The organism is Lysobacter sp. A286 (genome assembly GCF_054052105.1).
Window position 1 is genome coordinate 169,459 of record NZ_JBSVRJ010000003.1, and the last position, 99,314, is coordinate 268,772.

The following is a 99,314-nucleotide window of genomic DNA, read 5'->3' on the forward strand; positions in this document are numbered from 1 at the left end:
AATGGCGGGATGGGCTGATCAGGGCGATACTCAAGCCAACTGTGTCCACTCGGGCGACCCCGAGGAGTTTCGCCATGCGAATGAAGACTGCGCTCGTTGTGTGCCTTGCGCTGGCCGCCAGTGGCTGCGCCAGCACCTCCAAGGTCATGCTTGGCCCAGCCCGCCCGGCCATCGCGCCGGCCCAGGTCCGGGTCTATTTCTCCCCGCCGCCGGGGCGTTATGAGGAGATTGCGATCCTGGAGACCTCCAGCGGTGGCTTCACCTATGGCGAGCAGAACAAGATGAACGCGGTGATCGGCAAGCTGCGGGTGGCCGCGGCCGCCCTGGGCGCCAACGGCGTGCTGTTTCAAGGCGCGGCGGAAGGCTACGGTGGCAGCAATGTCGGCATCGGGGTCGGCAGTGGCCGCTTTGGCGGTCGCAGCCACGTCACTGGCGGCATCGGGGTGGATATCAGTCCGACCCAGAAGCACGCGGCCGGGATAGCGGTCTACGTGTTCAATCCGCCGCCGGTGCAGTCGCGCCCGATCGTTCCTGCGGATTGATTGCTGGCGCTGTTCCGTACCAGAACGGCTCCAGCATCGGCGCGCTGTCATCGTCGATCCTGCCTTTGTCGATCGCGCCGCCCAGCAGCGCCGTCAGTCCGTGGTCGTCACTGTGCGGGTACTCGCTGCGCGCCCGCGCCAGCAACTGGGTCGCCAACCGCGCCATCAACGCGACGTTTTCGCCCACGCGGGCGACGAAGGGGTCGTCGTCCAGCTCGTCGCTGATTGCGGCGTTGATGCGACGGAACCAGTCGATCGGGTACTGGTCCAGGTCGCGGCCATCCAGCGGACCCTCGATGCTGCTGGATTGCTCGGCGTTGCGCTCGCCCCACTCACGCAGCAGCGGTTGCATGGCCGCGTTGAGCGAGCTGGCGCGCTCCAGCGTCCCGCGCAGCCGGCCCAGTATCGGTAGCGCCGTGAGTCGCGCGCTGATGAACAGCGGCGCCAGTACCGACCAGTAATAGGTGTAGTCCCAGATCACCTTCAGCGGCATCACCCGGGCATCGCCGAACAACGGGTACTGGTCCTGGTACAGGGTCAGGGTGCTGCGGTAGAACGAGAAATACAGCTGCTGGTAGATCTCCGCGTGTGCCGCGAATGGCTGGCCGGCGCGATCCTTGCCGATCAGGTCGCAGACGTAGCTGTTGCTGATCGCGATGAAGTCGCTGCCGGGCGAATAGAACGGATCCAGGAACACCCCGGCGACGCCGGTGATCGCCCAGCGGTTCGTACTGAACACCTGGGTGCAGCCGTGCGAGAAGTGACGCAGGAACTTGAAGTCCTGTACGCGATGCTTGTCTTGCCCCAGCGCCTGGGCCATCCGCGGCTGGTGCTCGGCCAGCCAGGCCATCGCCTTGTCGTGGGTATTCATGGTCGTCAACGGATGCATCCGCGCATCGCACACGATGCCCAGCGAGTGCGAGTCGGACGACAGCGGAATCAGCCAGAACCAATAGCCCGGGCCACACATGTGGTTGGTCGACTGCCAGCGCAGTGGCGGCTTGCAGCGTTGCAACCACGCCTCGTTGCTGGACCAGTCGGCGGGATCGACGTGGCCGTCCACGCGCCACCAAGCGGCGTTGACGTCGTGGTCGTTGGACTCGGCCAGGCCAAGCTTGTGCTTGAGCAGCCCGGTGCGCCCGCTGGCGTCGACCAGCCAGCGGGCCTGCAACGAATCGCTACTGCCGGCATGCTCGAAGCGCACGGCATGCGGTTCGTCATCCCCGCCCATTTCGATTCCACGCACCACCGTGCCATCACGAAAATCCACCCCGAGGCTGCGCGCGTGCAGACCCAGATAGTTCTCGAACCGGCCGCGGTCGAGCTGCCATGACGGCGCCGGCAGGAACTCGCTGATTCCCAGCTCGGTGCAGCGGTCCACTTCCTGGCGGCCCTCGCTGAAGAAGAACCGGAATCCGAACTTCCGGATGTGCTCGCGATCCAGGTAGTCGCGCAAACCCAGCACTTCGGAAAAATAATGCGCGGCGATCTCGACGGTGGATTCGCCGACCTTGAACGCTGCCTCGCGCACTGGATGGGTGTTGCGCTCCAGCACCGTCACCTGGATATCCGGGTCACGCTGCTTGAGCTGTATCGCCAGGCACAAGCCTGCAAGTCCTCCGCCCAGGATCACCACGTCGGTGATGGCGGGTTGGCTCATGAGCTGGCTGTCTGCGGCATCGGGGCGCTGGCAAACTCGCCTGTCGGGTCGTGGATCAATGGCGGATTGGCGCGGATACGGCGGTAGGTTGCCGGCATCTGCAGCGGGTGCAGTGACTGGCGCACGATGTGCACGGTGATCCGGGTGAAGTCGCGTATCGGCCGGAAATGGCTGCGGCGGAACGATTCGGTCGGCGGAAGATGATCGGCTCCGGCTTCCGGCGCAGCGCACTGGTAGCGTGATTCGATCGGCACCGACACGCAACGTGCACCCAGCTCGCGTGCCGCCGAGATCAGGATCTGGGCTTCGAACACGAAGTCGTCGCCGGGCACGTCGTCCAACGCGGCCACCGCCGCCGGATACAGCCGCTGGCCGCTCTGGCTGTCGGCGACCTGGTAGCCGGTGCCCCAGGCAATGCCCCAGTCGCCGAACGCATTTGCCAGCCGCCGGTAACGGGGTTGTCGGGCGCGTTTGCGCATCCGTGCGCCGATCACGACGTGGTCGGGGTAGCGGTTGGCGGCATCGATCAGTCGCGGGATGTCGCTGGCGCTGTGCTGGCCGTCGCCATCCATCGTCACGATCGCCTTGGCCCCCAGTCGCAGCGCCTCCTGGAACCCGTTGCGCAAGCTGGCACCCTTGCCGAGGCGAGACGGGTGGCGCAGTACCGTGATAGGCAACCCTGCGACCCGGTCCAGGGTCTCGTCGTCGGAGCCATCGTCGACCAGGATCACGTTGCGGCACTCGGCCAATGCTCCCTCAACCACCCCGCGGATGCGCAAGGCCTCGTTGAGCGCGGGGATCACCACGGCGATGTTGTTGCGATCCAGGCGTTCAGCCATGCGCAGCCTCCGGTGGGACGATCGTGACCTGCAGTATCCGTCCCGGCCCGGCATTCAGCGTGACGACGGGCTGACCGGTGGCAAGTGCATCAAACAGCGGCAGTGCCGGCGCCATCGCGTTGGCGTCCGAATGGCGCGCGAGCGCACCGGTTGCGACGGGCGCGTCGCCATCGATGAATGTGACCTGGATCCGCGGAGCACCCGGCTGCGGATCGCGTGACAGCACCAGCGCACCACCCAGCATCCCTTCGCTGCGCGAGACCTCGGCCAGAGGCCCGGTCGTGGCGCTGTCGTAGCCGACCAGCAACACCGCCTCCTCGCCAGTGGCCAGTTGCACCAGCGCCTCCAGCAGGCCCTGGGCAAAGGTGGCATCGAAGGCGCTGATCGCGGTGGTCGGGTGCATCGCGCCGGTGCCGATGGTCCAATACCCGGCGGCGGCGTTGTGTACCGAGTTGTGGAAGCGGGTCGGCGAAATCGTCTCCGGCTGGCTGGCGAGGGTCGCGCACATGTAGTCCGTGATCGCCAGCTCGCCGTGGGTGGAGGCAAACACCGACGGCAGCTCGGCCGGATCACGCCCGGCGGCCTCGCAGGCGGCCAGTGCCACCTCCAGCGCCACTGCGACAGTGCCTGGCGCGCGCCGGCGCTCGTTGGGCGCGAGCAACTGTGGTGACGGACGTTTGGGGGCCGTGGCCGGCCGTGTTCCGTCGACAACGAATGCGCACGCGGCGTCCCAGGACGGCAATCCATCGGCCCAGAACCCGATGCCTTCGATGGTGGCGGTGAGCGGGCTGCTCATGACCGGCCAAATACCAGCGAGCAGTTGTTGCCGCCAAAGCCGAAGGAATTGTTCATCGCGTGGGTAATCCCGGCGTGGGCATTGTCGAAGCGGATCTGGGCACCGCAGGCCGGATCGGGTGACTCGCTGTTGAGCGTGCCCGGCAGCAATCCATGCTCGAGTGCGAGCAGGGCGAACACCGACTCGACGATGCCGGCCGCGCCAAGGGTATGGCCGGTCCAGCCCTTGGTCGAGCTGGCATGCAGAGTGGCCGGGAAAATCGCATTCACCGCCGCCGCTTCGATGCCATCGTTGGCCGGCGTCGCCGTGCCGTGCAGGTTGAGGTAGCCGACCTGCCCGGCGTCGATCCCGGCTCGGGCAAGTGCATCGCGCATTGCGTACTGCGCCCCCAACCCTTCGGGGTGCGGACTGGACATGTGGTGGGCATCGCTGGATTCGCCATAGCCGCGCAGCTGCAAGCCAGTCTCGCCGGGTTGCGCGCGCTCCAGCAGTGCGAAACCACCCGCCTCGCCGAGTGACAGGCCGCGGCGATTCGCATCGAACGGCTTGCACGGATCCGGCGACACCACCTGCAGCGAACCGAAGCCGTACAACACGCTGCCGCACAGGGTATCCACGCCGCCGACCAGGGCCGCATCGACCAGCCCGGCCTGGATCAGTCGCGCGGCCTGGGCAAACACCTTGGCGCTGGACGAGCAGGCGGTGGCAACGGTGACGCAGGGTCCGCGCAGGCCGGTGACGTGGCGGACGAAGTCGGTCAACGAATGCACGGTGTGGACGATGGGACGTTCCATGTCGGCAGGGAAGTGCGAGTTGCCGTCGGCCCCGGTTTCCAGTCGCCGGTAGGCCTCCTCGCTGGCACCGATGCTGGAGGTCGACGTGCCCAGTATCAACGCGATCCGTTCGGCGCCATGCCTTTCGACTGTCTCTGCAAGCGCGTCCGGCAGGCCGTCTTGCTGCAACGCGAGCCAGGCCAGGCGGTTGTTGCGGCACTCCCAGTTGGCGAATGCCGGCGGCAACGGCGCATCTTCCAGCCCATCGACCCGACCGATCCAGCACGGCAATGGCTGGCCGTCGGTTAGCGGGCCGAAATCATTGCGCCGCAAGCCGCTGCGGCGTTCAAGCAGGGCCGAGCGCTGGGGCTGGATGCCGCAACCCAGTGCGGTGGTCGCGGTCCAGGCACGCAGCGCAAGCGGCGTCATCGGGGCAGGGGAGCGGGGCGAGATGGAGGCTGGCGACACTCGGAGATCCTGTAAGCGGGTTGGGTGGTCGATCGCTCGCGTCGTACAGCGCGCGAGTATAAGCGGCACCCGCCGAGCGCGGCATGATGGTTCCGGTTTATGGTCTACGTCGCGCCAGCCTACTGCTGGTGGCGTTCCAGTCGACCGGCAGGGGTAAATCAATGGGTGCGATGAATGGCAAATCTCGGTTCTACGGTGCGTTGGTGAGTGGATTGCTCGCGACGACGATGCTGCCCGCGGCAGCACAGGACGCGCCGCGGGTACTGACGGCCGACGACTACGCACGCGCGGAAGCGTTCCTGGGCTACAACACCACGCCGCTGCTCGACCACGCGGTCAACACGGTGGTGTGGCAGGACGACGACCACTTCTGGTTCCGCGACCACGACGCCGACGGCGACCATTTCTGGCGGGTCGAGGCCGCCACCGGTGAGGCCACGTCCGCATTCGATCGCGACCTGCTGGCGGCCGCGCTGACCGACGCGGGCGCCGAGGATGTGGACGCCACCAAACTGGCCATTGCCGACGTCCAGATCGCTGCCGATGGTCGCCTCGACATCAGCTTGCGCAACAAACAGCACTATCTGTGCGACCTGCAAGCCGCCCCGGCCTGCGTGGCGGCGCGCGGTACCGATACCCGCAAACCGGGCAGCGAGGCGGCCGGCACGCCCGGCAATGAGCCGGTGGTCGAATCGCCCAATGGCAAGCGGGCTGCGTTCATTCGTGACTGGAACCTGTGGGTGCGCGACATCGACACCGGCGTCGAGACCCGGCTGACAACCGACGGCGTGACCGATTACGGCTACGCCACCGACAACGCCGGCTGGACCCACAGCGATCGCGCGATCCTGGTGTGGTCGCCGGACTCGAGCAAGATCGCGACCTTCCAGCAGGACCAGCGCAAGACCAGCGAGATGGTGCTGGTCGGCACCAACGTCGGCGCGCCGAAGGTCGAGCGCTGGAAGTACCCGTTTGCCGGCGACGAGTACGTCACCATGATCGAGCGCGTGATCATCGACGTGGGCGCGACCGCTTCAGGCACGCCTACCGTCACCCGCCTGCAGATGCCGCCCGACCAGCATCGATCAACCCTGTGCGACGACGTCAGCTGCGACGGCGGCTGGGAAGACGTGCAGTGGGCGCCGGATGGTAAGACGCTCGCCTTTGCCTCGACCTCACGCGACCACAAGGACACCTGGCTGCGCGTCGCCGATGCGGCCACCGGCAGCGTGCGTGAGGTTTATCACGAGCACGCGCCAACCTATTTCGAGAGCGGCAACGGCAAGGTCAACTGGCACTACCTGCCGGACGCCAACGAGTTCATCTGGTTCTCAGAGCGCGCCAACTGGGGCGACCTGTATCTCTACGACCTGGCCAGCGGCAAGCTCAAGCACCCGATCACCACCGGCGAGGGCAACGTTACCCGGGTGCTCAAGGTCGATCCCGAAACCCGCACCGTCTGGTTCCGCGGCGTGGGCATGGAAGATGGCCGCAACCCGTATTACCAGCACTTCTACAAGGTCGGATTCGACGGTGGCGAGCCGGTACTGCTGACCCCCGAAGACGCCAACCACACCGTGACCCTGTCGACTGACGGCACCTACTTTGTCGATGCGTACTCGACCCCGAGCATGCCCCCGGTTACGCTGCTGCGCCGCGCCGACGACGGCAGCACCATCGCCGAGATCGCCCGCGCCGACGACAGCCGCCTGCGCGCCATCGGCTGGGTGCCGCCGACCCCGATCACGGTCACCGCCCGCGACGGCAAGACCACCCTGTACGGGCTGATGTTCACCCCGACCGACCTCGACGAGTCGCGCAAGTACCCGGTGGTGAACTACATCTACCCCGGCCCGCAGACCGGCTCGGTGCGTGGCCGCAGCTTCAGCGCCGCGCGCAGCGACCACCAGGCGCTGGCGGAGCTGGGCTTCATCGTGATCGCCATCGACGGCATGGGCACGCCGTGGCGCTCCAAGTCGTTCCACGACGCCTTCGGCGGCGACATCGGCGACAACACCCTGCCCGACCAGGTTGCCGGCCTGCGCGAACTCGCCGCGCGCCACCCGTGGATCGACCTCGACCGCGTCGGCGTCTGGGGCCATTCCGGCGGCGGCTACGCGACCGTGGATGCGATGTTCACTTACCCGGACTTCTACAAGGTCGGCATCTCCGAGAGCGGCAACCACGACAACCGCACGTACGAGGATGACTGGGCCGAGAAGTGGCAGGGGCTGGAGGTCGCCAACAAGGACGGCAGCAGCAACTACGATGCCCAGGCCAACCAGAACCGCGCCGCCAACCTGCAGGGCAAACTGCTGCTCGCGCACGGGATGATGGACGACAACGTGCCGCCGCAGAACACGCTGCTGGTGGTGGACGCGCTGGTCAAGGCGAACAAGGACTTCGACCTGCTGCTGTTCCCCAACGCCCGCCACGGCTTCGGCGAGGACACCAACTACATGACCCGCCGCCGCTGGGATTACTTCGTCCAGCACCTGATGGGCGCGACCCCGCCGGCGCAGTACAAGATGCAAGCCGCCGACCAGTGACCTGACGTCATTGCCTTGAACATCACCTCCCATCTCCGCCGCGACTGGTTCGGCAATATCCGAGGCGACGTGCTCGCCGGTCTGGTCGTCGCACTGGCGCTGATCCCCGAGGCGATCGCGTTCTCGATCATCGCCGGGGTCGACCCCAAGGTCGGCCTGTACGCCTCGTTCTCCATCGCCGTGGTGATCGCCTTCACCGGCGGTCGGCCGGGCATGATCTCCGCCGCCACCGGGGCGATGGCGCTGGTCATGGTCACCCTGGTCAAGGAGCACGGGCTGCAATACCTGCTCGCCGCGACCGTGCTGACCGGCGTGCTGCAGATGGTCGCCGGGGCGTTCAAGCTCGGCAGCCTGATGCGGTTCGTATCGCGATCGGTGATCACCGGTTTCGTCAACGCGCTGGCGATCCTGATCTTCATGGCCCAGTTGCCCGAGCTGACCGGCGTGCCGTGGACGGTGTACGCGATGACCGCCGCCGGGCTGGCGATCATCTACCTGTTCCCGTACCTGAGCCGTGCGATCCCCTCGCCGTTGGTCGCGATCGTGGTGCTGACCGTCGTCGCGATCGTACTGAAGCTGGACATCCGCACCGTCGGCGACATGGGCGAGCTGCCCGACAGCCTGCCGATCTTCCTGCTGCCGGACGTGCCGCTCAACCTGGAAACGCTGTGGATCATCCTGCCGGTCTCGGCCACCTTGGCGGTTGTCGGCCTGCTGGAGTCGCTGCTGACCGCGCAGATCGTCGACGAGCTGACCGACACGCCCAGCGACAAGAACCGCGAATGCGTGGGCCAGGGCGTGGCCAACGTCACCACCGGATTCATCGGCGGCATGGCCGGCTGCGCGATGATCGGCCAGTCGGTGATCAACGTGAAATCCGGGGGCCGCGGTCGCCTGTCGACACTGGTCGCCGGTTCGGTGCTGCTGTTGATGGTGGTGTTTGCAGGCCCGTGGGTGAAGCAGATCCCGATGGCGGTGCTGGTGGCGGTGATGATCATGGTCTCCATCGGCACCTTCAGCTGGTCGTCGATCAAGAACCTGCGCCATTACCCGACCACGTCCAGCATCGTCATGCTCGGCACGGTGGTGGTCACGGTGTTCACCCACGACCTGGCGCGCGGGGTGCTGACCGGCGTGCTGCTGTCGGCGCTGTTCTTCGCCCGCAAGGTCGGCCGCGTGTTGCATGTGGCCTCGGTTGCCAGGGACGATGGCAACGAGCGCAGCTACGTCGTGACCGGCCAGGTGTTCTTCGCCTCGGCCAGTGCATTCACCGCCGGCTTCGATTTCCGCGAGGTGTTGCAGCGGGTCAGCATCGACGTCTCCAACGCGCGCTTTTGGGACCTCAGTGCCGTCGGCGCGCTGGACAAGGTGGTGATGCGTTTCCGCCGCGAGGGGACTACGGTGGAGGTCATCGGCCTGGACCAGGCCAGCGCCACCCTGGTCGACCGGCTGGGCGTGCATGACAAGCCCGATGCCGAGCGCCTGATGGGTGGCCACTGAGGAGAACGTCGTGATGAGCCAGGCCCCCACGTTCGCCGAACGCCGCGTGCTCGCCGCGGTCGATGTGTCCGGTTATGCCGCCAGCGTTGCCGCGCACGCCGGCTGGGCCGCGTCCCGGCTCGGAGCACCGCTGGAACTGATGCATGCGATCGACCGCGAGGCCGCGCCGGTCACTATCGACCTCACCGGCAACCTGTACCTGGGCACCCAGGAAGGCCTGCTGGAAGAGATGACGCTGCTGGACGAGCAGCGCGGCAAACTCGCCCAGCAGCGCGGGCGTGTGATGCTGGAGCAGGCCCGCGGGATCGCCGAAACGCACGGCGCCGCGGCGACCGTCCGTCAACGCCATGGCCCGCTGGCGGACACCCTGCTTGAGCTGGAGGACGAGATCCGGCTGTTCGTGCTGGGCAAGCGCGGCGAGAACGCCGACTTCGCCCGCGGCCATCTTGGCAGCCACCTGGAGCGTGTCATCCGCGCCGTGAGTCGGCCGGTCCTGGTGGCCCCGCGCGCATGGAGGCCGATCCAGCGATTCATGATCGCGTTCGACGGCAGCGCCACCACCCGTCGTTGCGTCGAACTGGTGTCCGCCAGTCCCCTGCTGCGCGGACTGCCGTGTGACGTGCTGACAGTCGGCGATGCCGCCGAGGTACAGGGCGAACCGATGCAGTGGGCGCAGGCACAACTGCAGGCCGCCGGCTTCTCACCCGAGATGCGTGCCGTGCCCGGCGCGCCGGAGAACGTGATTGCCGAGCAGGTCGCCGCGCGCTCCATCGACCTGCTGGTGATGGGCGCCTACGGCCACTCCCGCATCCGCAACCTCATCGTCGGCAGCACCACCACCCAGGTAGTGCGCAACTGCCCGATCGCGGTGCTGCTGTTGCGTTGAGTTGGCGGATCGATCTACCGATTGCTTCCGGGTTCGTCATGACCGGTGAGTGCCGCAACGTACTCCGGAGAATCCGACAGGTTGTTGTGGTTCGCTTCGGCAATCTTGACCACCGTCACCACGCCCGCAGGAAATGTATCGGCCAGCCGCCGGGAGCTCTCATTGGGGATGATCCGGTCATGGCCCGCGATGATGATCGTGGTTGGCGCCTGCAGTTGGCTGACATAGCGCCAGGATTCATATTTGTCCTGCAGCAGAAGTCGTGTTGGAAACAGTTTGAAGCGTTCGGTCGCCAGTTCCAGCAGGCTGTTGTAAGGGGTGACCAGGACAAGCCGTTCGATGGATCTTGACGCGGCAACCTGGGCCGCGATTCCACTCCCCAGACTGCGGCCGACAATGGATATCCGCGGGTGCTGTTCAACCACGCGGTCAAACAACGCCGTTGCGTCCGAGATCAGTGCGCGTTCCGACGGCGTTCCAGTGCTTCCGCCATAGCTCCGGTAATGCATCGCGTAGATGGCGGCATCCGGAAACGCCTGACTCAACAGTCCGACTGCCTGGGATACATCTTCAGCATTGCCGCCGAAATACAGCACGGCACGGTCACTGTCGATGCCGTTGGTGGATACGAGAACCCGTGCGTCACTTTGCTGCAATGTGATCGTTGGTGTGTCGACGCTGCGGCTGGTGGGGTAGTAGATGTAGGAGCGCTGAGACAGGTAGAGCAGTCCGCAGATGGCCAGATAGATCAAGCCGATCAGTACCGCGCCAGTCGTCAATGTCTTTGAAACTCGACTCATGGGAGCCTGATGTAGCCAATGTTTTCCACGCGGTCCCGCGTGGTCCACTCAGGAGTAAGGATGGGTGCGGTGACTGATGTAGAGGGCCCTGCCCTGTAGATCGAAGATCATGTTGAAGTGCCTCAGGACGTCCATTCCCATGACGCTCATTTTCTGCGTTCCAACAGAGCCGGCGAAGAATCCTGTAGGAACGTCCTGAAGCGATGTGGCGCCAAGGCCAAGTACGGGCAAGGTTCCCTTGTGGACTTCAATATTGTTACCGAAAGAGTCTTTCAGACTGCTGGTTTCCGTAATATCTATCTTCTCCCTCAGGCGCGTTCTCGCTGAAAATTCATCGTCAAGAAGAAGTCCGCCGGAGTAGCCGGAGTGGACCAGAAACCGGTGCTTGTATGGCCGTCCCGCGATGGTCAGCTCCGCCTCGACAAACAGGAGGTCGTCATTCGATGTGTCCAGATCCAGCCGATGCCACTGCTGTGCTTTTGCGGGCAAATTTTCATGGGTGAGGATGATGTTTCGGGCAAAGTCGATTTCAACCATGCGGCTCTGAAAAAAATCCAACCCGAACTTGCCGTCGGTGGCAGTGCCGGAATTCTTGTCCTCCCAGACGATGATGTTGTCGCGACTCAACGATCCGATCGTCATGCGGTTCCCTACGCTTACCCGGGAATCGGATTCGCCACCCCAGCTTTTAACGGAATGGGTGTCCGTGAAGACAATGCTGGATGAAGCGGTGACCGCATCTTCTGTCAACGTGACATCGGAGCTTGCCGTGTGAAGCATCAGATCGAATGAGTCGGCGCCATTCAAGGTTGCCTTGACAACGATATTGTTGTGCTCATTGACCGTGAACGGAACGACGGTGCTATCCGCGCTGGCATAGCCGGAAATGATCGTCGCAAGTATGAGGAAGACGGTGTTGGATCGGATGGAATGACGCATGGCGTTTCCCTGGGGTTTTTCAGAAGTTGTCAGTCGTTGTGCCTGCTGCGTGACGCGACACCTGATGAATTGCCACTCCGATACTCCCATGCGGCCAGCATCGGCGCTAACGTGGCGACGTCGTGGCAGCAGGTGTCGACAGGTGCGTTTCGCTCCACCTTCCCAGCACTTGGGGCGGTGCCCGGTAGAATGCCCCGATGGATGTCTCCCACCTGCTTGACGCGCTCAACCCGGCGCAGCGCGAGGCTGTCAGCGCGCCGCCCGGTCACTATCTGGTATTGGCCGGCGCCGGCTCGGGCAAGACCCGCGTACTGACCCACCGCATTGCCTGGCTCAACGAGGTCTTCGGGGTGCCGACCCACGGCATCCTGGCGGTGACGTTTACCAACAAGGCGGCGGCCGAGATGCGCCACCGGGTCGATGCGCAGTTGCGCAACGGCGCGCGCGGGATGTGGATCGGCACGTTCCACGGCCTGGCGCACCGGCTGTTGAGGCTGCACTGGCAGGAGGCGAAGCTGCCGGAAGCCTTTCAGGTGCTCGACTCGGACGATCAGCTGCGGCTGGTCAAGCGCGTGGTGCAGGGGCTGGAGCTGGACGACACCCGGTTTCCGCCGCGCCAGATCGCGTGGTGGATCAACGCGCAGAAGGACGAAGGCCGTCGGCCGCAGCATCTACAACCCGAGCCGGGTGACCAGTGGACCGACGTCATGCGCCGTTGCTACGAGGCGTACCAGGAGCGTTGCGAGCGCGCCGGGCTGGTCGATTTCGCCGAGCTGTTGCTGCGCGCGCACGAGCTGCTGCGCGACAACCCGGCGTTGCTGGCGCATTACCGCCACCGTTTCCGCGAGATCCTGGTCGATGAGTTCCAGGACACCAACGCGATCCAGTACGGCTTCATCCGCCTGCTCGCCGGCGACAGCGGCAAGGTGTTCGCGGTCGGCGACGACGACCAGTCGATCTACGGCTGGCGCGGCGCGAAGGTCGAGAACATGCAAAAGTTCCTCAAGGACTTCGGCGCGAGCGGCGAGGGTGCGCAGACGATCCGGCTGGAGCAGAACTACCGCTCCAGCGCGAACATCCTGGACGCGGCCAACGCGGTGATCGCGCACAACCCGGACCGCCTCGGCAAGCAGCTGTGGACCGATAGCGACAGCGGCGAGCCGATCGATCTGTACCAGGCCTACAACGAGATCGACGAGGCGCGCTTCGTGGTCGAGCGCCTGCGCCAGTGGGTGCGCGACGGCGGCAGCCACGGCGATGTCGCGATCCTGTATCGCAGCAACGCGCAGTCGCGCGCGTTCGAGGAAACCCTGCTCGGCGAGCAGGTGCCGTACCGCGTCTACGGCGGCCAGCGCTTCTTCGAGCGCGCCGAGATCAAGGACACGCTCGCTTACCTGCGGCTGGTCGCCAACCGCAACGATGACGCCGCATTCGAGCGCGCGGTCAACACGCCCACGCGCGGCATCGGCGAGCGCACGCTGGATGAAGTGCGTCGCCGCGCGCGGGCCGACGGTGCGCCGCTGTGGGTCGCCGCACGCTGGCTGACCACCGAGACCCTGTTGGCCGCGCGTGCGCGCAATGCACTGGCGGGCTTCATAGCGCTGATCGACGGCCTGGATGCCGACATCGTCGAGATGCCGCTGCAGGAGAAGATCGATCACGTGCTCGAACGCTCCGGGCTACGCGACCATTACGCGCGCGAGTCGAAGGGCTCGCTGGATTCGCGCACCGACAACCTCGACGAGCTGGTTTCGGTCGCCGCGCGTTTTGTCCGCAACGACGAGGACGACGTGGCGGCGATGCCGGAGCTGGTTGCGTTCCTCAGTTACGCCTCGCTGGAGGCCGGCGAAGGCCAGGCCCAGGCCGGCGAGGACGGCGTGCAGTTGATGACCCTGCACAGCGCGAAAGGGCTGGAGTTTCCGTTGGTGTTCCTGGCCGGTCTGGAGGAGGGCCTGTTCCCGAACAACAAGTCGATCGAGGAAGCCGGCCGGCTGGAGGAGGAGCGCCGGCTCGCGTATGTCGGCATCACCCGTGCCCGCGAGAAACTGGTGCTCAGCTACGCCGAGGCGCGGCGCATCCACGGTCAGGAAATGTACGGGGTGCCATCACGTTTCCTACGCGAGATCCCCGCCGCATTGCTGCACGAGGTCCGCCCGAAGCTGCAGGTCTCACGACCGATGTTCAACAGCGCGCCGCGCCGGGACTACGGCCACGCCGCGATGGAGACGCCCGCGCTGCCACTGGGCGCGAACGTGCGCCACGCCAAGTTCGGTACCGGCGTGGTCACCGACTTCGAAGGCGGCGGTGCGCACGCCCGGGTGCAGGTGAACTTTGATGATGTCGGCAGCAAGTGGCTGGTGCTGGCGTATGCGAATCTGGAGCCGGGTTGAGGGGTGAGGCCGGCGCAATGCGCTTTGCTTATTGCGCCTTACGGTTTTGCGTGGTTACTTCGGATGCCACTTGTCGTCGTCGCCTTTTTCGTATTTTTGTTTGACTGCAGACCACGCGACCTTGTGTGCGGTCTCCTCGCGCGAGGCGTCGCCGCGGCGGTCGTCGGCGTCTTTGTACTCGTCCCACGCGCTATTGAAGGACTCCTTATAGATCTCCCGCGCGTGCTTGGGCAGGTTGTCACGGACCGGGTCGGGCAGCGCGGTAATGCGGTCGTAAGGCATGACGAAGCTCCTTCTGGACGATGGACTCCAACTATCCGCGTCTACGGTTAAACGCTTGAGAAAGTCCATGGATCCCCGCCTTCGCGGGGATGACGACACCGGATGCTCAAGTCCCCGGGCGCTGCGCCGGCCGGGGCTCGGAGACCTCGCGGCCGCCCTGGGCGCGGCCGGCCATCTCTGCGCCGGCATCCCGGACCAGGCGCGTCATCATCCATACCGAGCTGGCGGAGATCAGCCCGACGGTGAGGAAGGCGAAGCCGAAGTTGATCGCCGCGTCCATCGGCTGCCCGGTGGCGGCGCTGGACACGGCCAGTGCATAGCCACCGATGGTGACGCCGATCGCCAGCGAGACCTGCTGGGCCATGGCAGCGAAACTGCTGGCCGGAGCCATCCGGGCGGGGTCGACGTCGGCATAGATGATCGCGTTGAGGCTGGTGAACTGCAGCGAGCGGAAGCATCCGCCGATCAGCAACACGCTGATCACCAGCGGGTAGGGAGTATCGGCGCGGAACAAGCCGAAACCGCACAGCAGGAACGAGGCGATCAGCGCGTTCACTACCAGTACCCGCCGGAACCCGAACCACTTGATGATGCGCGGCGCCATCGACTTCATGAACATCGAGCCGACCGCGGACACGAAGGTCAGCAATCCGGATTGAAGCGGGTTCAGGCCGAAGCTGAGCTGGAACATCAGTGGCAGCAGGAACGGCATCGCACCGACACCGATCCGGAAGATCGACCCGCCCAGCACGCCGATGCGGAATGTCGGCAACCGCAGCAAGTCCAACTGGATCAACGGGTGCGGGTGCTTGCGGGCGTGGAATACGTACAGCGTCAGCGCGATCAGGCCGACCAGCAGGCAGCCCAGCGCCACGGCTGTATTGACCAGATGCCGCCCCAGGATGGAGAAACCGAAGATGGTCAATGCCAACCCGCTCGACGAGAGCGCAAAACCCAGCCAGTCCAGCGGACGCACCGGCTGTTTCAACATCGGGATATGGCGCCAGGCCATGTAGATGCCGAGCAGGCCGATCGGCAGGTTGATCAGGAAGATGAAGCGCCAGTGGCCGTACGTGGTGATCAGCCCGCCCAGCGGCGGGCCAAGCATCGGGCCAAGGAGCGCGGGGATGGTCAGCCAGCTCAGTGCCTGCAGCAGCCGGTCCTTGGGGATCGAGCGCAACAGCACCAGCCGGCCTACCGGCACCATCATCGCGCCGCCGGCACCTTGCAGGAATCGCGCGGCTACCAACTGGCCCAATGAGCCGGCGATGGCGCAGGCCAACGAGCCGAGCAGGAACACCCCGATGGCGACCATGAAAGTAGGCCGCGCGCCAAAACGGTCCGCGATCCAGCCGCTGATGGGGATGAACACCGCCAGTGCCAGCATGTAGGTGGTCAACGCCAGCCGCAGGCTCACCGGCTCCACCCCCAGGTCCGCCGCAATCATCGGCAGCGAAGTGGTGATCGCGGTGGAGTCCATGTTCTCGATGAACAGCGCGGTCGCGACAATCAGCGGCAGCAGGCGTTCACGTCTCATGTTGGATCGGTCAATGCAGTCCGGTTATCGCGATGGAAGACCAGCCTGGACAAGGGATCATCTGAACGCGCTCAGTCCCAATTAAACAACTCCCAATACACCGGTGACACCGGCGAACCGTCGTCGGGCTTGCCATCGTCGTTCTCGTCCCTCAGGTAATAGCTCGGGCCGCGCGCGGGTGTGACTTTGACCACCTTGAGCTGGCCGGCGACCCGGTATTCCTCGATCACGTCGCCATTGGTCTCCACCCGTTGGGTAACGACCGGGTTGTCCAGCATCGCGGTCGGATCGTCGTTGGTGGCCGTGGTAGCACAGGAGGCAAGCAGCAGGGACAGGGCGAGCGGTGCTAGCAGGGTGATGCGCATGGCTGGGGCCTCGTCTGGGATGTTCGGTGCGCTCCAGCATACGCGTGCGGCCATCGACACTCGATGCCAGTACGTCTAATCCGACTGCGTCGATTTGTGCCGGGGTCGCTGCTGATATATAAACCCGGTTGGGGTCGGGGCAGCGAGGCTTGTCTCCGAAGGAATAAAGCGCTCTTCGGAAATCGGAGGGCCCACGGAAGGAATGGGGATGAAACGTATCTGCTTTGCAGTACTGCTCGCCGCTGCGAGCGGCCAGGGCTTTGCTCAAGAAGCGAACGAAATCTGGGAGGAATACGGCAAGCGCGTCGAAAGCAGCGGCAAAGTGAGCGCGCTTGGGCCTGACCTCTTTGGCGACCAGGTAAGTCTGTCCAATGGCGCCCTTTCGTTTTCCGTGACCGACGTTAGCGTTCCGGGCAACAACAGCCTGCCCGTAGAATTCAAGAGAACCTTTTCCGTTCGTGGGCGGAAGGGCTCTTATGTATATGCAGACTTTCCGCTGGCGGACTGGGAGATCGACCTACCCAGCATCAGTGGCGTTTTTGCGCCCGACTGGGTAAGCGGAGCGTCCACTACGCCTGGAAAACGCTGTTCGGTCACGACCGTTGCAGCGGCGCGGCCCCCGCGCGTGATAGTGGGCAACGAAGTATTTGAGTCGAAGGATTACTGGCAGGGGCACAACCTCAGTCTGCCCACCGGTGGCGGCGAGATGCTGCTTCTCGACCCGGGCCATCCAAGGCCCTCTACCGGTGGTCCGTACTACTGGGTCACCGGCGATCAGACGCGGGTCGCCTGCCTGTCGGCGATCAAGAACTGGACGGGCGGGGGCGAGGGCTTTCTCGCAATTGCGCCGGATGGCACCAAGTACTGGTTTGACTGGATGGGGCAGTACCTGGAACCAATCATTGAATCGACTACAACGACCTTCGTACTGGGGGTGCCGAAGACGTCGACGCAGCGCCATGCTCGCCGCCACAACGTCCTGTATCCAACCCGTGTGGAGGATCGTTTCGGCAACTGGGTGACGTATACCTACACGAACGCGAGGACGGCTCCTGTCCGGCTGGTGTCGATCCAGTCAAGCGATGCACGGCGCATCGATGTCCACTACAACGCAATCGGCCACGTTTCGAGTGTGGTTGCCCATGGTCAGACCTGGAGCTACCAGTACGCTGCTGCGAATGCTGTCGACAAAACATTGGCATCGGTCACATTGCCAGATGCCTCCAGTTGGGCCATCGAATTTTCGGACTTGCTTGCCTCCCGGGTCGAATACACCCGCGGAGTGCCAAGTGAGCCATGGCGTTCGTGCGTCCATCACCCGGATCTGATCAGCCCGGAGTCGTTCAGCGGACGGGTCACGCATCCTTCCGGGGCCGTGGGCGATTTCACCGTGAAGGTCCAGTTGCACGGGCGCACCAATGTCCCCCTCAACTGCAACAACTTCACCGCGCCGCACAATGACCGCAACGACGATGTCTCGTTCTGGACAATTTCTCACCATGGGCTTTCGCTGGCCGAAAAAAAGATCAGCGGCCCGGGTCTATCGACGGGCACATGGACGTATGCCTACAGCTCCCCGTCCAGTTACTACTATCCGGGCGGTGACTCGTCCTACCCAGTGTGCCCGCCAGGGACCGACTGCAGTATTCCGCGCTGCACCAGCGACGATTGCGCGGGATCTTCCAGGACCACGGTGACGGATCCCGTGGGTCATTGGATCCGCTATCACCATGGCAACAGCTACCGCTATAACGAGGGAAAACTGTTGAAGGTCGAGGAAGGGACGGGTGCGACGGTGCTCCGTAGTATCTGGAGTACCTATGACCTCACCCAGCTCGATCACGAGTATCCGGCGAAGTGGGGTACAAGCCCCCGAATGATCGGCGACGGCTTTACCTCCGAGTACCACAGGCCGCTTTTGCACAAAGCGATCGCCCAGGATGGCGCCAGTTTCAACTACCGCGTCGATACGTTTGACGCGTTTGCACGTCCGGTAAAGGTCATCCGGTCCAGCAAGGGAGCTGATGGCAGTTACATCAATCCTCCGGCAGGCGCCCCAGCGCTCACTGCGCCGGCTACAAGCAATAACGGTGCTTTCACCGTGAGCTGGACTGCCGCCGGCAACGCGACCAGCTACCGGCTGGAGCAGAGCAAGGATAGTGGCACCTGGAGTCAGATCTACAGCGGCGCGGCATTGAGTGACGCGGTATCGGGCCTGATCAACGGCAGTTACGACTATCGCGCCCGCGCCTGCAATGCTGTGGGGTGTAGCAGTTACTCGGCGATCAAGACCACCGTGGTGACGTTGCCGCCTGCCAGCGCGCCAACGGTGACCGCGCCGACCACCAGCAATAACGGCGCTTTCACCGTGAGCTGGACCGCCGTCGGCACCGCGACCAATTACCGGCTGGAGCAGCAAAAGGACAGTGGCAGCTGGAGCCAGATCTACAGCGGTAGCGCGCAGAGCAAAGCAGTGTCGGGCCTGGTCAACGGCAGCTACGGCTATCGTGCTCGTGCCTGCAATGTCGGGGGATGCGGTGGCTATTCGGCGATCAAGGCCACATTGGTGACGCTGCCACCTGCCAGCGCGCCAACGGTGACCGCGCCAGCTACAAGCAATAGCGGTGCCTTCTCGGTCAGCTGGACCGCCGTAGGCACAGCAACCAACTACCGGCTGGAACAGCGCAAGGACAGTGGCAGCTGGAGCCAGATCTACAGCGGCGCGGCATTGAGCGACGCGGTATCGGGCCTGGGCAACGGCAGCTACGGCTATCGAGCTCGCGCCTGTAATGCCAGCGGGTGCGGTAGCTATTCGGCGATCAAAGCCACGGCGGTCGCGCTGCCGCCTGCCAGCGCGCCAGCGGTCACCGCGCCGGCTACAAGCAATAGCGGTGCCTTCTCGGTCAGCTGGACCGCCGTCGGCACGGCGACCGACTACCGGCTGGAGCAGCGCAAGGACAGTGGCAGCTGGAGCCAGATCTACAGTGGTACCGCCCGCAGCAAGGCACTGTCGGGCCTGGGCAACGGCAGCTATGGCTACCGGGCTCGTGCCTGCAATGCCGTGGGGTGCAGCAGTTACTCGGCGATCAAGACCACGGTGGTGACGCTGCCGCCTGCCAGTGCGCCAGCGGTCACCGCGCCGTCGGCCAGCAATAACGGCGCTTTTACCGTGAGCTGGACCGCCGTCGGCACCGCGACCAATTACCGGCTGGAGCAGCAAAAGGACAGTGGCAGCTGGAGTCAGATATACAGCGGTAGCGCCCGCAGCAAAGCGGTGTCGGGCCTGGTCAACGGCAGTTATGGCTACCGGGCCCGTGCCTGCAATGCCGTGGGGTGCAGCAGTTACTCGGCGATCAAGACCACGGTGGTGACGCTGCCGCCTGCCAGTGCGCCCACGGTGACCGCGCCGTCGGCCAGCAATAACGGCGCTTTCACCGTGAGCTGGACCGCCGTCGGCACCGCGACCAATTACCGGCTGGAGCAGCAAAAGGACAGTGGCAGCTGGAGCCAGATCTACAGCGGTACCGCCCGGAGCAAGGCAGTGTCGGGCTTGGTCAACGGCAGCTACGGCTATCGTGCTCGTGCCTGCAATGTCGGGGGATGTGGTGGCTATTCGGCGATCAAAGCCACATTGGTGACGCTGCCACCTGCCAGCGCGCCAACGGTGACCGCGCCGACTACAAGCAATAGCGGTGCCTTCTCGGTGAGCTGGACCGCCGTCGGCACCGCGACCAATTACCGCCTGGAACAGCGCAAGGACAGTGGCAGCTGGAGCCAGATCTACAGCGGTAGCGCCAGCAGCAAGGCGGTGTCGAGCCTGGGCAACGGGAGCTACGGCTACCGGGCTCGTGCCTGCAACGTCGGCGGGTGCGGTAGCTATTCGGCGATCAAGACCACCGTGGTGACGTTGCCGCCTGCAAGCCCGCCAGCGGTCACCGCGCCGTCGGCCAGCAATAACGGCGCTTTCGCCGTGAGCTGGACCGCCGTCGGCACCGCGACCAATTACCGGTTGGAGCAGCAAAAGGACAGTGGCAGCTGGAGCCAGATCTACAGCGGTAGCGCCCGGAGCAAGGCAGTGTCGGGTTTGGTCAACGGTAGCTACGGCTATCGCGCTCGTGCCTGCAATGCCGTGGGATGTAGCACTTACTCGGCGGTCAAGACCACCACCGTAACCTTCCCGCCGAGCACAGCGCCGGCCCTGACGGCACCGAAAAGTGCCGGCACCACCCAGACCTACACCGTGCGCTGGACGCTCGTCACCACGGCGACGCGCTACGAACTGCAGATGAATCGCAACAGTGCGGGCTGGACAGGGATCTATACCGGCACCGGGGTGTACCAGAGCCAGAGCCAGAGATACGAGGGCAACTACGCCTACCGCGTGCTGGCCTGCAACGCCGGTGGCTGCAGTGCATATTCCCCGGCAAAGAACGTCTTGATTTACGGTGGTGGCGGCGGAGGCAACTGTGGGGACCGTCCCTGCCCAGAACCCAACGCCATCCCTCCTGATGAGCCGTTGACGCAGTCCGTGTCGGACGAGGGAGACGCCTGATGGCCATGTATCAATACATCAGGTCGACCCTGGCCATAACCGTGTTGGCGGTGGGCGCGTGGGTTCCGTCTCACACCGCGCTGGCTGCGGACTACAGCCGTACCGAAACCACCCAGTATCACGACAATGTCGACAAGTGGGTGCTGGGCCAGGTGGCGAGCGTGACGTGCACGGCAGCGGTACCGGCCAGCGCCGCGTGCAATGGCGATGTGGTGTCGCAGGCGACCTACAGCAGCCACGCGCAGCCATTGACGTTCAGTTCATTCGGGAAGCTGCAGCAGACCCGGACCCACGATGTCACCACGGCGGGCCAACTGGGCACGGTCCGGACGGTCAAGGACGGCCGGGGCAATCTCACTACGTTGTCCAGCTGGAAGCGCGGAATCCCGCAGGCCATCACCCATGCCGATGGGAACACCCAGGCGGCGGTGGTCAACAACGACGGCACTCTGGCCCAGGTGGCGGACGAGAACGGCATCGTCACCAAGTACCAGTACGACGCTCTGGGCCGGTTGAACCTGATCGACTATCCGGACGGCGATGCGGTGGCCTGGACCTCCACCGCGCGCACGTTCTCGAAGGTGGCGGGGGTCTATGGCCTGCCCACCCACTGGCGGATGTGGGAACGCACCGGCGGCGGCTACAAGCTGACGCACTACGATGCCCTGTGGCGGCCGGTGGTAACGGAAACCTACGTCAGTACCGACGCAGCCAATACCCGCAGCGTCGTGGTCAACCGCTACGACGCCGTCGGTCGGCTGGTATTCCAGTCCTATCCGGTCCGGAGCCTGGGCCACTGGACCGACGCCACCCTCAAAGGCACCACGACCACCTACGACGCGCTCAATCGTGTCAGACAGGTCGTGCAGGATTCCGAACTGGGCGCGTTGAGCACCACCACCAGCTATCTGAACAACGCCAACGGGCACTACACCCTGATGACCGACCCGCGCGGCAACCAGACCCGCACCTGGTTCCAGGCCTTCGACCGGCCCAGCTACGACACCCCGGTCACCATCTGGCACCCGGCGGGCGCGTATACCCACATCACCCGGGACGCGTTCGGCAAGCCCACCCGGCTGCGGCGCAGCAACAGCAGCAGCCCGACCGGCGGCGCGGTCGCGCTCAACCGTGACTACTTCTACGACAGTTACCAGCAGCTGTGCCGAACGTCCGAGCCGGAGACCGGCGATACCTTCATGGGCCTTGATGCGGCCGGTAATCTGGCCTGGTCGGCGGCCGGCTACAACAGCACGGCCACCGGGTGCCTGGGCGCCTCGTCGGTGGTGGGGCGCCGGGTCGATCGCAGCTATGACGCCCGCAACCGCCCTGTCGAGCTGCGCTTCCCCGACGGTCAGGGCGACACCGTCACCAGCTACACCCCCGACGGCCTGCCGGCGAGCATCACCGCCTACAACGGCAGCGATGTCGTCACCACCAGCACCACCTACAACCACCGCCGCCTGCCGACGCAGGAGCGGATGCAATGGAACAGCATCAGCTGGGCGATCACCCACGCCTACAACGCCAGCGGTCACCTCAGCGCCCACGGCTACCCCGGCGGGCTGACGGTCAGTTATGCCCCTAACGCGCTGGGCCAGCCGACCCAGGCTGGCAGCTACGCCACCGGGGTCAGCTACCACCCCAACGGCGCCATCAGCCAGTTCACCTACGGCAACGGCATCCATCACAGCCTGGCCCAGAACGCCCGCGGCCTGCCCGACCGCAGCAGGGATGCCTACGGCAGCACCGCATTCCTGGACGACGGCTACGACTACGATGCCAACGGCAACGTGGCCGGGATCAGCGATGGCGCCACCGACCGCAACCAGCGCGGCAACCGGACCATGGCCTACGACGGGCTGGACCGGTTGACGGCCACGACGTCACCGATGTTTGGCACCGCCACCTACGCCTTTGATGTGCTCGACAACCTGACCGGGCTCTCGATTGGCGGCACCAAGGCACGCGACCACTCCTACTGTTACGACACGAACTGGCGCCTGACCAACGTCAAGACCGGCAGCTGCGGCGGCAGCACCGTGATCGGGCTGGGCTACGACGTGCAGGGCAACGTTGCCAACAAGAACGGCAGCACGTTCGCCTTCGATTACGGCAACCGGCTGCGCACCAGCACCGCCGGTGGCACGGCCAGCTACGTCTACGACGGCCACGGCCGCCGGGTGCGCGACAACGTGAGCGGCCAGGGCAGCAAGTACAGCCTGTACAGCCAGGCCGGGTCGTTGATGTTCGACAGCGACCTGCGCAAACAGCAGCAGCACGAGTACATCTACCTGGGCGGCAGCCTGGTGGCGACGCGGGAGAAGGACACCGGCACCGGCGCCTACAGCAACCGCTACCAACACACCGATGCGTTGGGCAGCCCGGTGGTGGTGACCAGCCAGGCCCGCGGCGTGCTGGAGCGCAGCGAGTACGAGCCGTTCGGCCAAGTGCTGAACCGGCCGCTGAAGGACGGGCCGGGGTATACCGGGCATGTGGAGGATGCGACGACCGGGCTGGTGCAGATGCAGCAGCGCTACTATGATCCGGGGATCGGGAGGTTCTTGTCGGTTGATCCGGTTAGCGCCGATACGGTCACTGGTTGGAACTTCAACCGTTACAACTACGCCGCCAATAACCCCTACAAGTTCACCGATCCGGATGGCCGGGTGATAATGAGCAGCGCCGAAAGGCAAAGCCCATCATGTCAATCGAATCCACATTGTGCGTTTGCGCTGCAGGCGGGCGGAGGCAGCCGGCGCGGCGGTGAATCACGTATTGCATCCGCACAAGAGTCCGTTAAATCAGCAGCAAATACTGCAAAGGACGAAGTTGCCTTTGGGGTTAATGCCGTGGCAGACGGCATTGCAAGTGATTATAAGAATGGCGGTGTGCTTGGCGTTGTAATTGGCGCGACAGGCGGGCATGACAGTTCAGGCTTCGGGGCTCAGACATGGAAGAATTATGCTTCTACCAGTTTAGTCGTCGGCCCTATTAAGAACGCTGACAAAAAGCTGGTTGGCCTAGCGGCAGGCGGATCCTTTGCAAAGAGGTATGGTGGCTATACAGTTGGGCAATTCATATTTAAGGGGCCGGCGCCTCATCTTGGGACATATTCAGCTACTGCACGGCTAGTAGCAGCAACCTCGATTGTGAATGGTATTCTTGTTACCGGTGCATGGGAGTTCGGTAGTGGTGCTGGGGCGGTCTTCCGAACATCCATTAACCATGCCGCTAGAGCTGCGGAGGAGTAGTTCAATGACTGTTGATAGGTGGATGGTAGAGAGGCTGTCACCGCTCTTTAGGGCGCTTTGCGGCATTATTTGCCTAGTCTGTGTCGTTTCGCTAATTGGAGTGTTGTTCTTCGCGTTCCGAGAAAGCGTAGCTTTCAGTCTTTTTGTGTCGTTCGTGCTACTTTTTCTTTTGTATGTATGCGCTTCGATAGCCTTTTCTGGTTATCCCCCCGGATTTTTACTGTGGACGCTGGATAAAAAAAAATGAGTGGAAAGCGCAAGCCAGAATAACGGGCCACCACGAAAGGAACGGGGTCACCATTTCGCCAAAAACGGGGTCAGGTTGTAGCCGTAGGCGTGCTGGCGTTGCAGGTGCGCGCGGATGGCATCGGTTTCCGCGGGGTCGACGGTTTCCATGACCAGTGCACGATAGGCGTGCTGGCGTTGCCTGCAAGAACGGGGTCAGGTTCACTTATCTACCAGTACGACGCCATGGCGCGGTCGCCCTCAACCGCGACTACTATTACGACAGTTACCAGCAGTTGTGCCGGACGTCCGAGCCGGAGACCGGCGATACCTTCATGGGCTTTGATGCGGCCGGCAACCTGGCCTGGTCGGCGGCCGGCTACAACAGCACGGCCACCGGGTGCCTGGGCGCCTCGTCGGTGGTGGGGCGCCGGGTCGATCGCAGCTATGACGCCCGCAACCGCCCTGTCGAGCTGCGCTTCCCCGACGGTCAGGGCGACACCGTCACCAGCTACACCCCCGACGGCCTGCCGGCGAGCATCACCGCCTACAACGGCAGCGATGTCGTCACCACCAGCACCACCTACAACCACCGCCGCCTGCCGACGCAGGAGCGGATGCAATGGAACAGCATCAGCTGGGCGATCACCCACGCCTACAACGCCAGCGGTCACCTCAGCGCCCACGGCTACCCCGGCGGGCTGACGGTCAGTTATGCCCCTAACGCGCTGGGCCAGCCGACCCAGGCTGGCAGCTACGCCACCGGGGTCAGCTACCACCCCAACGGCGCCATCAGCCAGTTCACCTACGGCAACGGCATCCATCACAGCCTGGCCCAGAACGCCCGCGGCCTGCCCGACCGCAGCAGGGATGCCTACGGCAGCACCGCATTCCTGGACGACGGCTACGACTACGATGCCAACGGCAACGTGGCCGGGATCAGCGATGGCGCCACCGACCGCAACCAGCGCGGCAACCGGACCATGGCCTACGACGGGCTGGACCGGTTGACGGCCACGACGTCACCGATGTTTGGCACCGCCACCTACGCCTTTGATGTGCTCGACAACCTGACCGGGCTCTCGATTGGCGGCACCAAGGCACGCGACCACTCCTACTGTTACGACACGAACTGGCGCCTGACCAACGTCAAGACCGGCAGCTGCGGCGGCAGCACCGTGATCGGGCTGGGCTACGACGTGCAGGGCAACGTTGCCAACAAGAACGGCAGCACGTTCGCCTTCGATTACGGCAACCGGCTGCGCACCAGCACCGCCGGTGGCACGGCCAGCTACGTCTACGACGGCCACGGCCGCCGGGTGCGCGACAACGTGAGCGGCCAGGGCAGCAAGTACAGCCTGTACAGCCAGGCCGGGTCGTTGATGTTCGACAGCGACCTGCGCAAACAGCAGCAGCACGAGTACATCTACCTGGGCGGCAGCCTGGTGGCGACGCGGGAGAAGGACACCGGCACCGGCGCCTACAGCAACCGCTACCAACACACCGATGCGCTGGGCAGCCCGGTGGTGGTGACCAGCCAGACCCGCAGCGTGCTGGAGCGCACCGAGTACGAGCCGTTCGGCCAGGTGCTGAACCGACCGCTGAAGGACGGACCGGGGTATACCGGGCATGTGGAGGATGCGACAACCGGGCTGGTGTATATGCAGCAGCGTTATATGGATCCGGAGATTGGGCGGTTTTTGAGCGTTGATCCGGTGAGCGCCAACAGCGGCACGGGCGCAAACTTCAACCGCTACTGGTATGGCAATAACAACCCGTATAAATTTACCGATCCGGACGGGCGACTCGGACGACCCCGCGAATTGCCACGGGCTTGCTCGATCAGCACCGGCAAGTGCATTGGTGGCGGAGTGGGAGTTCAGGCAGGTGGTGGGAGACCGGCATTCAGCGAGAGCAACGCTCAAAAGCGATATGTTTCTGCCACGCGTGAAATTAGTGGAAAACGAGAATCAATGGAAGGGAAAGGGCACAATACGCCTGATGATGCGGCGCGGACATTCAGGGGTGTAGCGCAGCCGGTTAGCACAAAGTATGGCGTCGAGGTGCAATCATTGATCGAGCAAAACGCTCTCGGAAAATTTAAGCTAACCGGTACCATGGTGGGCGATAGATTTGATGAGAATGGTATTGGTTACACCGTAGGTGGCCCTACAGACGGATTGCCAACTGCGCATACGCACCCGACGCCGAGGCAACCTGGCGCTTACTCCCCCTTTAGCCCCAGTGACCTTAATTTTTACGGAGCTAGCAGGGCTGCGTTCCATTATGTTACTACTATCGAGGGTGGGGTGTTTAGGTATAACGGCGCTGGCATGCCAGTAACAGAGGTTTCGCCATGAAGTATGTCCCGTTTATATTGTCTGCCATTGCTGCCGCTCTGGTCGTTTGTGCTGGTGCCATTGGAGTGCTTTGGCACCGTATAGATACGCATGCGGCACCGCAAAGTGCCGTCGGCCCCGATGAGTTAAGCATTGCTATGTCGAGTGCGCCGGCTTTGCCGGGGCGATGTTCCAATCGAGATGGGCGGCTGCGTTGTAGTCTAGACTTCAATGCTCTAGGCGCCCATAGGGAGCAGCTTCGTGGGGCCGATATTTATATTCTCGGATACCTGGCGATCGACGATCGAACTGTATCGCTTTTTGCTAGTGAAAATGACTATGCAAATATGGAGCGTGCGCAATCCGTAGAGGTTAGGGCGGGGCGAGACGAGCTAGTTCGCATGTTCTCGGAGCACGGGTACAGCTACGTACGTCTGTCAGGGACATTTGATATTGATGAGAGCCGTCGACGGCCGGATGGGCGATTAGGTATGCTGCGACCACCTTTCGATACCGTGCCCCTACGCCCCAGAGCAGATAAAGAAAACATTAATGATATTGGCGTGCACATCAGTGAAGTGCAGACTCAATAGCTAAGCAAAGCCGGGGCGCCACCTGCCGACGCAGGAGCGGATGCAGTGGAACAACATCAACTGGGCGATCACCCACGCCTACAACGCCAGCGGCCACTACCACCCCAACGGCGCCATCGGGCAGTTCACCTACGGCAACGGCATCCAGCACACCCTGGCCCAGAACGCCCGCGGCCTGCCCGACCGCAGCACCGATGCCTACGGCAGCACCCGATTCCTGGACGACGGTTACGACTACGATGCCAACGCCAACGTGGCCGGGATCAGCGATGGTGCCACTGCCGCCCAGCGCGGCAACCGCACCATGAGCTACGACGGGCTGGACCGGTTGACGGCCACGACGTCGCCGATGTTCGGCACCGCCACGTATGCCTATGACGTGCTCGACAACCTGACCGGGCTATCGATCGGCGGCGCGAAGGCACGCGATCACTCCTACTGCTACGACGCCCACTGGCGCCTGACCAACGTCAAGACCGGTGGCTGTGGCGGCAGCACCGTGATCGGGCTGGGCTACGACGTGCAGGGCAACGTCGCCAACAAGAACGGCAGCACGTTCGCCTTCGATTACGGCAACCGGCTGCGCACCAGCACCGTCGGTGGCACGGCCAGCTACGTCTACGACGGCCACGGCCGCCGGGTGCGCGACGCCGTGGCCGGCTAGGGCAGCAAGTACAGCCTGTACAGCCAGGCCGGATCGTTGATGTTCGACAGCGACCTGCGCAAACAGCAGCAACACGAGTACATCTACCTGGGCGGCAGCCTGGTGGCGACGCGGGAGAAGGACACCGCCACCGGCGCCTACAGCAACCGCTACCAGCACACCGATGCGCTGGGCAGCCCGGTGGTGGTGACCAGCCAGGGCCGCGGGGTGCTGGAGCGCACCGAGTACGAGCCGTTCGGTCAGGTGCTGAACCGGCCGTTGAAGGACGGACCGGGGTATACCGGGCATGTGGAGGATGCGACGACGGGGCTGGTGCAGATGCAGCAGCGCTATTACGATCCGATGCTGGGACGGTTCTTGAGCGTGGATCCGGTGACGGCTAATCCGAAGACCGGCTCTAACTTCAATCGTTATTGGTATGCGAACAACAACCCGTATGCGAATAAAGATCCAGACGGACGGCTTTGTGCGCCAGTGATTTCAAGCTCTGAAATGTGCGATAGAAGCTTGCGATATGCCGCTATGGATCAGGATTCGTCGATCAACAGTCAAACCCGGTTCTTTGCCGCGGCTTCGATAGTGACTAACGCTTTGGGCACACTCGCGGTGGCGCAAACGCCCTTTATGACAGGCCTTAGCCGAGGCTTGGAGCAGCACAACTTGAAGACGGCCGCGGCAATCAGGAGCGGGGCCTTCCTGCCTGGGGCTACTCCGTCTCAGAGGGACGCCGCCTTCGTGCATTCGGAGCAGACATTGGTTCAAGGTCGGCTCGATCAACTCAAGGCTGACAGTCCAAATGCGTATTCCGCGCACATCACAGGCGTGAATAGCCTCTTGAATAGTCGGACATTTGGGCAAAGCAGCGACCCGAACTTCGGTCGAGCTATCAGGATTGCGACCAAGGCGGTAGGAGGCCCGCTCGACTTTGCTAACCAATCGCACCGGGAAGCGCTCGGTCGTGCCGCGATAGGTGTCGCTCGTTCTCAGGCGCAGTATTGCACTGGCAGCCGCATCCGTAGGTGCTAAAGCATGGAAAGAGACAAGACAAGGCAGCCCTTCCGCAAGGCTTTGCTTGCATTCAGCGCTCTTCGGGGGATTGAACTTGCTACTTTGGTTAGTGCTGCGGCGATTCTCGATGCCATCAGCGGATTGGCGGATGGGCTTCCCTTCCAACTTTCCCTGATAGGGCCGCTTCTGGCTGCAGCTGCTTTTTATCTATCGTTCGCTTATATCGTGGTTTCCGCCTCTGCATTTTTGCTGCAATGGCTATCTAGGAGGCATGCTCTGATTAAGCTTGCCAACGCATTACCGCTCTTGGTGTGGGGCTTGCTAGCTCTGTATGTGGTTTTTGGTTTGAATGTTCCAGTAACGCTGGCACTTACATTGATGTTTGGTGTGGTCGTCAACTGGTTTGCTGCCAGAGCGTTCGAGAACACCGGCCCACAGCCAGCGTAGGACAGAAACGGTTCGACAGTAACGGTTCCAGGTTCACTTTCATTGCGTTTTGCTCCAGTAACGGGGTCAGGTTCACTTAACTGATGACGGCAATTTCTCATGCTCCGCCGTGCGGAGCGGACGACAGACAGCCATGCATTTTTCAATCGTCTGACTGACGATGCGACTCTTGGGGCCCGGTGGGAAGGTCGCTACAAAGCCTTGCTTGATCGATAGCGACCACTATTGGGTGCAATGGCCCCGGTACATCGATGTAGACCCGCCAAGAGCATGACGTCAGCAAACCGCTCCGAAGACGGAAAAGTAGAAGTTGCCGCAGCGTTAGGCCGCCACCAGAGAACGGGTCGTCTATGCGGGTCTCCTGCGGCACGTAGAATCAGGGGCATGAAAAGACTCGTCCTGATCGATGGTTCCAGCTACCTCTACCGCGCCTTCCACGCGCTGCCGCCGCTCACCAATGCCGATGGCGAGCCGACTGGCGCGCTGTTCGGGGTGGTCAACATGTTGCGCGCGACGCTGAAGGAGAAACCCGATTACGTGGCGTTCGTGATCGATGCTCCCGGCAAGACCTTCCGTGACGATCTGGATGAGCAGTACAAGGCCAATCGCCCGCCGATGCCCGACGACCTGCGCCCGCAGGTGCAGCCGATGTGCGACATCGTGCATGCGTTGGGGATGGACATCATCCGCATCGATGGGGTTGAGGCCGACGACGTGATCGGCACGCTGGCCGTGCAGGCGGCCGGGGCCGGCATCGACGTGACGATCTCCACCAGCGACAAGGACTTCGCCCAGTTGGTGCGGGCGGGCCATGACGACGACGGCGCGCCGCGCGCCGGTATCGCGCTGGTCAACACCATGAGCGGCAGCCGGCTGGACAGCGATGACGGCGTGATCGGCAAATTCGGCGTGCGGGCCGATCAGATCATCGATTACCTGGCGCTGATGGGCGACAAGGTCGACAACATTCCCGGCGTCGACAAGTGCGGGCCAAAGACTGCGGCCAAGTGGCTGGCCGAGTACGGGACGCTCGACGACGTGATCGCCCATGCCGACAACATCAAGGGCAAGATCGGCGAGAACCTGCGCGCGGCGCTGCACCGGCTGCCGCTCAACCGCACGCTGACCACGATCAAGCTGGATGTCGACGTGGGACGTGCGCCGGACGATCTGGTCCTGCGCGATCAGCACGTGGACGACCTGCGCGGTCTGTACGCGCGCTACGGCTTCAAGCAGGCGCTGCGTGATCTGGAAGGCGGCCCGGGAGACGCCGCCAGCGACACCGGCAGCGTGCGCAACACCGCTGCCGGCTATGCCCGCAGCAGCAACGCAGCGACCGATTTGCCAGATCCGGCGTTGGCCGCGCCCGGCGAGTACGAGTGCGTGCTGACACGCGCGCAGCTGGACGCGTGGGTGGCGAAGCTGGAGGCCGCCGACGAGTTCGCCTTCGATACCGAGACCGACGCGCTGGACGCGATGCGCGCCAACCTGGTCGGGCTGAGCTTCGCGGTCGAACCCGGACGCGCCTGCTACATCCCGGTCGGCCACGACTACCCCGGCGCGCCGGCGCAGTTGCCGCGGGAGGAAGTGCTCGACGCCCTGCGGCCGGTACTGGCCGATGCCGGCAAGCGCAAGCTTGGCCAACACGGCAAGTACGACCTGCACGTGCTGCGTCGGCATGGGGTCGAGGTGCGTGGTTACGCCGACGACACCATGCTGGAGAGTTTCGTCTTCAACGCCACCGCCAGCCGCCACGACATGGACTCGCTCGCCCTGCGCTACCTGGGCTATCAGACAACCAAGTACGCGGACGTCGCCGGCAAGGGTGCCAAGCAGATCACCTTCAACCAGGTCGCGATCGACGATGCCAGCGACTATGCCGCCGAGGACGCCGACATCACCCTGCGGCTGCACCGCGTGTTGTCGGCCAGGCTGGGCGAGGTGCCCGCGCTGGAGAAGGTCTACCGCGAGATCGAGATCCCGCTGGTGCCGGTGCTGGAGCGCATCGAGGCCAACGGCGTGCTGGTCGACGCCGACGAACTGCGCCGGCAGTCGGCCGATCTGGGCAAGCGCATGCTCGCCGCCCAGCAGAAGGCGACCGAGCTGGCCGGACGCACCTTCAACCTGGACTCGCCCAAGCAGGTCTGCGCGTTGTTGTTCGAGGAGCTCAAGCTGCCCGCGCTGGTGAAGACGCCCAAGGGCCAGCCCTCGGCCAACGAGGAGGCGCTGGAGGCGATTGCCGACCTGCACGAACTGCCGCGGGTGATCCTGGACTACCGCAGCCTGGCCAAGCTGCGCAGCACCTACACCGACAAGCTGCCGCTGATGGTCAACCCCGACACCGGCCGCGTGCACACCAGCTACCACCAGGCCGGGGCCGCGACCGGCCGGCTGGCGTCCAGTGATCCGAACCTGCAGAACATCCCCATCCGCACCGTCGACGGCCGCCGCATCCGCACCGCCTTCATCGCCCCGGAAGGCCGCCGCATCGTCGCCTGCGACTACTCGCAGATCGAACTGCGGATCATGGCCCACCTGTCGGGGGATGAAGGCCTGCTGCGCGCGTTCGACGCCGGCGTCGATATCCACCGGGCAACCGCCGCGGAAGTGTTCGGCAAGACCATCGAGGAGGTCAGTGGCAACGAGCGCCGCGCCGCCAAGGCGATCAACTTTGGCCTGATGTACGGCATGAGCGCGTTCGGCCTGGCCAAGCAGCTGGATGTCTCACGCGGCGAGGCACAGGACTACATCGGCCTGTACTTCAGCCGTTATCCCGGGGTGCGCGAGTACATGGACCGCACCCGGCAACAGGCGCGCGAGCAGGGCTTTGTCGAGACCGTGTTTGGGCGCCGGCTGTACCTGGACAACATCGACGCGCGCAACCAGGGCCTGCGGGCCGGTGCCGAACGCGCGGCAATCAACGCGCCGATGCAGGGCACTGCGGCGGATGTCATCAAGCGCGCGATGATCGACATCCACCAGTGGCTGGCCCCGTACGCAGACCGGGCGCTGATGATCCTGCAGGTCCACGATGAGCTGGTGTTCGAGGTCGACGCCGACTTCGTGGACACGTTGCTGGCCGAAGTTCCGGCGCGAATGACCGCCGCGGCGGAATTGCGGGTGCCGCTGGTGGTCGACAGCGGGGTCGGCGTGAACTGGGACGAAGCGCATTGATGGCGGCTCCAATCGGCCGGTTTTGGTCGCGGCGCGCGATGAGATCGTCCCGACATCGACGTTGACCGCGTATAGCGAGGCTTAACTCCAGCTCACGCCAACTTCGGCAAACTGGAATTCAGTCTTGGTCGTTAACACGATTTTAACGACATGTTTGACGAAATTAGCCTTCTGAATCATCCCTGAATTATTTCAACTCTTGAACGCCATCTTCACGAACTGTCCATGTGATTAGTGGTCATATGCTCGCGACAGGTGCAATGCCTGTCGCTGATCTCTCCCTCCCCTGGAGTGATCTCGGAGCGAAGGCCCCTCCCCAGGTCCCGCTCCACCAGCCTCACCGGCCCCCCTGCCGGTGGGGCTTTTTTATTGGTTCTTCGCGAAACTATTCCGCCAGCCAGTCACGGGGACGCAGGTAATCGGCCAGTCGCGCCTCGGGGCTGCCCGGCTCGGGGGTGTAGCCGTACTCCCAGCGCACCAGTGGCGGCAGGCTCATCAGGATCGACTCGCTGCGTCCGCCCGATTGCAGGCCAAACAGGGTGCCGCGGTCCAGGACCAGGTTGAACTCGACGTAGCGGCCACGCCGGTACAGCTGGAACTGGCGCTCGCGCTCGCTGTACTGGCAATGCTTGCGGCGCTCGACGATCGGCAGATAGGCGTCCAGGAAGCCATCGCCCACGGCCTGCATGTAGGCGAAGTCGGTTTCAAAGTCCTCGCTCAGATCATCGAAGAACAGCCCGCCGATGCCGCGCGTCTCGTTGCGGTGTTTGATGAAGAAGTACTCGTCGCACCATTGCTTGTGGGCGTCATACCGGGCCTGGCCGCCGAAGGGTTCGGACAGCTCGCGTGCGGTGCGGTGCCAATGCAGGACATCTTCGTCGAACGGATAAAACGGTGTCAGGTCGAAGCCACCACCAAACCACGAAGCGACGGTTTCGCCATCGCGCATGGCGCGGAAGTGGCGGACGTTGGCGTGGGTGGTTGGCAGGTACGGGTTGCGTGGATGGAATACCAGCGACACTCCGATCGCGCGCCAGGAGGCCCCGGCCAACTCGGGCCGCGAGGCGCTGGCGGACGGCGGCAACCGGGTGCCGGACACGTCGGAGAAGCCGATGCCGGCCTGTTCGAAGACCGCGCCGTCGCGAAGGATCCGGGTACGCCCACCACCGCCCTCGTCGCGGGTCCAGGCGTCCTGGACGAAGCTGGCACCGCCATCGGCTTGTTCGATGGCGGTGCAGATGCGGTCCTGCAAATTGGTGAGGTAGCCGCGGACGCGGTCGAAATCGGTGTCGGATTCGGCAGGGTTCGGTTTCATCCGGCCATTCTAGTTGAGCGGCGAAGGCCCGGCCGCCCTGCATCGACGCCTTAGGGTTGTTGCTCTACTTCAATGCCCGCTCGAACAGCTCGAAGATCCGCCGGTACTCGTCATACCAGCTGTCGGAATGGACGAAGCCATGGCGTTCCAGCGGATACGACGCCAGTTCCCAATCGTCCTTGCGCAGCTCGATCAGTCGCTGGGCGATCATCACCGAGTCCTTGTAGAACACGTTGTTGTCCATCATCCCGTGGGCGATCAACAGACTGTCCTGCAGGCCTTCCGCGTACTCGATCGGTGAGGACTTCAGGTACGCCTCCGGATCGACCTCCGGGGTGTTGAGGATGTTGGAGGTGTACTCGTGGTTGTACTGCGACCAGTCCGCCACCGGCCGCAGCGCGGCGCCGGCTTTGAACGTGCCCGGCTCCTTGAACAGCGCCATGAAGGTCATGAAGCCGCCGTAGCTGCCGCCATAGATGCCGGCGCGGTCGACGTCACCCTGCTTGTTGGCACCCAGCCAGGCCAATCCGTCGAGGTAGTCCTGCAATTCCGGGGTGCCCATCTGGCGGTAGATCGCGGTGCGCCAGTCGCGGCCATGGCCCGCCGATGCACGGTAATCCAGATCGAGCACGATGTAGCCGTGGTCGACCAGCAGGTTGTGGAACATCTGCTCGCGGAAATACACCGGGTAGCGGTCATGCACGTTCTGCAGGTAACCGGCGCCGTGGACGAACATCACCACCGGATAGTGCTTGCCCGGTTCGAGCACATCCGGGCCGTAGAACTTGCCCCAGATCGGACCGGCGCCGTCGCTGGACGGGATCTGCACCATCTCCGGCTGAATCCACTGGCGTGCCTTGTATTCCGGGGTGCGGGTATCGGTGAGCGCAACGGTGTGCTCACCAGTGGTATCGACCACCGCAATCTGGGTGGGCAGGTAGCTGTCGGAATGGCGAACCAGCAGTTTCGAGCCATCCGGTGACAGCTCGAAGCTCTCCACGCCGTCCAGTGCGGTGACTTCGCGAACCTGCTGGCCATCGCGGTCGACGGCGCAGACTTCGTAATCGCCCGGCCAGTCGCGGTTGCACACGAAGTAGAAGCTGCGGCCGTCGACGCCCGGCACCGGCGCGGATGCCTCCCATTGGCCCGAGGTCAGTGCACGCGGGGTGCCGTTGCCATCGGCAAGGTACAAGTGCGAATAACCGCTCTGCTCGGACAACAGCCACAGGGCGCCATCGTCGGTCCAGCCGAAGTCGTTGAAGCTCCAGTTGATCCAGGCGTCATCGTGCAGGCGGTGGCGGGTTTTCAGCTCCGCATCCGTGACTTGGCCGGCGCGCGGGGTCACGGTCGCAATCCAGCGGTCCTTGTTGTCCACCGCGCGCAGCAGTACCGCCGCGCTGCTGCCATCGGCGCGCCAATGGATGGCGGGCGTGCTGCCATAGCCATCGGTCTCCACCCGCACGGCGCGGTCGCCCTTCAGCGGTTCCAGCTCGGCCGCCTCACGCAAGGCCGCCAGCGGGTCGGCATCCACGCCGGGCAGGGCATCGAAGGTCAGCTCGTCCACCGCGCCGCTGGCAACCTCGACCAGCCACAGCTGTTGCGGGACGGGCGCGTTATGGCCGACCCGGGTGCGGACCTCTTCAAACTCTTCGTACCCTGACTCGGTCACGTACTTGGGCATTTTGCCGGCCTGGCCCTCCTTGGCATCCTTTTCCTGGGTGACCACCAGCAGCCATTGCGCGTCAGGTGACAACGCGCTGTCGATGATTTCGACCTTGTCGCCCAGGTAGGCCGGGACCGGTGCGCGGGTCGGGTCGACAGTGCGCCAGGCTTCGGATTGCTCGCGGGCGGCGTCGCGCTTGGCACGGTCCTCGGCGAGGGTGCGGATCACGCGTAACTGGCGGTCGCGCAGGTCGTCGGGCTTGGGCTCGGTCGCCGGATCCTTCTCCGCCTTGACCAGCGCGGCCTGGCTGCTGCCCTGTCCGGCGCGCCATTGGTACCAGTCGTTGCCGGCACGGAACACCAGGTTGCCGTTCCGGCTCCATTGCGGCCGCGATTCGGACTGGTCGCTGCGAGTGACCTGGGTCAGTGCCCCGCTACGCAGGTCGCGCACGAAGATGTCGCCGTTGCGGGCAAATGCGGCGCGGGTGCGGCCGGCATCATAGACCGGGTTGGCGGCATCCAGTTTCGCGCGCGCGGCGTCGTCCACCTTGATCGGTGTACCGCCGGCAATGCCGGTCTGCCAGGTGTCGCGGATGGATTCGCCGCTGCGCTTCAGGTGGTACTGGACGTGTTGGCCATCCCACGCCCACCATGCCTGCTCCACCGGTGGCCCGATCCAGTCCGGGTTGGCCATCGCCTGGGTGAGGGTGATGGGCTCCTGGGCAACGGCGGCGAGCGGCAACGCTCCAAGAGACAACGCTAGGGCGAGCAGGGAAAGACGCATGGGCGGGACCGTATGGTTGCTGAATGGTGGGAAAACCGATCCAGCTTATCAGCGTAAAAAACCCGCGCACGGGCCATCGGTAACAAGAGCGCGGCCACGCTGCCGCCGGTCGCGAGGCTGAACGCGGCGGTGCGCGCGCGCCCGGGTTGCCGGTATGCTTGGACGACCATCCGTCGTAGCGCAAGTCTCCCCCGGCCGACGCCATGAAAGCCCATGTATACAAGAGCCTCCGCAAGGACGGCGCCTACCTGTTTCTCGCCGCACGCGACGACTTCGAACGGGTGTCCGCGTCTGTGCGCGGGCCATTGGAACCCTTCCAACTGGTGTTGGAGGTCGACCTGACGCCACCACGCGAGCTGGCCCGGGGCAATGCCGCGGAGGTGCGCGAGAGTCTGGCTCTGCGTGGCTTTCATGTGCAATTGCCGCCAGCCATCGACATTGACCCATTGACCTCCGATTGGGGCACCGATGCTTGAGTCGCGCAGATTGACCAAGCCCGTGGCCGCTCTGGCAATCACCGCGCTGGTGCTGACCGCATTGACCGGCGCGAGTGGCCTGAACGGCTGGGTCGTGGCCGTTGCCGGAACCCTGGCGCAGCCCCTGTTCGCACTGGCCGCCCGCCATTGGCAGCTCCAGGCGCCGCTGAGCCTGGCCCGGTCGCGCGCCGAGCTGGCGCCGCTGCTTGCGCTGTGGGCGCTCGCGTTCTCCGCGTTCTCCCTATTGGTGGCGTGGCCGTTGTCGCTGGTACTGGCCAGCGGGTCCCTGCTTTCGACCTTGGCATTGAGCGCGGTGATCGGTATCGCGCTGCTGGCGTTGTGGCGCTGGTGGCCGTTGTGGCAAGGGCTGGAGCATGACGGCGGTTCACTGAGTGACCACTGGCGCGCCCGCGACGGACTGGAGCCGGGCGCCTGGCGTGGCCTGGTCGTGGCCGTGGCAGTGGCGGCAATCAGCGGGTTGATCCTGTGCCTGGCTTGGTCCGGCTTGGCCGTGGGCGCCCTCCGCTGGGCGATGGTGGTGGCGTTGGCCGCGGTATCGGTCGGACTGCACGGGTATCTGCAGCGTGTCACCCCGGCCGACGCACTGGAATATCTCGGTGAGGAAGACCTCGACGACGATCTGCCGCAAGCGGCCGTGGACACGTCCGCCATGGTTGTGGATGAAGCTGATGGAGAGCCCGATGGCGTCCCGGCTGTCGCCATTACCGTCGGCGACACCACGGTGGTGCCGGAGGAGGTCGTCATTGCCGTACCGGAGCCGGCCGCGCCGACGGAGCCTCTGGAGCCGGCGTTGTACGACGCTGCCCGCGGTGGCCGCGTCGAGCGCGCGCTGGAGTTGATGGACGCTGGCGCGGATCCGCATGCGCCGCCACCGGCCGACGATCGCGACCAACGCAGCCTCGCGGTACTGGCGGCCGTGCTGCCCGACCTGCGCTTGCTGCGTGGGCTGATTGCGAACGGCGTCGACCTCAACGGCCTGCATGCCGGGATCACGCCATTGCTGGCGGCGACCCGTGACAGCTGGCACGGTCGGCCCGACGCGGTCACCACCTTGCTCGCCAACGGAGCCGATCCGCGTGCCACCGATGGCGATGGCAATACGCCGCTGCACCTGGCCGCACGCAGTTCCGACCCGGGCGTGGCGGCGCTGCTGCTCGATGCTGCCGCCGATCTGGAAGCACTCAACAGCGAGACATTGTCGCCGCTCGGGGTGGCCTGCGCGGCCGGCAACTGGCGGTTGGCCAAGTTCCTGCTCGAGCGTGGCGCCAAGCCCGAACCCGTCGATGGCCAACCTGCACTGTTGGCCGCCGCTGGCGGGGAGGACGACGACACGGCCGGCGTCGCGCTGCTGCTGAAGATGAAAGCGCGCGCGGATGCCCGCGATGGCCAGGGTCGCAGCGCGCTGCACCAAGCGGTCCGTGCCGGCCATGCGGAAATCATCGATGCCCTGCTTGCCGCCGGTGCTGATCCCGCCGCCACCGATGGCCAGGGCGCCAATATCCTGACCCTGGCATGCCAGGCGGACGGCACGGGTCCGGAACTGCTGCGCAAGCTGCTCGCGCTGGGGATTGATCCGCAGCGGCACGACAACGTTGGCAAGCGTGCGATCGATTACGCCGCCCAATCCGGCCGCTGGCCGCTGGTGGCGGTGCTCGACCCGGACTACGCGTTCCCGTCCAGGGTCGGCCACGACGATCAGGACCTGCTGGCCGACCGGGCGCCGGCAACCTTGCTGCGCGACGGACTGGCCGAGGGCCGCGAAGATGCGCTCGAGGAGGTTGCCGCCTTGCTTGATCCGCGTCAGTTGGGCGCGTTGTTGCACGATGGGGATACGGCGCTGCCGCCGCGACAGATCACGTGGCTGCTCGCGCACGGTGCCGACCCGGAAGTCCGTGACGGCCGCGGTATCACGCCGATGTTCGCCCTGCTCAAACGGGGTCCGGCAGCGGTGGACGCGTTGCAGACGCTGCTCGATCACGCCGTTTCCCCGTCCGGGATGGGCGGTCTGGCCGGCTTCCTGGGCGCGTGTGTCGGCAACGATCGCGCTACCGATGGGCTGGAGCGACTGGCGCTGGAACTGCTGGAGCGCGGCGCCGACCCGTTTGGCAGCAATGGCGCCAACGATCCGCCGCTGACACTGGTGGTGCGGTTGGGCTGGCGGCAGTTGCTCGACCGGCTGCTGGCGACCGGGGTGGACCTGGACGCCCGCGACAGCCGTGGCATGAGCGCATTGCACCTGGCCGCCGCACTGGGCCGCCAGGACATGCTGAAACCGCTGGTCGCACACGGTGCGGCGCCCGATCTGCTGGCCGCCGATGGCCAGACGCCGCTGGGCGTGGCGCTGGCGATTGGTCGGCGCGACCTGGCCGACTGGCTCGACTGGCGCGGTTGGCCACTGCCGCGGCGGCGCCTGCAGCCCGCTGACGTTCCGGCGGCGGCGATCGTGGGCGACGCCGATGCGGTGCGCCGCCTGCTTGAGCTGGGTTTGCCGGTGGATGCCACCGACAGCCAGGGTTGCAGTGCCTTGCTGCGAGCATCGGGCGGCGGGCATCGCGCCGTTGTCGACCTGCTGCTGGCCCATGGCGCGGACCCGCGACTCGCGGCAGGCACCGGGGCCACGCCGTTGTCGGCCGCGGTCAGCATGCGCCATACCGATATTGTCGAGCGCCTGTTGGGCGCCGGCGCCGATATCGAGCAGCGGCTTCCGGGTGGGTTGACCGCGTTGATGGTGGCCTGCGCACTGGGGCTGCCGGACCTGGCCGCACGCCTGGTGGGAGCGGGTGCCGATGTGCGGGCACTGGACGCGCAGCATCGGGGCGCGCTGCATTGCGCGGCCATGTTCGGCTTTGCCGCGCAGGACCGCACCCACCTGATGGCCTTGTTCGACATCCTGCTGCTGGCCGGAGCCGAAGCCGATCTGGACGCGGAAGCGGGCCACGCCACGCCATTGCTGCTACTGCTGGGTGCGCGCGCCGAGCCGGGCAGCGCGGCCGTGGAAGAGGTGCTGATTGCCGGCCTGGAGCAACTGGTGGATCACGACGCGCGCCTGGACGTACAGGATCCGCGCGGTTTCGGGCCATTGCACCTGGCGGCGCTGCACGGGCTGCCCGCGGTGGTCACGTGGCTGCTGCGCGCCGGTGCCGATCCGGATCTGCGCGACACCCTCAACCGCACGGCGCGCGAAATCGCGGTGATGCGTGGCTTCGTCGATATTGCCGCCCAGCTCAGTCCGGGAATGCCGGGTGGCGACGTGTCGATGGCGCGCCTGTTGCGCGACCAGTCCTAGCTTCTGCCGGACTTGCGAGCCTTGGCGGCAGTTCTTGCTCGCCGTGGTTTACGGCGGCGCCTCGCGTTTGGTGGTGATACCACCCAGCACGCCTTCCCCGCGGTCGGCATCGAACAACTGCTCCAGCTCGCGACGGGCCAGGGTCGATGCCTGCAATATCGCGTCGTCATCGTCATGCACCCGGTATTGCGCTTCCAGCAAACGTTCGTCGAGCGCCAGGAAGCGCTGGGCGTGGTCATGGGCGAGTTCGGCCGGCAGACCCAGCGCGGCCAGCACGTCCTCGCCGAGCTTCAGGCTGGAGTGCAGCATCTCGCGCGTGCCGCGCGCGCCCAGGTCCATCAGCTGCCAGGCGTGGCGCCGGTCACGCGCCCGTGCGAATACCGTCGCTTGCGGATACAGGTGACGGATCACCCGCACCGTGCGCAGGCTGCTGGCAGGGTCGTCGATCGCGATCACGAATACCTTCACGTGCGCGGCGCCGGCCGAGCGCAACAGCTCCGGTCGCGCCGGATCGCCGTAGAACAACGGGTTGCCGAAGCGACGCATGAAGTCGACCTGGTCGGCGCTGTGCTCGATCGCAATGAACGGGACTTTCTGCGCCACCAGCAATCGCGCCACAATCTGTCCGAAGCGGCCGAAGCCGGCAATCAGTACCTGCGGGTGGCCGTCCTCAGGTGGCGGATCGAAATCGCGTGGCGGCCTGACCACCGGATGGCCGCGCAACAGCCGGGCGACCGCCATCATCAGCAGTGGCGTCAGCGCCATCGAGATACCGACCGCAGCGACCAGGCGGTCGCGCATCACGTCCTCGATCAAGCCGGCCTTGACCGCTTCGGAAAACACCACGAAAGCGAACTCGCCGCCCACCGCCAGCACGCTGCCCAATTGCAGCGCATCACGTCGGGACAGCCGGCCGGGGCGCACGCCAACGCCGACCAGGATGGCGAACTTCACCACGATCAACACCAGCACCATCAGCTCGATCAGCAGTGGTTCGGCGAACACCAGCTTGAGGTCGACACTCATGCCGACGGCCATGAAGAACAGCCCCAGCAGCAAGCCCTTGAACGGCTCGATCTGCGATTCCAGCTCGTGGCGGAACTCCGAGTCGGCCAGCAGCACGCCGGCCAGGAACGCGCCCAGGCCCGCCGACAACCCCGCGCTCTGCATGATCCACGCCGACCCCAGTACCGCCAGCAACGCCGCGCTGGTGAACACCTCGGGCATCGCCGACCGGGCGACGAAGCGGAACACGTGGCGCAGCAGCACCCGCCCGCCAAATACCAGCGCGACGATCGCGAACACCGCTTTCAACACCGCATCCCATCCCAGCCCGCCTTCGGCATGTGCGGCGCCGAGCAACGGGATCGCGGCGAGCAACGGGATGGCGGTCAGGTCCTGGAACAACAGGATCGCGAACGCCAGCCGGCCATGTTCGCTGCTCAATGCCTTGCGCTCCGACAGCAGCTGCAGCCCTACCGCCGTCGACGACAGTGCCAGCCCCAATCCAATCACCAGCGCCGCTCTCCAGCCGAACCCGGCCAGCGTCGCCAGCAGGCCCAGCGCCAGGCCGGTGACGAGCATCTGCGCCCCGCCGGCGCCAAACACCGGCCGCCGCATCACCTTCAAGCGCGCCGGTGAAAGCTCCAGGCCGATCACGAACAGCATCATCACCACGCCGATCTCGGACGCCGCCAGCACCGGCTCCGCGTTGCGGATTACCCGCAGTCCGAAGGGCCCCAGCGCGACGCCCGCGGCCAGGTAGCCCAATACCGCGCCCAGGCCGAAGCGCCGGAACACCGGGACCGCAATCACTGCCGCAAGCAGGAACACCACCGCAAGTTCAAGACCGCCACTGCTCATGCGTCATCCTCCGTTGCTGAATTATGCGCGTGACTCATCAGCAACCACACGGGCGCTGACGTCCGCCCCTTGATCGTGGTATCGCAGGGACAGCCGCGTTTGCGCGGTGCGCTGGTTGTGTCTAGTCTCGAGTACGAACTTGTTATCCAGGGAGGGCGTCAATGCGAATCGCGATCATTGTTCTCGCACTGTTGTTGCCGTTGGCCGCGCACGCTGACGAAAAATCGCCGTCGGTGTTCGAACTCAGTGCTACTGGCGACATCGAGATCGGACCACAGGGTGAGGTCCACTCATACAAACTTGATGAAGGACTGTCGCCGCCGGTGGAGGAGCTGCTGGAGCAGAGTATCCGGCAGTGGCGCTTCGAGCCGATTACCGTCAATGGCGACCCGGTGATTGCCGCGACCCGCATGCGCATCGCATTGCAGGCGCTGCCGACCGGCAGTGATGGCTACCGACTACGCGTCGAGGACGTCTGGTTCGGCGACCCCAGTCGCGAGAAGAATGACATGCAGCCTCCCCACTATCCCCGGAACGCCGTGCGGGCCGGTGTCGGGGCGAAGGTCATGATGGTGGTAAAGATCGATGCGGAAGGCAACGTCGAGCGGGTGCATGCCGAGCAGGTAAGCCTCAGCCAGGAATCACGGCGCGATTCGGTCAACCAGCGTTGGCGCAAGGAGTTCGCCGAGGCCAGCGCGCGGGCAGCGGAGCAGTGGTCGTTTGACATCAGCGAGACGATCGGTGGCAATCCGGTCGGCACCAGCGTCCGGATTCCGGTGTCGTATACGCTCGGCGACAACCGCGACAACGTCAACAACACCTGGCACGGGTATGTCCCTGGGCCACTTAACCCGATCCCCTGGCCGACCGGTAGTTCGGTGGCGGACGCCGGCGCAACCACGCTCAAAGACGGCGAGTTGCGTTCGCTCGGATCGCGGTTCGAGCTTGAAACCGATGTGATCGGCTCGATACTCTGACCGCAGCCCACGCACAACTACTTCGCAAACAAAAACGCCCGGCAACAGATTGCCGGGCGTTTTTATTGGGCCGATCTATTTGGCCGAGTTACAACTCAGCGCTTCATCGAGCCGAAGAACTCGTCGTTGGACTTGGTGCTCTTCATCTTGTCGAGCAGGAACTCCATCGCGCCGATCTCGTCCATGCCGTGCAGCAGCTTGCGCAGGATCCAGATCTTCTGCAGCAGCTCGGGCTCGATCAGGTAATCCTCGCGGCGGGTGCCGGAGCGGTTGATGTCGATGGCCGGGTACACGCGCTTCTCGGCGATGCGGCGGTTGAGGTGGACCTCGGAGTTGCCGGTGCCCTTGAACTCCTCGTAGATCACCTCGTCCATCTTGCTGCCGGTATCGACCAGCGCGGTGGCGATGATCGTCAGCGAGCCGCCTTCCTCGACGTTGCGCGCCGCACCGAAGAACCGCTTCGGGCGGTGCAGGGCGTTGGCGTCGACACCGCCGGACAGCACCTTGCCCGAGCTGGGCAGGACGTTGTTGTAGGCGCGCGCCAGGCGGGTGATCGAGTCGAGCAGGATCACCACGTCCTTCTTGTGCTCGACCAGGCGCTTGGCGCGCTCGATCACCATCTCGGCGACCTGCACGTGGCGGCCGGCCGGCTCGTCGAAGGTCGAGGAGATGACCTCGCCGCGCACGGTGCGCTGCATCTCGGTGACTTCCTCGGGCCGCTCGTCGATCAGCAGCACGATCATGTGCACGTCGGGATGGTTGTGGCTGATCGCGGTGGCGATCTGCTGCATCATCATCGTCTTGCCGGCCTTGGGCGGGCTGACGATCAGCGCGCGCTGGCCCTTGCCCTGCGGCGCCATCAGGTCGAGGATGCGGCCGGTGATGTCCTCGGTGGAGCCGTCACCGCGCTCCAGCTGGAACTTGCGACGCGGGAACAGCGCGGTCAGGTTCTCGAACAGCACTTTGTTCTTGGACGCTTCCAGCGGCTCGCCGTTGATCGTGTCGACGATCGACAGGGCGAAGTAGCGCTCGCCATCCTTCGGGAAGCGGATCCGGCCCGACAAATGGTCGCCGGTGCGCAGGTTGAAGCGGCGGATCTGGCTGGGCGAGATGTAGGTATCGTCCGGGCCGGCCAGGTAGCTGGCCTCGGCCGCGCGCAGGAAGCCGAAGCCGTCCGGCAGGATTTCCAGCACGCCGTCGGCGGCGACGCCTTCGCCGTGGCGGGTCAGCACCTTCAGTACCGCGAAGATGACGTCCTGCTTACGGGCGCGGGCGACGCCTTCGGAGATGTTCAGTACTTCGGCGATGTCGAGCAGCTTCTGCGCCGGCATCCGCTTCAGGTCGCCCAGCGAGTACTTCGGGAAGTCCTCGGGGACCTGCGGGTTGGCGCGCGGGACAAAGGGTTCGTTGCCGCCGTCATCGCTGGGCAGGCCGTCACGGTTGCCGCCACCGCCACCGCCACCGCCCTTGCGATCGCCACGGTCGCGACGACCGCGGAAGCGCTCGCGACGATTGCCGCGACCGCCTTCCTGGTCGCGGTTCTGGCCGTCGCGATGGCTTTCGCGCTGCGGGTTGTTATCGCCGCCGTTGCCGTTGCCGTTGCCGTTGCCATTGCCAGACGCGGGTTGTTCACTCGCGGGCGCTGGATTCTTCTTCGGCGGATTGGCGGCCGCCGGGTCACCGGATGTGGCTATCGGTGCCGGGGTCGCGGACGGTTGGCTCGAAGGCGCCGGGCTTCCAGCTGCCGGACTTGCCGAAGCCGCATCCGGAGCGGGCTTCGCGGCAGGTCGTGGCTCGGTCTTGACGACGTCGGCCTTGGGTGGCGCAGCGGGCTTCGGGGCGGTGGCCTGTGGCGCATCGCTCTGTGGCGCCTCCACCTTGGTGGCGCTGGCTTTGGGGGCTTCGGTCTTGCCGGTGGTGGCGGCAGCCTTGCTGGCACGCGGCTTGCGCACGCGCTTTTCGGCAGTATCGCCGGCGTCGGGGATGTTGTCGGACAAACGGGTATTCCTCGCTAAGCGGCGAGCGTCCGCATCGGGCGGACGAAGCGTCAGGGACGTTGGGTTTCGAGAAGGGTGCGGCGGGGAACGTGCTTTCGCGGACCGTCAGTTACAAGTGGGCCGCTGGGTCGTTCAAGCGCCGGGTACTGCGAAACTAGCATTGCCAACAGCCCTGCCGCAAGTGGTGCGGCAGGGGTAGCTGACTGAACAGTTCAGCTGGGGTGCAAAAAAGCTCAGAGCACCTTGTCGATCATCTGCGCCAGTTGCACCTTGCCGACCGCGCCAATCTGGGTCTGCTGGACTTCGCCGTCCTTGAACAGCAGCAGCATCGGGATCGAGCGCACGTGGTACTTCATTGCGGTGGCGCGGTTGTGATCGACGTTCAGCTTGGCAATCTTGACCTTGCCGGCATAGTCGTCGGCGAGCTGGTCCAGCGCCGGGGCGATCATCTTGCACGGGCCACACCATTCGGCCCAGAAGTCGACCAGTACCGGCTCGGATGATTGCAGTACGACAGCGTCGAAATCGGCATCGCTGACCTGGATGGTTTTATCGCTCACGTGGTTCTCCTGGGGTGGGGCGGGCGCCGATGGCAGGTTTTGCCGGGCTTTGCGCTAAGCTGGGGCGTTTCGCGGCGGCTTCAAGGCCTCCGTACGCTGTGGTCAGGACATGCTGACCGACCTTGGCAGTCTGCTTGGCGGACGCCACCCACGCAAGCGCAGTCCTGCGCGCGGATTCCTGAAACATATGAGTGACAAGCCTTTAACCGACATTACCTTTGATTCCTTTGACCTCCACCCGCGGCTGTTGGCCGGGCTGGAGTCCGCTGGTTTCACCCGTTGTACCCCGATCCAGGCGATGAGCCTGCCGGTCGCGCTGAAGGGCGGCGATGTCGCCGGCCAGGCCCAGACCGGCACCGGCAAGACGTTGGCGTTCCTGGTCGCCACGATCAACCGCCTGCTGACCCAGCCGGCGCTGGCCGAGCGCAAGCCCGGCGATCCCCGTGCGCTGATCCTGGCGCCCACCCGCGAGCTGGCGATCCAGATCCACAAGGATGCGGTCAAGCTCGGGCCGGAAGTGGGCCTGACATTCGCGCTGGTGTACGGCGGCGTGGATTACGACAAGCAGCGCGAGCTGCTGCAGCAGGGCGTGGACGTGATCATCGCCACCCCCGGCCGGCTGATCGACTACGTCAAGCAACACAAGGTGGTCAGCCTGCACGCCTGCGAGGTCTGCGTGCTGGATGAGGCCGACCGGATGTTCGATCTTGGTTTCATCAAGGACATCCGCTTCCTTTTGCGGCGGATGCCGGGGTGCACGATCCGACAGACCCTGTTGTTCTCGGCGACGTTGAGCCATCGCGTGCTCGAGTTGGCCTATGAGCACATGAACGAGCCGCAGAAGCTGGTCGTCGAGTCGGAGTTCATCACCACCTCGACGGTGCGCCAGTTGCTGTACTTCCCCGCCGACGAAGAGAAGATCCCGCTGTTGCTGGGCCTTCTGTCGCGCAGCGAAGGCGCGCGCACCATGGTGTTCGTCAACACCAAGGTCTGGGTCGAGCGGGTTGCCCGCGCGCTGGAAAAGGGCGGTTACCGGGTTGGTGTACTCAGCGGCGACGTGCCGCAGAAGAAGCGTGAGTCGTTGTTGGCCAAGTTCCAGAAAGGCCAGTTGGAAGTGCTGGTGGCGACCGACGTTGCCGCCCGCGGCCTGCATATCGACGGGGTCAAGTACGTCTACAACTACGACCTGCCGTTCGACGCCGAGGATTACGTCCATCGCATTGGCCGCACCGCGCGGCTGGGTGAGGAAGGCGATGCGATCAGTTTCGCCTGCGAGCGCTATGCCATTGGACTGCCTGACATCGAGGCCTACATCGAACAGAAGATCCCGACGGCACGGGTCGAGCCGGAGTTGCTGGTGCCGCTGCCGCGCCCGGTGCGTGAAAAGGTCGAAGGCGAAGAGCAGGAAAGCGTTGGCGCGATCTTCAAGGAAGCGCGCGAGCAGCGTGCCGTCGAGGAGGAGCGCCGCGGGGGGCGTAGCCGTACTGGTGGCAGTGGTAGCGGTGCAGGTCGAACCGGCGCTGGTAGCCGCCGTGATGGCGCTTCCGGATCACCGGGTCCACGCCGCGCGGCCGCAGCCGGTGCTGCCGCCGTGAACAGCGAGCCCGGTATCGATGCCAGCGCGAGTGCGGATACCGCAGTCACCGCTCCCGCGCAAAGCACCCCGTTGCACGGTGCGCCGAAGCCGGCTCCGCAGTCGGCAGCTCCCGGCGCCGGGAGCGCGACGGCCGAGGGCGATGAAGCCGCTCGTCCGCCACGCAAGCGTCGCCGGCGACGCCGTGGGCGCAAGCTCGAGGAAGGCCAGACCAGCGGACAGGCCGGGGACCAGACAGCGCAGGCGCCAACCCCGGCCGCAGCCGGCAAGACCCCGGCCGGCAAGACCGGAAATGCAAACGCTCAGCCATCGCGGAGCACGGGCAACAGCTCCGGCTCGACCCGACAGGTCACTGCCAACAAGGTGGTTTCGCAGCCCAGGACGCCGCCGTCGTCCAGCGACGAGAAATCCGGACTCCTCGGTCGCATCGGACGCGGATTGAAGTCACTGGTGACCCGCGGGCCACGTTCCAACCACTGATCCCGTCGGCGGGGCCGATACCGGTCCCGTCGCTTGGACATCTCCCGGTGATTGGCGCCACGTCGGACAGTGGCGCTAGCCATTGCCGCCGCCGCCGTCGATACTTGGCGCCATCGTCTTCGACAGGTGCGCGATGAGCGTCTTGCGCTTCGACAACGTCAGCAAGCAATACAGCGGTGGTCGCCAGGCCTTGGCCGAGGTCAGCTTCGAGGTCGCGTCGGGCGAGATGCTGTTCGTCACCGGGCATTCCGGTGCCGGCAAGAGCACCTTGCTGAAGCTGATCCACCTGTCCGAGCGGCCCAGTTACGGCGCGGTGCTGTTTGGCGACAAGAACCTGATGCGGGTGCGTGGCCGCAGGATTGCGATGCATCGGCGCCAGGTCGGCGTGGTGTTCCAGGACCATCGCTTGCTGGCCGACCGCAGTGTCGCCGACAACGTTGCCTTGCCACTGTTGCTGCAGGGCCTGCGCCGGGCCGAGATCATCAAGCGGGTACGTGCCGTGTTGGACCGGGTCAGCCTGGGCGCGCGGGCACAGGCATTGCCGTCCCAGCTGTCGGCCGGCGAGCAACAGCGCGTCGGGATCGCCCGGGCGATCGTGGGCGAGCCCTCGTTGCTGGTTGCCGACGAGCCCACCGGCAACCTGGACCCGACCTTGTCGGCGGAGATCATGACCCTGTTCGAGTCGCTGCCCGAGCGCGGCACCAGCGTGCTGATCGCCAGTCATGACCTGGCCCTGGTCAAGCGGATGAAGAAGCGCGTGCTGGTGCTCAACCAGGGCCAACTGGTGGATGACATATCGCCCGAGGACCTTGCCGAATGACCGGACCCGGTACCCGCGCCGAGACTCAGGCGAAGGCGCGTTCGCGCACTCATCGCGGCGGACTGGGGACCTGGTTCGACCACCACGTCTACAGTCTGGTCGCCAGCGTGGGACGCATGGCGCGCAAGCCGTGGTCGACGGCATTGACGATTGGGGTGATGGCGTTGGCGTTGGCGCTGCCGCTGGGGCTGTGGTCGGCGCTGGCCAATGTCGAGCGCTTCGCCGGCGACGTCCAGGAGGCCCGACAGGTCAGCGTTTTCCTGAAGTCGGAGATCAGCCTGGATCGTGCCCGCGCGCTTGCCGACGAACTGCGCGAGCGTCCCGACGTGGCGGCGGTGGAATGGCGCACGCCGGAGCAGGGGCTGGCCGAATTACGCGAGACCAGCGGCCTGGGAGAAACGATTTCCAGCCTCGACGGCAATCCGTTGCCGAGCTTGCTGGTGGTCCGGCCCAGCGGTGATGAAGCCTTGTTGGCCGCGTCGCTGGAGCAGTTGCCGGAGGCAGACATCGTCCAGCACGACGCGGCCTGGCGCGTGCGCCTCGACGGCTGGTTGCGGTTCGGCGGACGCCTGGCCTGGGTGCTGGCGGCGATGCTCGGCCTGGGCGCGTTGCTGGTGGTCGGCAATACCGTGCGCCTGGACATCCAGCAACGCACCGATGAGATCAACGTGCTGCAACTGCTGGGCGCTGCCGATGGCTTCATCCGGCGTCCGTTCCTGTACCTGGGCCTTGGTTATGGTCTGGTCGCCGGGGCGTTGGCGCTGGCCCTGCTGACCGGAGCGGACCTGTCGCTGCGCGTTCCGCTGGCCGAGCTTGCCAGCAGTTACGGCAGCAATTTCGCCCTGCAGGGGTTCAGTGTCCGTGTCGCGATCGCGGTCGTGGCCGGTGCCGGCGTGCTGGGCTGGATCGGTGCCTGGCTGGTCACCGGACACTACCTGCGCCAGACCCGGCCGACCGACACATGACCGCCATGGCCGACAAGTTGCGGCACGTCGCCAACACCGTTCCCCGGGTGATGGTGGTCGATGGCTCGCGACTGGTGCGGCGCTTGATCGGCGATGTACTGGTGCGCGAGTTGGAGCATGTCGAGGTGGTGCCGTGTGCCAGCATCGCCGAGGCCGGCGACGCGCTTGCCGCCGGCCCGGTGGACCTGGTCACCACCGCGTTGGCGCTGCCCGACGGTGACGGCATCGCGTTGGCGCGGACCGTGCGCGAGGCGGCGGGCCAGGCCTACGTGCCGGTCATCGTGGTCTCCGCCGACGCCCAGACGCACCTGGAGTCGCGCCAGTTCACCGAGGACGTCACCGACTATTTCGACAAGTCGCTCGGCCATGCTGCGCTGGCCACGTTCATTTGCGGCTACGTGCAACCGCAGACGATTCCCGGCGCCCGCGTGTTGTACGTCGAGGACAGCCGGGTGGTGGCGTTGGCGACCAAGCGGATGCTGGAGCGGCAGCAACTGGAAGTGCTGCATTTCGTCGGCGTGGAGGAAGCGCTGGAGTACCTGGAAGGCCATCGTGGCCAAGCCGATCCGGGTACCGACCTGGTGCTGACCGACGTCTACCTGAAAGGTGAGCTGGAGGGCAGCGACCTGCTCGACCGGCTGCGCAACGATTTCGGTTACGGCAAGCGCCGCCTGCCGGTATTGGTGATGACCGGCGATGCCAACCTCGACAACCAGAGCGCGCTGCTGCGTGCCGGCGCCAACGACCTGGTGCTCAAGCCCATCGAGGAGCGGTTGCTGGTGACCAAGACCCTGTTCCAACTGCGGTTGGCGAAACTGGCCTGAGCACGGGCGTTTCGCGGCCGGCTTTTGCGTTTCAATTCGAGCTCCGTTCAGCGTTCTCACGAGCAGGTCATGCCGGCGATGTGAGCATGACTGCATGCACAAAGCCGATGCCGCACCGACCCGCTTCACTGAATATCAGTTCAGCGAAATCGACTTCAGCGAAGACAAAAAGCTGCTCCTTGCCGAGCCCAACCCGGACTGGGACGTCGTGCTGGGCCACGGCCCGGTAGTCGCCACCGCCATTCACGACGGCCACGCGATACGACCCTCGTTGCGCTCGCACCTGGCCGTCACCGATGACGAGCGACGCCGCGAGGAGGATCCGCTGACCGGCCTGTTGACCGCCGTCGGCGACGTGCGCATCCGGGTCGATGCCTCGCGCTTCCAGGCCGACCTCAACCGCCCGCGCGAGAAGGCCATCTCGACCGATCCGGCGGATACCTGGGGTTTGCGCGTCTGGCGTGGCGAGCTGCCCGCCACCGAGCGCGACCAGTCACTGGCCGACTACGACGCTTTCTACGCCATGGCGGGCGAGTTGATCGAACGGTTGATCGACCGCTGGGGCAGCGTGCTGTTGATCGATATCCACAGCTACAACCACCGGCGCGACGGTGCCAATGCCGCGCCGGCCCCGCAGCAGGACAATCCCGATATCGAGCTGGGCGTGACCACGCTGGATCCGGACCGCTGGGGCGAGGTCGCGCTGCGTTTTGCGCAGGCCTTGCGCGATACCCCGGTTGCGGGGCGCCATCCCGACGTACGCGAGAACGTGCGCTTCCCGACCGGCGGGTATTTCCCGGAATGGGTGTACGCCACCTGGGGCGAACGGGTCTGCACGATCTCGCCGGAATACAAGAAAATCTACATGGACGAGTGGACCGGACAGGCCGATATCGCGGCGCTGGAGGACTTTCGCCGCGGCCTGCACAACGCCGTCGACGCAGTGCGCGGGCAGTTCACCGCATGCACGTGAATTCGCCCTCGCTCCCGCCATCGCCGACGCCGCGGGCGACGCGCCCGCTGCCGCCGGTTGCCGCACGGGTCGACGTTGAACTGGCGCGCATGGACGGCGAAGTCGACTGGCTGTTGGCGCTGTCGCCCATCTGCAACGACCAGCTATGGAGCAGTTTCGAAGCCAGCGGATACACCGCGATCGAACCGTTGCAGTACATCGACCTGGAGGTCGACCTGCACGCCGTCCGGGAGCGCTTGCGCGGGCTGCCGGTGGACGACATCGAGTCGCCGTTGTTGTCCGGCCTGCTGTCGGAGAAGCAACGTGAACTGGAGCGGCAGATCGAGTTGGTGCGGCTGCGCGGTACCGATGGCTTCATCAACGCCAGCCTGGATTTGTTTGGTGGCGTGGATCCGCCGCTGCTGCAACTGGCCAACGAGATCCTGGCTCAGGTCCAGCCGGGCACCGGTCAACAGGCGGACGCCGGCATCGACGAGATCATGGCGGCGGTGGAAGCGGAAGCGGACTGGTACCGCCAGCAATCGCCGGATTTCCATTTCCAGGTGGTGGTCGATACCGATCTCAACTCGCTGATGATGGTCTCGCACGGCACGTTCTACGTTGACGGCGATATCCGCATCCCGCACGCGCGCGTGCAGCCGTTGATCCAGCACGAGATCGGCACCCACGTGGTGACCCGGCACAACGGCCACCGGCAACCGCTGCAGCAGCTCGAGGTCGGGCTGGCCCATTACGATCCGCTGCAGGAGGGTCTGGGCGTACTGGCCGAGTACCTCGCCGGCTACCTGCCCGCCGAGCGGCTGCGCTTGCTGGCCGCGCGCGTGGTCGCGACCGAGATGGCGATCCACGGCGAGGACGTGCCGGCGATCTTCGACCTGCTGCACCGGACCCACGCGTTTCCCACCGAGGATGCCTTCGATGTCGCCGTTCGCGCGCGCCGCGGCGGTGGCCTGACCAAGGACGCGGTGTACCTAAGCGGTCTGCGCGACCTGATTGATTACCTGCACGCCGGCGGTGCGTTCGAGCCGTTGTTCATCGGCAAGTTCGCCCTGTCGCACCGGGTGGTGCTGGACCAGTTGCTGGAAGAGGGCTGGGCGAGCATGCCCGACTTGCTGCCGCGCTATTGCAGTTTCCCGGAAACCGAAGCGCGTCTGGCCCGATGCCGGACCCTTCCCGTTACCCAGTTATTCCACAAGGAACCCGCCACATGAGCAGCACCTCCAAGGCCGATCCAGGCGACAAGACCTCCACCGTGGCCGAGCCGGCCGCCAGCGCGGCGGCATCGCCGGAGCCAGTCCGGCCCGACCCGATCAAACTCGGCTTCGTCATCAACGACATGGCGACCGAAAAGAACAACTACACCACCATCCGGCTCGCGCGCACGGCGATCAATCGCGGCCATTCGGTGGCGCTGATCGGACTGGGTGACTTCATCTACGATGCCAACGGCACCATTCGCGCGATCGCCCACATACCGCGCCACACGCAGTACAAGGACGACGACGAGCTGCTCGCCGACCTGCAGGACGAGGGCGCGGAGACCCAGCGCATCTCGGTGGAAGAACTGGACGTGCTGCTGCTGCGCAGCGACCCGGCCGAGGAGGTGGTCGACCGGCCATGGGCGCCGAACAGCGGCTTGTTGTTCGCCCAGTTGGCCGCGCTGCGCCACGTGATCGTGCTCAACGATCCCACCCACCTGACCGACGCGTCCAACAAGACCTACTTCCAGCATTTCCCCGAAGAGGTGCGGCCGGTTACCTGCATCACCCTGGACGCCGACGAGATCAAGTCGTTCATCAAATCCCACGACGGTTACGGCGTGATCAAGCCGCTGCAGGGCTCGGGCGGGCAGAGCGTGTTCGTGGTGACCCCCGACAGCGACGCCAACCTCAACCAGATGATCGACGCGGTGACCCGCGACGGCTATGCCATCGTGCAGGAATACCTGCCCAAGGCGGCTGATGGTGACCTGCGCCTGTTGACCTTGAACGGCCGGCCGTTGATGGTCGACGGCCATTACGCCTGTTTCCGTCGCTACAACGACAGCGGCGATGCGCGCAGCAACATCACCGCCGGCGGCAAGATCGAGATGGCCGTGCCCGATGCCGATGCGCTGCGCCTGGCCGAGATCGTCGGGCCCAAGCTGATGCGCGATGGCATGTATCTGGCCGGGCTGGATATCGTTGGCGACAAGATGATGGAGATCAACGTCGATACGCCCGGCGGCATCAACATGGCCGAGGAGCTGACCGGCGTCGACTTCAGCAGCCATATCATTGGGGACCTGGAGCGCAAGGTCCGGCTGCGCGACCAGTACAAGCGCACCTTGAGCAACACCGAGCTGGCGATGATGTGATCGCGCCCGGCTTTGTCGAGTCCGCCACTTTGCTTTCCTCGCGGCCATCGGGTCTGATCGTGCTCCGGCCCCGCACGTGATTCCCATGGCAGACGACGCGCGCATCAAGCTCGAACCTTCCTGGCGCTCCCGCGTCGGCGACTACCTGCTGCTCGATGAGATGCAGGCGTTGTCCGCGTTTCTTCGTCAGCGCCATGCCGGGGGTGCCCGGATCTATCCGCCCGGCCGGGACATCTTTGCCGCCTTCGATGCCACGCCGTTCGATGCGGTCAAGGTCGTGATCCTCGGTCAGGATCCGTACCACGGGCCGGGCCAAGCGCACGGCTTGTGCTTCTCGGTGCGACCGGGGGTGCCGGTCCCGCCGTCGTTGCTGAACATCTACAAGGAGATCGAACGTGACGTCGGTGTCGCCCGTCCCGACCACGGCTGCCTGCTGCCATGGGCCCATCGTGGGGTGTTGTTGCTCAATGCGGTGCTGACGGTGGAAGCCGGTCGCGCGGGTGCCCACCAAGGCAAGGGCTGGGAAGGATTCACCGATCACGTCGTGGACACCCTCAACCGCGAACGCGAGGGTCTGGTATTCCTGTTGTGGGGCAGCTACGCGCAGAAGAAGGGCCAGATCATTGATCGCCAGCGGCACAAGGTCCTGAAGGCGCCGCACCCCTCACCGCTGTCGGCCCACCGCGGGTTTACCGGCTGCGGGCATTTTTCCACCGTCAACCAGTACCTGTCCCGGCGCGGCCAGGCACCGGTCGACTGGACGCTGCCAAGCGCCGCGGCACTCCCCGGAACCGCTGCTGATGACCCCGATTCGACCAGTGCGGTTTGATCGGGAACTCACGCCGCCGCTGGCAGTCTGTAGGTACGAGAATCCTGGCGACTGTCCCATGAACGGAACACTGCCGCCCAATCGATCCATTAGCACACACTCATATAGCCTGCTAAAATGCGCCCCATGACTGATATCGCCATTGCCAATCCTCTTGTATCCAACAGCCTGCCGGTTCCCAGTGCGCTGGGATCGCTGGATGCCTATATCGGTGCGGTCCACCGCATCCCCGTGCTCACCGTCGAGAACGAGCAGGCACTTGCACGCCGCTTCCTTGGTGAGGAAGACCTCGGCGCCGCGCAGGAGCTGGTCCATTCGCATCTGCGCTTCGTGGTCCACGTGGCTCGCGGCTACAACGGTTACGGGCTGGCGCTGGGCGACCTGATCCAGGAAGGCAACATCGGCCTGATGAAGGCGGTCAAGCGCTTCGATCCCGACCAGGGCGTACGCTTGGTCAGCTTTGCGGTGCACTGGATCCGCGCCGAGATGCACGAGTTCATCCTCAAGAACTGGCGCATCGTCAAGGTCGCCACCACCAAGGCGCAGCGCAAGCTGTTCTTCAATCTGCGACGCAGCAAGAAGCGCCTGGGCTGGATGAACGCCGAGGAGGTGCGGGTAGTGGCACGCGACCTCAATGTGTCCGAGCGTGAAGTGCTGGAGATGGAGTCGCGGCTGTCCGGCCGCGACATCGGCTTTGACGCGCCGACCGCGGACGACGAAGAACGCGCCCCGCCATCGCCTGCCGCCTACCTGCGCACCCACGACGAGGACCCGTCGCAGATCTACGAGCGCGAGGACCAGGAAGACCACCAGGTGGGTCTGCTCCATGAAGGCTTGGCAAAGCTCGACGAGCGCTCCCGCGACATCGTCGCCCGGCGCTGGCTTGGCAACGAGAACAAGGTGACCTTGCAGGAACTGGCCGACGAGTACGGCGTATCCGCCGAACGGATCCGCCAGATCGAGGCCAACGCGATGAAGAAGATGCGCACGCTGTTCGCCGCGTAGTACTGAGCTCTACATCGCAGTGATCCACAACGGCCCGGGAAACCGGGCCGTTTGCGTTTGGGAGCGAAGTAAAAAAACCGGGAAAGAAGAAGGGCTCGTCATCCCCGCGAAGGCGGGGATCCATGGACTTGGATATTCAAGCAACTAACGCTCATGGTGTTGCACTTCGATACTGAGAATACCCGGTAAGGACCGGTTATCGGGCGGACTGCTCGAAGCTCCTGGTCGGCAACACGGGCTGGCAATGATGACGGTGGTGATGCGTTAGGCTCGACGCAAACCGCATGGAGCCTTACCGATGGCCGATACCGACAAGCGCATTGCCCTGCTGATCGACGCCGACAACGCGCCGGCCGCCAAGATCGACGTCATCCTGGCCGAGGTCGCCCGCTACGGCGTGGCCAACGTGCGGCGCGCCTACGGCGACTGGAAGAACCCGCACCTGAAAAGCTGGGAAGGCTGCCTGCACCAATACGCGATCCGCCCGGTCCAGCAATTCGCCTACAGCCGCGGCAAGAATGCCTCCGACATGGCCATGGTGATCGACGCGATGGACCTGCTGTACGCGCGCAACCTGGACGGGTTCGCGATCGTGTCGAGCGACGCCGACTTCACCCCGCTGGTGATGCGGTTGCTGACCGACGGCGTCAAGGTCTACGGCTTCGGCGAGAAGAAGACCCCCGAACCGTTCGTCAACGCGTGCTCGAAGTTCACCTACGTCGAGGCGCTTGGCCAACCCGAGCAGGTCGGCGCGAGCACCGCGACCCCCGCGAGCAGTGCCTCGGCCCTGCGCGGCGATGCGCGTTTGTTGCAGATGTTGCGCGGCGCCGTCGACTCGGCCAGCAGCGACGATGGCTGGTCACGATTGGGTGCGGTCGGCCAGCAGATCGGCAACCAAGCTTCATTTGACTCGCGCAACTACGGCTACCGCAAGCTCAGTGACCTGATCGAGGCTACCGGCGTGTTCGACGTGCGTCGTGACGAGCAGACCGTGCTGGTGCGTGAGAAGCCGGCGCGCGCCACCGCCAAGAAGGCGCCGGCGCGAAAGAAGGCGGCGCCGGCAATCCGGGCTGCTCAGTAAAGATCGACTGGATCGACGTCCAGCGACCAGCGCACCTTGCGCGCTTCCGGCATTGCATGGATGGTCGGCAATGCGGCATCAAGGGCAGCGTGCAGGCTCCGCCGTCCGGGTGACGACAGCAACAGCTGGCTGCGCTGGTAGCCGGCGCGGCGCGGCATCGGGGCCGGCAACGGGCCGCTGAGTTCCAATGTTGCGTCCGCCTGGGCTTCAATCGCGGAGCGCGCCGATTGCAGGAAGCCATCGGCCAGCTCGACCTGCTTGGCTTCCGCCCGCAACATGGCCAGATGGGTGAACGGCGGCAAGCCTGCGGCTTCACGCTGTCCCAGTTCCGCATGGGCGAACGCGCCATAGCCGCCACTGAGTAGCGTGGCCAGCAACGGGTGCTCGGGATGGTGGGTCTGCAGTACGACCTGACCCGGCTTGTCGGCGCGGCCGGCGCGACCGGCGACCTGGATCAGCAATTGCGCGAGCTTCTCCGGCGCGCGGAAGTCCGCACTGAACAACCCCTCGTCGATGCCGACCACGGCCACCAAGGTCAGGTTCGGCAGGTCGTGGCCCTTGGCCAGCATCTGGGTGCCGATCAGGATGCCGGGATGGTTGCCGAACTGCGCCAGGTGGTCTTCCAGGGCGTCGCGGCGGCGGGTGGTGCCGCGATCGATCCGCAGCACTGGCAGGTCGACGAAGCGCTCGCGTAGTGCCTCTTCAATCCGTTCCGTGCCCGCGCCTTGGGACTGCAGCGCCAGCCCGCCGCAATCCGGACAGGCATTGGGGGCCGGCCGGCGCGCGCCGCAGTGGTGGCATTGCAGTCGCCTGCCGGAAGCATGCACGGTCATCGGCGTGCCCTGGGTCGGCGTGCTGCAGCGCTGGCATTGCGCGCTCCAGCCGCAGTCGTGGCACAGCAGCACCGGTGCGTAACCGCGGCGGTTCTTGAACACCAGCACCTGGCCGTCGGCGGCCAGTGCATGCTCGACCGATTCCAGCAGTTCCGGCGACAGCCCCGCCTGCAGCGGCCGCTTGCGCACGTCCAGCACCCGCACCCGGGGCGGCCGGGCGTTGCCGGCGCGCTGGTGCAGCCGCAGGTGGGTGTGACGGCCGGTTTGCGCGTTGTGCAGCGACTCCAGCGACGGGGTGGCACTGCCCAGGACGATCGGCACGCCCAGTGCCTTGGCCCGGACCAGGGCGAAGTCGCGCGCGTGGTAGCGGATCCCGTCAAGCTGCTTGAAGCTGCTGTCGTGCTCTTCGTCGATGATGATGATCCCGGCCTCGGGCAGCGGCAGGAACACCGCCGAACGCGTGCCGAGGATGACCCGCGCCTCGCCGCGCAGGCAGGCGGTCCAGGTGCGCGCGCGCTCGCCATCGGACAATCCCGAGTGCAGCAGGTGCACCGGCACTCCGAGGCGGGCGCGAAAGCGGCCGAGCAACTGCGGGGTCAGCCCGATCTCAGGTACCAGCACCAGTGCCTGGCAGCCGCGCGCGAGGCAGTCGGCGATCGCGTGCAGGTAGACCTCGGTCTTGCCGCTACCGGTGACCCCGTCCAGCAGGAAGGGTGCGAACTCGTCACGACGGGCCAGCAGCGCGTCCACTGCCAACTGTTGCTCGGCGTTCAAGCTAGGCCCGGCGCCTGGAGGGGCCAGCCGTTGCGATGGCGCGATGGCGATCCGCTTGGCCAGGCCCCGTTTGGCCAGCGAGCGCGCCGCGCTGCGCCAGTCCGTGATCGGCGGGTCGAGTGCATCCTCGGGCACCGCGCCCGCTTGCAGCCGCTCGGCCAGCTGTCGGGGTCGTCCGGCGCGCATCCCGTCCAGCGCCGTCTGGCCGGCCGGGGTCAGTTGCCACGCCCACGCATGGGTGTCGGGCAGTGGCTCACCATGGCGCAGTGGCCCCGGTAGCGCGGTGGCGAAGACCTCGCCCAGCGGCGCGTGCGCGTAACGGGCCAGCCAGCGCAGTGAGGCCAGCAACTCCCCGCCAAACAGCGGTGTGGGATCGAGTACCGCCAACACCGGCTTCAGGGCCGGTGCGCCGGGCTCGGCGTCGTTGCCCAGCGCCGCCACCACCCCAATCCGTTCGCGTGGGCCAAAGGGCACCCGCACGCGGCTGCCGATACTGGCAGGCGTGCCTGAATCGGGCGCCAGATAGTCGAACAGTCGCGGCAATGGCAACGGCAGCGCGACGCGTACGACGTGCGGAACGGGTGGGTGGACAGGCATCGCTCCAGTCTAGCGGTCGGGCCCAATTCACCGGAGTCAAGGGTGAGTGAAGTTGCAGGCCATTGTTGCCTGAACCGTGACGAAGTGTGCGCAAGCTCCCGTTTTTGAAGGGGTTTGTCTTTATCCACATTAGTTGTGGATAACTCTGTGGATGGGACCTCGGCAATATTGCGTGATCGCGACGGCACAAGCCCTTCAGCCGGGTTGATGAAAAAAGCGCCAAACCTGATAAACCCATGGAAATCATAAGGTTGTCCGTGAAACATCGCTGAAATATGGCATCGATAAAACTGAACAGAGCGTTTATGTCAAAACTATGACCGCTGTGTACAACCGTTTTCGGTTGCAGCCCGTATCCCGCTTCGTTCGTGGCGCATTGGGGGGTTTGTCAAGCCGTCCCGTGCCGTCAGCGGCTGGTTATGATGACGCCATGCCGAAGTTGTCCCGATGACCAACCCCCAACCCGACAATCCGCGACTCACCGGGCGCGCCCCAGCGTCGCCCGCATTGGCGGCGTTCCTGCGTGGCGTGGAGCGGCGGGGAGCGGTACTGGCGGAACTGCAATGTGGCGATGCGGATGCTGGCGACATTGCACTCGGCGCGACGATGGCAAAGTTTCGGCTCCAGGCCGGTGAATGGGCCATGGGCGAGTGGCCGTGGCGCTTCTGGGCGCTTCTGTTGGCGGAGCCGGGGTTACACACACGGGACCAGGTTCCGGCGGCGATCGAGCTGGAAGCGACCGACCGTCTGGCGGCGATGGGCAGCGGTCCACGCGCGGCCTTGCTGCTGCGGCTGGCCGCCGGGCTGGGGGAAGCCGATGCCGCCGCGGTGTTTGCGATCAGCGAAGCGACCTATCGCCTCGCCTTGCAGCGGGCACTGCCGCATCACGCCGACGGCCGTGCCGACCCGCGGGCCTGGCAGCGCTTGCGTGAGCAGGTTCACCACCGGATCAAGACCCTTCCGCCGGCGCGACTGGCGAGGCTGGGCCTGATGCGTGAAGCGGCTTTGCGCGGGGATACCGTACCCGGACCGGGCACGGCAGCAGGACCGTCGTGGGGTACAGGTGCGGCGCCGACCACTCGACCGTGGTGGTTGATGCCGGCGCTGTGGAGCGCACTGGCGTTGTGTGCGCTGGCGTTGGCGGTCACGTTCTGGGAGCCCGCCCGGACCGCGCTGGAAGGGCCACCCGCAGGCTCGGTGTGGAAACGGGCGTTGCCGGTACAGTCACCGGCCTCTCGCTACGACGCCGATGCGGGCCTGGTGGCTCACCGTGATTTCGAGTTGTTGGCCGATCCCGACGGTGAGGTTCAGGCACAACGACTCGGCTTCCACTCGTGGCTGGCCGCGCGTGGTGTCAGCACGCCGTTGCCGGGCGCCGAGGCCGGTCCCAGCCGGAAAACATCGGCCACCGCTAATGTCTCGCCACCCGACATCGACAGCACGGGGGAGACTGCTGATGAACCGTAGTGGCCGCTGGTCGCGCTTTGCTGCGGGACTGCTGGTACTGCTCGTGACTGCGACTGCCTCCGCGCAGGACCGTCCGCCGGTGCTGGACGACTTTGCGAACGTCTTGCCGCAGCTACAGCCCGAGGCACGCGCCCGGTTGCAGCGCCATGCCGGGCAGTGGGCCGGTTGGAGCGAAGCGCGGCGAGAACAATTCCGGCAGGGAGCAGCGCAATGGGAGGCATTGTCCCCGGTCGAACGTGACGCGCGCCGCGAGCGTCATGCGGCCTGGCAGGCGATGTCGGCCAGTGAGCGCCGGCAGATAGCGGCTGCCGCTGCGGCGTATGCGACGTTGCCCGCGGACCAGCAGCAGGCGTTGCGGAGCGAGTTCGACGCGCTTGATCGCAGTGAGCGCCGCGGCTGGATGCTGGGCCCGGCCCTGGGCGCCGACTATTCCGCGTTGCAGCCGCTGCTGGCGCAGGTGCCCGAGGCCGAACACGAGGCATTGTTGGCGGTACTGCGGGAGTTGACGCCGGTCCAGCGCCGCGACCTGGCGGTACTGGTCCAGCGCACGCCGCCGCAGGAGCGCGCCCGCGTGCGAAGCGAGCTGGTCTCCACCGCCGCGAGCAATCGCGACGACTGGTTGTGGAACCGGCTGCACCGTTGACCGGCCGCCGGCGCGTCGCTTATGCGTGCGCCAATTGGGCGAGAAACATCAGCATCGTCGCGGCCATCAACAGCACGAAATAGATCATGCCGATGACGACGTATTTGACCAGCGTCATCCACCAACCCTGCTGGTAGACCCGCTTTTGCATGAGCAGCAGGTAGATCGGCATCCACACCACCACGGCGGCGAACAGCACGTCCAGCATGACCCCCAGCCAACTCGCCTGCGGTGCCAGCCAGGAGTCCAGCGACGACAGGGCGAAGGTCAGCGTCAGCGCGATCAACAAGAACACATGGCTGTACAGCGCGACCACCAGGTGCTCCAGGTACAGCCGCCGCTTGAACAGATAGGCCAGCTTCAACATCAACGCAAACACCGGCACCAGCAGGAACAGTGCCGACGGTGCTGCCGACATCAGTACCTGCAACCACACGTCCAGGGTGGCGCCGTCCATCGATTGCATGTTGGTTTCGATGTTGCCGATCTTGCCGTTGAGCCAACGGTTGGCGAAGTCCGGCCACCAGCCGATCACGAACGGATTGGTCTGCGCGTCCCATTCACCGCTGTGGCCGAACAGATTGATCTGCACGCGCCTGGGTCTGGATTCCGCGGTATCGGGTGTGCCGACCACCGCCTGCGCGGCATCGTCCACGGGCGCACCGGTCAGCTCGACCACCCGGTTTGCCGCCGCAGCGCGCACACGCACTTCGGCGGTCACCAGCAGGGTGTCCACGCCGAAGGTCTGGCCGGCCTGCTCACGGGCCTGTTCGATGTCGGCCACCAGTTGGTCGCGGACGCGCTCGACCTCCGCGACGCTGGTTGCCGCGTCGATTGCCGCGACGCCCTCCACCGTTGTCGTGCTTTCGTCGATATGCACCGTCGACGCGCCGATGAAGAAGGCCAGTACGCTGAGGATCACGAACAGCCGCAGTGGCGCGATGTAGCGCGCACGATGGCCGGCGAGGTAGTTGCAGGCGACCTTGCCGGGGCTCATCAGTTCGCGCAGGGTGCGGAACACGCGGCCGTCGAGGTGCCAGAACGCTTCGAAGAATTCTTCCACGGCGTGGCCGGCGTGGCGGATCGGGTTGTGCGACGACTGCCCGCACTGATGGCAGAACTCGCCCTGCAATGTCGCGCTGCAGTTCTCACAGTGACTGGAGTCGTGATGGGTCGCGGATTTGCTCATGGCAGGCGCTGTTCACGGGTCGTCATAGGTGAGCCGGTAAGATAGCGCTCCGTCGCGACCCGGCGCCAGCGCCCGACACCGGTTCGGGGCGCGGCTGCAGTTGCGTCCCGGCTTTCCCATGTCGTCCTCCCCACATCCCAGCGTTGCGACCCCGGTCGCCGCTTCGCCGTCGCCGCGACTATCCGCAGAGATCCGCCGCACCGGGATTCTGGCCGGCCCGCTGGTGCTCGGCCATCTGGCCACCGGCCTGATTGGTTTCGTCGACGCCGTCATCGCCGGTCACCATGGCACTGACACGTTGGCGGCGGTATCGGTGGGCACCGCGTTGTTCTGGCTGCCGATGATGGTGCCGATGGGCACTTTGATGTCGCTGCCGCCAGCGATCTCGCAACTGGATGGTCGCGGACGTCGGGATGAGATCGGTGCGTTGTTCCGGCAGGCGCTGTGGCTGTCCCTGGGACTGGGTCTGGTGTTGCTCGGTTTCCTCAGCGTGGTCGGCATGGCGTTGGAGCCGATGGGGATCGCCCCGGGCATTCGCGAAGGCGCGCGTGAGTTCCTCGGCGGCATCCGCTGGGGAGTGCCGGCGCTGACCTTCTACCTGTGCATGCGTTATCTGTGCGACGGGCTGCACTGGACCTTGCCGACCATGGTGTTCGGCTTTGGCGGCCTGCTGGTGCTGGTGCCGTTGGGATATGCGTTGGCCTACGGCATGTTCGGCATGCCCGAGCGGGGTGCGGCGGGGCTGGGAATCGCGTCGGCAATCATGATGTGGATCCAGGCGATTTCCTTCTTGCTGTATCTGCGCCGGTCCAAGCGGTTTACCGGGTTGCGCCTGTTCGCGCGCTTCGACGCGCCGCAATGGCCGGCGATCCGCGGGTTGCTGGGCACCGGCTTGCCGATTGGGGTGACGGTGGCGATGGAGGGCGGCCTGTTCGTCGTCACCGCGCTGTTGATCGGACGGTTGGGCGAGGTGCCCGCGGCCGCGCACCAGATCGCCATCAACGTCGCCAGCCTGTGCTTCATGATTCCGTTGGGGCTGGCGGAGGCGACCACGGTGCGGGTCGGACATGCACTGGGTCGCGGCGACCTCGACGGGGTACGCCGGGCGGCGTGGGCCGGCTACGCGATCGTGCTGGGGACCCAGGCGATGTCCGGGTTGACGCTGCTGCTGGGCCATGACCTCGTGGTCGGCTTCTACACCGCCGATGCGGCGGTCGCCTCGGCGGCGGCGGTCCTGTTGTTGTATGCCGCCGCGTTCCAGTTGCCCGACGGCATCCAGGTCATCTCCGCAGGCGCGCTGCGTGGCCTGCGTGACACCCGGGTGCCGATGCTGATGGTGGCATTCTCGTACTGGGCGGTGGGCATGCCGCTGGGCGGGATGTTGGGGCTGGGCTGGGGCGGTCTCACCCCGGCGTGGGGCCCTCGTGGGATGTGGGTCGGCCTGATTGCAGGATTGCTGGTCGCCTCGGTACTGCTGGGGCTGCGATTGCTGTATTCGAGCCGGCCGGCGCGGTTGCGCCAACTGCTGGAATCGCCGCGGAAATGACCAATGATGGATGAATCGATGCCGCCGTACGGGTACGCTGCGCGCATCATCTTGGAGTGTCTGCAATGAACCAGGTTTCCCGTCGCGGTCCCATCGCCCGTTTTTTTGTCGGCCTGTGGGATGCGATGAACTTCACCCGTCGGCTGATCTTCAACCTGGTGTTCTTCACCCTGTTGTTCCTGATACTGGCCGCGATCAGCGCCGGTGACCGCGCCGAGCCATTGCTTGAACGCACCACGTTGGTGATTGCTCCCGAGGGGATCCTGGTCGAGCAGTACAGCGTCGACCCGGCGACCCGCGCATTTACCAAAGCGTTGGGCGCAAAGGGCGGTGAGGTCCAGTTGCGCGACGTGGTGCGTGCGCTGGATGAAGCCCACGACGACAAACGCATCGAGCGCGTGGTGCTGCGGCTGGATCAACTGGCGGGTGGTGGCATGGCGTCGCGCCGCGCAATTGCCGATGCGGTGGCCCGGGTGCGCGATAGCGGCAAACAAGTGGTCGCTTTTTCCGATTCGATGAGCCAGCAGCAGTACCTGATCGCGGCGCAGGCCGACGAGGTCTACCTGGACCCGATGGGTGGGTTGATTCTGGAAGGCCTGGGCCGCTACCGCCAGTACTACCGCGAAGGGCTGGAAGACAAGCTGGGCGTGGACGTGCACCTGTTCAAGGTGGGCGAGTACAAGTCGGCGGCCGAGCCCTTTGTGCTGGACGCCGCATCGCCGGAGTCCAAGGAAGCCGATCTGTACTGGATGAACGATCTGTGGCAGCGGTATCTGGCCGACATCGGCACCGCCCGCGGGATCGCGCCGGCGCAGATCGCCGCCGACATCGCCCAGCTCCCGGCCGGCATCGCCGCGGTACACGGTGACCTTGCCCAGTACGCGTTGCAGCACAAGCTGGTCGACGGCTTGAAAACCCGCGAGCAGGTGGCCGACCTGCTGGTCGAGCGGGGCGTGGCCGATGAGGACGCCAGCGGCGGGTTCCGCCAGGTCTCGATGGACGGCTACCTGGCCCATCTGGATACCGCCTTGAAGTCGGTTGCCGATGTGCGGCCGCAGGTGGCGGTGGTGGTGGCCGCCGGGTCGATCACCGGTGGCGAACAACCGCCGGGCAAGATCGGTGGCGAGTCCACCTCCGCGCTGCTGCACCAGGCTCGCGACGACGAGAACGTCAAGGCGGTGGTGCTGCGGGTGAACTCGCCCGGCGGCGAGGTGTTCGCTTCCGAACAGATCCGCCGCGAGGTGGTCGCCTTGCAGGAGGCCGGAAAACCGGTGGTGGTGTCGATGGGTGACCTGGCGGCATCGGGCGGCTACTGGATATCCATGAACGCCGACCGGATCTATGCCGATGCCTCCACCATCAGCGGCTCGATCGGGATCTTCGGCATGATCCCGACCCTCCCGCGCGCACTCGACAAGATCGGCGTGCACACCGACGGGGTCGGCACCACCGCGTTTGCCGGCGCATTCGACATCACCCGCACGCTGGATCCGGCGGTTGGCGAGGTGATCCAGTCCGTCATCGAGAAGGGCTACCGCGACTTCATCGGCAAGGTCGCCAAGGCCCGCGGCAAGTCGGTCCCGCAGGTCGACGAGATTGCCCAGGGCCGGGTCTGGAGCGGCGCGCAGGCCAAGGCGCGCGGACTGGTGGATGAGTTGGGCGGCCTGCAGCCGGCGATCATCGATGCCGCCACCCGCGCCAAACTGGGCGAGGGCGATTACGCGGTGCACTACGTCGAAAAGGCGGCGACGCCATTCGAGCAGTGGTTCAGCGGATTTGCCAGCAGCCGGGTCGGTGCGTACTGGCTGAGCGAGTCGGACCTGGTCCGAGGGATGATGGCCATGGCGTTGCCCAATAGCCAGGCCGACCTGGAGCTGCTTGGCGGTGCCATGGCACCGACCGCTGGCGTGCCGGTGAAGTCGCTGGCGTATTGCTTCTGCCGGCTGGACTAGCTGGATAAGTCCGGCTAACCGCCGGCCTTCTCGATCGCGGCTCGCTGCGCGTCGGCCGCCTTCCGGGTGGCGTCCTCCACCGCGCGCGCCTTGTCCAGCGGCGCGTGGATGGCGTCATGCAGTTGGGTGTGCTCGGCCTGCGGTTCCGGCGGGCGCTCGGTGTCCGGGACGTCGGGTCGGTTGCATGCCGCCATTGCCAGCACGAGCGTGAACAACGCCACGCAGGAAACAAGGTTGAAAGCAGGTTTCAGAACCGGTGTCGGTGACATGAGCAGGCATCCTGATGGTGACCGAGGCTATGCTAACGCGGTCGCGGAGGCGCGACCTGTCGGCGCAACGGCCCATGCTCGGCGGCTTGCGCCCGGCGACACACGATGACGAGCACAGGAGCAGGCATGGACCCCAAGCGTTGGCGACTGGACGGGCAGCTGGCACTGGTCACTGGCGGCAGCGCCGGCATCGGCCGCGCAATCGCGCGCGAGTTGCTGGGCTTTGGCGCCGACGTGCTGCTCGCCGCGCGCAACAGCGCCGGCCTGGAAGATGCCCGGGCCGAATTGCTGGAGGACTTCCCGGAGCGCGATATCCGGGTATTTGCCGCCGATGTCGGCATCGAAGAAGAACGTCGCGCCCTGCTCGACTGGGTCGAGGACCAGGGTGATGGCGGCCTGCATATCCTGGTCAACAACGCAGGCGCCAACGTCAGCAAGCCGGCCGGCGAGTACGCCGAAGACGAGTGGCGCGAGATCTTCGAGGTGAACGTATTCGCCGCCTTCGAACTGTCCCGCTACCTGCACCCGTTGCTGACCCACCACGCCGCATCGAGCATCGTCAATGTCGGCAGTGTGTCCGGCCTGACCCACGTACGCACCGGCGCCCCGTATGGCATGAGCAAGGCGGCGATGCACCAGATGACCCGCAACCTGGCGGTCGAGTGGGCCGAGGACGGCATCCGCGTCAACGCCGTCGCCCCGTGGTACATCCGCACCCGTCGCACCTCCGGCGCACTGGCCGACCCGGACTACCTCGACGAGGTCCTGCTGCGCACCCCGACCGGGCGCATCGGCGAGCCCGAAGAAGTCGCTGCGGCGGTCGCGTTCCTGTGCCTGCCAGCGGCCAGTTACGTCACCGGCGAATGCATCGCCGTGGACGGCGGGTTCCTGCGTTACGGGTTTTGAGCTGGCTTGCGGGGCGATTTCAATCACGTTTTGGTGATCAGTTCCCCAACGGCAAACTCAGCGTCTCCTTGACCTCCTCCATCACGATGTAGCTCTTGGAGTCGCGCACGTTGGGCATGGTCAGCAGGGTGTTGCCGAGCAGCTTGCGGTACGACGCCATCTCCGAGATGCGCGCCTTGATCAGGTAGTCGAAATCGCCGGAGACCAGGTGGCATTCCAGCACGTGGGGCAGGCGCAGTGCCGCGGCGCGGAATTCCTCGAAGATGTCGCCGGACTTGTAGGCCAGGCTGATCTCGACGTAGACCAGTAGCCCCGCGCCCAGCTGGTGTGGGTCCAGGCGGGCGTGGTAACCGGTAATGACGCCGTCGCGCTCCAGTCGGCGCACCCGCTCGGTGCACGGGGTGGTGGACAGGCCGACGCGCTCGCCCAGTTCGGTGAACGAGATCCGACCTTCCTGCTGCAGGATGCGCAGGATGTTACGGTCGATTTTATCTATGCCTCGGTTTTTACCTGCCATGAAAACTCCAAAAATTGCCTGTCTTGCAGTGATTTTACCTGAGAATAGAGGGAAATACAGGGGGCAACATTTGGCGATCATTCCTATACTCGCTGTCACTGATGTCCCGGCGAATCATTCGCTGGGAAACCACCGGAAGGCGCGTGCGATGCGGGTATTGGTATTGGGCAGTGGTGTGATCGGCGTGTGCAGCGCGTGGTATCTCGCGCAGGCCGGCTTCGAGGTGACCGTGGTCGACCGCCAGCCGGCGCCGGCGCAGGAGACCAGCTTCGCCAATGCCGGCCAGGTGTCGCCGGGTTACGCCGCGCCGTGGGCGGCGCCCGGGGTGCCGTTGAAGGCGTTGAAGTGGCTGTTCTCCCGCCACGCGCCGCTGGCGATCAAGCCCGGCCTGGACCCAAACCAGTACCTGTGGCTGCTGCAGATGCTGCGCAACTGCACGATCGATCGCTATGGGGTCAACAAGTCGCGGATGGTGCGCTTGTCGGAGTACAGCCGCGACTGCCTGGACGAGTTGCGTCGCGAGACCGGGATGGATTACGAGGGCCGGCAGCTCGGGACCGTGCAGCTGTTCCGGACCCAGCGGCAGCTGGATGACGCCGCCAAGGACATTGCGGTACTGAGGCAATATGCGGTGCCATACGAGCTGCTGGACCGTGACGGGATCGTTGCGGTGGAGCCGGCACTGGCGGGCGTGACCGACAAGCTCACTGGTGCGCTGCGCCTGCCGCGTGACGAGACGGGCGACTGCGAACTGTTTACCCGGCTGCTGGTGCAGCGTGCACAGGCGGCCGGGGTCGAGTTCCGCTTCGGGGCGACCGTCGACCGGCTGCTGGCCGATGGCGGTCGCGTCACCGGGGTGAGCATCGACGGCCAGGTCGAGCGTGCCGACCGCTACGTGCTTGCCCTGGGCAGCTACAGTCCGCAGTTGCTGGCGCCGTTGGGGATCAAGCTGCCGGTGTATCCGTTGAAGGGGTACTCGCTGACCTTGCCAATCACCGATGCGGCGATGGCGCCGACCTCGACCATTCTCGACGAGAGCTACAAGGTCGCGGTCACCCGTTTCGACCAGCGCATCCGGGTCGGCGGCATGGCCGAGGTCGCCGGTTTCGACCTGTCGCTGAATCCGCGCCGCCGGGCGACCCTGGAGAAAGTGGTCAACGACCTCTACCCGCACGGCGGCGACCTGGTCCGGGCGGAGTTCTGGACCGGCCTGCGCCCGGCGACCCCGGATGGCACCCCGGTGATTGGCGCGACCAGTCTGGACAACCTCTATCTCAACACTGGCCACGGCACGCTGGGCTGGACGATGGCGTGTGGTTCGGGCCGCTACCTGGCGGACCTGATGGGTGGCCAGACGCCCCTGATCAGTGGCGAAGGGCTGGATATTTCGCGCTACGGCGGCCGTGCGAGCCGTTCGTCGTCGCTGGCAGGCCGCGCCTGATGCGTCCGGCCCAAGCGCTTATCGACCTGGACGCATTACGCCACAACTATCGGCTGGCGCGGGAGCTGGGCGGGCACAAGGCATTGGCGGTGGTCAAGGCCGATGCCTACGGTCACGGCGCGGTCCGCTGCGCCCGCGCATTGGAGGCCGAGGCCGATGGCTTCGCGGTGGCCTGCATCGAGGAAGCACTGGAGTTGCGCGAGGCCGGCATCCGCGCCCCGATTCTGCTGCTGGAAGGTTTCTTTGAAGCCGATGAGTTGGCGCTGATCGACCGCCACGACCTGTGGTGCGTGGTGCAGTCCGAATGGCAGGTCGAGGCGATCGAGCGTGCGCGGCCGGCGCGGCCATTCAAGGTCTGGCTGAAATTGGATTCCGGGATGCACCGGCTCGGCCTTTCGGCGTCGGCGTACCTGGACTGCCTGAGGCGGTTGCAAGCATTGCCGCAGGTGGCTGAGGTCGTCGCCATGACCCATTTTGCGCGTGCCGATGAACTCGGCAATGTGCGTACTGCCGAGCAGGTGACGCTGTTTGAACAAGTCCTCGAGCAGGTCCTGGCGCAGACACGAACCGGTGTAGGTCCCGGGGTCGCGCCAGTCGATGCGCCATTGATGGCGGCCGAGGCCAACGGAACCCGGCCCGATATTCCTCGGGCCTTGCCCACCAGTGTGGAAAATTCGGCGGCGCTGCTGGGATGGCCCGGCGTGGACGGCGAGTGGGGCCGGCCGGGACTGATGTTGTACGGGGCCAGCCCGTTCGATCAGCCGCATCCGGTCGCGGACCGCCTGCAGCCGGTGATGACGGTCCAGTCGCAGGTGATCGGGGTGCGCGAACTGGCGCCGGGCGAGCCGGTTGGTTACGGCGCGAAGTTCGTCACCCGGCGGCCGAGCCGGGTGGGTGTGGTGGCCATGGGCTATGCCGATGGTTATCCGCAATTCGCACCCAATGGCACCCCGGTGGCGATCGATGGTCAACCCGGTGAGGTGATCGGGCGGGTATCGATGGACATGCTGACGGTGGACCTCACCGACCATCCGGCGGCAGGCCTGGGCAGCCGGGTCGAGCTGTGGGGCAAGCAGGTGCGTGCGGCCGACCTGGCCCGGCATTGCGGCACCAGCGCCTACCAGTTGCTGTGCGGGTTGAAGCGGGTGCCACGTCGCTACCGCGGCGACTGAAAGGCGCCCGAACTGCCCGAACAATCCGGCTTTTACTCGGCATTCCAGCGAAGGCAGAGATCCATTTTTGCTCGCCATCCCAGCGACGGCGCATCCAATTGTTGCTCGTCACCCCTGCGAAGGTTGGGGATCCATTCTTCCCCGTCATCCCCGCGAAGGCGGGGATCCATGGACTTTGATGTTCACGGGCTTAACGTCCTTGGACTCCCGCCTTCGCGGGAGTGACGGTACTGGTACAGCGCTTCCCGGCGAGCGGGAGTGACGGCGATGGTCAGGCACTCCGGCGAGCGCGCCTATCGGCGGCAGGTGCTGGCATCCACGATCGCGCCGATCCGCTCGACTTCCGCGAGCGTGCCAGCCGGATCCGGTGCGCGACCGAACTGCAATATCGCCTCGGTGTCATTGAGGTACTTGCGCCATTGCTCGCACAGCTGATCCTCGGCGACCGGCTCGCAGTGGTCACGTTTGATCTCGCACGCGACCCCGGCGCCGGCCGCCGGGTCCCCGCCCAGTCCGGTGGTTTCCAGCGGCGCGCAACGCTCGGCCGGGACCGCATTGTCGGTCAGCAGGATCTGGCGGTCCCAGCTGCGGCAGGAAAACAGCGGTGGCGGTGGCAGTAAGTCAGCCGGCGGCGGGTTGGAACCGGTGTCCTGGGCGGGCTCATCGGGTTCGCCGGCCGTGGCGACGGTGTCTGTGGCCGTGATCTGGCCATCGGCCGGATCGGTGATCGGCAGCAACGGCACCACCGGAACCGCCGCGGCTGGTGGTGCCGGTGTCGGCCGCTCGATTTCAATTACCCGGCGTTGCTGCTGGCTGCCCTTGGCGCACGGGATGTCGTTCTGCATGCTGACGGCACCAGTGGCGTCGGTACAGCGATAGATGACCACCGAATCCTGCGCGGTGGCGGTACCGGCCAGCAGTCCCAGCAGCAATAACAGCGCCGCGCGCATCAGCCGGACCTGCAATCGTTGCTCAGGCGTGCATCGATCTGGCGCTGCTCGGCATCAATCTGGCGGCGCTCACTTTGCATCGCGCTGTTGTAGCGTCGGCCGAGCTCCCAGCGCCGATCCCGCAAGTGGTTGCACACCTGATCTTGTGGCAGCCGGTGACACTGGTCGCTGATCCAGGAGCCCGGGGATATGCCAAGTCCGGCCATCGGCGGACGCACTGGCAAGCCGGGAGCACTCCGGGAAGGCTCTGGCGTTGGCCTGCCGACGCTGTCGAACTTGAAGCGACTGACCTGGCGTCCGCTGGGAGCCGGTCTGTGCGGGGAGACGGCAGGGTGGTGGCCAGGTCGTCCGACCCGCCCGGGCCGTGGATAGACCGGGTAGCCCAATGTCCACAGCGGTACCCAGCGCGGATTGCCGGCGGGATTGTCGCTGGTGTAGCGCTCGCCTTCGTGCGTCACGCATTCGTAAACCGGTTGCGGCGGCTGGATCACGATCACCTGTGGCGATGCCTGCGCGGCGGTTGAGGTGACGGTCGTCGGGACGGTCGTCGTCGCTGCGTCGGCAACCGGCCGGGGCGGTGGGTCCCGGGGTCGCACCATGTCGACGCGTTGCTGTTGTTGTCCGTTCGCGCACGGGGTGTCGCGCAGGCTCAACCGGCCCTGCCCATCGGTGCAACGGTAGATGGTGATCTCGCCGGTGGACTTGCCGCTAATCCCGTCGCTGCCCGAAGCCGGCGACGGGCTTGCCAGCGCCAGGGCGACAATGCCGAATAACGATGGCCAGGTGGGGCGATGCATGGCGCCATCTTGCCCGCTCCACGATGAACGCGAAAGCGGACGTCGGGGCGTCAATCGCGCAGGGTGATGCCGCTGCGTGCGTCGCGGATCGTGGTCGGCGCGTTGCGGCCGCCGGTGGCACCGGGGACGAGTGCATCGACCTGCTTCAGCAGCGTGGGGTCCAGGGCGTCGCGCTGGAGCGCCGGTGGCCGACCCGCGAGGTTGGCACTGGTCGATACCAGCGGCCCGCCGAACGCGACACACAGTGCCACCACGGTGGGGTGCGCGCTGACCCGGGCGGCGACACTGGCGTGGTTGCCGGTGATCCAGCCGGGCACTTGCGAGGTCGCCGGGAGGATCCAGGTATTGGGCCCGGGCCAACTGTGCAATACCGGCTCGCGGCAGCCGGCCGGCAGGGCGTCCCAGTCGAGCAGCCCGTCCAGTTGCTCCGTGGATCCGGCGATCAGGATCAGGCCCTTGTCGACGGCGCGTTGCTTGATACGGAGGAGTCGAGTGACCGCGTCGCCATCGAAGGGGTCGCAGCCCAGACCCCAGACCGCCTCGGTCGGGTAGATGATGATGCCGCCGCGGCGCAAGGCGGCGACCGCGGCGGACAAGTCGGGGGGCGAAGACATGCGGGAAGCATAGCGCCACGCGCGGTGAAGCAAGGCGCGAACGTCTCGGTGGCCGGCAGCTCCCGGGCAGCGCGACTCACGTCGCTGCTGCATCCGGGTGTTGCCGATGGGATCAGCTGGCTGCGCTGACCGCCTTCTTCACGACTTTCTTGGCAACGGCTTTCTTGCTTGCCTTTTTCACCGTCTTCTTTGCGGCTTTCTTCGCGACTTTTTTCACAGCTTTCTTGGCCGGGGCCTTTTTCACGACTTTTTTCGCCGCCGCCTTTTTCGCGACTTTCTTGGCCGGCGCCTTCTTGCCGAAGCCCTTCCGCATCGGCTTGCCGGTCTCCTCCATCAGCTTGATCACTTCTTCCAGCGTCAGTGACGCCGGCTCACGATCCTTGGGGATCTTGCCGTTGAGCTTGCCGTCGCTGAGGTACGGGCCGTAGCGGCCGTTCAGGACCTGGATGTCGCTGTCGTCGAACTGCTTGATGATCCGGTTGCGCGCGATCTCTTCCTTTTCCTCGATCAGGAAGATCGCGCGCGCCAGCTCGACCTTGTACGGGTCGTCCTCCTTGGGCAGCGAGGCATAGACGCTGCCGCGCTTGGCAAACGGCCCGAAGCGGCCGATGCCGACACTGACTTCCTCGCCGTTGGACTCGCCCAGCAGGCGCGGCATCTTGAACAGCTCCAGCGCGTCTTCAAGGCCGATCGTATGCATGCTCTGGCCGGGCCGCAGTGAGGCGAACTTGGGCTTGTCCTCGGCGTCCTCGGCGGTGCTGCCGATCGCCGCGTACGGCCCGTAGCGACCGAGTCGGACGCTGACCGGCTTGCCGGTCTTCGGATCGGTGCCCAACTCGCGCGCGCCGGTCGCCTGGTTGCGGTCGACCGATTCCATCTTCTCGTCGACCATTTCCTTGAACGGCGTCCAGAACCGCTCCATCAGCGGCACCCACTCCTCCTCGCCGCGCGACACCGCATCGAGTTCGTCCTCGAGTTTGGCGGTGAAGTCGTAGTCGACGTACTGGGTGAAATGGCCGGACAGGAAGTTGCTGACCGCACGGCCAACATCGGTCGGCCGGAAGCGGCGGCTTTCCAGTTCGACGTACTTGCGATACAGCAAGGTGGCGATGATCGACGCATACGTCGACGGCCGGCCAATCCCGTATTCCTCCAGGGTCTTGACCAGCGAGGCTTCGGAGAACCGCGGCGGTGGCTCGGTGAAATGCTGGTTGGCCTGGATGGCGTGGACCGGAATCCGGTCGCCGGTCTTCATGGCCGGCAACTTGCGGCCCTCGTCGTCGGCATCGGTGGCCTTGGCGTCCTTGCCTTCCTCGTAGACGGCCAGGAACCCCGGGTTGACCACGGTGGTGCCCGAGACCCGGAAGCTGTGCTCGCTGCCGGCGGCCAGGTCGACCGAGACCGTATTGAGGATCGCCGGGATCATCTGGCTGGAGACCGCGCGCTTCCAGATCAGCTCGTACAAACGGCGTGCGTCGTCTTCCAGGAAGCTGGCCATCTGCGCCGGTGTGCGCAGCGCGGACGTCGGCCGTATCGCCTCATGGGCTTCCTGTGCGTTCTTGGCCTTGGACTTGTAGACGTTGGGCTGGTCGGGCACCGCGCCGGTGCCGTAATCGCGCGCGATCACGTCGCGGATCTCCGCGACGGCCTCGACCGACAGGTTGACCGAGTCGGTACGCATGTAGCTGATCAGCCCGACGGTGCCTTCCTCGCCACCCAGCGCCACGCCCTCATAGAGCTTCTGGGCGACCTGCATGGTGCGCTTGGTGGTGAAGCCCAGCTTGCGCGCGGCCTCCTGCTGCAGGGTGGAAGTGGTGAACGGCGCGGTCGGGCGGCGTTTGCGCTCCTTGCTGGTGACATCGGTGACCTGCAGCGCGCTGCCGGCGGCGCTGGTGATGCGCTGGCGGGCGGCTTCGGCGGTGTCGCCATCGGTGATGGTGAATTGCTCGAACTTCTTGCCGTCCAGCTTGGTCAGCCGGGCGCTGAAGGCCTGACTGGGGTGTTGGCAATCGGCCTGGATCGACCAGTATTCCCGGGCCTTGAAGGCCTCGATCTCCAGCTCGCGCTCCACGATCATCCGCAACGCGGGTGACTGCACGCGACCGGCGGACAGGCCGCGCTGGACCTTGCGCCACAACACCGGGGACAGGTTGAAGCCGACCAGATAGTCCAGCGCCCGGCGCGCCTGCTGCGCATCGACCAGGTCGGCGGCGATATCGCGCGGGTGGGCCATCGCCTCGGTGATCGCGCGCGGCGTGATCTCGGTGAATACCACCCGCTTGAGCAGCTTGTCTTCCAGCAGGCCGCGCTCGCGCAGGATCTCCGCGATATGCCAGCTGATCGCCTCACCCTCGCGATCCGGATCGGTCGCCAGATAAACCGCTTCGGCCTTTTTGGCCGCCTTGGCAATCGCCTCGACGTGCTTCTCGTTGCGCTCGATCAGGTCATAGCGCATCGCGAAGCCGGCGGCGGGATCGACCGCGCCTTCCTTCGGCACCAGATCGCGCACGTGGCCATAAGAGGCCAGGACGATGAAGTCCTTGCCGAGGTACTTGTTGATCGTCTTGGCCTTGGCGGGCGACTCGACGATAAGGAGGTTCTTGGCCATTGCGGCACAGCCTGTGGTCAGTGGCGGAGACGCGTCGTGGAGCTGACGCGGAAGAAAGACGTACTACAACAACGCCCGTGAACTGGCCGCGGACACGAGGAAATCGCTTTCCAGTGAAATCATGCCGCGGGCGCCGCTGTCAAGCATTTCAATGCACGGGCTCGGGCTCTTCCTCGAACATCTGGGTTTCCATCCAGGCGTACGCCGCCTCGCTGCCGGGCTGGTTGAACAGCACCATCAGCACCACCCACTTGAGGTCGTCCAGGTCGATCTCGTGCTGGTCCAGCGCCATCGCCCGGTCGACCACCAGCTCGCGCTGGCCGGCGTCGAGGATCCGGTGCTGCTCCAGGAACAACAGGAACCCGCGGCAGTCGGTATCCAGGCGGTCCAGCTCTGGGCCGGCGTAGACGCGGGTGGGGCCGTCGGCGCGCAGCGGGCTGGCTGCGGGTCGTTGGCTGGCCAGCGCATCAAGCCACTCGAACGCCTTGTTGATCTCGGCAGGACTGAAGCCGGCCTGGCCCAACTCTTCGAACAGAGGGCCGCTTTGCAGGTTTTCACGGTCGCGAACCAGGTCCGCGTCTTCGGTGAAGTAGTGTTCAAACAGGTACAGCAGGACGTCCAGGATGCTTTCTTTCATTTCCCCTCGGCCTGCGCCGCTGTTGGCGCGGTGGGTCAGGAGTTGTTGGGACCGCCGGGCGCGTCCGGGGGACGGTTTCAGCGGCTGCGATAGTACCGGCCGTGCTGCGTGACCACGCGACCCTCTAGCTCCATCGGCAGGAGCATGGATGACAGCTGCGCAGCCGTCAAACCGGTGCGCTCCACCAGTTGGTCCATGTCACAGGGGTCGTGGCCCAGCGCTTGCCACAATTTTTGCTGTTCGGCGCCAAGGGCTGGGGCGGCGAGGATGGGATCGGTCTCGGTGGTGGCTTGACTCCCTGACGTGGGGGCGGACAACCGCTGGCGCAAGTCGTCGGCCAGATCACCGGCCGCCACTGCCACCAGGTCGATGACCTCTTGTGGGCGTTCCACCAGGCAGGCGCCGTCGCGGATCAGGCGATGGCAGCCGCGGGCCAGCGGATTGTGGATCGAGCCAGGCAACGCCATCACCTCGCGCCCGTACTCACCGGCCAGGCGCGCGGTGATCAGCGCCCCGGAGCGATGGGCGGCTTCAATCACCAGGGTGCCAAGGCTCAGTCCGGCGAGGATCCGGTTGCGGCTGGGGAAGTGCTCCTTGCGCGGACCAGTTCCAGGGAGATGTTCGCTGATGACGGCACCTTCGGCGGCAATACGGGCACGAAGAGCGATGTTGCTGCGCGGATAGGCAACGTCGGCACCCGTGCCCAACACCGCCAACGTGACCCCTCCGACCGCCAACACGGCATGGTGGGCGGCGGTGTCGATCCCGGCCGCCATCCCACTGGCCACCGCCAGGCCCGCAGCGGCGAAGCGGCGACCAAACTCGGCAGCATTGTCACGTCCGCCTGGCGTGGGTGAGCGGCTGCCTACCAGCGCGATCGCCGGGCGCCACAGCAGGCTTGGGTCGCCATCGACGAACAACACCAAAGGTGGGTTCGGGATGTTTCGCAGCAAGGGCGGATAGTCGGGGTCATCCCAGCCGAGCAGGTGATGCCCGGGCTCGGCAAGCCAGGCGCGGGCGCGCTCGAGGGTTGCCGGTGCGGGGCCACGTAGCGCGGTGACTTGGGCGGCGTTCAGCCCGCAGGCACGCCACAGCGTCGCACCTGCGTCCAGCGCGCGGGCAGGCGGGACTTGTTCAATCAGGCGCCGGCGGGGCTCGCACGGCCCGCCGCAGGCCACCAGCCGCAGCAGGGCTTCGCTACGTGCTGGACTGGTTGGATTGGCGTGATCGATGTTGAAGGGGTCGGGTTGGCTGGCATGCATCGCTCCAGCATCCGGCCCAAACAACGACGGCGCCCTCGGGCGCCGTCGTGTATCGCTGTAGGAAAACCCCGCGCAATGGGTCAGCGCGTTGGGTCAGTACGGCGCATCCGGATGCTTCAGCTCGTAGCCGACCTTGATCGGGCGGATGCCCTCCATCACCAGGGCGTAGCTGACCTTGTCGAAGGTGCGGAACACCATCAGGTGGCCGGCGAATTCATCGGGCAGACGGACCCGGTCGTTGCGACCGAAGGTGTCCTCGCTGCGATCCCAATCGCCATTGGTGGTGACCCGGTCGGCCACTTCGGTGCCAACCCGCCAACTGGAGAACACGGTGCCGTTGTCGATGCCTTCACGGGCACCGACCGACAGCGCTACCACGCTGTACGGGCCGCCGGTACGCAACTGGTCGGCCACCGCCATCACCTGCGCGCGACCATAGTCAAGCTGCTGGCGCGGCGGATGCGGGAAGAACTGCAGGTCGTACGGCTGCGCTTCAACCGGGATCAACCGGTCACCGATGCGAACCTCGCGGGCGCTGGTGTCCAGCAGCAGCGTCGATGCCTCGATGCCGCCGACTTCGCCGCGGGTGACCGTGCCGGTTGCCTGCTGCATCAGTTCGAAGCCGAGTACTTCCTGGCCATGGTCGGGCACAACGACGTTGTTCCAATAGCCTTCGAAATCGGCGGCGCGGCGGCCGCGGCTATCCAGCTCCTGGCCGTCAAACAGGTCGCAGCAGGCGACGCGGTCCAGATGCGTATAACGCTGGGTCGGACGCACGACCGCATAACGCTGGCCCGGTGTTGCCTGGGCAAGACCCTTGACGTAGATGACCTGGCCGTTCGCGCTGCGTAGCCGGTCCTCTTCCAGTCCCACCACGTAGGGCAGGCTGTCGATCTCATCGACCACGCGCAGGTTTTTCAGGAACGGCTCTACCTGCGCCAGCGGTACTCCGGTCACCGGTGCAACGGCGCGTGGCCCCGGCTCAGCCACGGTTACGCGGTTGAGGTACGCCAGCGACAGCACATCGCCCGGATAAATCAGATGCGGATTGGCAACCTGCGGGTTGGCCTGCCAGATCTCCGGCCACAGCCATGGCTTGTCCAGGAAAGTCCCGGCGATATCCCACAAGGTGTCACCCTTCTGCACGACATACGTGTCTGGGTGGTCGCCACGAATTTCGGCGGCCATCGCAAAGGTGGCAATCGTCAGCAACGCCACGGCCATTGCCGTGCGGATTGGTTTCAACATATTGGTTACCTGATTCCCCGTGCAGGTGCGTCCTGACGTCACAAAGCGACGCGGACGGGGCACTATAGCCTAGAAGAACCGCGCCAATGCAAGCGTCCGGCGCGTATTTGAGACGTTATAATGGGTCGACACCTTGTGGATGTGACCCACGCCCCCATTTCAGAGCCATGGCCCAGCTACCCATCCTGGAGTTTCCCGATTCCCGACTGCGCACCGTCGCCGTCGATGTCGATCCTGCCCGCATTGTCTCCGCGCAATTCCAACAATTGCTCGATGACATGTTCGAGACCATGTACGACGCGCCCGGCATCGGCCTGGCCGCCAGTCAGGTCGACGTCCACCAGCGGTTCATGGTGATCGACGTGTCCGACGAAGGTGACGCGCCGATGGTATTCATCAATCCGAAGATCACCGCGCGCGACGGTGAGCAGATCCATCAGGAAGGGTGCCTGTCGGTGCCGGGCATCTTTGCCGACGTCACCCGGGCCGAAGCAATCACGGTCGAGGCGATCGGTCGCGACGGCGTGCCGTTCGAGTTGCAGACCGACGGCCTGCTGGCGGTTTGCGTCCAGCATGAGATGGATCACCTGCTGGGCAAGTTGTTCGTCGACTATCTGTCACCGCTCAAGCGCGAGATGGTCCGCAAAAAACTCGCCAAGGCCCGCCGCAACGCCGCGTAGGCATCGCAGGCCGCTCGATGGAGCGATCCAGTTGAGTGCGTGGTTCCGGGCGCAAACCGTCTGGCGCCGCCGTGTCGGCTGATAAGATGACCCGATGAGAATCGTCTTTGCCGGTACCCCGGATTTTGCCGTGCCCAGCTTGCGCGCCGCCGCGAAGCGCAATGAAGTGGTCGCCGTGTATACCCAGCCCGACCGCCCTGCCGGACGTGGCCGCGGGTTGGCGCCGTCGCCGGTCAAGCGCGAGGCGTTGGCACGCGGGATCGAGGTGGTGCAGCCGGAAAACTTCAAGTCGCCGGCCTCGCGGGAGGCGCTGGCCGCGTTCAAGCCCGACTTGCTGGTGGTGGTGGCCTACGGCCTGATCCTGCCGCAGGCGGTGCTGGACATCCCCACCCAGGGTTGCTGGAACGTGCATGCGTCCCTGCTGCCGCGTTGGCGCGGGGCGGCACCGATCCAGCGCGCCATCCAGGCCGATGACGCGCGCACTGGCGTGTGCCTGATGAAGATGGAGAAAGGCCTGGACACCGGCCCGGTGGTGCTGTCGCTGGCGCTGGATATCGGTAGCGACGAAACCGGTGGCCAGCTGCACGACCGCCTGGCGGAGCTGGGCGCGCAGGTGTTGGCCGATGGCCTGGGCCTGTTGCGCGCCGGCATCCGTCCGATACCGCAGCCGCAGGCCGATACCGGCGTGACCTACGCGCACAAGCTGGACAAGGCCGAAGCGCGGCTGGACTGGTCGCGCCCGGCCGTCGAGCTGGCCCACAAGGTGCGCGCCTTCAATCCGTGGCCGATGGCCGAGGCCCAGGTGGCCGGCGAACGCTTGCGCCTGCATGGTGCGATCGCGTTGCCGTTGGCGCACGACGCCGTGCCGGGCACGCTGCTGGCCGCCGGACGCGATGGCCTGGATATCGCTTGCGGCGAAGGTGCCCTGCGCATCCGGGTGTTGCAACGCGACGGCGGCAAGGCGATGACCGCGGCCGATTACCTCAACGGTCGCGCCGAGCTGAGAACCGGATGATCCCCGCGACCGCCGCCGTGGCGCAGCCGGCGTGAGTCACGGCGCCGCACCCCGCGCCATCGCCGCCACCGTGCTTGATGCGGTGCTCCATCACGGGCGTTCGCTGAAGGCCGAGCTGGCGGTCGCCCTGCCACCGCTGGTCGATCCGCGTGATCGCGCCCTGGTCGAGGCCATCTGTTTCGCCGTGCTGCGCCAACCGCAGCGGTATGAGACCGCGTTGGCGAGGTTCCTCTCGCGCCCGCTGCCCAAGCGCGATGCCAAGGTACGCACCTTGTTGTACGCCGGTTTCGCCCAGCTCGATCCGCTCGGCTTGCCTGCCCATGCCGCGGTTGCCGCCACGGTCGAAGCGGCACGGATGCTTGGACACGAGCATCAGGCCGGGCTGGTCAATGCGCTGTTGCGCCGCGCCCAGCGTGAGGGTTTGCCGGCCGTCGATCCCCACGCGCATTGGCCGCCGTGGTTGCGCGACCGGTTGCAGCGGGACTGGGGTGACAAGACCCCGGCAATACTGGAAGCCAGCGCAACGCCGGCGCCCATGTGGCTGCGGGTCAACGCGCTGCGCGGTAGTCGTGACGCCTACGCCGAGCGCTTGCGGGCAACCGGGGTGGAAGTGGCCATCGATCCGTCTCTGCCCGATGCGCTGCGGCTGGAGGTCGGCGTGCCGGTGGCGACATTGCCGGACTTCGACCTTGGGGCGGTCTCGGTGCAGGACGGGTCGGCGCAACAGGTGGCCGATGCGCTCGCGCTGGCACCGGGTGCACGGGTGCTGGATGCCTGTGCGGCGCCGGGCGGCAAAGCTGCGCATCTGCTCGAACGCGACCCGGCGTTGTCATTGGTGGCGGTCGAGATCAACGCCGCGCGCCTGCGCCGCATGCGTACCGGTTTCGCGCGGCTCGGCCTTGCCGGGCGCGGACGCCTGGTCGCCGCCGATGCCACGGCGTTGTCGACCTGGTGGGATGGCGCGCCGTTCGATGCGGTGCTGCTGGATGCGCCGTGTTCGGCGACCGGCATTGTCCGGCGCCAGCCCGACGTGCTGATACACCGGCGCGAATCCGACCTGGTGGCACTGATGGCCCTTCAGGCGACATTGCTCGACACACTGTGGCGAACGCTCGCGCCCGGCGGCGTGCTGTTGTATGCCACCTGCTCGATCCTGAAAAGTGAGAACGAGGCGCAGGTGGAGGCATTCCTCGCCCGCACCCCGGACGCCAGCGCCGAGCCGCTGGACGACCGTTTCGGTCATGCCAGCGGACCGGGCCGCCAACGCCTGCCGGGCGAGGGTGGCATGGACGGCTTCTTTTACGCGCGTTTGCGCAAGGCCTGAGGGCAGCGCGTCATGCCCTTGATACGCATCCTCGGCCGTGACAACGGCGCCGGCCTGAGTCGCGACTTGACGTTGGTCGCCGGCTTGCTGGCCCAGGCCGGCAACACCGTCGAAGCGGTCGGCTTTGGCAATGAAAAAGGCATCCGCACCCTGCGCCAGGCGGGCATGTGGGTCGCCCGCAGCTGGCAAGGTCGCGCCGACCTGCAGATCTCGCTGGAGCATGTCTATCCGTTGTCGCTGGGATTGGCGAAACGCAACTGGCTGATTCCCAACCCGGAGTGGTTCCGGGACCGGTGGTTGCCGGTGTTGCCACGCTTTGAGCAGGTCTTGTGCAAGACCCGCCACGCCCAACGGATCTTCGCGGATCTCGGCAGCCAGACCGCCTTCATCGGCTTCACCTGCGATGACAGGATGGATGCCAGCGTGCAGCGCCAATCCGGGTTTTTCCATCTGGCCGGTCGCAGCCCGGTCAAAGGTACCGAGGTGCTCCTCGAGGCATGGAGGCGGCGTCCGGACTGGCCGAAACTGGTCGTGGTGCAAGGCAGGAAAACCGCCCGCCCCGGTCCGGCCGCCGACAATATCGAGCACCGCATCGGCCACATCGAAGACGGCGAGCTGCGGCGCCTGCAAAATACCTATCCATTCCATATCTGTCCGTCCGAGGCCGAAGGGTTCGGGCACTGCCTGGCCGAGGCGATGAGCGTGGGTGCGGTGACGGTGACGGTTGACGGCGAGCCGATGAACGAGCTGATCGAGCACGGCCATGGCGTGTTGATCGCGCCGTCCCGGGTCGGTCAACTGGGCCTGGCGAAGCGCTACTACGTAGACGTCGAAGGCGTGGACAAGGCGGTGGACGGTTTGCTGGCGCTGCCCGCCAGTGAGCGCGAGGCGATGGGCGCACGCGCGCGTTCTCGATTCCAGGCGATGGATCTGGCGTTCCGGCAGCATCTGGTGGAAGAGGCAAGGGAGTCCTGATGTCGAAACGCTATCTGCTTTACGGGTCCGTCCGCTACGCCCTGGCCATCCTGCGCCCCTTGCAGGACGCCATCCGTGCCCGTGGCGGCGAGGCGGCGTGGTTCTTCGACAGTGACGGCACCGGCGCCGACGAGCTGGTGGAAGGCGAGCGCCTGCTCACCAGCGTTGCCGACGTACGCGACTGGAACCCGATTGCCATATTCACCTCGAGCAATGCGCTGCCGCACTTCTTCCCCGGGGTGAAGGTCCAGACCTTCCACGGCTTCGATGCCGGCAAGCCGCGACACATCTACATCCGCGCGTTCTTCGATTTGTACTGCACGACCGGCCCGGATGACACGCGGGCGTTCCAGGCGCTCGCCGACAAACTGGGCTACTTCAAGGTCACCGAGACCGGTTGGCCGAAGCTCGACCCGTTCCTGAAGGCAATCGACGGACCGCTGCCGCCAGTGCGCCAGCCACCGGTGATCCTCTACCACTCCACGTTTTCTCCGTCCTGGAGCGCGGCGCCAATCCTGTACGACCAGGTTCGGCGGCTGTCGCGTGACGGGCGTTGGCGCTGGATCGTCAGCCTGCATCCCAAGACCGACCCGCAGGTCATCGCGAAGTACCGGGCGCTGGAGAACGAGAATCTGCGTTTCGCCGACAACGACAACATCCTGGAGCTGTTTCCCCAGGTCGACATGATGTGCTCGGACACCTCCTCGGCGCTCAGCGAGTTCCTGTTGACCGGCAAGCCGGTGGTGACCTTCCGCAACCGTCGGCCGGGGCCGCAGCTGATCGATATCAACGATCCGGCGCAGTTCGAGCCGGCGATCGAACGGGCATTGTCACGACCGCCGGAATTGCTGGCGGCGATCCGCGCCTTTGCCGACCACCTCCATCCTTACCGGGATGGGTGCTCCAGCGAACGCACGCTGGACGCGGTCGACGAATTCCTGGCCCAAGGCGGCGTCGCCCGCCTGCGCCGCAAACCGATCAACCTGTGGCGAAAGACCAAGATCCGTCGTCGCCTGAAGTACTGGGGGCCGCAATAATGCGCATCGTCCATCTGCTGCTGACCAGTCGCTTTGCCGGCAGTGAGCGCCACGCGCTGGAGCTGGCCGCCGCGCAGTCGGCGCAGCACGAAGTCACGCTGCTCCTGCGTCGCGATGGTGCCGCGGGGCGCGCCGATGCCATCGCCCATCGGGTAGACCCACGGGTCAAGGTTGAAGTGGTCGGGAACCTGTTGCCGTCACTGCAGGCGCGACGGCTGCTGCGGCGCTTGCGGCCCGACGTCGCCCACGCCCACCTGAGCGCCGGATCGCGCGCGCTGCATGGCCTGGACGTCGACGGCTGCCTGCGCGTTGCGACCCTGCATATCGCCTACAAGCCGCGCCAGCACGCACCGCTGGATGGCCTGATTGCGATCGCTCCGTGGCAACTGGCCGATATCCCCGATGGGCTGCGAGAGCGCACGGTCCAGGTCGACAACTGGACCCTGCCACGCCCGCCTGCCGCCGGCGCACGCGCCAGGTTGCGCGCCGAGCACGGCATCAGTGACGACACCTTCCTGATCGGCGCCTTGGGTCGGGTCGAGCCGGGCAAGGGGCTGGATGTGCTGGTGGCGGCGTTCCAGCGCGCTGGTTTGCCGAACGCGCGCCTGGCCATCGTCGGTCAGGGCAGCGCCTGGGATGCGGTGCGCAAGCAGGCGGGCGCCGAGGTGCTGATGCCCGGTTTCGCGGAGCGTCCGGAAGACTGGCTGTCCGCGTTCGACGGCTTCGTCAGTGCCGCCCGGCGTGAACCCTTCGGACTGGTGTTGCTGGAAGCGATGGAAGCGGGCCTGCCGATCGTCGCGACGGCCAGTCAGGGTGCCCAGCACCTGTCCGCGCAACTGCGGTCCGCGCTGGTGCCGATTGACGATGCGGACGCGTTGGCCGGCAGCCTGCAACAAATGTGCGCGCAGGGCCAGCAGCGGATGGCTTACCCGATGGACGGGTTCCGGATCGAGGCCAAGCTGGCGCAGATTGAAGCGTTCTACCGTGATGGGCTGGCGCGCTTGCGCGGCGGCTGAATCACCACCGCAGTTGGTGAGGGCTGGCGCGCCTGCGCGGCAGCTGAGTCACCACCGCAGCCGTCGATGCGCCAACTCGCCGGACAGCCGCTGGTAAATCGCCACCGCCTGCGCTTCGGGCACGAACCGGATCCGCAACGGAAGCGACGTCGCGCCGGCACCGGCGGTGTCCAGCCACACCGAGGCGGTACCGCAATAGCGGTCCAGCGGGTTGCGCGACAACCGCAGTGCCTGCAGTTTGTCGATCTCGGCAAACCGCCAGTGCCGGTCCAGCCAACCCTCGCGCACCGCGACCAGCTCGTCGCCCAGCGCCCAGGCGGCCCACGCCGCTCGCCGCCGTGCCTTGAAGGCGGCCCACGGCAGCCACGCCAGCGCGAGCAAGCCCCAGCGGCCAAATTCCGATCCCAGTAGCGCAGCGACCAGCAATGTCAGCGGCAATGACGGCAGCCATCGACGCAACCAGCTGATCACCGGCACCGGCTGCCAGTCGAGCTGGTCCCAATGCCCGCGCGGCAGCAGATTCCGGATAAGGTCGGCGCATTGCCGCGGTGTGGCAATGGGCGCGATATCGCGCAGCGCACGCGACTGGTTTTGCTGCTCGGCCACCGCGGTGTCGACCTTCAACGATTGCCGCCCCAGCCAGCGGTGCATCAACCCCTCGTGCAGGGTTCCAGCCTGGATCCGGCGGCGCGACGCGCTGGTGCGCCAGCGGCCCAACAGGCCGCGTTCGACGGTCAGCCGGCGATCCTGCTCGCTGAGCCGAAAGCCGTAGTACTGCAGCAACGCCAGGGCGACCGACAGCAACCGCAATAGCAGCACTACCAGTACCACCAGACTGACCGCGGCGAGTGCAAACTCGGCAGTGCCAAAATGGCGCTCGTCGGCCCAGCCAAACAGCGTCTCTCCCCATTGCTCGAACACGCGTGGCATCAGCTCACCGTTGAACTGGGCGATACCGCCGAATGCCGCCGCCAGCAGGATCAGCCCGCGGTTGGACACCAGTCCCAGCCGCAACACCTCACCCATTGGCAGCTCCAGCAACGTGGCGCTGGCCGTTGTGGTGGTGGGCGCGATTGTGCCGGCGCTGGAGCGGGCACGGCGGCGCACCAGTGCCTCAAGCGCCAACGCATCGTCGAGCTTGAGCACCCGCATCTCGGCCTCGGGCTTGGTGCCACCGGCCGATTCAAGCCGTACCTCGGCGACGCCAAAAAACCGATGCAGCAATGATTGCTGCAAGGCGACATTGTGGATGCGGACAAACGGAATCACCCGCACGCTGCGCTCCAGCAGGCCACTGCGCACCACCAACGCATCCTCACCGACGCGGTAGCGGTAGGTGAAGTAGTGCCACAGCGACACCAGCGCCAGCGCGCCGACGCCGATCAATGGCCACCACGCGCTGTCGCCGTAGCCCCTGGAGCCGCCGCCGCCGAATACCAGCAGGGCCAGCAACGGCACGATGAACTGCCTGAGTTGTGCCAGCAGCACGAACAGCCACGACATCGGATGCAACCGGTGCTCGACGTCGCCGGCGTTGTCCAGTGAGGTCTCCGCCGGGGCGTGGCCTGGCTCGGCGTCAGTCATCGTCGCCGTCGTCGATCTGGTGGCCGAGACGGTCACGCAGCCGTTCGGCATCGTCCGCGTCCAGGTTGGGCACGGTCACCGCGCTGTGGCGGGTCCCGGCGGTGTGGACGACCAGCGTTGCCAGCTGGCGGCGGCGTTGCAGCGGGCCGCGTTTGATGTCCAGGTGCTGGACCCGGCTCGCCGGCACCCGGGTCTCGTGTTGCCACAGTTTTCCACGGCGCAGCGCCAAGCCGTTTTCATCGAGTCGCCAGAACGTGTGGCGGTATTGCTTCAAGCCGAGCCACAGGCCGAATCCGCCGCCCAGTGCCGCCCCCAGTGCCGCGGTGGCGATCGCGCCAACCAGGGACAGCTCGATGGCGGCGGTGGCCACCGCAAAGGTAACCAATCCCGCCAGGGCGAGCGCGGGCACCGTGCCGAGCAGGAACAACGCCCGCGAGCGTGGCGGCAATGGCTGCCACGCGGACACGTCCGGTCGCCCGGGTCGATCCGGAGAATCAACGGGTCCAACCGGGTCTGTCGCCGGGTCGCGGCTCATCGTGAGTGCCTGTGCATCGGGATTCCCCTGGTTGGCCGTGGTGGCGCCGGCCTACGCTAGCGCCGGTAGCACTCCGGCCAGTACGGATTCTCCTCGCCGCAACCGGATGGCTGCCGCGAGAAACGTTTGTAGGTCCATTGGTACTGCGCCGGGTCGCGTCGTGCAACGCGCTCGATGGCCGCATTGAGTGCAGTGACACTGACTTTGGGGTCGGGGTCGGCCACCGCGGCGGGGGCCGGCACGATATGCAGGGCGAACCGCGGCCCCTCGTTGCCGGTTCCACCGTCGATCCGTTCGCACCAGGCGACCACGACCGTGGCGCCGCTGCGTGCGGCGAGCCGGCCGAGCAGGGTCATGGTCAAGGCCGGGATGCCGAAAAACGGGCCGAACTCGCCATCGCCCAGCTTGGGCTGCTGGTCGGGCAGGATGCCGACCACGCCGCCACTGGCCAGTCGCTTGAACAACTGGCGCACTCCCGCCCCTTCGGCGCGGACCTGGGTCACCCGCGCGGCAGCCCCGTCATCGGCGCGCACCCGTTGCAGGAAGGCCTCGCCAATGGCCGAGTCCGGCGGCGCGTACAGGATCGCCAGCGGCGTGCGCGAGGCGAGCCACTGGTTCAACAGCTCCCAGTTGCCGTGATGCGGCGCGGCAACGATGATGCCCTTGCCGGTCGCGAGTGCGGCATCCAGGTGTTCCGCACCGTGTGTCTCGCTGATCAGGGCGAGGTTCTCCGCATGCGGGCGGGTCCACAGCCGCAGTGTCTCGATCACCTGTCGCGCGGTGTTGCGCAGGATCGATTGGCGCAGTTGGTCGCGCTGGCCGGGTAGCAACTCGGGGTAGGCCAAGGCCAGGTTGCATGCGGTCACCCGCGCTGCGCAGCTGTTGGCGCGCAGGCTCCGCGCCGCCAACGCGTCACCCAGCCGATACAGCCACCGCCACGGCAGCCGGGTCAGCGCAGCGACCATCAGATACAGCAAGTGGGCAACAAAATTCGTCATCGCCAGCAGTGTAGCTACCCCAGCCACGCCACGGTCGGTATCGTGTGCCGATGCTTGCCCTCATCCAGCGCGTCACCCAGGCCAGCGTCCATGTCGACGGTGAGTTGATTGGTGCCATCGGCCCGGGTTTGCTGGCGCTGGTCGGTATTGAGCCCGCGGACGGGGACGCGCAGGTCGCGCGGATGGCGGAGCGGCTGCTTGGCTACCGGGTGTTTGCCGACGAGCAGGGCCGCATGAACCTGAGCCTGGGCAATACCGGAGGTGGATTGTTGCTGGTCAGCCAGTTCACCCTGGCCGCGGATACCTCCAGTGGCATGCGGCCGGGCTTCAGTACCGCCGCGGCGCCCGACCTGGCTGAACCGGTGTTCAACCAATTGCTGCAAACCTGCCGGGCCCGGCACCCTGCAGGGGTGGAAACCGGCCGCTTCGGTGCCCATATGGTGATAGGTCTGGTCAATGATGGCCCGGTCAGCTTCCTCCTTCGGGCCTGATCCCCGGCGCCATCCCCTGCCACAGCTTGCTTTCAGGCGGTGGCGCCAGACGCTGGTATAATAGAAGGTTCCTTCCTCCCCATTACATGGTGGCGCAGCCGTATGGCAAACGAACGTCAGGCTCCCCAGTCCGATATCAAATCGCTGATCAGCAAGGGCCTGGAACAAGGCTACCTGACCTACGCGGAGGTCAACGATCACCTGCCCGACGATATCGTCGATGCAGAGCAGATCGAAGACGTCATCGCGATGATCAACGGCATGGGCATCGAAGTGCACGAAGTTGCACCCGATGCCGACACGCTGTCGATCGGCGACAGCAGCGCCAGTGCCCGCGAGGTGGACGAAAGCACCGCCGAGGAAGCTGCGGCCGCATTGACCAGCCTCGACGCCGAAGGTGGTCGCACCACCGACCCGGTGCGCATGTACATGCGCGAGATGGGCACGGTCGACCTGCTGACCCGCGAGGGCGAGATCGAGATCGCCAAACGCATCGAAGATGGCCTGAACCAGGTCCAGGCTTCGGCTGGCCTGTTCCCGGGCACGATCGAGTTGATCCTGCAGGATTACGAGCTGCACAAGGCGGGCAAGAAGCGTCTGGCCGAGTTGCTGGTTGGTTTCCTGGACCAGCTCAACGACCCGACCGTGGCGCCGCCGCCGCGCGAGGCGATGTCGATCAGCCCGGAAGAACGGCAGGAGGAGCTGGACGCCAGGGCCGCAAGGGAAGATGCGCGGGCCGCAAAGCAGGCCGCCAAGGAAGCAAGGGAAGCGGCCAGGCAGGCCGAAAAGGGCAGTGATGACGATGCCGACGAAGATGACGACGAGGACGAGGATGATGATGACGTCGCCGATGACGGCCCGAGCGGCCCGAATCCGGCCGAGGTCACCAGTCGCTTCGAGTACCTGAGCGGGCTGTACGCCAAGTTCGAGAAGGCCTACGCCAAGCACGGTCCGAGCCACAAGTCCGTGACCAAGCTGCGTGAGGACATGGCCGAGGTGTTCGTCACCCTCAAGCTGCCGTTGCCGCTGATCGATGCGCTGGTGCAGAACATGCGCGACACCCAGGCCGAGATCAAACGCCACGAGCGCCGGATCCTGGACCTGTCGACCCGCGTCGCCAAGATGCCGCGCAAGGACTTCATCCGCTCCTGGGATGGCAACCAGACCAACCTGGAGTGGGTCGACGAGCTGCTCAAGCGCAAGCAGAAGTGGGCCTCCGGCCTGCGTGACGTCAAGGACCAGATCATCGCCGAGCAGGAGGCCACCATTGCCACCGAGCTGGCGATGCGCATGACACTGGGCGACCTGCGCGACATCAGCCGCACCATGGCCTATGGCGAGACCCGGGCCCGCAAGGCCAAGCGCGAGATGGTCGAGGCCAACCTGCGCCTGGTGATCTCGATTGCCAAGAAGTACACCAACCGCGGGCTGCAGTTCCTCGACCTGATCCAGGAAGGCAACATCGGCCTGATGAAGGCGGTCGACAAGTTCGAGCATCGCCGCGGCTTCAAGTTCTCGACCTACGCCACCTGGTGGATCCGCCAGGCGATCACGCGCTCGATTGCCGACCAGGCACGCACCATCCGCATCCCGGTGCACATGATCGAGACGATCAACAAGCTCAACCGGATCTCGCGCCAGATGCTCCAGCAGTACGGCCGCGAGGCGACGCCGGAAGAGTTGGCCAAAGAGATGGAGATGCCCGAGGACAAGGTTCGCAAGGTGATGAAGATCGCCAAGGAACCGATCTCCATGGAGACCCCGATCGGCGACGACGAGGACTCCCATCTGGGTGATTTCATCGAGGACACCAACGTGGAGTCCCCGGTGGAGGCGACGGTCAACATCAACCTGACCGAAACCGTGCGTGACGTGCTGTCCGGCCTGACCCCGCGCGAGGCCAAGGTGCTGCGCATGCGCTTCGGCATCGACATGAACACCGACCACACCCTCGAGGAAGTCGGCAAGCAGTTCGATGTCACCCGCGAGCGGATCCGCCAGATCGAGGCCAAGGCGTTGCGCAAGTTGCGTCATCCGACCCGCTCGGAGCAACTGCGCAGCTTCCTCGACATCGAGTAAGCCGCGCCAAAACGTAACTCGGTCCCCGTACTACCCGAAGCCCCGCCAAGTGCGGGGCTTCGCTTTTCCGCAGGCTACAATTGCACTCCGCGATGCGGGCCCATAGCTCAATGGTTAGAGCAGAGGACTCATAATCCTTTGGTTCCAGGTTCGAGTCCTGGTGGGCCCATTTTTCGATGGCCATCTCGCTGCGCTGCCTGTGCTGGAAAGCATAGATTGGCCGGGATGGACAAATTGTCATTTCTGGAAAGCATAAGCGGTCCGGGAGGGTTCCTGGGGCTCAAGAGCCGTTAGGGCGGGGAGCCACCATTGAAGGATTGCTTCCCGCAGCACGTTCTTGGGCAGGCCGGTTTCCTTCATCAGGTCTGCCAGAAGCCCCTTTCGGGAAAGCGGCTCGGTGTGTCTCAGTCGCCACGTGTGGATGCCACTGAAGGTGGCCTCCCGAGCGCGAACCTTCTTGCGGTTGAGTTCAGCGGCCAGATGCGCCTTACAGAACAAAGAAAGGCGGTTCACTAGGCCGGGGAAGTGGTAGCGCATGGCCCCGACGGTCGTTCCGATGTTTCGCGCGGCTTGTCTGAGAGATGTGGGAGCGCCCGCGTCCAGTGTGGCCAGTAGGTACTCCTCGATCGCCTTCGTATCGACTTTTGGCCCACGCTTACTTGGCAGCATAGGCTGTGGCAAGGACTGTTCTGCCGCGAAACCAAACGAACGTATGGAAGGTGGCTCTCCCTCCAGCAATTCGCAGATCGGCACTTCCAGCAAATAGGCGATCCGACGTGCGGCCGGCAAGGTCACCGGCTCGCTGGCAGATGCGTACCTGAGGCAGTCGTCGCGGGGAAGCTTCTCCCACAACGCTAGTTCTCGTTCGCTCGCCCAAGCTTCGTTGAAGAGCTTGTCGACGTAACGATTGACAGCCCCTTCGGGGAAAGGGGAGCTCCTGTGAACCAGGTCGGCGACGAATCTGACTAGATCCGGCGCCGCAGACTGGGGGTCGGGCTCGATGACATCATCAACACTCACCCGGTCCAGGCGCGCCGCGCAGTGCTGGCAAGCTGTGAAGCTGGCCCAGCGATTCACTGGGCGAGCAAGCCGGTTGCAACTTGGGCATCGATCCCGGAGCAGTATGCGGTGGGTGGCACAGGTCTTTAGTCCCTCCAGGAACCACGTGAGCTTCAGATACGCGGAACCTTGTTCGATCTCCTGCTCACCCAGGCAGGCAGGGCACCACCGAATGGTGCGGACGTAAGTGCTTGGTGACCGTTTAAGCGAGGGCAAGAGGTGCACGAATGTCCCCTGAGTCAACATGTCGAGGGACTCGATGACATGTTGCGCGGTGCACTCGAGAATTCCCGATGTGGTGCCATTCGGTCGTACAAGGCCAGCAAAGGGTTGGGACTGGACCCCTGCTGCCAGATCAATGCCTGGCTCCCTATAGTCAGCCAACAGCAGTCGTAACAAATGGCCGGTGGTGATGCCATGGCTGGAGGCAAGACGTATGAGGTAGGACGGGAATGCCTCGACGTCCTGTGTTCCCGTCCCGAGCATCCTTAGGGGAAGCAGCCCAAGCACTAGCCTCGACCGCCCGCAGGGCTGCGCCGCGACTTCCGTTGGAATGGCCGTCGCTTGGGGGCCGGCTTCTTGGTCGAGGCTCTGGAGGCACTATCAACTGCATGGCCTTGGGTTGGTGGGACCGGGCGCTCGTGGGCCCGTTTGAGGTCTTCTTCCCCGATCAAAATTTCATTGAGAAGGTCACGCTCCTGCAACGCGGGAAGCCGAGTGGAGTTGAGCCTGTCTAGCGTTACCACTTCTGCGCCATCGCTCAGCATTGAAGCCAAGCATGCTCGGATCCACTGTGACAGCAGCCCAACGCAGCCCAGTGATCCCTCAAACAAGGTGCGATTCCAGCTGCTTAACGACTCGGCTCCTTCGAATCGAAGAAGTTCGCTGAACTCACGTAGCACCTGTTCCCAGTCCTCCACCTGGGAGCGAGAAGTGGCCTGGTAACGAGCGAAGTTGAGAGGCTGTTGCCGGCCGACGAGGTGAGGCGCCAAGCCTAGCAGGGGAAGAAGCTTGTAGGACCCGGAGAGCACTAGCTTGACTTTGGACTTGCTCGCCATGCACTTCCAAGAATCGAGTATCCGCGTGGCCGCATGGTCTCCGCCCGGGGCGTACTGAACGTGATGGGCTTCGTCAATAACTAGGTATTCGGTCTGCCGCATTTCCAAGGCGCGCTCAAAGGCCGCTCGCAAAGTTGCCTCAGACGTTCTATGCAACAGTTGATCGTGCTTGAACCCCCAGTCGTCATCCTTCGCTTGGACGCCATAGATGGGGTGATGGATTGCCTTGAGGCAGGCGGCCATGAACGCCTTGGTGGAGAACTCACCATTCTTGGCTGAGTTCTCCGCCTCAACCACCACGACACGCATTCTGCCGTCAGCCTCCGGCACATTCATTTTCGGAACGGAAAGTGCATCGTTGGTGCACCGAGATTTTCCGACACGGGAGGGACCAACCAAGACAATCAGCTCCCCAGGCCAGATGGCGCGGACCCCAGCACGGATGCGTTTCCGGATGTGGACATAGTTTGTATGCTCGACTTTGCGATCCTTGATCGCGTCGATTGCCTTTAAGATCCAGTCTGCGTTCTTCACCATTGTGGTGTTTCCAGCTTGCTGAGCTCGCTCGACGCGGCTTGAGTGAAGAAGTCCTCTGGGGGTGAAGATTGATCGGGCGCTGGCGCTGGCGCTGGTGTCATGGTGGAGGCCCAGGATCCGGTAGGGTTTGACTGACGTGCGCGAACGGCGTGAACCAGATTTCGGTCGGCATCAAGCTTTGCCATTTCACGCAATTTGCTTCCGTCCAACATGACGACGCCTTCGACGGCTTGCGCAAGAGGTGTCTGGGTGGCATAGGTAGGACCTCGTGGCGCATGGCACGTCACCCAGCTTTCTTCGACTAGTGCATAGACCCGGTAAGGATCTTCAGGATCAATTCGCACCTCAGCGGTGCGGCGATTTCGCAGTTCCGACAATCTAGGGTGCCAATAATGAAAGGCGCCGATATGTAGGCCGCGCTGGGGGTCTAGCGCGTAGGCGCCGTCGTCTACCGCCGAGGCAATTACGAAGGTGTCGTCGTAGGCGATCTCGCGCCCTGAGCAGCCGTACTGGCTCAGTCCTCGCTGCATCAGAACGCCAGGCGCCGCAAGGCTGGATTCGGTGGCGTAGGAGTCGAACCATTCGTTGAATTCAAGGAGATCTTCCCAGAGGTCCAACAATGTCAGGCAAGCATGCTTTTCCGGCCTATGGCTACCTGAAACGCTTCGTATCTCCTTGACAGATACCTTGTTTCCCGATCGGGTAGACAGCCATAGATCCTTGAACTGACCAAAGAAGCGTTCGCTCTCGCTTCCGTACCGTGGATGTCCCGAGGGTCGGAACATCAGGTTGACCTTGCAGTGCGCCAGCAGTCCGGAAAAATATGTGGAGCTAAATTCGGCGCCGCGATCCACCACAATGGTTTCGGGCAGTCGCCCGTGCAAGCGTAAACATTGGCGAATGATCAGCGCACAGTTGCGACGGCTTGGTGGCTTAAGGGTTAGCCATACGGCAAGCACGGACTTGGAATAGCAGTCGCGCAGAACGGTGAGCCACGGTTGCATGGCGTATGTCATGTCGTTGGCGTCAAGTACTTCGCAGTACAGGTCGACCAGATAGTGGTCGCAAGACGCCAACTCAAATGGTCTGCTGGCTTGGAGTGCGCGATCTGCGACGTCGGTGGGCTGATCTGCGGCGTTGGCAGCACGGTTGCCGCCGCGTGCCCCCGCTAGTTCGTCCTTGACCCCAGAGAGAATATTTCGAAACGAAGGTTTACTCAGTGGCGCGTAGTCGGGATGAAATTCCTCCGCTTCGGTTCGATAAATGCGATTCAATGCGCTGGGAGTGGGCCGCGGATCGACCGGCCAACGTGCTCTGATCACATTTTCGGCGAAGGCCAGTACAACATCGGGCCGTTTTGGCTTTCGGTTGCCTGAAAGGTGATGCTTCGGAGTCACGGCTACCACTGGCGAGAAGCCGGCCAACTCGCCGTCCCTGATCTTTCTTCTCCACCGCCTCGTATTCCGACTGGACACAGCGTCGCGGTCCAATTCCTCGACAATGGCTACACCTCGCTTGAGGTGACGAGTCGAAGGTAGATGCAACCGGCCGGCATGTCCTGTCAGTTGCCGACTGGAATCCCGAGACAGCTCCTGCCAGGCGCAATAAATCGCTTCATGAAGAAGATCGGGATCGTCTGTGATGAAGCAGGCATCAGGCTGAGTCAGTGCGAACTTCGACAGGTCGGTGAAGAGGCGCCGTCGTGCCAACAATCCCAGCAGGGGCGTCAGATCGATGAGGCCAAGAGCTTTGGCCAAGGTTCCGAGTGAAGTGACGCCCGACTTGCGCAGGTGCAAAAGGCACGCATCAGTTAGTGTCTCATCTGCGCAGGGCTTGTCCAGAGACCGGATCAGCAGTGCCAGGTTGGAGGTGCGCTGTCGGCATAGTTGATCGCTGGACACCACCTTGTGAGGAATACCGATTGAAGAAAGGCCTTCCTCTGCGGCGAGGTCGTGATAGACGCCATCCTCCAGCGTCCAGTCGGCGGACTTTGCGACTAACGCATCCAGGGCGGCTTTGGGTTTGATCTGTGCGACGAACGGGCCGTCCTTGTGCAGCACGAGTACGTCTGGTGTGTAGGTCGTGAGCTTGCGATTTCCTGACTTGGTTGAGCGATAGCAGTCAATTTTGGGTGGCTGTTCGTAGAACGCCAGAACATCAGGCTCAAAGTCCAGATGGATGGCGTATGCCAACTCGCCGGTCCGACTCTCCGTGTTGACGGAGAAACCCATTTTGCGTGACTGGTATTCGGTTTTGATGCACGTGTATCCGTTGTTTCCTACGTCTCTGGCCAGATCAGCGGCTGCGTAGCGCAAGTAGTCGGTGGCATCCTGCGCCAGTTCATGGCCGACGATGTAAGCATCCAGATCGGTGCGCGAAAACGACATAGCGATCCCCTTTGCCACAAGCGGCAAGTTCGTTGCATGAGAGGTCGCCCGCGACGGATCCAAGGGTGGGGCTGTCGATCGGACAGCACCGCACCTCCCTAGATCAGCGGGACTTGCAGTCAAGTCGAACGGGGGGTTACAGTCAGGACACGCGCTACCAACGCAGTCCAACGATGACCCCGGCCCCTAGCCGGGGTTTGTCGTTCTGGCCCCCGGCTGGTCAGCTCATAGGGGCGTCCTCCGATTCGGTATGGGCTGCGCGCCCGCTGATCGAGCATCACCCCGCGGTTCGTTGGGGTTTCGCAGCAGCATCTCAACGTCAGCAGTAGGCGCTTTGGCCTTGAGGCCCAGCGCCTGGGCAACTCGATGCGCTTCTCCGCGCCGGCCTTTTGTGCGCCCCGCTAACACCGCGTAGACGCTTCCTCGTCGGAAGCCGTGCGTATCAGCCCATTCTGAGATAGCTAGGCCAGACGTTTCGAACGCCTCGCGGATGTCGTCAAGCGTTTGCAGTGGCGCGAGCATGGGTTGGGCTGGTGGCCGTAATTCTTTACACTATGTACAAATGATAGCAAAAAGACAAGATTTCCGACCTTTTGGCGAGCATCTCAGGATCGAGCGGCGTCGTCTGGGCGTGAACCAGACGACTCTTGCCGAGGTCGGGGGGGTCAGCAAGGCCACTCAGGTGGCCTATGAAGCCGGTAGCACGCGGCCCGATGCGGCATATCTGGCCAAAGTCGCTGATGCCGGTGTAGACGTGTACTGGTTGCTGACAGGACGCAGGTCCGCTCCCACCATTCAGTGGGGGCTTCTCTTCGAGATCCGCGATCTCATTGACGAGTGGGCGGCCGAGCGCGGCAAGCAGACCTCACAAGCGGAGCGGGATGGGCTGCTCCGGAACCTCTACGCGCAGTTCTGCTCCGAGCGCCAGATAGATCCGGAGCAGTTAGCGGCGACCTTCAGGTTGGTTGGATGAGCCGCCCGGATGGCGACCGGCGACTGAGCGAAAGAGAGCGCCTTGAGATTCGCGAGGCCCTCCGGGCACAGGATGAACGAACAGGCAGCCGGATCGCGCGGATCGGACGCATCCTCGCCCATCCACCAAATGAAGCTGGCGATGTCAGGCGCTACCGCTTTGGCATAGCGATGCTGGGCCTTGCCATCTTCCAGGTGTTCCTTGTGGGGGCCCTTCCGGACGACGACAGGCGCTGGATATTTCTTGGTTTTGCGTTTCTCACCGCGTTCGTCGGCGCATGGCAAATCGATAAGGCCCGGCCGAGTTGACCAACCTTCCTTCGCGCTTACCCAAGTTTTCACGCAGCTCGACAACCTCATAAGCGTGAAACAGGGGCAACCGATAAGGCGATGTCCACTTCCGGCCGTAAGCGGGAGTAGGAGGGGTTGGGATTAGGGCTGGTTATCGCGGGTAGGGGAGGGCTGCTGCCGACCCGAAGCGGACCTGAAATTGGCGCGCTAAGCTGCTTGCTGCACTGCCTCGCATCTCGTAAAGCTTGGGAGCACTCCACCCTGGGTAACATCGGGGGTTGAGTGCGGGCGCACCGAGCAGTGATCGATCACTTCGGCCGCCGCCCTCCCTTGGAGCCTACCGATGATGCGCCTGCTGATCCTGTCCGACCTGCACCGCGAAGTCTGGGGTGAGACGCCCGTCGGCATCGATTTGGCGGTCAGTTGTCCTGACGTCGTGATCCTGGCCGGAGACATCGACAGTGGCGCGCGCTGCGTGCAATGGGCCGATAACACTTTCCCGGGTATCCCGACGCTCTATGTCAGCGGCAACCATGAGGGCTACGGCAACCGTATCGACGCCGTCGAGCGAGGTATCGCGGAGGCCTGTGCGACATCTTCGACGGTCGAGTATCTGCAGCAAAAAGAGATCTTTATTGGCGGCGTACGCTTTCTGGGCTGCACCCTGTGGACGGACTTCGAGCTCTTCGGCGAAGACCGGCGCCACGAGGCCATGTCGGCCTCGCTCCGTGCAATCAATGACTACCGCCTGATCCGGCTCACCAACCAGGGCGATCGCACTCTTCACCCGGCTGACACCGCCGAATGGCACGACAGACACGCGTTCTGGCTTCGGAAGCGACTGGCAATGCCGTTCGACGGCCCGACCGTCGTCATCACCCACATGGCGCCTTCACTAGGTTCCGTAGCCTCGCGCTACCGAGATGACATTCTCTCCTGCGCGTTCGCATCGTGCCTCGAGGATCTCGTCTCACAGGCGGACCTGTGGATTCATGGTCACACGCACGACTCGTTCGACTACTCGGTTGGACGATGCCGCGTCGTGTGCAACCCGCGCGGCTATCCCGGCCGCGCTAGGCAGGCAGAGAACACTCGGTTCGATCCGAACTACGTCGTCCAAATTGGCGCCAGGTAAAGCCAAGGACGACCGCTCCTGGCGGCGGTTTCAACCGGTCAACGCAACAGCTTGTCGATATCGCTCGATGGATGTTTCTGGCAGACGGCGATGCAGGCCTATCGGGCTCCGCTGAAGTCGTCTCCGCCCGGCAACAGGCGGGAGTTAGCGGCGGCCCAACTCTCGACCGCGCGGAATGCCTTGTCCATCCGACTGTACCGGGCGCCGCGTTGGCGGTCGCGTTCTAGGTGGCGATTGATGCTGGCCCACCACCCATCGTTGTTGATCCGGGCCGTCACTCGGGCGATCTCTGTGTCGCCGTCGAAGAGGCCGTAGGCATCCAGGCGTTTTGCAGCTTCTGGATTGTGTGCTTGGAATGCAGTGGCACGGTGGGCCTCCCCTCATCTTTCGACTGTGACAGAGATCCGGGACACTGCCAACCAATCAGCGATCTTGGTCTTTCGCTCGCCGGATATCTTTCATTTCTGTCTTCTAACATCGACTCGCACGAAAATCCGATATGTTGAATGCGGATAATATGGAAGCTGCGACTCCTTGGCGCGCAGCAGAGCTTTCTGGTCTACAGCTACAATCCAAGTTCGCGACTAAGCAACTCGTCAAGGCCCTCGTTGGACCGATTGAGTAAAGCGGCCCTCATTCCAAACGCGACCAGTCCTTCGACGTCAGCTCGTGGACTGTCGCCTACAAAAAGTACGTGTTTAGGCTGAACCGCCAGTGCTTCGGTGACAGCGCGGTATATGGCCGGGGCAGGTTTGCAAGCACCGACATAGCAACTCAACACGTAGGCGTCGAGGCCAGGAAGCAGTTTCCTGACAGCAGGAGCATAGGCAGCCGCAACGTTGCTGCAGATTGCCACGCGAATTCCTCAGGACCGGAGCTTGCTTAGAACTCCCATCACATCAGGATAGAGGCTCAGGGCCTGCAGCTCCGAAGCCACCTCTCTTTCCAGCACAGGGATAAGGTAAGCCATCCCCATTTTTGTGGCGACAGTCTGGATCGACTCCTTACGTAACAGGAACTGACGCCGCTCCCCCGCAGGGCGAGCCGATCATAGGCACTACGTCGCCGAGGTGCTGGCAGTAGTGTGGTACCGAATGCGTCGAGGATTACAGCCATCATGGCGTGACCTTAGCTCGCAATGGCGACGGGCACGTCAAGTGCCCAGCACCCGATGCGAAAGCCTTAGAAGAGGGAGCCTCTCGCGGATGTCGACGATTAGTCCTCTGGCCAACTCAGTCTCGTGGAGTAACGAAGGGGGCCCAACCGGCAGTCATCGGCCCACTCCGGGTGCGCGTCGGGATCCTCGAGCCCAACGCTGCTCCAAGGACCAGGATTGGCCATGGACGACACCTGCTCAATGGTTGGGAAGTGCCGTGCGATCTGCACGGCGTGCTGCCTGATGGAGAGAGGTAGGCTTTTGTCTCTTGCGAGCTCAATCAGGAAGCCGCCGGCCCAGACAAGCGCCCTCGACCTTTCATTTGGCATCGTCACGGTGAATCCTCGTTGCGGTGAGCTTGAGACCAACATGTCACCAAGCCGTCGCACAGCCTGCGATTTTTCCTACAGCAATGGCTTTGTGGAGGTTGTTTCGCCGCCTATCAGCGCTCTGGCGCTCCGCGGCGAGTTTCGCTCCCGTTTCGGACGGCTTCTTGCTAGCTATTGTGCGGATTCCGGTACAGGTGACTTTCCATACCGGTTGCCGCTGGCGGGCGCGCTGGGCGCTGTTCAGCGCCTGCCAGTGACCAAGCGATTGGTGTTGACCGACCGCGCGAATGACGGTTGTCGACCCGAAGCGGACATCGGCGTCCGTATCCGCGACTCGTTAGAGCATGTCGAGTCTGTCCAACGGGCTGACAGTTCGTCGGGCGGCATGCTCCACGTGGGTGTAGATCATCGTCGTTTTCAGATTGCGGTGGCCCAGTAGCAGCTGGATGGTGCGGATGTCTGTCCCCGCTGCCAAGAGGTGGGTGGCGAAGGAATGTCGCAAGGTATGCACCGACGCATGCTTGTGTATCCCCGCCTGTTCCAGCGCGACCTTGAAGGCGGCCTGCACCCCGGTTTCGGACGCATGCCAGCGCAGCCGCCGCGCCGTTTGCGGGCAGGTTCGAGCCAGGCGGGAGGGAAATAGGAACTGCCAGGTCAGGCTTTGGCTAGCGCTTGGGTACCTTCGATGGAGGGCGTTTGGCAGCGGCGCGTACCCCCAGCCTCGGGCAGTATCCCGACGGTGGAGGGTGGCCACGCGAAGTAATTGTCGCTGCAGCGGCTGGAC

At 65.0% G+C, this 99,314-nt stretch carries 79 protein-coding genes, 1 tRNA gene and 2 pseudogenes (1 of these 82 running past the window's edge); 46 read left to right on the top strand and 36 right to left on the bottom strand.

Annotated features, from left to right (window positions below; translation table 11 throughout):
- Positions 1-18, top strand: the end of a protein-coding gene (gene fabG / locus ACW7G0_RS12475; protein WP_456990035.1) for a 3-oxoacyl-ACP reductase FabG. 720 nt of this gene lie to the left of the window's left edge; 18 of the gene's 738 nt are visible here — the last part of the coding sequence; the start codon falls outside the window, past its left edge; it ends in the stop codon at positions 16-18.
- A 56-nt stretch (positions 19-74) separates the two neighbouring features.
- Complete coding sequence (locus ACW7G0_RS12480) at positions 75-542, top strand: hypothetical protein (RefSeq protein WP_456978001.1); 468 nt, start codon at positions 75-77, stop codon at positions 540-542.
- Here the strand turns inward: ACW7G0_RS12480 and ACW7G0_RS12485 are convergent.
- Genes ACW7G0_RS12485 through ACW7G0_RS12500 form a run of 4 tightly spaced genes read right to left on the bottom strand, consistent with a single transcriptional unit; the run spans position 496 to position 5,039 of the window.
- The gene (locus ACW7G0_RS12485; RefSeq protein WP_456990037.1) at positions 496-2,202 is read right to left on the bottom strand and encodes an NAD(P)/FAD-dependent oxidoreductase; all 1,707 of its coding nucleotides are present in this window, start codon (positions 2,200-2,202) and stop codon (positions 496-498) included. The genes ACW7G0_RS12480 and ACW7G0_RS12485 overlap by 47 nt on opposite strands.
- The gene (locus ACW7G0_RS12490) at positions 2,199-3,041 is read right to left on the bottom strand and encodes a glycosyltransferase family 2 protein (protein WP_456990039.1); all 843 of its coding nucleotides are present in this window, start codon (positions 3,039-3,041) and stop codon (positions 2,199-2,201) included. Before ACW7G0_RS12490 ends, ACW7G0_RS12485 begins: the two co-directional genes overlap by 4 nt.
- Complete coding sequence (locus tag ACW7G0_RS12495; RefSeq protein WP_456990041.1) at positions 3,034-3,837, bottom strand: beta-ketoacyl synthase chain length factor; 804 nt, start codon at positions 3,835-3,837, stop codon at positions 3,034-3,036. Before ACW7G0_RS12495 ends, ACW7G0_RS12490 begins: the two co-directional genes overlap by 8 nt.
- The gene (locus ACW7G0_RS12500; protein ID WP_456990183.1) at positions 3,834-5,039 is read right to left on the bottom strand and encodes a beta-ketoacyl-[acyl-carrier-protein] synthase family protein; all 1,206 of its coding nucleotides are present in this window, start codon (positions 5,037-5,039) and stop codon (positions 3,834-3,836) included. Before ACW7G0_RS12500 ends, ACW7G0_RS12495 begins: the two co-directional genes overlap by 4 nt.
- A gap of 200 nt (positions 5,040-5,239) precedes the next feature.
- Between ACW7G0_RS12500 and ACW7G0_RS12505 the strand changes: the two genes are divergently transcribed.
- Genes ACW7G0_RS12505 through ACW7G0_RS12515 form a run of 3 tightly spaced genes read left to right on the top strand, consistent with a single transcriptional unit; the run spans position 5,240 to position 10,013 of the window.
- Positions 5,240-7,627: a DPP IV N-terminal domain-containing protein gene (locus tag ACW7G0_RS12505; protein WP_456990042.1), complete on the top strand. Its 2,388-nt coding sequence runs from the start codon at positions 5,240-5,242 to the stop codon at positions 7,625-7,627.
- Between the two features lie 15 nt (positions 7,628-7,642).
- The gene (locus ACW7G0_RS12510; protein WP_456990044.1) at positions 7,643-9,127 is read left to right on the top strand and encodes a SulP family inorganic anion transporter; all 1,485 of its coding nucleotides are present in this window, start codon (positions 7,643-7,645) and stop codon (positions 9,125-9,127) included.
- Positions 9,128-9,140: 13 nt separating this feature from the next.
- The gene (locus ACW7G0_RS12515; RefSeq protein WP_456990046.1) at positions 9,141-10,013 is read left to right on the top strand and encodes a universal stress protein; all 873 of its coding nucleotides are present in this window, start codon (positions 9,141-9,143) and stop codon (positions 10,011-10,013) included.
- Positions 10,014-10,027: 14 nt separating this feature from the next.
- Here ACW7G0_RS12515 and ACW7G0_RS12520 read toward each other — a convergent pair whose 3' ends face one another.
- Both ACW7G0_RS12520 and ACW7G0_RS12525 read right to left on the bottom strand, forming a co-directional pair.
- On the bottom strand, positions 10,028-10,792 hold the full coding sequence (locus ACW7G0_RS12520) for an alpha/beta hydrolase (RefSeq protein ID WP_456990048.1): 765 nt from the start codon (positions 10,790-10,792) through the stop codon (positions 10,028-10,030).
- 69 nt (positions 10,793-10,861) lie between these two features.
- The gene (locus ACW7G0_RS12525; protein ID WP_456990050.1) at positions 10,862-11,752 is read right to left on the bottom strand and encodes a hypothetical protein; all 891 of its coding nucleotides are present in this window, start codon (positions 11,750-11,752) and stop codon (positions 10,862-10,864) included.
- A gap of 197 nt (positions 11,753-11,949) precedes the next feature.
- On the opposite strand from ACW7G0_RS12525, the gene uvrD reads away from it, so the two are divergent.
- The gene (gene uvrD, locus ACW7G0_RS12530; protein WP_456990052.1) at positions 11,950-14,142 is read left to right on the top strand and encodes a DNA helicase II; all 2,193 of its coding nucleotides are present in this window, start codon (positions 11,950-11,952) and stop codon (positions 14,140-14,142) included.
- 54 nt (positions 14,143-14,196) lie between these two features.
- Here uvrD and chaB read toward each other — a convergent pair whose 3' ends face one another.
- The 3 genes from chaB to ACW7G0_RS12545 form a co-directional block, all read right to left on the bottom strand.
- On the bottom strand, positions 14,197-14,424 hold the full coding sequence (gene chaB, locus ACW7G0_RS12535) for a putative cation transport regulator ChaB (RefSeq protein WP_456990054.1): 228 nt from the start codon (positions 14,422-14,424) through the stop codon (positions 14,197-14,199).
- A gap of 106 nt (positions 14,425-14,530) precedes the next feature.
- A complete protein-coding gene (locus ACW7G0_RS12540; protein ID WP_456990056.1) occupies positions 14,531-15,961 on the bottom strand; it encodes an MFS transporter in 1,431 nt (476 codons plus the stop codon).
- A gap of 71 nt (positions 15,962-16,032) precedes the next feature.
- The gene (locus ACW7G0_RS12545) at positions 16,033-16,326 is read right to left on the bottom strand and encodes a DUF2782 domain-containing protein (RefSeq protein ID WP_456990058.1); all 294 of its coding nucleotides are present in this window, start codon (positions 16,324-16,326) and stop codon (positions 16,033-16,035) included.
- A 631-nt stretch (positions 16,327-16,957) separates the two neighbouring features.
- Between ACW7G0_RS12545 and ACW7G0_RS12550 the strand changes: the two genes are divergently transcribed.
- The 8 genes from ACW7G0_RS12550 (at position 16,958) to polA (ending at position 32,582) form a co-directional block, all read left to right on the top strand.
- Positions 16,958-20,878 carry a hypothetical protein gene (locus ACW7G0_RS12550; protein WP_456990059.1) on the top strand — a complete coding sequence of 1,307 codons (3,921 nt, stop codon included), beginning with the start codon at positions 16,958-16,960 and terminating at the stop codon, positions 20,876-20,878.
- Positions 20,878-24,132, top strand: a complete 3,255-nt coding sequence (locus ACW7G0_RS12555) for an RHS repeat domain-containing protein (protein ID WP_456990061.1) — start codon at positions 20,878-20,880, stop codon at positions 24,130-24,132. The genes ACW7G0_RS12550 and ACW7G0_RS12555 overlap by 1 nt, the downstream gene beginning before the upstream one ends.
- Positions 24,133-24,533: 401 nt before the next feature.
- Positions 24,534-26,717, top strand: coding sequence for an RHS repeat-associated core domain-containing protein (locus tag ACW7G0_RS12560; RefSeq protein WP_456990063.1), 2,184 nt, complete (start codon positions 24,534-24,536; stop codon positions 26,715-26,717).
- Positions 26,714-27,289 carry a hypothetical protein gene (locus ACW7G0_RS12565; protein ID WP_456990065.1) on the top strand — a complete coding sequence of 192 codons (576 nt, stop codon included), beginning with the start codon at positions 26,714-26,716 and terminating at the stop codon, positions 27,287-27,289. The genes ACW7G0_RS12560 and ACW7G0_RS12565 overlap by 4 nt, the downstream gene beginning before the upstream one ends.
- Positions 27,290-27,329: 40 nt before the next feature.
- Entirely contained in the window at positions 27,330-27,953 is a 624-nt protein-coding gene (locus tag ACW7G0_RS12570; RefSeq protein ID WP_456990067.1) for a hypothetical protein, read from the top strand.
- Between the two features lie 39 nt (positions 27,954-27,992).
- Complete coding sequence (locus ACW7G0_RS12575) at positions 27,993-28,979, top strand: RHS repeat-associated core domain-containing protein (protein ID WP_456990069.1); 987 nt, start codon at positions 27,993-27,995, stop codon at positions 28,977-28,979.
- Between the two features lie 3 nt (positions 28,980-28,982).
- Positions 28,983-29,408, top strand: coding sequence for a hypothetical protein (locus tag ACW7G0_RS12580; RefSeq protein WP_456990070.1), 426 nt, complete (start codon positions 28,983-28,985; stop codon positions 29,406-29,408).
- A gap of 384 nt (positions 29,409-29,792) precedes the next feature.
- The gene (gene polA / locus ACW7G0_RS12585; protein WP_456990072.1) at positions 29,793-32,582 is read left to right on the top strand and encodes a DNA polymerase I; all 2,790 of its coding nucleotides are present in this window, start codon (positions 29,793-29,795) and stop codon (positions 32,580-32,582) included.
- Positions 32,583-32,967: 385 nt separating this feature from the next.
- Here polA and hemF read toward each other — a convergent pair whose 3' ends face one another.
- Both hemF and ACW7G0_RS12595 read right to left on the bottom strand, forming a co-directional pair.
- Positions 32,968-33,897, bottom strand: coding sequence for an oxygen-dependent coproporphyrinogen oxidase (hemF, locus tag ACW7G0_RS12590; protein WP_456990074.1), 930 nt, complete (start codon positions 33,895-33,897; stop codon positions 32,968-32,970).
- Positions 33,898-33,961: 64 nt separating this feature from the next.
- Positions 33,962-36,343, bottom strand: coding sequence for a prolyl oligopeptidase family serine peptidase (locus tag ACW7G0_RS12595; protein ID WP_456990076.1), 2,382 nt, complete (start codon positions 36,341-36,343; stop codon positions 33,962-33,964).
- A gap of 203 nt (positions 36,344-36,546) precedes the next feature.
- On the opposite strand from ACW7G0_RS12595, the gene ACW7G0_RS12600 reads away from it, so the two are divergent.
- A complete protein-coding gene (locus ACW7G0_RS12600) occupies positions 36,547-36,819 on the top strand; it encodes a YcgL domain-containing protein (protein WP_456990078.1) in 273 nt (90 codons plus the stop codon).
- Positions 36,820-37,117: 298 nt separating this feature from the next.
- On the top strand, positions 37,118-40,126 hold the full coding sequence (locus tag ACW7G0_RS12605; protein WP_456990185.1) for an ankyrin repeat domain-containing protein: 3,009 nt from the start codon (positions 37,118-37,120) through the stop codon (positions 40,124-40,126).
- A 48-nt stretch (positions 40,127-40,174) separates the two neighbouring features.
- On the opposite strand, the gene ACW7G0_RS12610 is transcribed toward ACW7G0_RS12605, so the two are convergent.
- Positions 40,175-41,989, bottom strand: a complete 1,815-nt coding sequence (locus ACW7G0_RS12610) for a monovalent cation:proton antiporter-2 (CPA2) family protein (protein WP_456990080.1) — start codon at positions 41,987-41,989, stop codon at positions 40,175-40,177.
- 161 nt (positions 41,990-42,150) lie between these two features.
- Between ACW7G0_RS12610 and ACW7G0_RS12615 the strand changes: the two genes are divergently transcribed.
- Complete coding sequence (locus ACW7G0_RS12615) at positions 42,151-42,966, top strand: energy transducer TonB (RefSeq protein WP_456990082.1); 816 nt, start codon at positions 42,151-42,153, stop codon at positions 42,964-42,966.
- A gap of 95 nt (positions 42,967-43,061) precedes the next feature.
- Here the strand turns inward: ACW7G0_RS12615 and rho are convergent.
- Together rho and trxA are read right to left on the bottom strand one after the other, a co-directional pair.
- Positions 43,062-44,486, bottom strand: a pseudogene (gene rho / locus ACW7G0_RS12620) (transcription termination factor Rho); the annotation flags it as partial.
- 710 nt (positions 44,487-45,196) lie between these two features.
- Positions 45,197-45,523, bottom strand: a complete 327-nt coding sequence (trxA, locus tag ACW7G0_RS12625; RefSeq protein WP_456962622.1) for a thioredoxin TrxA — start codon at positions 45,521-45,523, stop codon at positions 45,197-45,199.
- A gap of 187 nt (positions 45,524-45,710) precedes the next feature.
- Between trxA and rhlB the strand changes: the two genes are divergently transcribed.
- The 10 genes from rhlB (at position 45,711) to ACW7G0_RS12675 (ending at position 56,450) form a co-directional block, all read left to right on the top strand.
- Positions 45,711-47,597 carry an ATP-dependent RNA helicase RhlB gene (gene rhlB, locus ACW7G0_RS12630; RefSeq protein WP_456990084.1) on the top strand — a complete coding sequence of 629 codons (1,887 nt, stop codon included), beginning with the start codon at positions 45,711-45,713 and terminating at the stop codon, positions 47,595-47,597.
- A gap of 133 nt (positions 47,598-47,730) precedes the next feature.
- Positions 47,731-48,417 (top strand): cell division ATP-binding protein FtsE, encoded by a 687-nt coding sequence (ftsE, locus tag ACW7G0_RS12635; RefSeq protein ID WP_456990086.1) that lies wholly within the window; start codon positions 47,731-47,733, stop codon positions 48,415-48,417.
- On the top strand, positions 48,414-49,382 hold the full coding sequence (ftsX, locus tag ACW7G0_RS12640; RefSeq protein ID WP_456990088.1) for a permease-like cell division protein FtsX: 969 nt from the start codon (positions 48,414-48,416) through the stop codon (positions 49,380-49,382). Before ftsE ends, ftsX begins: the two co-directional genes overlap by 4 nt.
- A gap of 5 nt (positions 49,383-49,387) precedes the next feature.
- Entirely contained in the window at positions 49,388-50,206 is an 819-nt protein-coding gene (locus ACW7G0_RS12645; protein WP_456990187.1) for a response regulator, read from the top strand.
- A gap of 94 nt (positions 50,207-50,300) precedes the next feature.
- Entirely contained in the window at positions 50,301-51,179 is an 879-nt protein-coding gene (locus ACW7G0_RS12650) for an N-formylglutamate amidohydrolase (protein ID WP_456990090.1), read from the top strand.
- Entirely contained in the window at positions 51,170-52,390 is a 1,221-nt protein-coding gene (locus tag ACW7G0_RS12655; protein WP_456990092.1) for a tyrosine/phenylalanine carboxypeptidase domain-containing protein, read from the top strand. Before ACW7G0_RS12650 ends, ACW7G0_RS12655 begins: the two co-directional genes overlap by 10 nt.
- Positions 52,387-53,535, top strand: coding sequence for an ATP-grasp domain-containing protein (locus ACW7G0_RS12660; RefSeq protein ID WP_456990094.1), 1,149 nt, complete (start codon positions 52,387-52,389; stop codon positions 53,533-53,535). The genes ACW7G0_RS12655 and ACW7G0_RS12660 overlap by 4 nt, the downstream gene beginning before the upstream one ends.
- Positions 53,536-53,620: 85 nt before the next feature.
- A complete protein-coding gene (ung, locus tag ACW7G0_RS12665) occupies positions 53,621-54,364 on the top strand; it encodes a uracil-DNA glycosylase (RefSeq protein ID WP_456990095.1) in 744 nt (247 codons plus the stop codon).
- Between the two features lie 126 nt (positions 54,365-54,490).
- Complete coding sequence (gene rpoH / locus ACW7G0_RS12670) at positions 54,491-55,369, top strand: RNA polymerase sigma factor RpoH (protein ID WP_456990097.1); 879 nt, start codon at positions 54,491-54,493, stop codon at positions 55,367-55,369.
- Between the two features lie 298 nt (positions 55,370-55,667).
- Positions 55,668-56,450 carry an NYN domain-containing protein gene (locus ACW7G0_RS12675; protein ID WP_456990099.1) on the top strand — a complete coding sequence of 261 codons (783 nt, stop codon included), beginning with the start codon at positions 55,668-55,670 and terminating at the stop codon, positions 56,448-56,450.
- Here ACW7G0_RS12675 and ACW7G0_RS12680 read toward each other — a convergent pair.
- Complete coding sequence (locus tag ACW7G0_RS12680) at positions 56,444-58,654, bottom strand: primosomal protein N' (protein ID WP_456990101.1); 2,211 nt, start codon at positions 58,652-58,654, stop codon at positions 56,444-56,446. The two genes, ACW7G0_RS12675 and ACW7G0_RS12680, sit on opposite strands and share 7 nt — an antisense overlap.
- A 447-nt stretch (positions 58,655-59,101) precedes the next feature.
- Between ACW7G0_RS12680 and ACW7G0_RS12685 the strand changes: the two genes are divergently transcribed.
- Both ACW7G0_RS12685 and ACW7G0_RS12690 read left to right on the top strand, forming a co-directional pair.
- Positions 59,102-60,121: a hypothetical protein gene (locus tag ACW7G0_RS12685; RefSeq protein WP_456990103.1), complete on the top strand. Its 1,020-nt coding sequence runs from the start codon at positions 59,102-59,104 to the stop codon at positions 60,119-60,121.
- Complete coding sequence (locus ACW7G0_RS12690) at positions 60,111-60,764, top strand: DUF3106 domain-containing protein (RefSeq protein WP_456990105.1); 654 nt, start codon at positions 60,111-60,113, stop codon at positions 60,762-60,764. Before ACW7G0_RS12685 ends, ACW7G0_RS12690 begins: the two co-directional genes overlap by 11 nt.
- A gap of 19 nt (positions 60,765-60,783) precedes the next feature.
- On the opposite strand, the gene ACW7G0_RS12695 is transcribed toward ACW7G0_RS12690, so the two are convergent.
- A complete protein-coding gene (locus tag ACW7G0_RS12695) occupies positions 60,784-61,953 on the bottom strand; it encodes a DUF3667 domain-containing protein (RefSeq protein WP_456990106.1) in 1,170 nt (389 codons plus the stop codon).
- Positions 61,954-62,071: 118 nt separating this feature from the next.
- Between ACW7G0_RS12695 and ACW7G0_RS12700 the strand changes: the two genes are divergently transcribed.
- Entirely contained in the window at positions 62,072-63,499 is a 1,428-nt protein-coding gene (locus ACW7G0_RS12700) for an MATE family efflux transporter (protein ID WP_456990108.1), read from the top strand.
- Between the two features lie 65 nt (positions 63,500-63,564).
- Complete coding sequence (sppA, locus tag ACW7G0_RS12705; protein ID WP_456990110.1) at positions 63,565-65,451, top strand: signal peptide peptidase SppA; 1,887 nt, start codon at positions 63,565-63,567, stop codon at positions 65,449-65,451.
- A 14-nt stretch (positions 65,452-65,465) separates the two neighbouring features.
- On the opposite strand, the gene ACW7G0_RS12710 is transcribed toward sppA, so the two are convergent.
- Complete coding sequence (locus ACW7G0_RS12710) at positions 65,466-65,720, bottom strand: hypothetical protein (RefSeq protein WP_456990112.1); 255 nt, start codon at positions 65,718-65,720, stop codon at positions 65,466-65,468.
- Between the two features lie 126 nt (positions 65,721-65,846).
- Between ACW7G0_RS12710 and ACW7G0_RS12715 the strand changes: the two genes are divergently transcribed.
- Positions 65,847-66,626, top strand: coding sequence for an SDR family oxidoreductase (locus ACW7G0_RS12715; RefSeq protein ID WP_456990114.1), 780 nt, complete (start codon positions 65,847-65,849; stop codon positions 66,624-66,626).
- Positions 66,627-66,663: 37 nt separating this feature from the next.
- Here ACW7G0_RS12715 and ACW7G0_RS12720 read toward each other — a convergent pair whose 3' ends face one another.
- Entirely contained in the window at positions 66,664-67,143 is a 480-nt protein-coding gene (locus tag ACW7G0_RS12720; protein ID WP_456978039.1) for a winged helix-turn-helix transcriptional regulator, read from the bottom strand.
- 148 nt (positions 67,144-67,291) lie between these two features.
- Here ACW7G0_RS12720 and ACW7G0_RS12725 point away from each other — a divergent pair, with 148 nt between their 5' ends.
- Entirely contained in the window at positions 67,292-68,584 is a 1,293-nt protein-coding gene (locus ACW7G0_RS12725; RefSeq protein WP_456990116.1) for a D-amino acid dehydrogenase, read from the top strand.
- Complete coding sequence (gene alr, locus ACW7G0_RS12730; RefSeq protein WP_456990118.1) at positions 68,584-69,756, top strand: alanine racemase; 1,173 nt, start codon at positions 68,584-68,586, stop codon at positions 69,754-69,756. Before ACW7G0_RS12725 ends, alr begins: the two co-directional genes overlap by 1 nt.
- 293 nt (positions 69,757-70,049) lie before the next feature.
- On the opposite strand, the gene ACW7G0_RS12735 is transcribed toward alr, so the two are convergent.
- The 7 genes from ACW7G0_RS12735 to ACW7G0_RS12765 form a co-directional block, all read right to left on the bottom strand.
- A complete protein-coding gene (locus ACW7G0_RS12735) occupies positions 70,050-70,706 on the bottom strand; it encodes a DUF4124 domain-containing protein (RefSeq protein WP_456990120.1) in 657 nt (218 codons plus the stop codon).
- Positions 70,706-71,503, bottom strand: a complete 798-nt coding sequence (locus ACW7G0_RS12740; RefSeq protein ID WP_456990122.1) for a DUF4124 domain-containing protein — start codon at positions 71,501-71,503, stop codon at positions 70,706-70,708. Before ACW7G0_RS12740 ends, ACW7G0_RS12735 begins: the two co-directional genes overlap by 1 nt.
- Before the next feature lie 50 nt (positions 71,504-71,553).
- The gene (locus ACW7G0_RS12745; RefSeq protein WP_456990124.1) at positions 71,554-72,117 is read right to left on the bottom strand and encodes an L-threonylcarbamoyladenylate synthase; all 564 of its coding nucleotides are present in this window, start codon (positions 72,115-72,117) and stop codon (positions 71,554-71,556) included.
- A 112-nt stretch (positions 72,118-72,229) separates the two neighbouring features.
- The gene (locus ACW7G0_RS12750) at positions 72,230-74,725 is read right to left on the bottom strand and encodes a DNA topoisomerase I (RefSeq protein WP_456990126.1); all 2,496 of its coding nucleotides are present in this window, start codon (positions 74,723-74,725) and stop codon (positions 72,230-72,232) included.
- A 148-nt stretch (positions 74,726-74,873) separates the two neighbouring features.
- Positions 74,874-75,362, bottom strand: a complete 489-nt coding sequence (locus tag ACW7G0_RS12755) for a DUF494 family protein (protein ID WP_456962598.1) — start codon at positions 75,360-75,362, stop codon at positions 74,874-74,876.
- Positions 75,363-75,439: 77 nt separating this feature from the next.
- Positions 75,440-76,624, bottom strand: a complete 1,185-nt coding sequence (dprA, locus tag ACW7G0_RS12760) for a DNA-processing protein DprA (protein WP_456990128.1) — start codon at positions 76,622-76,624, stop codon at positions 75,440-75,442.
- Positions 76,625-76,717: 93 nt separating this feature from the next.
- On the bottom strand, positions 76,718-77,872 hold the full coding sequence (locus ACW7G0_RS12765; protein ID WP_456990130.1) for a LysM peptidoglycan-binding domain-containing protein: 1,155 nt from the start codon (positions 77,870-77,872) through the stop codon (positions 76,718-76,720).
- 167 nt (positions 77,873-78,039) lie between these two features.
- On the opposite strand from ACW7G0_RS12765, the gene def reads away from it, so the two are divergent.
- The 6 genes from def (at position 78,040) to ACW7G0_RS12795 (ending at position 83,919) form a co-directional block, all read left to right on the top strand.
- Positions 78,040-78,552 (top strand): peptide deformylase, encoded by a 513-nt coding sequence (gene def, locus ACW7G0_RS12770; RefSeq protein ID WP_456990132.1) that lies wholly within the window; start codon positions 78,040-78,042, stop codon positions 78,550-78,552.
- A gap of 94 nt (positions 78,553-78,646) precedes the next feature.
- A complete protein-coding gene (gene fmt / locus ACW7G0_RS12775) occupies positions 78,647-79,567 on the top strand; it encodes a methionyl-tRNA formyltransferase (RefSeq protein WP_456990134.1) in 921 nt (306 codons plus the stop codon).
- 31 nt (positions 79,568-79,598) lie between these two features.
- A complete protein-coding gene (gene rsmB, locus ACW7G0_RS12780; protein ID WP_456990136.1) occupies positions 79,599-80,891 on the top strand; it encodes a 16S rRNA (cytosine(967)-C(5))-methyltransferase RsmB in 1,293 nt (430 codons plus the stop codon).
- Positions 80,892-80,903: 12 nt separating this feature from the next.
- A complete protein-coding gene (locus ACW7G0_RS12785) occupies positions 80,904-81,866 on the top strand; it encodes a glycosyltransferase (RefSeq protein ID WP_456990138.1) in 963 nt (320 codons plus the stop codon).
- Positions 81,866-82,903 (top strand): CDP-glycerol glycerophosphotransferase family protein, encoded by a 1,038-nt coding sequence (locus ACW7G0_RS12790; protein ID WP_456990140.1) that lies wholly within the window; start codon positions 81,866-81,868, stop codon positions 82,901-82,903. Before ACW7G0_RS12785 ends, ACW7G0_RS12790 begins: the two co-directional genes overlap by 1 nt.
- Complete coding sequence (locus ACW7G0_RS12795; RefSeq protein ID WP_456990142.1) at positions 82,903-83,919, top strand: glycosyltransferase; 1,017 nt, start codon at positions 82,903-82,905, stop codon at positions 83,917-83,919. Before ACW7G0_RS12790 ends, ACW7G0_RS12795 begins: the two co-directional genes overlap by 1 nt.
- A 48-nt stretch (positions 83,920-83,967) precedes the next feature.
- Here the strand turns inward: ACW7G0_RS12795 and ACW7G0_RS12800 are convergent, their stop codons facing one another.
- From ACW7G0_RS12800 to ACW7G0_RS12810, 3 genes are all read right to left on the bottom strand, one after another.
- Positions 83,968-85,503, bottom strand: a complete 1,536-nt coding sequence (locus ACW7G0_RS12800; RefSeq protein ID WP_456990144.1) for a PH domain-containing protein — start codon at positions 85,501-85,503, stop codon at positions 83,968-83,970.
- Entirely contained in the window at positions 85,496-85,969 is a 474-nt protein-coding gene (locus ACW7G0_RS12805; RefSeq protein WP_456990146.1) for a PH domain-containing protein, read from the bottom strand. Before ACW7G0_RS12805 ends, ACW7G0_RS12800 begins: the two co-directional genes overlap by 8 nt.
- Before the next feature lie 125 nt (positions 85,970-86,094).
- Positions 86,095-87,036: a lauroyl acyltransferase gene (locus ACW7G0_RS12810; protein ID WP_456990147.1), complete on the bottom strand. Its 942-nt coding sequence runs from the start codon at positions 87,034-87,036 to the stop codon at positions 86,095-86,097.
- Positions 87,037-87,086: 50 nt separating this feature from the next.
- Between ACW7G0_RS12810 and dtd the strand changes: the two genes are divergently transcribed.
- The 3 genes from dtd (at position 87,087) to ACW7G0_RS12825 (ending at position 89,775) form a co-directional block, all read left to right on the top strand.
- Positions 87,087-87,527: a D-aminoacyl-tRNA deacylase gene (gene dtd / locus ACW7G0_RS12815; RefSeq protein ID WP_456990149.1), complete on the top strand. Its 441-nt coding sequence runs from the start codon at positions 87,087-87,089 to the stop codon at positions 87,525-87,527.
- 102 nt (positions 87,528-87,629) lie between these two features.
- Positions 87,630-89,606 carry an RNA polymerase sigma factor RpoD gene (gene rpoD, locus ACW7G0_RS12820; RefSeq protein WP_456990151.1) on the top strand — a complete coding sequence of 659 codons (1,977 nt, stop codon included), beginning with the start codon at positions 87,630-87,632 and terminating at the stop codon, positions 89,604-89,606.
- A 96-nt stretch (positions 89,607-89,702) separates the two neighbouring features.
- Positions 89,703-89,775, top strand: a tRNA-Ile gene (locus tag ACW7G0_RS12825).
- 68 nt (positions 89,776-89,843) lie between these two features.
- Here ACW7G0_RS12825 and ACW7G0_RS12830 read toward each other — a convergent pair.
- The 5 genes and pseudogenes from ACW7G0_RS12830 to ACW7G0_RS12850 form a co-directional block, all read right to left on the bottom strand.
- Positions 89,844-90,683 carry a hypothetical protein gene (locus ACW7G0_RS12830; RefSeq protein ID WP_456990190.1) on the bottom strand — a complete coding sequence of 280 codons (840 nt, stop codon included), beginning with the start codon at positions 90,681-90,683 and terminating at the stop codon, positions 89,844-89,846.
- A 51-nt stretch (positions 90,684-90,734) separates the two neighbouring features.
- Positions 90,735-91,151 (bottom strand): annotated as a pseudogene (locus ACW7G0_RS12835) (TniQ family protein); the annotation flags it as partial.
- A gap of 23 nt (positions 91,152-91,174) precedes the next feature.
- A complete protein-coding gene (locus tag ACW7G0_RS12840) occupies positions 91,175-92,260 on the bottom strand; it encodes an ATP-binding protein (RefSeq protein ID WP_456990153.1) in 1,086 nt (361 codons plus the stop codon).
- Positions 92,254-94,647: a TnsA endonuclease N-terminal domain-containing protein gene (locus tag ACW7G0_RS12845; RefSeq protein ID WP_456990155.1), complete on the bottom strand. Its 2,394-nt coding sequence runs from the start codon at positions 94,645-94,647 to the stop codon at positions 92,254-92,256. The genes ACW7G0_RS12840 and ACW7G0_RS12845 overlap by 7 nt, the downstream gene beginning before the upstream one ends.
- Positions 94,648-94,872: 225 nt before the next feature.
- Positions 94,873-95,169: a DNA-binding protein gene (locus tag ACW7G0_RS12850; protein WP_456990157.1), complete on the bottom strand. Its 297-nt coding sequence runs from the start codon at positions 95,167-95,169 to the stop codon at positions 94,873-94,875.
- A gap of 40 nt (positions 95,170-95,209) precedes the next feature.
- Between ACW7G0_RS12850 and ACW7G0_RS12855 the strand changes: the two genes are divergently transcribed.
- From ACW7G0_RS12855 to ACW7G0_RS12865, 3 genes are all read left to right on the top strand, one after another.
- On the top strand, positions 95,210-95,620 hold the full coding sequence (locus ACW7G0_RS12855) for a helix-turn-helix domain-containing protein (RefSeq protein WP_456990189.1): 411 nt from the start codon (positions 95,210-95,212) through the stop codon (positions 95,618-95,620).
- On the top strand, positions 95,617-95,928 hold the full coding sequence (locus tag ACW7G0_RS12860) for a hypothetical protein (protein ID WP_456990159.1): 312 nt from the start codon (positions 95,617-95,619) through the stop codon (positions 95,926-95,928). Before ACW7G0_RS12855 ends, ACW7G0_RS12860 begins: the two co-directional genes overlap by 4 nt.
- Positions 95,929-96,253: 325 nt before the next feature.
- Complete coding sequence (locus tag ACW7G0_RS12865) at positions 96,254-97,045, top strand: metallophosphoesterase family protein (RefSeq protein ID WP_456990161.1); 792 nt, start codon at positions 96,254-96,256, stop codon at positions 97,043-97,045.
- Positions 97,046-97,610: 565 nt separating this feature from the next.
- Here the strand turns inward: ACW7G0_RS12865 and ACW7G0_RS12870 are convergent.
- The 3 genes from ACW7G0_RS12870 to ACW7G0_RS12880 form a co-directional block, all read right to left on the bottom strand.
- Positions 97,611-97,901, bottom strand: a complete 291-nt coding sequence (locus ACW7G0_RS12870; RefSeq protein WP_456990163.1) for an HAD family hydrolase — start codon at positions 97,899-97,901, stop codon at positions 97,611-97,613.
- Between the two features lie 359 nt (positions 97,902-98,260).
- Complete coding sequence (locus ACW7G0_RS12875; RefSeq protein ID WP_456990165.1) at positions 98,261-98,572, bottom strand: BPSL0761 family protein; 312 nt, start codon at positions 98,570-98,572, stop codon at positions 98,261-98,263.
- A 295-nt stretch (positions 98,573-98,867) separates the two neighbouring features.
- The coding region (locus tag ACW7G0_RS12880) for a tyrosine-type recombinase/integrase (protein WP_456990167.1) at positions 98,868-99,314 on the bottom strand (447 nt) is incomplete at its 5' end.

Coding starts and splice junctions, on each gene's coding strand:
- ACW7G0_RS12480 (WP_456978001.1), top strand. CDS start 75: ATGCGAATGAAGACTGCGCTCGTTGTGTGCCTTGCGCTGGCCGCCAGT.
- ACW7G0_RS12485 (WP_456990037.1), bottom strand. CDS start 2,202: ATGAGCCAACCCGCCATCACCGACGTGGTGATCCTGGGCGGAGGACTT.
- ACW7G0_RS12490 (WP_456990039.1), bottom strand. CDS start 3,041: ATGGCTGAACGCCTGGATCGCAACAACATCGCCGTGGTGATCCCCGCG.
- ACW7G0_RS12495 (WP_456990041.1), bottom strand. CDS start 3,837: ATGAGCAGCCCGCTCACCGCCACCATCGAAGGCATCGGGTTCTGGGCC.
- ACW7G0_RS12500 (WP_456990183.1), bottom strand. CDS start 5,039: ATGACGCCGCTTGCGCTGCGTGCCTGGACCGCGACCACCGCACTGGGT.
- ACW7G0_RS12505 (WP_456990042.1), top strand. CDS start 5,240: ATGGGTGCGATGAATGGCAAATCTCGGTTCTACGGTGCGTTGGTGAGT.
- ACW7G0_RS12515 (WP_456990046.1), top strand. CDS start 9,141: ATGAGCCAGGCCCCCACGTTCGCCGAACGCCGCGTGCTCGCCGCGGTC.
- ACW7G0_RS12525 (WP_456990050.1), bottom strand. CDS start 11,752: ATGCGTCATTCCATCCGATCCAACACCGTCTTCCTCATACTTGCGACG.
- uvrD (WP_456990052.1), top strand. CDS start 11,950: ATGGATGTCTCCCACCTGCTTGACGCGCTCAACCCGGCGCAGCGCGAG.
- chaB (WP_456990054.1), bottom strand. CDS start 14,424: ATGCCTTACGACCGCATTACCGCGCTGCCCGACCCGGTCCGTGACAAC.
- ACW7G0_RS12540 (WP_456990056.1), bottom strand. CDS start 15,961: ATGAGACGTGAACGCCTGCTGCCGCTGATTGTCGCGACCGCGCTGTTC.
- ACW7G0_RS12545 (WP_456990058.1), bottom strand. CDS start 16,326: ATGCGCATCACCCTGCTAGCACCGCTCGCCCTGTCCCTGCTGCTTGCC.
- ACW7G0_RS12555 (WP_456990061.1), top strand. CDS start 20,878: ATGGCCATGTATCAATACATCAGGTCGACCCTGGCCATAACCGTGTTG.
- ACW7G0_RS12565 (WP_456990065.1), top strand. CDS start 26,714: ATGAAGTATGTCCCGTTTATATTGTCTGCCATTGCTGCCGCTCTGGTC.
- ACW7G0_RS12570 (WP_456990067.1), top strand. CDS start 27,330: ATGCAGTGGAACAACATCAACTGGGCGATCACCCACGCCTACAACGCC.
- ACW7G0_RS12575 (WP_456990069.1), top strand. CDS start 27,993: ATGTTCGACAGCGACCTGCGCAAACAGCAGCAACACGAGTACATCTAC.
- ACW7G0_RS12580 (WP_456990070.1), top strand. CDS start 28,983: ATGGAAAGAGACAAGACAAGGCAGCCCTTCCGCAAGGCTTTGCTTGCA.
- polA (WP_456990072.1), top strand. CDS start 29,793: ATGAAAAGACTCGTCCTGATCGATGGTTCCAGCTACCTCTACCGCGCC.
- hemF (WP_456990074.1), bottom strand. CDS start 33,897: ATGAAACCGAACCCTGCCGAATCCGACACCGATTTCGACCGCGTCCGC.
- ACW7G0_RS12595 (WP_456990076.1), bottom strand. CDS start 36,343: ATGCGTCTTTCCCTGCTCGCCCTAGCGTTGTCTCTTGGAGCGTTGCCG.
- ACW7G0_RS12600 (WP_456990078.1), top strand. CDS start 36,547: ATGAAAGCCCATGTATACAAGAGCCTCCGCAAGGACGGCGCCTACCTG.
- ACW7G0_RS12610 (WP_456990080.1), bottom strand. CDS start 41,989: ATGAGCAGTGGCGGTCTTGAACTTGCGGTGGTGTTCCTGCTTGCGGCA.
- ACW7G0_RS12615 (WP_456990082.1), top strand. CDS start 42,151: ATGCGAATCGCGATCATTGTTCTCGCACTGTTGTTGCCGTTGGCCGCG.
- rhlB (WP_456990084.1), top strand. CDS start 45,711: ATGAGTGACAAGCCTTTAACCGACATTACCTTTGATTCCTTTGACCTC.
- ftsE (WP_456990086.1), top strand. CDS start 47,731: ATGAGCGTCTTGCGCTTCGACAACGTCAGCAAGCAATACAGCGGTGGT.
- ftsX (WP_456990088.1), top strand. CDS start 48,414: ATGACCGGACCCGGTACCCGCGCCGAGACTCAGGCGAAGGCGCGTTCG.
- ACW7G0_RS12645 (WP_456990187.1), top strand. CDS start 49,388: ATGGCCGACAAGTTGCGGCACGTCGCCAACACCGTTCCCCGGGTGATG.
- ACW7G0_RS12650 (WP_456990090.1), top strand. CDS start 50,301: ATGCACAAAGCCGATGCCGCACCGACCCGCTTCACTGAATATCAGTTC.
- ACW7G0_RS12655 (WP_456990092.1), top strand. CDS start 51,170: ATGCACGTGAATTCGCCCTCGCTCCCGCCATCGCCGACGCCGCGGGCG.
- ACW7G0_RS12660 (WP_456990094.1), top strand. CDS start 52,387: ATGAGCAGCACCTCCAAGGCCGATCCAGGCGACAAGACCTCCACCGTG.
- ung (WP_456990095.1), top strand. CDS start 53,621: ATGGCAGACGACGCGCGCATCAAGCTCGAACCTTCCTGGCGCTCCCGC.
- rpoH (WP_456990097.1), top strand. CDS start 54,491: ATGACTGATATCGCCATTGCCAATCCTCTTGTATCCAACAGCCTGCCG.
- ACW7G0_RS12675 (WP_456990099.1), top strand. CDS start 55,668: ATGGCCGATACCGACAAGCGCATTGCCCTGCTGATCGACGCCGACAAC.
- ACW7G0_RS12680 (WP_456990101.1), bottom strand. CDS start 58,654: ATGCCTGTCCACCCACCCGTTCCGCACGTCGTACGCGTCGCGCTGCCG.
- ACW7G0_RS12685 (WP_456990103.1), top strand. CDS start 59,102: ATGACCAACCCCCAACCCGACAATCCGCGACTCACCGGGCGCGCCCCA.
- ACW7G0_RS12690 (WP_456990105.1), top strand. CDS start 60,111: ATGAACCGTAGTGGCCGCTGGTCGCGCTTTGCTGCGGGACTGCTGGTA.
- ACW7G0_RS12695 (WP_456990106.1), bottom strand. CDS start 61,953: ATGAGCAAATCCGCGACCCATCACGACTCCAGTCACTGTGAGAACTGC.
- ACW7G0_RS12700 (WP_456990108.1), top strand. CDS start 62,072: ATGTCGTCCTCCCCACATCCCAGCGTTGCGACCCCGGTCGCCGCTTCG.
- sppA (WP_456990110.1), top strand. CDS start 63,565: ATGAACCAGGTTTCCCGTCGCGGTCCCATCGCCCGTTTTTTTGTCGGC.
- ACW7G0_RS12710 (WP_456990112.1), bottom strand. CDS start 65,720: ATGTCACCGACACCGGTTCTGAAACCTGCTTTCAACCTTGTTTCCTGC.
- ACW7G0_RS12715 (WP_456990114.1), top strand. CDS start 65,847: ATGGACCCCAAGCGTTGGCGACTGGACGGGCAGCTGGCACTGGTCACT.
- ACW7G0_RS12720 (WP_456978039.1), bottom strand. CDS start 67,143: ATGGCAGGTAAAAACCGAGGCATAGATAAAATCGACCGTAACATCCTG.
- ACW7G0_RS12725 (WP_456990116.1), top strand. CDS start 67,292: ATGCGGGTATTGGTATTGGGCAGTGGTGTGATCGGCGTGTGCAGCGCG.
- alr (WP_456990118.1), top strand. CDS start 68,584: ATGCGTCCGGCCCAAGCGCTTATCGACCTGGACGCATTACGCCACAAC.
- ACW7G0_RS12735 (WP_456990120.1), bottom strand. CDS start 70,706: ATGCGCGCGGCGCTGTTATTGCTGCTGGGACTGCTGGCCGGTACCGCC.
- ACW7G0_RS12740 (WP_456990122.1), bottom strand. CDS start 71,503: ATGCATCGCCCCACCTGGCCATCGTTATTCGGCATTGTCGCCCTGGCG.
- ACW7G0_RS12745 (WP_456990124.1), bottom strand. CDS start 72,117: ATGTCTTCGCCCCCCGACTTGTCCGCCGCGGTCGCCGCCTTGCGCCGC.
- ACW7G0_RS12750 (WP_456990126.1), bottom strand. CDS start 74,725: ATGGCCAAGAACCTCCTTATCGTCGAGTCGCCCGCCAAGGCCAAGACG.
- ACW7G0_RS12755 (WP_456962598.1), bottom strand. CDS start 75,362: ATGAAAGAAAGCATCCTGGACGTCCTGCTGTACCTGTTTGAACACTAC.
- dprA (WP_456990128.1), bottom strand. CDS start 76,624: ATGCATGCCAGCCAACCCGACCCCTTCAACATCGATCACGCCAATCCA.
- ACW7G0_RS12765 (WP_456990130.1), bottom strand. CDS start 77,872: ATGTTGAAACCAATCCGCACGGCAATGGCCGTGGCGTTGCTGACGATT.
- def (WP_456990132.1), top strand. CDS start 78,040: ATGGCCCAGCTACCCATCCTGGAGTTTCCCGATTCCCGACTGCGCACC.
- fmt (WP_456990134.1), top strand. CDS start 78,647: ATGAGAATCGTCTTTGCCGGTACCCCGGATTTTGCCGTGCCCAGCTTG.
- ACW7G0_RS12785 (WP_456990138.1), top strand. CDS start 80,904: ATGCCCTTGATACGCATCCTCGGCCGTGACAACGGCGCCGGCCTGAGT.
- ACW7G0_RS12790 (WP_456990140.1), top strand. CDS start 81,866: ATGTCGAAACGCTATCTGCTTTACGGGTCCGTCCGCTACGCCCTGGCC.
- ACW7G0_RS12795 (WP_456990142.1), top strand. CDS start 82,903: ATGCGCATCGTCCATCTGCTGCTGACCAGTCGCTTTGCCGGCAGTGAG.
- ACW7G0_RS12800 (WP_456990144.1), bottom strand. CDS start 85,503: ATGACTGACGCCGAGCCAGGCCACGCCCCGGCGGAGACCTCACTGGAC.
- ACW7G0_RS12810 (WP_456990147.1), bottom strand. CDS start 87,036: ATGACGAATTTTGTTGCCCACTTGCTGTATCTGATGGTCGCTGCGCTG.
- dtd (WP_456990149.1), top strand. CDS start 87,087: ATGCTTGCCCTCATCCAGCGCGTCACCCAGGCCAGCGTCCATGTCGAC.
- rpoD (WP_456990151.1), top strand. CDS start 87,630: ATGGCAAACGAACGTCAGGCTCCCCAGTCCGATATCAAATCGCTGATC.
- ACW7G0_RS12840 (WP_456990153.1), bottom strand. CDS start 92,260: ATGGTGAAGAACGCAGACTGGATCTTAAAGGCAATCGACGCGATCAAG.
- ACW7G0_RS12845 (WP_456990155.1), bottom strand. CDS start 94,647: ATGTCGTTTTCGCGCACCGATCTGGATGCTTACATCGTCGGCCATGAA.
- ACW7G0_RS12850 (WP_456990157.1), bottom strand. CDS start 95,169: ATGCTCGCGCCACTGCAAACGCTTGACGACATCCGCGAGGCGTTCGAA.
- ACW7G0_RS12855 (WP_456990189.1), top strand. CDS start 95,210: ATGATAGCAAAAAGACAAGATTTCCGACCTTTTGGCGAGCATCTCAGG.
- ACW7G0_RS12860 (WP_456990159.1), top strand. CDS start 95,617: ATGAGCCGCCCGGATGGCGACCGGCGACTGAGCGAAAGAGAGCGCCTT.
- ACW7G0_RS12865 (WP_456990161.1), top strand. CDS start 96,254: ATGATGCGCCTGCTGATCCTGTCCGACCTGCACCGCGAAGTCTGGGGT.
- ACW7G0_RS12875 (WP_456990165.1), bottom strand. CDS start 98,572: ATGTTGGTCTCAAGCTCACCGCAACGAGGATTCACCGTGACGATGCCA.